At 64.1% G+C, this 115343-nt stretch carries 105 protein-coding genes and 3 pseudogenes (1 of these 108 cut by a window edge); 52 read left to right on the top strand and 56 right to left on the bottom strand.

The features are described 5' to 3' along the window. Both CSW57_RS10045 and CSW57_RS10040 read left to right on the top strand, forming a co-directional pair. Window positions 1-1530, top strand: partial view of a transglycosylase domain-containing protein gene (locus tag CSW57_RS10045; RefSeq protein WP_099383285.1) — the 3' portion only. Its footprint begins 516 nt before the window's first position; only the last 1530 of its 2046 coding nucleotides appear in the window; its start codon lies off the left edge, out of view; it ends in the stop codon at window positions 1528-1530. 13 nt (window positions 1531-1543) lie between these two features. Further along, complete coding sequence (locus CSW57_RS10040) at window positions 1544-3220, top strand: glycosyltransferase family 87 protein (protein ID WP_099382663.1); 1677 nt, start codon at window positions 1544-1546, stop codon at window positions 3218-3220. 43 nt (window positions 3221-3263) lie between these two features. On the opposite strand, the gene CSW57_RS10035 is transcribed toward CSW57_RS10040, so the two are convergent. Both CSW57_RS10035 and CSW57_RS10030 read right to left on the bottom strand, forming a co-directional pair. Further along, window positions 3264-3839 carry a GNAT family N-acetyltransferase gene (locus tag CSW57_RS10035; protein ID WP_099382662.1) on the bottom strand — a complete coding sequence of 192 codons (576 nt, stop codon included), beginning with the start codon at window positions 3837-3839 and terminating at the stop codon, window positions 3264-3266. Then, window positions 3836-5326, bottom strand: coding sequence for a hypothetical protein (locus CSW57_RS10030; protein ID WP_099382661.1), 1491 nt, complete (start codon window positions 5324-5326; stop codon window positions 3836-3838). Before CSW57_RS10030 ends, CSW57_RS10035 begins: the two co-directional genes overlap by 4 nt. A 185-nt stretch (window positions 5327-5511) precedes the next feature. Here CSW57_RS10030 and rpsF point away from each other — a divergent pair. From rpsF to rplI, 4 genes and pseudogenes are all read left to right on the top strand, one after another. Further along, window positions 5512-5787, top strand: a pseudogene (gene rpsF / locus CSW57_RS10025) (30S ribosomal protein S6); the annotation flags it as partial. Window positions 5788-5994: 207 nt separating this feature from the next. Beyond that, complete coding sequence (locus tag CSW57_RS10020; protein ID WP_023958684.1) at window positions 5995-6525, top strand: single-stranded DNA-binding protein; 531 nt, start codon at window positions 5995-5997, stop codon at window positions 6523-6525. A gap of 58 nt (window positions 6526-6583) precedes the next feature. Next, window positions 6584-6847 (top strand): 30S ribosomal protein S18, encoded by a 264-nt coding sequence (gene rpsR / locus CSW57_RS10015; protein ID WP_023958686.1) that lies wholly within the window; start codon window positions 6584-6586, stop codon window positions 6845-6847. Between the two features lie 18 nt (window positions 6848-6865). After that, on the top strand, window positions 6866-7321 hold the full coding sequence (gene rplI, locus CSW57_RS10010; protein WP_023958688.1) for a 50S ribosomal protein L9: 456 nt from the start codon (window positions 6866-6868) through the stop codon (window positions 7319-7321). Between the two features lie 69 nt (window positions 7322-7390). Here rplI and CSW57_RS10005 read toward each other — a convergent pair. After that, window positions 7391-8007 (bottom strand): annotated as a pseudogene (locus CSW57_RS10005) (lipocalin family protein). A gap of 11 nt (window positions 8008-8018) precedes the next feature. Continuing rightward, window positions 8019-10151: an MMPL family transporter gene (locus tag CSW57_RS10000; RefSeq protein ID WP_189339202.1), complete on the bottom strand. Its 2133-nt coding sequence runs from the start codon at window positions 10149-10151 to the stop codon at window positions 8019-8021. A gap of 78 nt (window positions 10152-10229) precedes the next feature. Here CSW57_RS10000 and CSW57_RS09995 point away from each other — a divergent pair, with 78 nt between their 5' ends. Then, window positions 10230-10742 (top strand): MarR family winged helix-turn-helix transcriptional regulator, encoded by a 513-nt coding sequence (locus CSW57_RS09995; RefSeq protein WP_023958694.1) that lies wholly within the window; start codon window positions 10230-10232, stop codon window positions 10740-10742. A gap of 109 nt (window positions 10743-10851) precedes the next feature. On the opposite strand, the gene CSW57_RS09990 is transcribed toward CSW57_RS09995, so the two are convergent. After that, a complete protein-coding gene (locus CSW57_RS09990) occupies window positions 10852-11415 on the bottom strand; it encodes a hypothetical protein (protein WP_099382660.1) in 564 nt (187 codons plus the stop codon). 481 nt (window positions 11416-11896) lie between these two features. Here CSW57_RS09990 and dnaB point away from each other — a divergent pair, with 481 nt between their 5' ends. The 5 genes from dnaB (at window position 11897) to CSW57_RS09965 (ending at window position 19845) form a co-directional block, all read left to right on the top strand. Next, window positions 11897-14494 (top strand): replicative DNA helicase, encoded by a 2598-nt coding sequence (dnaB, locus tag CSW57_RS09985; RefSeq protein ID WP_099382659.1) that lies wholly within the window; start codon window positions 11897-11899, stop codon window positions 14492-14494. A gap of 237 nt (window positions 14495-14731) precedes the next feature. After that, on the top strand, window positions 14732-15568 hold the full coding sequence (locus tag CSW57_RS09980) for a TIR domain-containing protein (RefSeq protein ID WP_099382658.1): 837 nt from the start codon (window positions 14732-14734) through the stop codon (window positions 15566-15568). A gap of 742 nt (window positions 15569-16310) precedes the next feature. Next, a complete protein-coding gene (locus CSW57_RS09975) occupies window positions 16311-16970 on the top strand; it encodes a hypothetical protein (RefSeq protein WP_143696509.1) in 660 nt (219 codons plus the stop codon). Between the two features lie 196 nt (window positions 16971-17166). After that, window positions 17167-18714, top strand: coding sequence for a hypothetical protein (locus CSW57_RS09970; protein WP_143696508.1), 1548 nt, complete (start codon window positions 17167-17169; stop codon window positions 18712-18714). A gap of 465 nt (window positions 18715-19179) precedes the next feature. Continuing rightward, a complete protein-coding gene (locus CSW57_RS09965) occupies window positions 19180-19845 on the top strand; it encodes a DUF6308 family protein (RefSeq protein WP_099382655.1) in 666 nt (221 codons plus the stop codon). Between the two features lie 320 nt (window positions 19846-20165). Here CSW57_RS09965 and CSW57_RS09955 read toward each other — a convergent pair whose 3' ends face one another. Further along, the gene (locus CSW57_RS09955; protein WP_223249164.1) at window positions 20166-21230 is read right to left on the bottom strand and encodes a ferredoxin--NADP reductase; all 1065 of its coding nucleotides are present in this window, start codon (window positions 21228-21230) and stop codon (window positions 20166-20168) included. Window positions 21231-21360: 130 nt separating this feature from the next. Here CSW57_RS09955 and CSW57_RS09950 point away from each other — a divergent pair, with 130 nt between their 5' ends. The 4 genes from CSW57_RS09950 to CSW57_RS09935 are packed head-to-tail and all read left to right on the top strand — an operon-like array spanning window position 21361 to window position 25700. Beyond that, on the top strand, window positions 21361-22380 hold the full coding sequence (locus tag CSW57_RS09950; RefSeq protein ID WP_099382653.1) for an alpha/beta hydrolase: 1020 nt from the start codon (window positions 21361-21363) through the stop codon (window positions 22378-22380). 16 nt (window positions 22381-22396) lie between these two features. After that, complete coding sequence (locus tag CSW57_RS09945; RefSeq protein ID WP_099382652.1) at window positions 22397-23269, top strand: SDR family NAD(P)-dependent oxidoreductase; 873 nt, start codon at window positions 22397-22399, stop codon at window positions 23267-23269. Window positions 23270-23271: 2 nt separating this feature from the next. Beyond that, window positions 23272-24198, top strand: coding sequence for a reductase (locus CSW57_RS09940; protein WP_099382651.1), 927 nt, complete (start codon window positions 23272-23274; stop codon window positions 24196-24198). After that, complete coding sequence (locus CSW57_RS09935) at window positions 24195-25700, top strand: flavin-containing monooxygenase (protein ID WP_099382650.1); 1506 nt, start codon at window positions 24195-24197, stop codon at window positions 25698-25700. Before CSW57_RS09940 ends, CSW57_RS09935 begins: the two co-directional genes overlap by 4 nt. Before the next feature lie 127 nt (window positions 25701-25827). On the opposite strand, the gene CSW57_RS09930 is transcribed toward CSW57_RS09935, so the two are convergent. The 8 genes from CSW57_RS09930 to CSW57_RS09895 form a co-directional block, all read right to left on the bottom strand. Beyond that, window positions 25828-26442, bottom strand: coding sequence for a Type 1 glutamine amidotransferase-like domain-containing protein (locus CSW57_RS09930; RefSeq protein WP_099382649.1), 615 nt, complete (start codon window positions 26440-26442; stop codon window positions 25828-25830). A gap of 69 nt (window positions 26443-26511) precedes the next feature. After that, window positions 26512-27837, bottom strand: a complete 1326-nt coding sequence (locus tag CSW57_RS09925; protein ID WP_223249163.1) for an outer membrane protein assembly factor BamB family protein — start codon at window positions 27835-27837, stop codon at window positions 26512-26514. A 53-nt stretch (window positions 27838-27890) separates the two neighbouring features. Further along, window positions 27891-29225 (bottom strand): hypothetical protein, encoded by a 1335-nt coding sequence (locus tag CSW57_RS09920; RefSeq protein ID WP_099382647.1) that lies wholly within the window; start codon window positions 29223-29225, stop codon window positions 27891-27893. 107 nt (window positions 29226-29332) lie between these two features. Beyond that, entirely contained in the window at window positions 29333-29707 is a 375-nt protein-coding gene (locus CSW57_RS09915) for a DUF2834 domain-containing protein (RefSeq protein WP_099382646.1), read from the bottom strand. A gap of 159 nt (window positions 29708-29866) precedes the next feature. Further along, the gene (locus tag CSW57_RS09910; protein ID WP_099382645.1) at window positions 29867-30646 is read right to left on the bottom strand and encodes a class I SAM-dependent methyltransferase; all 780 of its coding nucleotides are present in this window, start codon (window positions 30644-30646) and stop codon (window positions 29867-29869) included. 128 nt (window positions 30647-30774) lie between these two features. Continuing rightward, complete coding sequence (locus CSW57_RS09905) at window positions 30775-31134, bottom strand: SRPBCC family protein (protein ID WP_370623936.1); 360 nt, start codon at window positions 31132-31134, stop codon at window positions 30775-30777. An 85-nt stretch (window positions 31135-31219) separates the two neighbouring features. Next, entirely contained in the window at window positions 31220-32503 is a 1284-nt protein-coding gene (locus tag CSW57_RS09900) for a lipase family protein (protein ID WP_099382643.1), read from the bottom strand. A 133-nt stretch (window positions 32504-32636) separates the two neighbouring features. Further along, window positions 32637-33257 (bottom strand): TetR/AcrR family transcriptional regulator, encoded by a 621-nt coding sequence (locus CSW57_RS09895; RefSeq protein WP_099382642.1) that lies wholly within the window; start codon window positions 33255-33257, stop codon window positions 32637-32639. A 180-nt stretch (window positions 33258-33437) separates the two neighbouring features. On the opposite strand from CSW57_RS09895, the gene CSW57_RS09890 reads away from it, so the two are divergent. Both CSW57_RS09890 and CSW57_RS09885 read left to right on the top strand, forming a co-directional pair. Continuing rightward, window positions 33438-34466: a Rieske 2Fe-2S domain-containing protein gene (locus tag CSW57_RS09890; RefSeq protein WP_099382641.1), complete on the top strand. Its 1029-nt coding sequence runs from the start codon at window positions 33438-33440 to the stop codon at window positions 34464-34466. 64 nt (window positions 34467-34530) lie between these two features. Further along, window positions 34531-35616 (top strand): NAD(P)H-dependent amine dehydrogenase family protein, encoded by a 1086-nt coding sequence (locus CSW57_RS09885; protein WP_099382640.1) that lies wholly within the window; start codon window positions 34531-34533, stop codon window positions 35614-35616. Window positions 35617-35627: 11 nt separating this feature from the next. Here the strand turns inward: CSW57_RS09885 and CSW57_RS09880 are convergent, their stop codons facing one another. The 3 genes from CSW57_RS09880 to CSW57_RS09870 form a co-directional block, all read right to left on the bottom strand. After that, a complete protein-coding gene (locus CSW57_RS09880) occupies window positions 35628-36020 on the bottom strand; it encodes an STAS domain-containing protein (RefSeq protein ID WP_099382639.1) in 393 nt (130 codons plus the stop codon). A gap of 217 nt (window positions 36021-36237) precedes the next feature. Next, window positions 36238-36738: a hypothetical protein gene (locus CSW57_RS09875; RefSeq protein ID WP_099382638.1), complete on the bottom strand. Its 501-nt coding sequence runs from the start codon at window positions 36736-36738 to the stop codon at window positions 36238-36240. Between the two features lie 209 nt (window positions 36739-36947). After that, window positions 36948-37832, bottom strand: a complete 885-nt coding sequence (locus CSW57_RS09870) for an LLM class flavin-dependent oxidoreductase (RefSeq protein WP_099382637.1) — start codon at window positions 37830-37832, stop codon at window positions 36948-36950. A 203-nt stretch (window positions 37833-38035) separates the two neighbouring features. Here CSW57_RS09870 and CSW57_RS09865 point away from each other — a divergent pair, with 203 nt between their 5' ends. The 3 genes from CSW57_RS09865 to CSW57_RS09855 all read left to right on the top strand — a co-directional run bounded on the left by CSW57_RS09865 (window position 38036) and on the right by CSW57_RS09855 (window position 39645). After that, the gene (locus CSW57_RS09865) at window positions 38036-38464 is read left to right on the top strand and encodes a PLD nuclease N-terminal domain-containing protein (protein WP_223249162.1); all 429 of its coding nucleotides are present in this window, start codon (window positions 38036-38038) and stop codon (window positions 38462-38464) included. 84 nt (window positions 38465-38548) lie between these two features. Further along, window positions 38549-39034, top strand: a complete 486-nt coding sequence (locus CSW57_RS09860) for a TspO/MBR family protein (RefSeq protein ID WP_099382636.1) — start codon at window positions 38549-38551, stop codon at window positions 39032-39034. 83 nt (window positions 39035-39117) lie between these two features. After that, complete coding sequence (locus CSW57_RS09855) at window positions 39118-39645, top strand: hypothetical protein (protein ID WP_143696507.1); 528 nt, start codon at window positions 39118-39120, stop codon at window positions 39643-39645. A 147-nt stretch (window positions 39646-39792) separates the two neighbouring features. Here the strand turns inward: CSW57_RS09855 and CSW57_RS09850 are convergent, their stop codons facing one another. The 5 genes and pseudogenes from CSW57_RS09850 to CSW57_RS09835 form a co-directional block, all read right to left on the bottom strand. After that, on the bottom strand, window positions 39793-40818 hold the full coding sequence (locus tag CSW57_RS09850; RefSeq protein ID WP_099382634.1) for an aminotransferase class IV: 1026 nt from the start codon (window positions 40816-40818) through the stop codon (window positions 39793-39795). 42 nt (window positions 40819-40860) lie between these two features. Then, window positions 40861-42372: an amino acid permease gene (locus CSW57_RS09845; protein WP_099383282.1), complete on the bottom strand. Its 1512-nt coding sequence runs from the start codon at window positions 42370-42372 to the stop codon at window positions 40861-40863. Window positions 42373-42532: 160 nt separating this feature from the next. Next, a complete protein-coding gene (locus CSW57_RS09840; RefSeq protein ID WP_223249161.1) occupies window positions 42533-43312 on the bottom strand; it encodes a LysR family transcriptional regulator in 780 nt (259 codons plus the stop codon). A gap of 9 nt (window positions 43313-43321) precedes the next feature. Then, window positions 43322-43414 (bottom strand): annotated as a pseudogene (locus tag CSW57_RS24680) (LysR family transcriptional regulator); the annotation flags it as partial. A gap of 144 nt (window positions 43415-43558) precedes the next feature. Then, entirely contained in the window at window positions 43559-44770 is a 1212-nt protein-coding gene (locus tag CSW57_RS09835; RefSeq protein WP_099383281.1) for an acetyl-CoA C-acetyltransferase, read from the bottom strand. Between the two features lie 135 nt (window positions 44771-44905). Here CSW57_RS09835 and CSW57_RS09830 point away from each other — a divergent pair, with 135 nt between their 5' ends. Both CSW57_RS09830 and CSW57_RS09825 read left to right on the top strand, forming a co-directional pair. Next, window positions 44906-46138, top strand: coding sequence for a CoA transferase (locus CSW57_RS09830; protein WP_370623935.1), 1233 nt, complete (start codon window positions 44906-44908; stop codon window positions 46136-46138). Continuing rightward, window positions 46135-47325 (top strand): acyl-CoA dehydrogenase family protein, encoded by a 1191-nt coding sequence (locus CSW57_RS09825; RefSeq protein ID WP_099382633.1) that lies wholly within the window; start codon window positions 46135-46137, stop codon window positions 47323-47325. The genes CSW57_RS09830 and CSW57_RS09825 overlap by 4 nt, the downstream gene beginning before the upstream one ends. 23 nt (window positions 47326-47348) lie before the next feature. Here the strand turns inward: CSW57_RS09825 and CSW57_RS09820 are convergent, their stop codons facing one another. Next, a complete protein-coding gene (locus tag CSW57_RS09820) occupies window positions 47349-48833 on the bottom strand; it encodes a phospholipase D-like domain-containing protein (RefSeq protein ID WP_099382632.1) in 1485 nt (494 codons plus the stop codon). Window positions 48834-48956: 123 nt separating this feature from the next. Next, window positions 48957-49406 (bottom strand): nuclear transport factor 2 family protein, encoded by a 450-nt coding sequence (locus tag CSW57_RS09815; protein ID WP_099382631.1) that lies wholly within the window; start codon window positions 49404-49406, stop codon window positions 48957-48959. A 176-nt stretch (window positions 49407-49582) separates the two neighbouring features. On the opposite strand from CSW57_RS09815, the gene CSW57_RS09810 reads away from it, so the two are divergent. From CSW57_RS09810 to CSW57_RS09775, 8 genes are all read left to right on the top strand, one after another. Then, on the top strand, window positions 49583-50422 hold the full coding sequence (locus CSW57_RS09810) for a helix-turn-helix transcriptional regulator (protein WP_099382630.1): 840 nt from the start codon (window positions 49583-49585) through the stop codon (window positions 50420-50422). Window positions 50423-50432: 10 nt separating this feature from the next. Beyond that, complete coding sequence (locus CSW57_RS09805; protein WP_099382629.1) at window positions 50433-50729, top strand: hypothetical protein; 297 nt, start codon at window positions 50433-50435, stop codon at window positions 50727-50729. Window positions 50730-50756: 27 nt separating this feature from the next. Further along, window positions 50757-51959, top strand: coding sequence for a sensor histidine kinase (locus CSW57_RS09800; RefSeq protein WP_099382628.1), 1203 nt, complete (start codon window positions 50757-50759; stop codon window positions 51957-51959). A gap of 43 nt (window positions 51960-52002) precedes the next feature. Beyond that, the gene (locus CSW57_RS09795; RefSeq protein ID WP_223249160.1) at window positions 52003-52839 is read left to right on the top strand and encodes a LytR/AlgR family response regulator transcription factor; all 837 of its coding nucleotides are present in this window, start codon (window positions 52003-52005) and stop codon (window positions 52837-52839) included. Beyond that, window positions 52836-53213 (top strand): hypothetical protein, encoded by a 378-nt coding sequence (locus CSW57_RS09790; protein ID WP_223249159.1) that lies wholly within the window; start codon window positions 52836-52838, stop codon window positions 53211-53213. The genes CSW57_RS09795 and CSW57_RS09790 overlap by 4 nt, the downstream gene beginning before the upstream one ends. A gap of 9 nt (window positions 53214-53222) precedes the next feature. Then, window positions 53223-54986: a sodium/solute symporter gene (locus tag CSW57_RS09785; protein ID WP_099382627.1), complete on the top strand. Its 1764-nt coding sequence runs from the start codon at window positions 53223-53225 to the stop codon at window positions 54984-54986. Window positions 54987-55124: 138 nt separating this feature from the next. Then, on the top strand, window positions 55125-55487 hold the full coding sequence (locus CSW57_RS09780) for a DUF485 domain-containing protein (RefSeq protein ID WP_099382626.1): 363 nt from the start codon (window positions 55125-55127) through the stop codon (window positions 55485-55487). Further along, entirely contained in the window at window positions 55484-57118 is a 1635-nt protein-coding gene (locus tag CSW57_RS09775; RefSeq protein WP_099382625.1) for a solute symporter family protein, read from the top strand. The genes CSW57_RS09780 and CSW57_RS09775 overlap by 4 nt, the downstream gene beginning before the upstream one ends. A 375-nt stretch (window positions 57119-57493) precedes the next feature. Here the strand turns inward: CSW57_RS09775 and CSW57_RS09770 are convergent, their stop codons facing one another. Further along, window positions 57494-58114 (bottom strand): TetR/AcrR family transcriptional regulator, encoded by a 621-nt coding sequence (locus CSW57_RS09770; RefSeq protein ID WP_189339201.1) that lies wholly within the window; start codon window positions 58112-58114, stop codon window positions 57494-57496. Between the two features lie 64 nt (window positions 58115-58178). Here CSW57_RS09770 and CSW57_RS09765 point away from each other — a divergent pair, with 64 nt between their 5' ends. Beyond that, window positions 58179-58586: a RidA family protein gene (locus CSW57_RS09765; protein ID WP_099382623.1), complete on the top strand. Its 408-nt coding sequence runs from the start codon at window positions 58179-58181 to the stop codon at window positions 58584-58586. Window positions 58587-58637: 51 nt separating this feature from the next. Here CSW57_RS09765 and CSW57_RS09760 read toward each other — a convergent pair whose 3' ends face one another. After that, window positions 58638-59426 carry a sulfite exporter TauE/SafE family protein gene (locus CSW57_RS09760; RefSeq protein ID WP_099382622.1) on the bottom strand — a complete coding sequence of 263 codons (789 nt, stop codon included), beginning with the start codon at window positions 59424-59426 and terminating at the stop codon, window positions 58638-58640. 151 nt (window positions 59427-59577) lie between these two features. Here CSW57_RS09760 and CSW57_RS09755 point away from each other — a divergent pair, with 151 nt between their 5' ends. Then, window positions 59578-60114, top strand: a complete 537-nt coding sequence (locus CSW57_RS09755; RefSeq protein WP_442316347.1) for a hypothetical protein — start codon at window positions 59578-59580, stop codon at window positions 60112-60114. Here the strand turns inward: CSW57_RS09755 and CSW57_RS09750 are convergent. From CSW57_RS09750 to CSW57_RS09730, 5 genes are all read right to left on the bottom strand, one after another. Continuing rightward, the gene (locus CSW57_RS09750) at window positions 60111-61214 is read right to left on the bottom strand and encodes an NAD(P)/FAD-dependent oxidoreductase (protein WP_099383277.1); all 1104 of its coding nucleotides are present in this window, start codon (window positions 61212-61214) and stop codon (window positions 60111-60113) included. The genes CSW57_RS09755 and CSW57_RS09750 overlap by 4 nt on opposite strands. A gap of 88 nt (window positions 61215-61302) precedes the next feature. Then, the gene (locus CSW57_RS09745) at window positions 61303-62607 is read right to left on the bottom strand and encodes a lysine N(6)-hydroxylase/L-ornithine N(5)-oxygenase family protein (RefSeq protein ID WP_099382621.1); all 1305 of its coding nucleotides are present in this window, start codon (window positions 62605-62607) and stop codon (window positions 61303-61305) included. Then, window positions 62604-64424 (bottom strand): ABC transporter ATP-binding protein, encoded by a 1821-nt coding sequence (locus CSW57_RS09740; protein WP_099382620.1) that lies wholly within the window; start codon window positions 64422-64424, stop codon window positions 62604-62606. The genes CSW57_RS09745 and CSW57_RS09740 overlap by 4 nt, the downstream gene beginning before the upstream one ends. Then, window positions 64421-66082: an ABC transporter ATP-binding protein gene (locus CSW57_RS09735; protein ID WP_223249158.1), complete on the bottom strand. Its 1662-nt coding sequence runs from the start codon at window positions 66080-66082 to the stop codon at window positions 64421-64423. The genes CSW57_RS09740 and CSW57_RS09735 overlap by 4 nt, the downstream gene beginning before the upstream one ends. Before the next feature lie 49 nt (window positions 66083-66131). After that, window positions 66132-73217: an amino acid adenylation domain-containing protein gene (locus CSW57_RS09730; RefSeq protein WP_189339200.1), complete on the bottom strand. Its 7086-nt coding sequence runs from the start codon at window positions 73215-73217 to the stop codon at window positions 66132-66134. 200 nt (window positions 73218-73417) lie between these two features. Here CSW57_RS09730 and CSW57_RS09725 point away from each other — a divergent pair, with 200 nt between their 5' ends. The 3 genes from CSW57_RS09725 (at window position 73418) to CSW57_RS09715 (ending at window position 76526) form a co-directional block, all read left to right on the top strand. After that, the gene (locus CSW57_RS09725; RefSeq protein WP_099382617.1) at window positions 73418-74353 is read left to right on the top strand and encodes a methionyl-tRNA formyltransferase; all 936 of its coding nucleotides are present in this window, start codon (window positions 73418-73420) and stop codon (window positions 74351-74353) included. Window positions 74354-74467: 114 nt separating this feature from the next. Continuing rightward, complete coding sequence (locus tag CSW57_RS09720) at window positions 74468-75784, top strand: NAD(P)/FAD-dependent oxidoreductase (protein ID WP_099382616.1); 1317 nt, start codon at window positions 74468-74470, stop codon at window positions 75782-75784. A gap of 22 nt (window positions 75785-75806) precedes the next feature. Continuing rightward, the gene (locus CSW57_RS09715) at window positions 75807-76526 is read left to right on the top strand and encodes a pyrimidine reductase family protein (RefSeq protein WP_099382615.1); all 720 of its coding nucleotides are present in this window, start codon (window positions 75807-75809) and stop codon (window positions 76524-76526) included. A 24-nt stretch (window positions 76527-76550) separates the two neighbouring features. On the opposite strand, the gene CSW57_RS09710 is transcribed toward CSW57_RS09715, so the two are convergent. Continuing rightward, window positions 76551-77159, bottom strand: a complete 609-nt coding sequence (locus tag CSW57_RS09710) for a flavodoxin family protein (protein ID WP_099382614.1) — start codon at window positions 77157-77159, stop codon at window positions 76551-76553. 54 nt (window positions 77160-77213) lie between these two features. Further along, window positions 77214-77720 (bottom strand): CinA family protein, encoded by a 507-nt coding sequence (locus tag CSW57_RS09705; RefSeq protein ID WP_099383276.1) that lies wholly within the window; start codon window positions 77718-77720, stop codon window positions 77214-77216. Window positions 77721-77825: 105 nt separating this feature from the next. Here CSW57_RS09705 and nadE point away from each other — a divergent pair, with 105 nt between their 5' ends. Both nadE and CSW57_RS09695 read left to right on the top strand, forming a co-directional pair. Beyond that, the gene (nadE, locus tag CSW57_RS09700; RefSeq protein WP_099383275.1) at window positions 77826-78662 is read left to right on the top strand and encodes an ammonia-dependent NAD(+) synthetase; all 837 of its coding nucleotides are present in this window, start codon (window positions 77826-77828) and stop codon (window positions 78660-78662) included. 152 nt (window positions 78663-78814) lie between these two features. Continuing rightward, the gene (locus tag CSW57_RS09695) at window positions 78815-79258 is read left to right on the top strand and encodes an Hsp20/alpha crystallin family protein (RefSeq protein WP_030166227.1); all 444 of its coding nucleotides are present in this window, start codon (window positions 78815-78817) and stop codon (window positions 79256-79258) included. Window positions 79259-79459: 201 nt separating this feature from the next. Here the strand turns inward: CSW57_RS09695 and CSW57_RS09690 are convergent, their stop codons facing one another. Further along, entirely contained in the window at window positions 79460-79762 is a 303-nt protein-coding gene (locus CSW57_RS09690; protein ID WP_099382613.1) for a hypothetical protein, read from the bottom strand. A 25-nt stretch (window positions 79763-79787) separates the two neighbouring features. Further along, window positions 79788-80081, bottom strand: coding sequence for a hypothetical protein (locus tag CSW57_RS09685; RefSeq protein ID WP_099382612.1), 294 nt, complete (start codon window positions 80079-80081; stop codon window positions 79788-79790). A gap of 177 nt (window positions 80082-80258) precedes the next feature. Here CSW57_RS09685 and CSW57_RS09680 point away from each other — a divergent pair, with 177 nt between their 5' ends. Then, complete coding sequence (locus CSW57_RS09680; protein ID WP_223249157.1) at window positions 80259-81371, top strand: carboxylate-amine ligase; 1113 nt, start codon at window positions 80259-80261, stop codon at window positions 81369-81371. Window positions 81372-81408: 37 nt separating this feature from the next. Here CSW57_RS09680 and CSW57_RS09675 read toward each other — a convergent pair whose 3' ends face one another. Next, window positions 81409-82407 carry a helix-turn-helix domain-containing protein gene (locus tag CSW57_RS09675; protein WP_099382611.1) on the bottom strand — a complete coding sequence of 333 codons (999 nt, stop codon included), beginning with the start codon at window positions 82405-82407 and terminating at the stop codon, window positions 81409-81411. A gap of 70 nt (window positions 82408-82477) precedes the next feature. Between CSW57_RS09675 and CSW57_RS09670 the strand changes: the two genes are divergently transcribed. Continuing rightward, window positions 82478-82675 (top strand): hypothetical protein, encoded by a 198-nt coding sequence (locus CSW57_RS09670; RefSeq protein ID WP_099382610.1) that lies wholly within the window; start codon window positions 82478-82480, stop codon window positions 82673-82675. A 62-nt stretch (window positions 82676-82737) separates the two neighbouring features. On the opposite strand, the gene CSW57_RS09665 is transcribed toward CSW57_RS09670, so the two are convergent. Then, window positions 82738-83091 (bottom strand): VOC family protein, encoded by a 354-nt coding sequence (locus CSW57_RS09665; RefSeq protein WP_099382609.1) that lies wholly within the window; start codon window positions 83089-83091, stop codon window positions 82738-82740. Between the two features lie 90 nt (window positions 83092-83181). After that, window positions 83182-84471 carry a serine/threonine-protein kinase gene (locus CSW57_RS09660; RefSeq protein ID WP_099382608.1) on the bottom strand — a complete coding sequence of 430 codons (1290 nt, stop codon included), beginning with the start codon at window positions 84469-84471 and terminating at the stop codon, window positions 83182-83184. 143 nt (window positions 84472-84614) lie between these two features. Between CSW57_RS09660 and CSW57_RS09655 the strand changes: the two genes are divergently transcribed. Further along, window positions 84615-85388 carry a nucleoside phosphorylase gene (locus tag CSW57_RS09655; RefSeq protein WP_189339199.1) on the top strand — a complete coding sequence of 258 codons (774 nt, stop codon included), beginning with the start codon at window positions 84615-84617 and terminating at the stop codon, window positions 85386-85388. Here CSW57_RS09655 and CSW57_RS09650 read toward each other — a convergent pair whose 3' ends face one another. Beyond that, complete coding sequence (locus CSW57_RS09650; RefSeq protein WP_099382606.1) at window positions 85389-86246, bottom strand: arylamine N-acetyltransferase family protein; 858 nt, start codon at window positions 86244-86246, stop codon at window positions 85389-85391. Window positions 86247-86485: 239 nt separating this feature from the next. Here CSW57_RS09650 and CSW57_RS09645 point away from each other — a divergent pair, with 239 nt between their 5' ends. Both CSW57_RS09645 and CSW57_RS09640 read left to right on the top strand, forming a co-directional pair. Then, the gene (locus CSW57_RS09645) at window positions 86486-87031 is read left to right on the top strand and encodes an NADPH-dependent FMN reductase (protein ID WP_099382605.1); all 546 of its coding nucleotides are present in this window, start codon (window positions 86486-86488) and stop codon (window positions 87029-87031) included. Window positions 87032-87146: 115 nt separating this feature from the next. Further along, window positions 87147-87569 (top strand): SgcJ/EcaC family oxidoreductase, encoded by a 423-nt coding sequence (locus CSW57_RS09640; RefSeq protein ID WP_099382604.1) that lies wholly within the window; start codon window positions 87147-87149, stop codon window positions 87567-87569. Between the two features lie 33 nt (window positions 87570-87602). Here CSW57_RS09640 and CSW57_RS09635 read toward each other — a convergent pair whose 3' ends face one another. Beyond that, window positions 87603-88460 carry an SDR family NAD(P)-dependent oxidoreductase gene (locus CSW57_RS09635; protein ID WP_223249156.1) on the bottom strand — a complete coding sequence of 286 codons (858 nt, stop codon included), beginning with the start codon at window positions 88458-88460 and terminating at the stop codon, window positions 87603-87605. Between CSW57_RS09635 and CSW57_RS09630 the strand changes: the two genes are divergently transcribed. Then, the gene (locus CSW57_RS09630; RefSeq protein ID WP_099382602.1) at window positions 88438-88998 is read left to right on the top strand and encodes a TetR family transcriptional regulator; all 561 of its coding nucleotides are present in this window, start codon (window positions 88438-88440) and stop codon (window positions 88996-88998) included. The genes CSW57_RS09635 and CSW57_RS09630 overlap by 23 nt on opposite strands. A 51-nt stretch (window positions 88999-89049) precedes the next feature. On the opposite strand, the gene CSW57_RS09625 is transcribed toward CSW57_RS09630, so the two are convergent. Further along, window positions 89050-89463, bottom strand: a complete 414-nt coding sequence (locus tag CSW57_RS09625; protein ID WP_099382601.1) for a hypothetical protein — start codon at window positions 89461-89463, stop codon at window positions 89050-89052. A 583-nt stretch (window positions 89464-90046) separates the two neighbouring features. Between CSW57_RS09625 and CSW57_RS24675 the strand changes: the two genes are divergently transcribed. Together CSW57_RS24675 and zwf are read left to right on the top strand one after the other, a co-directional pair. Further along, a complete protein-coding gene (locus CSW57_RS24675; protein ID WP_223249155.1) occupies window positions 90047-90484 on the top strand; it encodes a hypothetical protein in 438 nt (145 codons plus the stop codon). 98 nt (window positions 90485-90582) lie between these two features. After that, the gene (gene zwf, locus CSW57_RS09615) at window positions 90583-92055 is read left to right on the top strand and encodes a glucose-6-phosphate dehydrogenase (RefSeq protein WP_099382600.1); all 1473 of its coding nucleotides are present in this window, start codon (window positions 90583-90585) and stop codon (window positions 92053-92055) included. Here zwf and CSW57_RS09610 read toward each other — a convergent pair. The 5 genes from CSW57_RS09610 to CSW57_RS09595 all read right to left on the bottom strand — a co-directional run bounded on the left by CSW57_RS09610 (window position 92052) and on the right by CSW57_RS09595 (window position 97802). Continuing rightward, window positions 92052-93617: an MFS transporter gene (locus tag CSW57_RS09610; protein ID WP_099382599.1), complete on the bottom strand. Its 1566-nt coding sequence runs from the start codon at window positions 93615-93617 to the stop codon at window positions 92052-92054. The genes zwf and CSW57_RS09610 overlap by 4 nt on opposite strands. 195 nt (window positions 93618-93812) lie before the next feature. Then, window positions 93813-94694 carry an alpha/beta fold hydrolase gene (locus CSW57_RS09605; RefSeq protein ID WP_099382598.1) on the bottom strand — a complete coding sequence of 294 codons (882 nt, stop codon included), beginning with the start codon at window positions 94692-94694 and terminating at the stop codon, window positions 93813-93815. Between the two features lie 93 nt (window positions 94695-94787). Then, on the bottom strand, window positions 94788-95144 hold the full coding sequence (locus tag CSW57_RS09600) for a UBP-type zinc finger domain-containing protein (RefSeq protein WP_099382597.1): 357 nt from the start codon (window positions 95142-95144) through the stop codon (window positions 94788-94790). A gap of 111 nt (window positions 95145-95255) precedes the next feature. Then, on the bottom strand, window positions 95256-95417 hold the full coding sequence (locus tag CSW57_RS24435) for a hypothetical protein (protein ID WP_189339198.1): 162 nt from the start codon (window positions 95415-95417) through the stop codon (window positions 95256-95258). 201 nt (window positions 95418-95618) lie between these two features. Further along, window positions 95619-97802 carry an FUSC family protein gene (locus CSW57_RS09595; protein WP_143696506.1) on the bottom strand — a complete coding sequence of 728 codons (2184 nt, stop codon included), beginning with the start codon at window positions 97800-97802 and terminating at the stop codon, window positions 95619-95621. Between the two features lie 146 nt (window positions 97803-97948). Between CSW57_RS09595 and CSW57_RS09590 the strand changes: the two genes are divergently transcribed. Then, window positions 97949-98158, top strand: a complete 210-nt coding sequence (locus tag CSW57_RS09590) for a dodecin (protein WP_062797488.1) — start codon at window positions 97949-97951, stop codon at window positions 98156-98158. Between the two features lie 14 nt (window positions 98159-98172). On the opposite strand, the gene CSW57_RS09585 is transcribed toward CSW57_RS09590, so the two are convergent. The 3 genes from CSW57_RS09585 to CSW57_RS09575 form a co-directional block, all read right to left on the bottom strand. Continuing rightward, the gene (locus CSW57_RS09585) at window positions 98173-98547 is read right to left on the bottom strand and encodes a MerR family transcriptional regulator (protein WP_099382595.1); all 375 of its coding nucleotides are present in this window, start codon (window positions 98545-98547) and stop codon (window positions 98173-98175) included. After that, window positions 98547-100031 carry a SulP family inorganic anion transporter gene (locus CSW57_RS09580; protein ID WP_099383272.1) on the bottom strand — a complete coding sequence of 495 codons (1485 nt, stop codon included), beginning with the start codon at window positions 100029-100031 and terminating at the stop codon, window positions 98547-98549. The genes CSW57_RS09585 and CSW57_RS09580 overlap by 1 nt, the downstream gene beginning before the upstream one ends. A 164-nt stretch (window positions 100032-100195) precedes the next feature. Continuing rightward, window positions 100196-101713: an amidohydrolase gene (locus CSW57_RS09575; RefSeq protein WP_099382594.1), complete on the bottom strand. Its 1518-nt coding sequence runs from the start codon at window positions 101711-101713 to the stop codon at window positions 100196-100198. A gap of 65 nt (window positions 101714-101778) precedes the next feature. On the opposite strand from CSW57_RS09575, the gene CSW57_RS09570 reads away from it, so the two are divergent. Beyond that, a complete protein-coding gene (locus tag CSW57_RS09570; protein ID WP_099382593.1) occupies window positions 101779-103308 on the top strand; it encodes an acyl-CoA synthetase in 1530 nt (509 codons plus the stop codon). 10 nt (window positions 103309-103318) lie between these two features. After that, window positions 103319-103801 (top strand): PPOX class F420-dependent oxidoreductase, encoded by a 483-nt coding sequence (locus CSW57_RS09565; RefSeq protein WP_099382592.1) that lies wholly within the window; start codon window positions 103319-103321, stop codon window positions 103799-103801. 104 nt (window positions 103802-103905) lie between these two features. Here the strand turns inward: CSW57_RS09565 and CSW57_RS09560 are convergent, their stop codons facing one another. Then, a complete protein-coding gene (locus CSW57_RS09560; RefSeq protein ID WP_099382591.1) occupies window positions 103906-105165 on the bottom strand; it encodes a citrate synthase in 1260 nt (419 codons plus the stop codon). Between the two features lie 99 nt (window positions 105166-105264). On the opposite strand from CSW57_RS09560, the gene CSW57_RS09555 reads away from it, so the two are divergent. Continuing rightward, the gene (locus CSW57_RS09555; protein WP_099382590.1) at window positions 105265-106392 is read left to right on the top strand and encodes a citrate/2-methylcitrate synthase; all 1128 of its coding nucleotides are present in this window, start codon (window positions 105265-105267) and stop codon (window positions 106390-106392) included. Between the two features lie 61 nt (window positions 106393-106453). Here CSW57_RS09555 and CSW57_RS09550 read toward each other — a convergent pair whose 3' ends face one another. The 3 genes from CSW57_RS09550 to CSW57_RS09540 form a co-directional block, all read right to left on the bottom strand. Beyond that, window positions 106454-106885 (bottom strand): DoxX family protein, encoded by a 432-nt coding sequence (locus CSW57_RS09550; RefSeq protein ID WP_099382589.1) that lies wholly within the window; start codon window positions 106883-106885, stop codon window positions 106454-106456. A 214-nt stretch (window positions 106886-107099) separates the two neighbouring features. Beyond that, a complete protein-coding gene (locus tag CSW57_RS09545) occupies window positions 107100-108050 on the bottom strand; it encodes an esterase/lipase family protein (protein WP_223249154.1) in 951 nt (316 codons plus the stop codon). Window positions 108051-108162: 112 nt separating this feature from the next. Further along, the gene (locus CSW57_RS09540; protein ID WP_099382587.1) at window positions 108163-108540 is read right to left on the bottom strand and encodes a winged helix-turn-helix transcriptional regulator; all 378 of its coding nucleotides are present in this window, start codon (window positions 108538-108540) and stop codon (window positions 108163-108165) included. A gap of 117 nt (window positions 108541-108657) precedes the next feature. Here CSW57_RS09540 and CSW57_RS09535 point away from each other — a divergent pair, with 117 nt between their 5' ends. Next, complete coding sequence (locus tag CSW57_RS09535) at window positions 108658-109515, top strand: SDR family oxidoreductase (RefSeq protein WP_099382586.1); 858 nt, start codon at window positions 108658-108660, stop codon at window positions 109513-109515. A gap of 18 nt (window positions 109516-109533) precedes the next feature. On the opposite strand, the gene CSW57_RS09530 is transcribed toward CSW57_RS09535, so the two are convergent. From CSW57_RS09530 to CSW57_RS09520, 3 genes are read right to left on the bottom strand one after another with little or no spacing between them, the layout of a single operon-like run. Continuing rightward, window positions 109534-110280: an SWIM zinc finger family protein gene (locus CSW57_RS09530; protein ID WP_099382585.1), complete on the bottom strand. Its 747-nt coding sequence runs from the start codon at window positions 110278-110280 to the stop codon at window positions 109534-109536. After that, window positions 110277-113165, bottom strand: a complete 2889-nt coding sequence (locus CSW57_RS09525; protein WP_099382584.1) for a DEAD/DEAH box helicase — start codon at window positions 113163-113165, stop codon at window positions 110277-110279. Before CSW57_RS09525 ends, CSW57_RS09530 begins: the two co-directional genes overlap by 4 nt. Window positions 113166-113216: 51 nt before the next feature. Next, window positions 113217-113969: an isocitrate lyase/PEP mutase family protein gene (locus tag CSW57_RS09520; protein WP_099382583.1), complete on the bottom strand. Its 753-nt coding sequence runs from the start codon at window positions 113967-113969 to the stop codon at window positions 113217-113219. Window positions 113970-114174: 205 nt separating this feature from the next. On the opposite strand from CSW57_RS09520, the gene CSW57_RS09515 reads away from it, so the two are divergent. Continuing rightward, window positions 114175-115311: a GGDEF domain-containing protein gene (locus tag CSW57_RS09515; protein WP_099382582.1), complete on the top strand. Its 1137-nt coding sequence runs from the start codon at window positions 114175-114177 to the stop codon at window positions 115309-115311. Window positions 115312-115343: the final 32 nt, after the last annotated feature.

Here is a 115343-nt window from a genome sequence, read left to right as displayed (position 1 = left end):
CTGTCGGAGGCGGCTGTGCTCGCGTCGTCGATCCGTTCTCCCTCCTACTACGACCCGGCAACCAACCTCCAGGCTGCCGAAGGGCGCTGGGAGTACGTCCTCGACGGCATGGTCACGATCGGCGCGATCAACAGGGAAGAGGCCGACGCGCAGGAGTACCCGAAGGTGGTCGATACCCAGGCCGTTGCCGGCGACCCGGCGAGCGACGGACCCAACGGACTGATCAAGCAGCAGGTACTGGCCGAGCTCGGCACACTCAACATCTCCGAAGAGGAGATCCGGACCGGCGGTCTTCGCATCACCACCACGATCGATCCCCAGGTGCAGCGGGCGAACTTCACCGCGGCGAACGACCTCCGAGAGGGTGAGCCGCCCGAGCTGCGAACGTCTGTGGTGTCGATCGACCCGCGGACCGGCGCGGTCCGCGGCTACTTCGGTGGCAACGACGGCAACGGATTCGACTATGCGCAGGCCAATTTGCAGACCGGCTCGTCGTTCAAGGTGTTCGCTCTGGTGGCAGCACTCGAGCAGGGCATCCCGCTGTCGAAGACCTACAGCTCGGCGCCGTTCGAGGGACCCGGCGGCCTCACCGTCACCAACTCGGACGGCGAATCCTGCGGGTCGTGCAACCTCGCGACGGCCATGAAGATGTCGCTGAACACCGTCTACTACCGCCTGATGATGGACCTCAACGGTGGACCCACCGCGGTCGCCGATGCGGCTCACCGCGCGGGCATCCCCGAGGTCGCGGCCGACGGTGCCAAGACACTGCAGAACCCCGACGGCGGAGTCGAGGGTGGTGTTGTGCTCGGGCAGTACGCATCTCGCGTCATCGACATGGCGTCGTCGTACGCCACGCTCGCGGCGTCGGGCATGTACCACGCCCCGCACTTCGTCCAGAAGGTCGAGAACTCGCAGGGTCAGGTGCTCTACGAGCGCACCGACAATGCGGGTGAACGCCGGCTGCCGGCCGAGGTGGCCGACAACACCACGGCTGCACTGGAACCGATCGCCTCGTATTCCAACGGCAACGCTCTCGACGGGGGCGAGCGGCCGTCCGCCGCCAAGACAGGCACCACCCAGCTCGGCGACACCGGGCTGAACAAGGACGCCTGGATGGTGGGGTACACGCCGCAGCTGTCGACGGCAGTGTGGGTTGGTACCGACAAGGGCACGGCGCTCAAGAACTACACCGGCGCAACGATCTACGGGTCAGGCCTGCCGGCGCAGATCTGGCGAACAGCGATGAACCGGGCTCTCGACGGCCGGCCGATCGAGGAGTTCCCGGAGCCGGGTGAGATCGGTGGAGTCGCAGGCGTTCCCTATGAGCCGCCGCCGCAGACCTACACCCCCACGCGCACCGTGCCGACCACCACCACACCGCCGACCACCACCACTCGGCCGGGCGTGACGATTGGCCCCGGCGTGGTGATCCCACTTCCGGGTGGCGGCCCCGACCCTGACACCGAGACGGAGACAGAGCCGGTACTCCCGCCCGAAGAGGGTGGACCGTCCACAGGTACCCGCTGAGCGAGCGGGGGTCATGACCGACGGGGAAGCGACCGAACCGACGTCGCACGACGTGCGCGACGATGACGGTTCGGCAGCGACGGAACACCTGAACGTATTCGAGTCGCCTGCGTTGCCGGCGACCGATCGTCGGGAGGCGACCACACGCGTCCTGCCGAGCCGTACCGATCCGATCGCTTCTCCGGGCAGCATGGTGATCGGTGGCCCGGTCGGGCTGCACGCGGTGGTCGGGCGTAGTCCCGGCTGGACGCCGATCCGGGTGATGCTCCTTATCGCCCTCGTGTTCATGGCGTTGGGCTGGTACGCGAAAGCCGGGTGCCTGCAACAGGCCCCGGACAAGGCGACCGGCGAACAGACACTCGATTGGTCGGATCACCGCCAGTACACGGCGATGTGTTACGCCGACACCATCCCGCTCTACAGTGCCGAGAGACTCAACGAAGGCGCGCTCCCGTACAAGACGTTCTGGTACGAGGACAACGGCGCCGGAGGGCAGAAGCAGCGGTTCATGGAGTACCCGGTACTGACCGGGATGTTCATGTACGCCGCGGCTCAGGCCACAGAGGCCTGGCAATGGGCACACGACGATTGGGGGTTGCCCAGCGCCCTGGACGTGGTGGTCTTCTTCAATCTCGTCGCGCTGGGACTGGCATTGTGCTGGCTGGTGACCATCTGGGCCACCGCGCTCACCGCGGGGCGCAGGGTGTGGGCCGTGACGCTCGCAGCGCTCTCTCCTCTGGTCGTGGTCCACATCTTCACCAACTTCGATGCCATCGCCACTGCAGCGCTCGCCTTGGCGATGTTGGCGTGGGCCCGACGAAACCCGTGGATGACCGGGGTGTTCCTCGGAGTCGGCATCGCGGCCAAGCTCTACCCCGGATTGTTGTTGATCCCGTTGCTGGTGCTGTGTCTTCGTGCGGGCAAGGTCCGCGACTTCGCCGTCACCGCATTGATGACCGCCGCGACCTGGTTGATCATCAACCTGCCGATCATGGTCCTGCACTTTCGCGGCTGGACCGAGTTCTTCCGCCACAACTCTTCTCGGGGGACCGATCCCGACACGATCTACAACGTGGTGTCGGCTGTCACCGACTACCAGTGGGGCAACCAACCCGGGCAGCCGCCGTCTCTGCTGAACGCGGTGAGCATGGCGTTGTTCGTGGTGGTCTGTATCGGCATCGCGTTCATCGGCTTCCACGCACCGCTTCGGCCGCGGTTGGCCCAGTTGGCCTTTCTGACCGTCGCCGGGTTCCTGTTGGTCAACAAGGTGTGGAGTCCGCAGTACTCGCTGTGGCTGGTGCCTCTCGCGGTTCTGGCCCTGCCGCACACGCGAATCCTGTTGACGTGGATGCTGATCGACGCTCTCGTCTGGGTGCCGCGCATGATGTGGTACCTGTTCCAGGAGACGGATGACGGCTTGCCCGAGCAGTGGTTCCTGTCCGCAGTTGTGGTCCGGGACTTCGCGGTTCTGGCGCTGTGCGCGTTGGTGATCTGGCAGATCTATCACCCGACCGACGATCTGGTGCGTCGTGGCACCGGGTGGCAGAGCCTGGCCGTGGACGACCCCGGGGGTGGGGTGCTCGACAGGGCTCCCGACCGGTTGCCGTGGCCGAGGCGGATCAAGGTGAGAACCCGTCCGGCGCCGGACGATCCGACCTCCGACTCGATGGCGGTCTCCTCGCGCACGTGACCTGCCGTACCTGAACGGCGCTGAGGTGGCCCCTCAGGCCGGGCTATCGTTCCAGCCTCTTGGCGAGGGTCTCTCTCGCGGCGGGCCAGTCGTCGTCTGTCATCGCGAATTGCGCTGTGGTGCGCCATGATCCATCGGGGAGTGGACGGTGCTTGCGCAGCAGACCTTCGAACGTGGCGCCGAGTTTGGCGATGCCGGCCCGCGATTGGGCGTTGCGTTCATCGGTGTGCCACACCACTCTGACGGCTGACAGGTCTTCGAAGGCGCGGCGCAGCAGCAGCAGCTTGGCCTCCGGATTCACCGCGGTGCCGTGTACGGCTGCGGAGTACCAGGTGTGGCCGATGGCCAGCGCGCGATAGTCGGGAGTGATGTCGTAGTAGCTCGTGGAGCCGACCACGCGACCACTGGCTTGTTCGACCACCGCGAAGGCCACACGGTCGGGGGTGTCGAGGGCGGTCTGGATGTAACGCTCGGCGGCGGTGACGTCGCCGGGCACCGTCGTCCATCGGAATGCCTCAGGGTTGTCCACTGCGGCAGCGAGGGCGGGCGCGTCGTCGGGTACCAACTCGCGCAGCAGGATTCGGGCGCCGGAGAGCGTAGGGGCGGTGTACCAGGTCATGCCGGTACGGTAGCGGCCGTGGAGGCCGTGGGCGAGACCTTTTCCGGTGGCACCCGCAGGGGCCGACCGACGAAGTGGTAGATCAAGACCGCCAGGCACAGCGCGTGCGACCACACGCCCAGTTGGACACCACCCATCACCCACCACTCCATCTCGTCACCGCGGGTGAGGATGCCGAACATGCGGAAGATGGTGAGGTCGAGCGCCAGATCGCCGACGAGGTACAGCGTGACCAGGCGCCAGTCGACCTTGAGCAGCACGAAGAACGGAAGTATCCACAGCGTGTACTGCGGCGAATGGACCTTGTGGAACAGCATGAACCCGGCCAGCATCGCCGCGCTCACGCCGATCCACGGAAAGACGTTGCCGCGCTGCCAATGTCTGAGCCCCAGCCACACCGCCACGCCCAGCGAGACGATGATCAGCAGAGGTGAGGCGACCCCAACAATCGAGTTGTAGACGCTGTTCGCATCACTCGGCCCGTCGCCGGTGACATGCCGCAGTCCCCAGTACCAGATGGTGTTGGTGTCGACGTCGGCCTTGCGTTTGCCCTGGAACGACAGCGAAGCCTGCCAGCCCTTGAACCCGGCGATCATGAACGGCAATTGCACGGCGATCACCGTGACGACCGCGACCGCGACGACGCCGGCGGCTCCGGTCCAATCCAGGGACCGGCGGGTCAGCCGGGTGCGCAGCGACGTGGACCCACTCGCGTCGGAGTCGGGCACCATGGCGCGGGTCAGCACAAAGATGGCCAGCGGCAGCACGAACAAGCCGGGATAGATCTTGAGACAGAAGCCGATCGAGAGGATGAACGACGCCCAGAGCGCGCTGGTCCGCAACGACAACCACGGCCGGCCTGTCCGCGGATTGATCCGTGCGCCGAGGATCATCACCGCGATGGCGCCCACCGACGTCGCGACCACCGGCAGCTCCCAATTGTGGAACGCGTAGAGGATCAGCGGCGGAGTGGCTGCCCAGAGCATCACGTACCAGCGGGCCAGCAGGGCGAGCAGGATGACGATCAGGATCCCGAAGGGTACGAGCAGGATCGCGGACTGGGTCAGGAACTCGGTGTCGGTGTGGGCGCCGCTGGCGCCGAAGTACATGAGCAGTCCCGACAGCACCGGGTACTCGACCACGCCTCCGAAGAGCACCCCGTTGTCGGTGATGCCCCCGTGGATGTAGGGGAACACGTGGTTGTTGATGTCGCGGCCGATCCACAGGAACTGCAGGTCGGAATAACAGGGCATGATGATCTCGCTCGAACCGACCGGCCAGAGCGCACTGCGGCCGGACTCGTCGAACGGGGGGCCGCCGCAGGTGGCCTTGCCGAGGTAGCCGAGCCACATGAACAGTGAACTGATCAACAGCGCGAGGGTCAGGATGAGCAGGAGCTCGCCGCGGCCGGCGCTGATACGCGCCCGCCAGCCCGGTCGCGGTGTCGTCGTCATTTCCCAGGTGGAGGTGGGGGACGGCGAAGGCATGGCCTACAGGGTAGGGGGTGTCGATACGCCTCGGCCCGCCCGGTCTGGAGGTGGCTGTGGCGTGGAGGCCAGGATTTCGCTGGTCAAGCACTGTTGGGGTAGCCTGGACCGGTTGCCGACGCAGGCGACCCTCCTGCCACGGATCGTCCGTGGCCGACCTAGTCCATAGGAGGTGATGAGGTCTTATGCGTCACTACGAATTGATGGTCATTCTTGACCCCAACCTGGATGAGCGAACTGTAGCTCCATCGTTGGATACTTTCCTCAATGTGATTCGCCAGGATGGCGGAAATGTTGCGGGCGTCGATGTCTGGGGCAAGCGCCGTCTTGCCTACGAAATCCTCAAGCACACTGAGGGGATCTATGCAGTCGTCGATCTCAATGCCGAGCCCAAGACGGTCACCGAGCTCGATCGCCAGCTGAAGCTGAACGAGTCCGTGCTGCGCACCAAGGTGATGCGCGTGGACGAGCGTGCCAAGGTACGTCGCGCCAAGGTTGCTGCGAAGCACGCTGCCAAGGCTGCGGCCAAGCCGGCCAAGTAGCTCGTGACGTTCGAGTGGTCCGATCGGGCTCGCTCGAACGTCCAATGCGTGTCGGTGCCGAGCTCTAGGCTCGGTGCACATCGACCCACACCACTGCGCAACCGCAACTGAACTCGGGAGATACACATGGCAGGCGATACCGTCATCACCGTTGTCGGAAACCTGACGGCAGATCCGGAACTCCGGTTCACGCCGTCCGGTGCAGCCGTCGCGAACTTCACCGTGGCATCCACGCCACGTACGTTCGATCGGCAGTCCAACGAATGGAAAGACGGCGAAGCGCTGTTCATGCGGTGCAACATCTGGCGCGATGCCGCCGAGAATGTTGCCGAATCTCTCACCAAGGGTTCACGTGTGATCGTGTCCGGCCGGCTCAAGCAGCGGTCGTACGAAACCCGCGAGGGTGAGAAGCGCACCGTGGTGGAGCTCGAGGTCGACGAGATCGGTCCCTCGCTCCGCTACGCCACCGCAAAGGTCAATCGGGCCTCGCGCGGCGGCGGTGGCGGAGGCGGCGGCAACTTCGGTTCCGGCGGAAGCGGCGGTGGAAACCGCGGCGCTGCTGCGAACTCGGGTGCGGCCGCACAGAACGACGATCCGTGGGGCAGCGCGCCTGCCAGCGGCTCGTTCGGTGGCGGGGACGACGAACCACCGTTCTGACGAACATCTGAGTCTGCACAGGTAGCTGTGCACCTCAACACTTTTGGAGTGACAACACATGGCTGGAAAAGCTAAAGGCGGACGGAAGGTCCGTGGCGCAGAAAAGATCGTCAAGGCCAAGGCCTGCACTTTCTGCAAAGAGAAGAACCTGCTGATCGACTACAAGGACACCGCGCTCCTGCGTCGTTTCTTGTCTGACCGTGGCAAGATCCGCTCGCGTCGGGTCACCGGTAACTGCGTCCAGCATCAGCGGGACGTGGCCATCGCGGTGAAGAACTCGCGCGAAGTTGCCTTGCTGCCCTTCACCTCCACCTCTCGATAAGCGGAAAGGACCAAGAACATGAAACTGATCCTCACCGCAGAGGTCGAGAAGTTGGGTGTCCCCGGCGACACCGTCGAGGTCAAAGACGGCTACGGCCGTAATTTCCTGCTGCCTCGTGGGCTGGCCATCGTCGCCACCCGCGGAGCAGAGAAGCAGGTCGAAGGCATTCGTCGGGCACAGGACGCTCGCGCAGTGCGCGGTCTCGAGCACGCCAACGAGCTCAAGCAGGCCATCGAAGGGCTCGCCGAGGTCACGTTGGGTGTCAAGACCCACGACTCGGGCAAGCTGTTCGGTTCGGTCTCGGCCGCTGACGTGGTCAGCGCCATCAAGAGTGCCGGCGGACCTGCTGTCGACAAGCGCAACATCGAGCTGCCCAAGGGCCACATCAAGGCCACCGGTACCTACCCGGTCTTGGTGAACCTGCACAGCGACGTTGTCGCACAGTTCAACCTCACCGTGACTGCCGGCAAGTAGTCACCAAGGTTCAACACGCAACAAACCCCCGGCCACATGTGGTCGGGGGTTTGTTGTATCTGCGAGTGATCAGACGGTGCAGAGCGGACGGATCTCGTTTGAACCACCGGTGGTCGGAGAGGTGAGGAGCAGGCAGGCGTTGTAGCCGCGGTCTTCGGCGACCTTGCGGACTGCTTCCACTGGTCGGTGCTCACGGCCGGCTCACGGGACAACACGAATGCTGATGTGCGCTCGGGGCTTCCGACAAATGCCCAGGAGTAGTCATCGGCGATGTAGGTGACCACATAATTGGTGGGCCCATCCTTGGATTCCTGTGTCGGAACGCCTGGGAAGCTGACGTGGAGCTGGGCACCGGTGACCTTGTCGTTGACCCGGGCGTTGCCGACGATCCGGTTCTCCTGGTTGGTCCAGGTGGTGCAGGTGTTCTCCACCCGGATGTTCGACGGGTCGATCAACTGGTAGTTCGCCATTGTGTCGCGCGCGCAGATGAGGTTGAACGGCTGCGGGATGGCGGCGATCTGATTCCAGTCACCGAGATAGCGCTGGGTGTCCAGCTTGGCCACCGGCTTCAGTGGCTGGGGTAGCGAGCTGGTGTCCGCCGAAGCGGGAGCCGCACAGGCAAGAGCGAAAGCGATTGCAAGACCGCCGATCACGATGCGGCTGAGTCGGCGAGGTGAAAATGCCATGGTCTCATCTCCTACTTCTGTTGTTGTAACTCCGGTAGTGGACGCGCTTTTCGGTCCACGGTGCCTGGCCACCAGATGCGGGGCCCGATCACGCTGAAGAGTGCGGGAATCACCACGGTCCGAACCAGGAACGTGTCGAGGAGGATTCCGAGTCCGACGATGATGCCCAGCTGGGTCAGTGTGATGAGTGGGAGGATGCCGAGCACGCAGAAGACTGCGGCCAATACGATTCCCGCACTGGTGATCACGGCACCGGTAGAGGCCACTGCCCGCACGATGGCGTCTCGCGTGCCGTGGCCGGGTGTCTCTTCCCTCGCACGGATCACCAAGAACATTGTGTAGTCGATTCCCAGGGCAACCAAGAACAGGAAGGCGTAGAGCGGGACGTTGTTGTCCAGGGCCGGGAAGCCGAAGATGTGTTCGCTGATCAGACTGCCGATCCCGATGGCGGCGACTGTGCTCAGCACTGTTGTCGCAACCAGCACCACCGGCGCCACCAGAGCGCGCAGGAACGCGATCAGGATGACGAACACGACGGCGAGGATCAGCGGGATGATCAGGAGCCGATCACGTTCGGACGCATTGGCGATGTCGAGGGCTTTGGCATCGGATCCGCCGACGAGCGCCTCCGCGTCGGGAACGCCGCCCGTGGCGTCGCGTAACTGATCGATGATGTCGAATGCTGGCTCGGACGCTGGGTCGGCGTCGATGACCACGGACCACTTGGTGAGGCCGTTGTCGGACCGCCCCGTCTCGGTCGCCGAGATCACTCCGTCGGTGCTGTCCAGGACAGACTGGATCTCCTCGGCCGCAGCGGTATTCGCGATGACGATTGTGGGGTCGGATTGCCCGGCGGGGAAGTGCTCGGCGAGTGTGTCAAAACCTTCGACGGAGTCCGCGCTCACCCGGAACTGCTCGGTCTGTGAGAGGCCGATGTTCGCGCTGAGCAGGCCCAACGAACATGCGACCAGTGCGGTGAGGGCAACCGCGAGAACGCGAACCGGGTGCCGAGAAACGGCGTTTGCGATCTTGAACCAGTTACCGCCCTCGGTTGGCACCGGATCGCCCACCTTGGGGATGAACGGCCAGAAAAGTCGAGTTCCGAACAGCGCCAACAGAGGTGGCAACACCAGCAACGCGAAGATCACTGCGACAACAAGACCCGCAGCCGCCAGCGCGCCGAGACTGCGGGTACTCGGCAGTGCGGCAAGCAGGAGCGTGAGCAGAGCCAGTACCACTGTTGCGTTCGAAGCGAGGATGGCCGGGCCGGAATGACGGACTGCGTGCTGCAACGCAATCCGGTGGTCCTGCTCTTTGCGCAGCTCTTCCCGATACCGCGAGATCAGCAGCAGGGCGTAGTTGGTGCCCGCGCCGAACACCAGCACACTGGTGATGCCCGAGGTGGATCCGTCAAACGAGAGGCCGGTCAGCTCGGCCAGCCCGGTGCCGACCGAACTCGCCAGCCGATCGGCAAACCCGATGACCAGCAAGGGAACCAGCCACAGAACTGGTGAGCGATACGTGACGATCAGTAGAAGGGCGACAACGAGTGCCGTCACTGCCAACAGCGTGACGTTGGCACCGGAGAACGAGTTTGCGGTGTCGGCGCCGAACGCCGGCCCACCGGTCACGTAGGTGGTCAGTCCGCTCGGTAGGCCGTCGTCGGCGGCGTCCCGCAACTCGTCGACGAGGTCGGTGAGCTTGAAGCCGTTGAGGTCGGCGCTGACGGGCACGACCGAGATGGCTGCAATTCCATCAGGAGAGACGACAGCGCCCGGGCCGGCCGACGCGGTGGTGGGCACCGAGCGGTCGACAGTCAGCATGCGCTGTAGCGCTTGCTCGACCGCGGCCTTGTCGTCGTCGGATAGCGGCGCGCCGTCGCTGCGAACGGCGACGAGTACGGCTGCAGTTACGTCCGAATCCGGGAAGCTGTCGAGCAATTCGCTCACCTGTGCCGAATCAGCCGATGTAGGAAGCGAATCCGGCGCTTGATCTCCCGAGTCGTTCTCGCCGATCAGCCCCATGGCTGCGCCGGAGATCAGGATGACCGCCAGTGCGATCCACCACGATCTACGGCCGCTCACTGCGGCAGCAAAGCGATCCCACCAGGTGGGAGAATGAGTCGACGTGTTCGAGGTCGCCATGTTCCCAACAATCTCACATTCTAAAATATTGAGCAACTAAACTATCTCCAGGCCTTATAGTCCTGGCAGGAGGTACCCATGCCCGACAATCAGCCGGCGCAGGACAACCGCGCAGCGCTCGAGTCCCAGATCTCGTCGGATGTCCGGGCGCTCAACGCCGAGTCCGATCAGATCTCGCGTGTGTTCGCGACCTTGAATGACCTCAGTGCAAACGACTTTCGCGCCTTGCTGCACGTGATGGTTGCCGATGCCGCGGGTGCGCCGTTGACGTCGGGTGCACTCGGCAAGCGTTTGCAGGTGTCGGGCGGGGCTGTGACGCATCTTGTGGAACGCATGATCGGCTCCGGGCACATCCGGCGAGAGGCCGACGAACGCGACCGTCGAAAGGTGATCCTGCGCTACGACGAACACGGGATGGCCGTGGCGAGGGCGTTCTTCGCCCCGCTGGGCAAGCACACCCACGATGCGATGGTGGACCTTCCTGACGAAGATCTTGCCGCGGCCCATCGGGTGTTCACGGCGTTGATCTCCGCGATGCACACGTACGAGGACGAACTCGGTAATGCCGGTGGGGCGACGCCCGGGCGGTGACTCGTGGGCTCGGTGTATGTCCCCAGACCCTCCGGCTTCGGTGAGTGCCTCCGGTTGCAGTCGGAGGTTGTGGCCGCAGTCGGAGGGTTTGGCGCCCAAGAGGATTGGGTCAGCGCTGATCTGGAGGAAGGAACTCGGGGGAGCGGTTAGCGTCGTGGTACTGGTCGCCCGCAGGCGTCACGAACTTGTACCACGACTGAGTCAACGTGAACGCTCTCGGACCGGCCACACACGTCACGCCGATGGGGCTCACCGCGCAGCTCGATCCGTCGACGGTGATCGACTCACCGATCTCCAGCAGGGGTGGCTGGAACCAGCCCCGCGGATGCACCGTGTACGAGGTGTTCGGAGGGACCCAATAGGGGCCCATCTGGCCCGCAGAGATGGCTGCGCCGACGATTCCCGGAGGCGCGGTGGACGGGTGGCCGGTGCACGCCGCGTAGGCGTAGCCGGGGCCCAAGGCGCAGACCCGGCCGCCGGGAGTGACGAAGAACGTCTTGCCGTTGTCGACGAAGTCGGGGGATCGGTAGCCGTAGGGGTCTACGGGCACGTAACCGGCGAGATCGGGGATCTGCGTGTACGTGGGGCCCGGTACCGCGGAGGCCGGCGAACCGGCCGACAGCAGTCCGACAGTGGCCGCGACAGCGGCGATCACCCCGATGAACTTCCTCATGAACGCCTCCCCAGAACATTCGTCCGTGCCCGATCATTGCACCACTGTTGGCCGGCCCGTGTGGCCGGTTCGGTGAGCATGAATCTGTGCACGTCACGGTCACTTTAGGGCAAGTGATCGAAGTTCGTGCGTTTGTAGTACAACTCGATTTGTCAAACCGAACACGCCCGAAACCGTACTTGCAGAGACACGCCGTGTGAATGGGTATCCACAGTAAGAAAAAGTGAGTGACCGTGCCTGAGCTGCGGCGTTGCGTCTATTCACCGCACTTATCCACAGGTAGCCAACAGGGCGCTAACAACTATCCGCACACCGTCCACAGTTGGTGCACAGGATGGTCCACAGCTCCGTTTGGCGGGATCGGCCTTAGCCCTTAGTGTCTGGCGGGTGCGCATGCAGATCGGCGGCGATCTGAGGCGATTGGGTTGTCAGACCCTCTTGAAATAGTGGTCGATGAACCTGAAGCGAAAGGGGTGGCGCGTTGGCCGTAGTTGACGATCGTGGGCACACAACTCCGCGTGAAGAGGCGCCCCCGAGCGAAGACTTCGGCCGCCAGCCCCCGCAGGACATGGCCGCCGAGCAATCTGTTCTGGGCGGCATGATGCTGTCCAAAGACGCCATCGCCGACGTGCTGGAGAAGCTTCGTCCAGGTGACTTCTACCGGCCCGCGCACCAGGCTGTGTACGACGCGATTCTCGACCTCTACGGGAAGGGCGAGCCGGCCGATGCCGTCACCGTTGCCGGTCAGCTGGACCGTGTTGGTGAGCTTCGACGGATCGGCGGGGCTCCCTATCTCCACACACTCATCTCGACGGTGCCTACTGCGGCCAACGCCGGCTTCTACGCGGAGATAGTCGCCGAGAAGGCGATTCTGCGGCGCCTTGTCGAAGCCGGTACGCGCATCGTCCAATACGGCTACGCCGGGGCCGACGGTCAGGATGTCGCAGAGGTCGTGGACCGCGCGCAGGCCGAGGTGTACGAGGTCACCGAGCGTCGTACCGCCGAAGACTATGTGGCGCTTGAAGAGTTGCTGCAGCCCACGATGGACGAGATCGACTCCATTGCGTCGCGTGGTGGTCTATCCCTCGGTGTGCCAACGGGTTTCCACGATCTCGACGAAGTGACCAACGGTTTGCACCCGGGTCAAATGATAATCGTTGCTGCCCGGCCTGGTGTGGGAAAAGCGCTGGCACTGGGTACGCTTCTGCCGACGCCGTCGGGTTGGACCACGATGGGGGAAGTCAAGGTCGGCGATCACCTGATCGGCGCCGATGGCAAGCCAACCCGGGTTGTTGCGGCGACCGAGGTGATGCAGGATCGGCCTTGCTACGAAGTCGAGTTCTCAGATGGGTCTGTGCTGATCGCTGATGAGCAGCACCAGTGGCTGACGGACACCCGAGCTTCTCGGCGCTACCCGCGCATACCTGCTGAGGTACGCACCACGGGACAGATCTTTTCGACGCTTCGCACCACTACCGCGGACCAACGAGCCAACCACTCCGTCACGAACGCACGGGCGGTTCAGCTTCCAAAACAGGATCTCTTGGTTCAGCCGTACACGTTGGGCGCTTGGCTGGGCGACGGGTCATCCGATGCTGCGGTCCTGACGTCAGCAGATCCCGAAATCCCGATGAGGATCGAGGGTGAGGGTTACGTCTGCCGGAAGAGTGCAAACGTCAAGCTCCGATACGGAATCAGCTTGCCTGGCGATGAACCGTTTGCGAAGAAGTCCTGTGTCGTGTGTGGCAAGGAGTTCACTCCGGCGTTCGCCCATGTCCGTACATGTGGTCAGTCATGCGGCGGCAAGTCTCGGTTCATGTCTGCGGCAGTTGCTCCGAACCCGTGCAAGTGGTGTGGTCGAGAGTTCACCGGCAAGTACGCGTGTCAGGAATGCCTGTACTCGGTCGGTAGTGTTCAGGGCCGGTTGCGCATGCTTGGGGTTTTGGGCAACAAGCACATTCCGACTCAGTACCTGCGCGCATCTGAGGAGCAGCGGCGAGCATTACTCGCTGGGCTACTCGACACCGATGGGACTGTGACAGCGGGTGGTTCGGTTCAGTTCACTGGGACAAACCCGACGCTGGTGGCCAATGTGCGCGAGCTCATCGTGAGTCTCGGGTACCGCTGCGGCACATCGACGAAGCGGGTCAATGGTCATACCGAAGCCTCATCGACTGCGTACTCGCTGACGTTCGCGACCGACGATGAGGTCTTCGGTCTCGCTCGAAAGGCTCTGCTACACAAAGAGCGTCGCCGCGCGAAGAACTTGTCACGGTCATCTTCCCGGTTCATCGTGGATGTGCGGCCCATCGACAGCGTTCCCGTGCGGTGCGTGCAGGTCGACAACAACGACCACATGTACCTTGCCGGTGAGGCCATGATCCCCACCCACAACTCGACGCTCGCGATGGACTTCCTGCGGTCCTGCTCCATCAAGCATCAGATGACCAGTGCCATGTTCTCTTTGGAGATGAGCAAAACCGAGATCGTGATGCGGTTGCTCTCAGCCGAAGCGAAGATCAAACTCGGCGACATGCGCTCGGGCCGGATGAGCGATGACGACTGGACCCGCTTGGCTCGCCGAATGGGTGAGATCTCCGAGGCGCCGTTGTTCATCGACGACTCGCCCAACCTCACGATGATGGAAATCCGTGCCAAGGCAAGGCGTTTGAAGCAGCGCCATGACCTCAAGCTAGTGGTGATCGACTACATGCAGCTGATGTCGTCCGGCAAGAAAGTCGAATCGCGCCAGCAGGAAGTTTCCGAGTTCTCGCGAAGCATCAAGTTGCTCGCCAAAGAGCTCGAGGTTCCAGTGGTCGCCATCAGTCAGCTGAACCGTGGTCCAGAGCAACGTACCGACAAGCGCCCGCAGGTCTCCGACCTCCGTGAGTCCGGTTCGCTGGAGCAGGACGCCGACATGGTGATCCTGCTGCATCGCCCCGACGCGTTCGAGCGCGATGATCCTCGAGCCGGCGAAGCCGACATCATCCTGGGTAAGCACCGTAACGGCCCCACATCCACGATTACTGTTGCGCACCAACTGCATTTGAGTCGGTTCGTGGATATGGCGCGCGGCTGAGCGGTCGGTGTCGGGGGAGGTGCTCCTGGGCCAGCGATGTCGGTTCGCATGCTTGGTCGAGTCCGTACGGCTCGATCCGCGGTCAATCACTGCGGGTTGATACCCGCAGGTTATGTGCGTTACAGCCGTGCGTTCTCGGGCAAGCGAACGTTGGTGTCACTTCGCGTCGTAGGCGCGCTGTAACCTCATACTCCGTCGAGGCGACGCAGCTAGTTCGATCAGATACGAGGTCCTCACATGAGCGCAGAGTCAGATCTCAAGCGGTACAGAGCAGATGCCGAACGCCTCAGGAAAGACATCAGCGCAGCGTCGAGCACCGTCGCCGACAAGCGGAAGAAGGCACTTGCCGCCGGACAGGCAGCAGACAAGTCCAAAAGCCCCGCGACGCAGAAGAGTAAACGCGCCGATGCTGAGCGCTTGACAAAAGCAGCCAACGACGCGGAGAAGAAACGCGCCGATCTGGAAAAGAAACTCGCGGCCACAGAGGTCAAGGTTAACGCCGCTCTAGGGAAGGTCGAGAAGGAACGAGCGGTTCGGGAACGATCGCGGGAGCGCAAGTTGCAAGAACTCGCTCGCACGACTGACCGTGCCGCCACGCAATTCGCAACCCCACTACCGAGCCGTGTCGGCGCCACTACTCCGTTGATTCGAAACCAGCGCCCGGAGCACGATGTGTTTCTCTCCCATGCGAGCGAGGACAAGGACGAGATCGCGCGTCCGCTCAAGGACGCCTTGGAAGCGCTTGACCTTAATGTGTGGTTCGACGAGATCCGGATCAAGGTTGGGCATTCGATCCGGCAAAGCATCGAAGAGGGGATTTCCAACTCCCGCTTCGGAGTAGTGATTGTCTCGCCCGACTTCTTCGCCAAACAGTGGACGAATGCAGAGTTGGATGCGCTCTTCGGCAAGAAAATGGGTACAGGTGAAAACCTTGTTCTCCCCGTGTGGCACCACGTGTCAAAGGACGAGGTGATGCGGCACTCGCCCCTGCTTGCCGGCATCCTCGCACTTAATACTGCAATCATGACGGTAGACGAGATCGCCGCAGCACTGGCTGAAGCGGTCCGCGAATAGCCGCTGAAAGCCCGGCGGCCGCAGCCGAGGGGGCCAGCGCTCGACCTGACACAACGGCGGCTGGTCGGTGGTTGCGTGGACCGACAGTAAGGTCTGTCGAAACGTTCAAAGTCGGTCGGATGCTGCTAGAACCGGTCTAGCGCGGGCTGCGACGCCCTTCACCAGCGTTGCCATGCTGTGTCGCAAAGTGTTCGACGCGGCCCATCTTTAGGGTGGACGTGTCCACTTAATTGAGGTCGGCGACCTCGCCCTCCTCCGGGTGCTAGCGCGTTAGCCCTTCATTACGATCGAGATCGAATGTTAGCGAAACTAGTCGACCGTCAGCGCGCATCAACCAAACGTATGAAGCGAGGCCTAGGGGGTTCGATTAACTGGCATTCGAGCGGTGAACCCAGCGATCATATGGAACTGCATGCAAGAATAGGCGCGTCCCCACCCGGAGAGGGTTGCTATGTCATTTAACGCACCTCCCAACTGGCCCACCCCGCCTTCTGGCTGGACGCCGGGGCCGGACTGGACGCCCTTACCTGAATGGGGCCCCGCTCCCGATGGCTGGGACTTCGGTGGTTGGCAGCCGCCTGAGCCGCAACCATCGCGAGGCATCCGGCGTGCGACATCGACATTCGTCAAGCATCCACTGTGGACAACGCTCGGAGCTTTCATTGGCGTTGTTGGCGTAGTGATCTCCGGCTTCCAGATCTATCAATCCACGCAGAGCGCTGCCGCTGATCTCGAGGTCGCAATGACCTCCATAGGCGGCCCGGAACAAGTAGTAGCGGTTGGTTACGATCGCGCGGCCAAGAAGGTAAACCTGGACATACCCGTTGGGGATTTTAAGGCCAACCCGATCGACCTAACGCTCAAGAATAGTGGCGGACAGCCATCTCTTATCACCAAGGTAATTGCGGACGTCAAGCACTTTGAGGTCTTGCGAGACTGCACTCGGTCTGGTGCCGGGCCTGCTGGGATCACTGCCGAGTACACATTCAGGATTCCCACAGATCCCACCACCGGCCAAGTGATACTTGGAAAACACGACCACGACGTTCGATTTGAGACGAAACCTGGGGCTGTGGATCGGATGGCGCTCACAATCGGCCCCGATATCGAAAGTTTCTATAACACGCCGTACGTGCTCGGAGCGCACTTTATTCTGGTTGCCGAGGGCGGCAAAGAACTTGACGCCGGAAGCTATACCATAGTCGGAAACCACAGAGCTATCGAGACGAACCTTGACGGGGTTCTTGATCCAGCGTGCTCCCAGGAGAATCTCGAGACGCTCGAAACGATCTACGCGTTTCAGTCGACGAAAGCGCCCGAACTCGATCAGCTGCGAGACACATTCCGAACGAATGTAGCGTCTTCATCGGCGGGTAGCTCAGCTGCTCCGGCCGGCGGGTAGGCGGGCGAGACAGACCTTCGCCAGCTACCGTGCTGGGTGCAGCGGTCGGATGGCACGACCACACGCCGCTGCGGCGTGGAAAGACTATGGTTGGACAAACCAAGTTGAGAGCAACAGCGAAAAGATTTGGTTGACATTTGCGTGCCGTCGGCCGAACACATGAATCTTCCTGTCTTGCAGTACATGCTCGTCGCGCGTGAGAGAATCTGCCATGCGAATGTCTGGCGGCGCTGTCGCGATCTTTACCGTCGTTGCCGGTCTGATTGTGGGTTGTTCGAGCAGTGGCGGTGAGTCGTCCTCTCACCGCCTAGAAGCGTCGGTGAACGGCGATGGTGTCGAGATTGTCCTGAACGACTTCACGGTTGCAGGTCCGCCCGGGGTTGGGCAAGGCTCAAAACTGAGTGTGGTCGACGATGTTCCTCCTGAGCAGGTGGTCCTGCCGGAAGGGGTGTCGTGGCTCGACCCCTTGTCACCTACCGTGCAGATTGCCCTAGACGGTGAGCGCCAGCCGGGCGCACCGCTGCAGCTGACCTACCGGCTGCCGGAGGATGCGGATCGCCCCGAGGGCGCAGTGCCAGTGGTTGTGTCGCGCAGTGCAGACGGCAGTGTCGACATGGTTGAAGCCCGTGTCGAGGGCGACACTGTCGTAGCCGATCTCGGTCACCTGAGCTGGGACATGTTTGCCTGGTTGAAGCCAGACAAGCTGAATAAGCAGCTCACCGAGTTTGTGAAACCCATCTTGGGAACGGGTTCACCGAAACCAGACTGCGTCGGTAGACCGTTGACGTACCCCAACCTGATCAAGACCGTCACCGCGGTGGAAGGCGACATCGCGTGGACGTGCATGTCGAACACCCCGGGGTCGAATGCAATGGAACCGAGCACAAGTGTTGAGATCACCATTAACTCGCCGTATGCCTGGCGACTCTCCGCCGACCCCCGCCCGCTGAACCTCGTATTCACGGAAACTGATTCGGCAAACGAGTATTTGCGAGACTTCTACGACGAGTCCGTCAACACCACCGACGTCGCCGGTCCAGGGGACACCGTCCGGATGGATTTCGGCCAGTACGAGCGAGGCCCTCGCACCGGCACTTTGACCCGAAACCCGAAAATGGACGCGATCGCCCTGAGCGCCTGGGCCTACGAGGAAGCGCTGCAACAAGGCCCGCTGAAGAACGTTTTCAAAGGATTGGACATAGGTCGCGAGCTCATCAAGTGCGCCGGCACCCGATCAGACGCCGGTGTAGACCGCCTAGGAGCAGACCTGGTCTCATGCGCTCAAGGGCTCGGCGCCGCAGTGATACGCCTGGTCATTGGTAAGACCGGGGTCGCGTTTGGCGCCTACATAGGTGAGGTGGTCAGTAAAACCCCCACCACGGCAACGTGGACCATCACCAATCAGACGCGAAACACACCGACCAGCCAAACCCCTACCACCGTCAATAGTGACAACGTCGTGCTCGGGAGCTCCGACAACCAATACTCCGTCGGGTACGGCACGGCTAGGCCCACTACAGTCTCGTTGAACTCGCTGTGTGCCAACACAATCAGCAACATTACCTGGTCCACTTGGGGTGGCATGGAAGCGACAGGGCAGGGACAGATGTGCGCGCCTGCTGGCTCGCCCGAGAGCGGAGGCCCGGTCCAGCTCACCGCGACCGACGTCGGTGACTGCGACGGTGCAACGGCCTACCGCAAACTTTTGATTAACGGCCGACAAGCATGGAACCTGTGCGGATAGGTGTCACACACCGATGGTGGCCGTCACGGCGTGGCGTGGGCCTGCCGCTACGCCTGCCTGACCGGGCAGCACAGACGGATGACCTCCGCTGGTCTTGGATCTTTGACGATCTTTGTGCCGGAGCTTCCGCCTTCACAACATCGCTCGACGACCGACTGCCCTGTGTTACCCACAAATCTTCGTCGAGGCCCTGCTCGACCGGCCTCGATCAACAATGTGAACCTGGGGGTTTCAAATTTGATTGGTCGGCATGACTTCAGCCGGCCGGCAATTACGTCAACGCCCTCAAGGTGCTGCACTAACCAGCTTTATCGCAGATCACGACAGCGGTACCAGCGTGAATTCCCTGATCGCCGTCAGAGGCAGCCACCTGAAACAAGGGCGGCTTAGCGCGTGGACGGCCCTTACTTTGCGGGAGAGCCAAAGAACCCCGGCGATCTCGGCGCAGTGGTTACGCTGTGGCGCATGACAATTGCAGCATGGGCGATTCCCGAGGTGCTCCATGGACAGCACAGCGATCAGGCGGCCGCCCTGCTGCGCCGCTACTTTGACATCGGCACTGAGGGGCAGCCGAACTTCACTGGTTCGATGTTCGAACGATTCGACGGTGGGGGAGATGCACCGCATGTCGTAGACCGCTTCACCGCCGCCGATATGGTCGCCGTCAGCATGCTCAGCGTCGACGTCCCCGCCGCGGCCGCACTGCGCATCCTCCATCCCGGCCAGCACCACCTCAACGACGTACTAGCTGCTCTGCCACACGACCTGGACCTGGTCAACGCCGACGACGAGCACCTGCGGCGCGGTGAGCAACTGTGGAAACTGACCCGGACCGCTGGCGTGGGGCCAGTAACAACGAGCCAACTCCTCGCCCGCAAACGCCCCCGGTTACTGCCGGTCATTGACACCGTGGTCAAAGGCGTGCTCACCCATCCTCGCCGCGGTGACTTCTACCGAACCCTGCGCCATCACCTCGCCGCCGACGGCCACGCTTTGCACCGCCATCTCGAGGCCGTTCGAGAGCGTGCGGACATCGGATCAGATATCAGCGCTATCCGTTGCTTCGACGTGATCGTGTGGCTGGCAGGCCGAGACAATCGTGTCGCGATGACCGGTCGTGGACGGTTTTGAGGTAGTTCCACCTCGGGCTGATAGTTGGTGACTATTCCGGATCGAAGACGAGGGGTGGACAACCCGACGCGATGAGCAACTACTGCTAAACGAGTTAGCGCGGACCGATTTCGCACGTGTCGGACCGGTGGGCTCATTCCTGTGAAACTCGTAGAGCAGCTGCAGGTTCATCTGAATCATCCTCGCGCAGTGGAGAGCGTGACCCACCTCGTCAAGGCACTGGCTGACTGGTCACTCGACGCCGAGACGTCATCGCTCGTGCCCGGCACGCTTACGACCTGCAGTACCCCGAGAACGAGGTCCGATGACTGTCGAACTGCCTACTCGATGACGATGTCGAGACTGTCGGAAACAGGCACGGACTGACATGCAAGCCGCATGCCTTTGCCTAATTCATAGTTATCGAGCGTGTCGTTGACGCGCATATCGACTTCACCGGTTTTGAGGGTGAAAGCGCATGCGCCGCAATTGCCCTCCCGGCAGACGAAGGGGGCGTCGATACCGTTGTCGAGCATCGCGTCGAGGAGAACCGTGTCGGGCGGGCAGCGGAAGGTGTAGTCCTCGCCCTCGACCTCTGCGGTGACAGGCGTACCCACGTCCGTCGCGGACGGGGGATCGGCGACCGCGGTATGGAACGGGTTGGCCTGGATAGAGGTAAAGACCTCTCGATGAATGGCATCGGGGGAGAGTCCCGCGGCGACGAGGGCGTCATGCGCGAGGTTCATGAATACCGCAGGGCCGCACAGGTATGCATCCGAATCGGGCGATGGAGTCACCAGGTTGCGCAACCCGGTGGCGGTCGGCAAACCGTGGTCGGACTCGAACCAGTGGATCACCTCGAGGCGCGTCGGATAACGCTGGAGTAGGTCGGCCAGGGTGGTCGCGAACATCACCGATTCGGTCGACCTGTTCGCGTAGACCAGCACGACCCGCTCCTGGTGGACCTCCAACGCGGTCTTGAGGATGGACAGCACCGGGGTGATCCCACTGCCTGCCGCGACAAGAACGAGTGGCTTGTCCCACCGTGACGGCACAAAAGAGCCCGCAGGCCTCAGCGCGGACAGGGTCATGCCGACGGTGGCGTTGTCGCAGAGCCAGTTGGACGCGTAACCGCCAGGGGTGCGTTTGACCGAGATCGCCGGCTGATCGTCGCAGTCTGGGCTGCTCGACAGCGAGTAACAACGTGCCACGGACCGGTCTTCTTCATGTGGGATCTCGAGGGTGACGAATTGGCCGGGCCGGTAGTCGAACGGCCCCAGACGGTCGGTGTCGGGTGTGGAGAAGACGAGGGTGACGGCGTCGGACGTTTCCTCGATGACGTTCTCGACCTGCAGACGAAGGGTTCGTGCACTGGTGGCCGTGTCGCCGACTGAATCAATCGTCAAGAGTCGTCCTTTCGTGCACTGTCTGCACTCGGCCGACATTGGCAGCCTGTTCCGTGGAGTGAGTGCGTTCGATCTGCGTGAACAAACCGTACCATTGACAAATGGCACAGTTTCCGATGATGCTGTCGTTATGACAACGAGAAGCGCAGTCGTGCCGGTGCGGGGATCCCTGCGATCCCGGTGTGCTGCGCGGGTGACGGCGTCGACGCTGCGTCCGATCGCGTCGCGGCTTCCGTACGACAAGGGTGGCGTGCAGGTAGCGCGGGTTCTCGTCGAGGTCGCAATGCGTTTGTGCGGCAGTAGGTTGCGCGGAACCAGGGTCACAGCGGTCAGCGACAACGGTGTCGTCGGTGAGTGGGTGGACGCCACGAAACCCGGGTTCCCGGACGAGAATGTCTCAGACCAGAATGCCTCGGGCGAGGCCGCCGGGGTGGTGCTGTATCTACACGGGAGCGCCTACGCGATCTGTTCGGCGCGCACGCACCGTGGCCTGGCATCGCGACTTTCACGTGAAGCGGGTCTGCCGGTGTTCGTGGTGGACTATCGACTCGCACCCGAGCATCCGTTCCCGTCTGCCGCGGACGACATCGAGCGGGCGTATCGATGGCTGCTGGAGCGTGGCTATGACCCCGGCAACATCGTCGTCGCGGGAGACTCCGCGGGCGGGCACCTCGCGCTGGACCTGGTCATCGACAACGCCCGGCGCTCAATTCCTCAGCCTGCTGCGGTGGTGCTGTTTTCCCCCTTGATCGACCTGATGTTCGATTTGGCCGAGGGCCGCGAACGCGTGCGGCGCGATCCGATGATTTCCGCTGCCGGCGCGCGGGCCCTCACCACGCTCTACACAACCGGGCAGGAACCGGATATCCCGCGCCTGCGACTGGCAGTGGAGGCCGGAACGGTGTTGCCGCCCTTCCTGGTGCAGGCCGGCGGCGCGGAGATGCTGGTCGCCGACGCCGAGTATCTGCGTGACCTCGTCGAAGCCAACGCGGGTACATGCACGCTCGAGATCTGGCCCGACCAGATGCACGTCTTCCAAGCGCTTGATCGCGTGTCTCCTGAGGCGGCGCCCGCGTTGCGGCGGGCTGCACAGTTCCTCCGCTCCGAACTCGGTCTCACCGCAGTCCCTTTCGGCCATTCAGCCCTCTAACAGAAATCGAGAAGTCATGTTCGGATTCCGATCGACCCCGCCGCCGTCGTACGGTGCTGATGCCGTGGTGACTGGCGCGGGAAGCGGTATCGGCCGCGCCTTTGCCATCGAGCTCGCGCGGCGCGGAGGCCGCGTTGTGTGCGCCGACATCTCACTCGAACGGGCCGAGGAAACGGTTCGCCTTCTTGCCGGCCGCGGCTACGCAGTGCAGTGCGACGTTGCGGAGCGATCGCAGGTGGAGGATCTGGCCTTGTTCGCCGAACTCGAATTCGGTGGCGCCCCAACGGTGGTGATCAACAACGCCGGCGTCGGCATCGGCGGGCAGCCGGTGGGCAGCATCGGTTTCGACAACTGGAACTGGGCCTTGGGCATCAATTTGTGGGGCGTCATCCACGGGTGTGAAACGTTCGTTCCACAACTGCTCGCGGCCGGGCGCGGGGGTGTCATCAACGTCGCCTCCGCTGCGGGGTTCGCCGCCGCGCCGACCATGGGCCCCTACAGCGTCGGCAAGGCCGGTGTCATGTCGCTTTCGGAAACCTTGGCTGCGGAATTGTCGGGAACTGGTGTGCGCGTGAGCGTGCTGTGCCCGACGTTCGTCAAGACCAACGTCGCCGTGGACGGCCGTATCACCGCGAAGTCGTCCCAACTCGCACAGAATCTGATGCGGTGGACCGGGTTCTCGCCTGAGCGCGTCGCCGTCGGCACGCTCGACGCCTTCGACAAAGGCCGCCTCTACGTCGTTCCGCAGCTTGATGCCAAGGCAATCTGGCTGGCCAAGCGACTCACTCCAGCTCTCTATGCCCGCGGTGCCGGGCTGCTCAATCGACTGATGCCGGATGAGCCTGCGCCGCACAGCCAACTTCAGACCGCTTCAACGACAGGAAAGTGACGATGACACAGAACTTCGATTTCGATGCCATGCTGGACAAGATCAAAGACCGTCAATGGGCCCTGGCCGACATCGACTGGGACGCACCGGGTGGGGAGCTGATCAGCCCCGAATTGCATGCAAAACTCAAGCCGTTCATGTCGGATCTGATGTGGATCGAGAACGTCGGTGCCCGCGGCTTCGCGGCCATGGCACGCAAGGCCCCGACCGAGACGCTGCGAGACATCTACCGCCACTTCCACGCTGAGGAACAGAAGCACGCCAACGCCGAACTGGCGCTGATGCGACGGTGGGGGATGCTCGAGAACGACGAGATCCCTCAGCCGAATGTCAACGTCAAACTCATCATCGATTGGCTGGACAAGTACTCCGACCAAACCCCACTGGCCGTGCTCGGCACAGTTATTCCGATGCTCGAGGTGGCCCTCGACGGTGCGCTGGTGAAATTCATCGTCGACGAGATCGACGACCCGGTCTGCCAAGAGGTGTTCAAACGCATCAACGCCGATGAGTCACGGCACCTCGCGGTTGATTTCGAGGTCATCGAGCTTCTCGGGCATGCGAAGATGCGCAAGATCATCGTCGAGACCGTGGGTGCCTGGATGCACCCGTCGCTGATCATCGGCACCCTGCGTTACATCCCGTTGCTGAACAAGATGCGCGACAACATCGTTGCGATGGGTGTTGACGAGGAGCGTCTCTACACCGCCATGAAGCGATTCAAGAAGGTCGGTGAACGCACCCCCTTCCCCAATCGCCTGCCCATGTACCGCTTCATCAGCTGGCACGGATCGGTGGTGATCAACCGCGACCACCCGTACCACCGCTTCGCCGATTCGATGGTCACCCTGACCGCCAAGTACCCCAAACGCCTGCTCCGCGGCCAGCCCACCTGGTCGAAGGAACTGACCTACGAGCCCGTCGCATGAGCGGCCGTAAAGTGTTGTCCGTTGCCGTCATCGGCGGCGGGTTCGCCGGCGTTGGCGCGGCCATCCGGCTCAAGCAACGCGGCATCGGCGACATCGCCATCTTCGAGCGTGGCACCCGTCCCGGGGGGACCTGGCGTGACAACACCTATCCCGGTGCGGCATGCGACATTCCGTCGCGGCTGTACTCCTACAGTTTCGCGCCGAATCCGGATTGGTCGCACACCTACTCCGGCAGCGAGGAGATCCTCGCTTACGTCGATTCGATGATCGACAAGTTCGAGCTGGCCCAGTATTTCCGGTTCGAACACAACGTGGCCGATCTGACCTGGCACGAAGACTCGTCGCAGTGGGAGGTCACCATCGACGACCGCGAGCCGGTTTTCGCTCGCGCCGTCGTCATGGCGTCGGGCCCCCTTGCCAACGTGAGCCTCCCGAAGATCCGCGGCATCGAAACCTACGAGGGCGAGAAGATCCACAGCGCCCGCTGGAACCATGACTACGACTTCGCGGGTAAAAAGGTTGCCGTCGTGGGCACCGGGGCGAGCGGGGTGCAGATCGTGCCGGAACTGGTCCGTGTGGCGGACTCGGTGAAGGTCTTCCAGCGCACACCCGGGTGGGTTCTTCCGCGCACCAACCTGAGTACACGGCCGGTGACCCGCGAGGTGTATCGACGCTTACCGTTCACGCAGTCGCTGGCCCGCAAGGCCTGGTTCTGGGGCCATGAATCCGTCGCCCTGGGTGTGGTGTGGAAGTCGCCGCTGACCCGCGTCGTGGAAGGGGTGTCCAAGCTGCACCTGCGCACACAGGTGCGTGATCCGTGGATGCGCCGTCAGCTCACACCCGAATTCCGGGCCGGATGCAAGCGGTTGCTGATGACCAGTCAGTACTACCCGGCTCTGCAGAAGGACAACTGCACCTTGGTGACCTGGCCCATTGCCAGTATCTCGGAGAAGGGGATCCGCACCGTCGAGGGCATCGAGCACCAGTTCGACGCAATCGTTTTCGCGACCGGATTCGACGTTTCCAAGGCGGGCACGCCGATTCCGATCACCGGCCGCGGCGGCCGAGTCCTCGCCGAGGAGTGGAGCAAAGGCGCTTACGCCTACAAGTCCGTTGCCGTCTCGGGATACCCGAACATGTACTTCACCTTCGGTCCGAACTCCGGCCCAGGCCACAGCTCAGCGCTGGTGTACATGGAGGCGCAAATCGACTACATCGTCGACGCCATCGCCACGGCAGTGAATCAGAACTTCGTCCTCGACGTCCGCGCGGACGTGCAGGCGCAGTACAACCAGGAGCTGCAACAGCGGTTGACCAAGACCACGTGGAACTCGGGCTGCTCGAGCTGGTACCTCACTGAGGACGGCTTCAACGCCACCATGTATCCGGGCTTCGCGACGCAGTACGTCAAGCAACTGGAAACGGTTGTCCTGCCGGACTACTCGATCACGGCCGCGAACACCGCCGGCGTGGACGACGCTGTCCTGGCCGGGACTCCCTGATTCTCGCAGACAACTAGGGAGACCGAAAACCTCACCGCTGCAGGGGTACACGAGGGGAGTGATGCGGAGGACCGCATCACTCCCCTTGCTTGTATGTCCGCCGGGAGCTGACGCGAAAGCGGCGCCGTCACGAGGGGACTACGTAGCGGGAACTGCCCGAGACCAGCAACGCCTGGTCGTCGGCGAGTAGTCGCAGTGTGAATCGCTCACCGAATCGGTGTCTGAGTTCGTCGATGATCGCCCGACCCGACACGATGCCGTCGGCGTGGGGCACGATGACCTCGTCGATCCAGCCGAGCCCAGTTGTGGAAACAAGACCGCGTGCCTCGGCTGGGTCGTCGAGCAGGCCGAGCGGTTCGATATCTGCGCCGATGACGCACGCACCTGCACTCGCGCCGATGTAGGGCAGACCGGCCTCGACGTGTTCAGTGAGGACATCCGCGAAACCCGTGCGCCGAAACACCTCGAGCAAGTGGAAGACGTTGCCGCCGGAGACGAAGACGGCTTCGACCGTGTTCAGGGACTGCGCGATGTCGGCTGGAGTCATCGCCTCGATGTCGAGTTCGACTGTCTGCCAGCCCTGTTCGTCGAGAGTTGTGCGATCGAAGTCCACCCAGGCTCGGTCGTCATAGATCGACGATGCGGTAGGTACAAACCCGATGGTTGCGCCAGGGCCGGTTCGGGGCGTCAAGAAGCCGGGTACCGCCGACAACCATCGGCTCACCAACAGGAGTTCAGCCACAGCACCAGCCTGCCACGTTGCGTACTCGCTCCGTCACCAAGTGCGGCGGCCACAAGAGCAGTACCTCGCTCAGAGCGGGGTGAGGCCGATCATCCGGCGGTCCGAGGAGTAGATCCACCCATTGTCGTACGGTGTCATCGCACCGCCCGATCGGAATGTCTCGGGATCTGGGTCGATGGCCACAAATGGCGCTGTCCACACGGTCTCGCCGGTGCCGATGTCGACGGCCATGAGGGCTTCAGACCCGTCGAGCACACCGGACCCGAGGAGCAACCCGCCACCGGAAGCGAGGGGTGTCAACGACTGGTCGCCATCGACGCGCCACATCTGCCTTCCAGACCTCACATCGATGCCTATCGCGCGTTGGTTCGCCGGATCGCGGAGGTAGGCGGTGTGCCCGACGACAGCGGTGACCGTCCCTGACTCCCCGTCAACGAGATCTGAGCTCTCCCACAGGTACTTGCCGGTCGTGCGATCGTATGCGGAATCACCGAGCAGGACAGGGGGATCTGCGTCGGTGGCGTGCTCAAATACCGGATACTGCACTACCGGACTCTGCGAGGTCGCGAGCACCTTCCCATCCGGCCCGCGTAGAAGCTGCTCAGACTCGGAGTCGACGTACCCGCAGCCGCCGTTCGATTGGACCACAACACCTCCGGACTCGAGGGCCGCGCTGGAGACGCAGCTCTCGCCGCTGCCCCACAACAGGTTGCCGGATTCGGCATCGAACTGTGCCATGGAGATGCCCATTCGTACGAGCCCGACTCCGTCGGTCACGGTCAGTACGCCCGACTGGTACACGTCTTCCCATCCGCCGCTGACGTCGAAGCTCTGCGTCCAATTGGCGGAAACGTCGTCGAAGCCGCCCGAGTGGACACGGACCTCGCCGTCTTCGGGGCTGCCTTCGATGATGTACAGGGTGTCAGCGGTGGTCGTGAGACCGAAAATGTACTCCTCGACGGAACGCCTCTCTGACGCACCCGACTTGAGGTCGTACGTGACGATCGCGTGGCCATCGGCTTGTGCGTAGCAGTAGATCTTCCCATCGATCGGCTGCCCGCTGCACTGCTCGAGATCCGCGGCGGGCGCTCGCCAGCGCACCGCACCGCTTTCGGGGTCGATACCGATCATTGCGGCCTCGTCGAGGACGTACCTGTCGGTCGGAATGCCGACAATGGTCACGAGAGTGTCTGCGGCCAGGATGAATCCGGGAGTGCCGGACATGTACGACGATCCCCCGCGGGGATCCGAGAAGTCGGCGAACGGACGGCCGAGGTACTCCGCGGCATCGAGCGACCAAGCGAGCCCCGGCGTGTCCTCGTTTGTCCCAGTGATCTTCTTGACCGACGTTTGACCTTGGTCGGCCACCACGACCGCGGCTGCAGTGACCGTCACGACGGCGGCTGTCGCAGCTGCGATAAGCGCCCGCGTACTCCTGTTGGGCACGGCTACAGCTCCAATCCATCCGTGAGAGCGATGGATTCGAGATCCTCCAATGACAGCGGCGTCGTGGGTACCGCCGCGCTGGAACTGACAGAGATCTGAGTTCCGCCGGGACGCGTCACTTCGACGGAGTTGGTCGTCTCTCTCTGCGAGTTGTCGGGACTGCTCGTTGTTGAGATCGAACCGGAGGACTGCTGCGTCTGCACGACGGTCCCGTCGGGAAGCGTCCGCATCTCGCGCTGACCACTGGACCCGGGAACCGGGCGTTCAGGAGTAGGAAGTGGCTGGCCTCCGGTGATCGAGATCTTCAGTCCTGCAGTCACGTCCGACACCGGCAGATCTGTGCACACAACGTCATCCGAATAGCTGGCGAGTTGCAACGGAGGCAGCTTTCGGCCGCGGAGATCGATCGCCGCGAGGATGGTATCGAGCCTGCGGGCCTGCTCCCGGGTAATGGCGGGGCCGCCGTCGTCGAAGGAATCCCCGCACCCTTTTGACGGCGCGGGTGTGCCCGGTGGGACAGGGGTGCTGACCCGGAGTCCGGGATCACTGACAATTCGCACCAGATCATCGATTGCCAGAGGGATCTTCCCGCTGTGCTCTTGTTGCGCGTCGCCAGAAATGTCGTAGGCGGTCGCATGGATCCACGACTGATCGGACACGTAAGCACGCGCAGATCGTCTAAGAGTGCGGGAGCCATTCACTTCTTCCCAGGTGTCGTGGACGTCGACGATCGTGCCATCGGCGAGAGTGCGTCGCTCGTCGAGATAGCCCGCCACACACGCGGGAACCGGGTCGGCGTTCTTCTGTACCTGTAGGTAGACACTGCCTTTGGCGTCGTCGTTGACCAACGCAGCCGTCGCGTAGGTGTAGCCTTCCGGCTCTGGCTGCGCTCCGCCGAGGTCAGATACTGGCTGGAACACAAGTGACTTCTCCGGGCTTGCGAACTCAACTTCTGCACGTGGGGGCAGTGACGCGACCGCAGCGTTCGACATCGCGGTCGCCTTTGGACCGCTAAACCATGGGAACTCGGGATTGTCGTAGCTGGGGTCGCTACTGGACGTGAAAACACTGAAGCGACCCGAATCGGTGGGTGGTGGCTCGACCGTTTCGCACCCCGGAATCGGTGCGGTCGGGTCCACGGGTTCTTCAACGATGTCGACGTCCTCGGGCGCAGCCGGATCGGGATCCGTCGTCGATGTTGTTGGCAGCGTGGTCAGTTCAGGATCTGGCGACGGCCTCAGCAGGCCGGCCACCACGATCACAACGGCTACGACGGACACCATGATCAGCGCGTAGGTCCACGCCTGCTTCGCGCGTGACGATTCCTGCTCGTTCATCCACTTCCTCCCCGTTGCGGACGCTACGGCAGCCATGGCGATATGGCCAGCGCTGGTCACCGCGACCGGTGGCTACAGCGCCGTGTCGTTGCAGCGGCGGCTACTACCTAGAGGCGAGGCTCACCCGCGCGGCGCTCGAGGGCGCGATCCCGGGCGAGCAGGAAGAAAGGGATCGCGGTCGCGATGCCCACCCCGAAGGTGAGAACAAATGAAGCGACCCACCATCGGATGATGTGGAGCTTCTTCGCTTCCGAGAACGCCCAGATATGGAACCCGATGACCACGTACATGAGGTCGACCATCGCGAAGCGGCCCGGTGTCGTCTTGTGGATGTCCCCGACGAAGAAGTCCAGCACCGACTTCGGGCCATTCTCCTTCACGTAGGGAATGGCTATTGCGTTCTGCGTGACCAGTGCGGCGACGAAGGTCGCCATCAGTGAACGGCGGCGCCAGACGTCCGACTGTGAAACGGTTTTCGGCATGGGTTCTCCTCTAGGTAGGAAATTCCTGCGCGCACGAGTCTGTTGAGCCGGTCCGGTCTGGACACACTCGAACCTACGCAGATCCGTACCGCGGCGAGTGTACGGTGACGAGCTGCTGCGAGCACACGAACGGCCAGACGTCGCCAGTCGCAGCAGGATTCAGTGCTTCGAGAGCATCAGCGCAGCACGCATCTGGGCGAAGAGAAAGACTGCCTGCTCGCCGACCACATCTTGGTATTGCTCGATCACCTCATGGACGAAATCGCGGCCACCGGCATCACCGAGTCTGTTCGTCCACTCCGTCGCACCGACCGCAAACCATTGGGCGAAAGCCTCCGTCGACTCGAACTGCCATCGGAGATCCTGAACGGTCAAGTCCGAGGCCGTGAAGCCTGCGGAGGCCGCGAACTCGCGGAAGTGATCCGGCTCGACGTGGAAGTACGGCGCCGTGAACCCGCGAAAGTCACTCTCCCAGAGCGGGTCCTGCGCAACCTGCATTGCCACATCCTCGATGCTGGGCCGCTCGGTCTCGCAGACAACCTGGATGACGGCACGACCACCGTCGGTCAAGCTGCGGGCGATCTCTCTCAGCGCGGTGGCCTGATCGTGAATCCAGTGCAACGCGTTGAACGACACCGCCACGTCGAAGTCGCGATCAAAGGGGAGATCCAAAGCGTTGTCGACGTGAAACTGCACTCGCAGTAGGTCCGGAGGTACGCGCGTCAGCGCTTTGTCGATCATGCGCCGCGAGGCGTCGACACCGACGACAGACCCGTTCGGCAGTCGTTCGGCAAGCTGCATGGTGATGAAGCCGTCTCCGCAGCCGACGTCGAGCAGCCGTTCGTTCCCGGAGAGATCCAGGCCTTGGATCGACACCTCCGCGACCATCCGTTGCAGGGCACTGACATCGGCGTAACGTTCGCCATCCCAATCGACCACGACAGCTCCTCGCTCCCACAGATTGTGCAGTCGGGCCGTACGCGGCACCGCCCCCAGTTTGAGGGTAGCCAACTTGGCAGCGCGAAACCTGGGCGATCAGGCGAAAGGTAGACAGGGTCAGATGGGGATCAAGATGCTCTCGTCGTAGCGAGGCGCTCGATGCGGGGCACCGCGACCGCCATGATGCTCAAGTAGGCCGGCGCCCAGATCGGCACGGCCATGCTGAGTACGCAGCCGCCCCGTGTCGGGATCACCTCGTGCCGGGTGGCGGGCACACCCGCCACTCGCCAAGCCCACACCCGGCCGTCGATGAACTCGTTGATCTCGAACGGCAGCGGCACGCCGACCGGTGTCCACACCTTGCCGCGAATCCCCAGCGCCAGCGGCCCGGGCTCATCGAGCTCAGCACCGGCAACCGTCGGGCCCCACTTCGGCCACGACGTCAGATCCACCAGGACGTCCCACACCGCATCCGACGGCAGCGACATGGCGAGCTCCACAGTCGGCATTCGATGTCGGAAACCCAGGCGCATGGGTAGGACTTAGCCAGAGCCGCTCTAGTTCAAACAGCAATCACGGTATCGGCATGGGGGCGAGGCTGTTACCGGCGGGAATGCCGGCGCAGTTGCTACGAGTAGGGATACCCGCAAACCGCTCGGTCAGGTACTCGAAGCCCTGTGCCTCGAACGGTGGGAACGATTCCTGGTGCGTCAGACCGTTGTACTGCGCGTAGGTGACGTCGACTCCGCGGCCGCAGTATTCGTGTGCCAGACCGACCACGTCGTCGGTGACCATGATGGTGTCGCCGATGGGGTCGGCATGCCCGACAGCCAGGAACAACGGCGCCTTCGGGGTTCCCTGGCTACCCATGATGTTGTCGTCGATCGCGCCGACAACCTGCGGCACCTGCAACAGCGAGGTGTACGGGGCCTTCACCATCTGGGCGTCCGTCAGGCCGGGATAGTCACCGGCGAAGTTGGCGATGCATTCGGAGCTGACCGTTTGCATCAGCTGCTGGCCGTAGTCGGAGATGAACTTGCTGGTGTCGAGATCGTAGGCGCGCTGGTAGGCGACGATCAGCGCCGGGATCACGCCCGCCCACTGCGTGCCGCCGCTGATATAGGGAAGGTTGTGGGCGAGGTCGACGGGCAATCCGCCTGCCGCAACGCCGATGATGTTCAGTTCGGGCGCATACTTCGGTGCCACCTCGGCGCCCCACTGGGTGGGTACCGAACCGCCTGAGTACCCGACCAGCCCGATTGGGGTGGAGACCGGCAGTTTCAAGAACGCCTCGGCCGCACGAAGGCCGTCGAGCGCGGCATAGCCGGACTGGCGTCCGATGGTCCACTCCAGTTCTTCACCCTCGTAGTCGGGCGCCACCACGGTGTATCCGGCGGCCAGGTATCCGGCGATCACTGCTTGTTCGGCCTCGGCGATGGGACTGGATGATCCGCCGCTGAGTGTGTACGACGGATCGCACTGAGACCCGAGGGCGTCGTAGGCCATGTGGTACGAGATCAGCTTCGTCGGTCCGGGGATCAACGGTCGCAGGACTGTTGCGACGGTGACCGCGCCTTTGCCTTGTTGATCAGTTGTGCGGTAGAGCACCTGGTTACCGGTGATCGGGGTGTCGAGCGTCGGCGTCCGAAAAGTCATCGGCCGGCTCCGCAGTACCGTGCCCGGCGTGATGTCGGAGAGCGACCCGTCGTAGCTGTAGAAGGGGTCGGCCGACGGAAGCGGGGACCCGGGCCCCGGATCCGCCTGCGCGGCAGGGACACCCGCCAGCGCCAACGACCCGACGAGGAGACCGACTGCGGCGACGACACGCAGGGCAAGGGTCCGACCACCAAATGACATGGTGGTATTAAAACACCGGTGTCTCGACCGTGGAGTGAGTTCGATGACTGTTCACGAAACCCGATGCTCCGCAACTAAATAACGATCATTCACTCCGCGTTTAAGAAAGCCAGTCGCTAGAGGCTTTCGGTGGCTACTGCGAGTTCAGGTAGGCGATGATGGCGTTGACCAAGCCGTCGCGGGCGTCATCGAGGTCGCCGTACGTCCCGAGGGTTCGCTCCGAGGTGATGCCGCGCATGGCGGCCGGGATCAGCGCAGCCATCTGCCGGATCCGCACCGGATCCACACCCAGGTCGGCGAACGCACGCTCACAAGCGTTGTCCCAGCGCGGTTTCCAGGAAGCGAGCTCGGCTGCGGTGAGGGGGAAGTCGCGCTCGAGTTCGGTGCGTTCGCGGGGCAGGGCCGCACGCAGTGTCTCGATCGCCAGAGATTCCGGCGATCGCAGCCCGACGTACATCGCCTCGATGAGCCCGGTCACCCGTTCTTCGAGGGTGCCTCCCGGCTTGACGTTCGCGGGCAGATCGCCACGTTGCTCGGCGGTGTAGCGGAGTACGGCGGCCCACAACCCGTCGATGTCGCCGAACTGATACTTCACCACGCCCCAGGTGGCCCCGATGTCCCGCGCGATCCGGTTTCCCGACACGGCGCCGGGGTCGCCTGTAGCCAACGCGGTGATGGCGGACTTGATCATGCTCTCGCGGGTGGCGATTCCTCGCTTGTTCGCCCGCCTGCTCGGCGCCGCCACTTCGGTCATGACAGCTGATGGTAGTCGGTGTCAGCCGCGACGCCTACTTTCAAAGAACCCTCTTTACAAGTTTCACAGATGGTTCTACGGTTGTGGTCAGCGCGGCCGCCGCAGGGTGCGTGGTCCATCCGAGTGGATACTCGGCGTCGACTGCGGCACAACGTAATTCAGAAAACGCGGAGGTTCGGAGTGGCCAAACCCACACTGTCCATGAAGCCGACCGGCTGGTTTCAGGTGGCTTGGTCGGCTGAGGTCACCGTGCGCGAAGTCCACCGGATGACGTATTTCGGCCGCGAGATGGTGGCATGGCGAACCACGTCGGGCCAGGTGGCGGTCTTCGACGCGTACTGCGAACATCTCGGCGCCCACCTCGGCTACGGCGGACATGTGGAGGGGGAGAACCTGGTTTGCCCGTTTCACGGATGGGAATGGAACTCTGAAGGCCGGAATGTCTGCATTCCCTACGAGAATCATCCGAACAAGGGCCGGCGGATCCGCAGTTATCCCGTCGTCGAGCGCAACGAATCCATCTGGATCTGGCACGACGTGGAGGGCCGAGCCCCCTACTTCGATGTTCCGGATGTGTTTGCCGACTTCGACGACGGCAAGAGCGCGGACGACTACTACCCCTCGTTCCCCGTCGGCGTGCTCTACCGCGAACGGCTGGAACTGCATCCGCAATACATCATGGAAAACGGCGTAGACTTCGCCCACTTCAAATTCGTGCACAAAACGCCCTTTATCCCAGAGTTCACCCGGCAGGACTTCGACGAGCCGGTCTCGTATGTCGACTTCACGGTGGCCTTTGACGACGCAGTCTCCGAAGACGATGTCAGCAGCGGGGTGGAGGCCATCAACGGCGGACTCGGCGTGGCGGTCACCAAGAGCTGGGGCATGGTCGACAACCGCACGCTGTCCGCGGTGACGCCCGTCGACGACAACACGTCCGATGTCCGGTTCGCGGTGTGGATCGGGCGCAAGCCCGGTGACCAGTCCGCGGAGATGAACGACTACGCGAAAACGATGGCGAACTACATCATCGAACAGTTCGCGGCCGACATCAACATCTGGGCGCACCAGCGATACTCCGACCCACCGGCCCTCTCGCGCAAAGAGTTCGAGGGCTTTCGGGCCCTGCGCGCCTGGGCCGCGCAGTTCTATCCCGATGAGCAGAACCGCGCCCACGCTCACACGTCGACAGTCGAGGCCACATCGTGATCGGTGGTCGAACCGCCCGGTCCGATGATCCGTACACAAGCCGAGATCAACAGGGAGACAACACATGAGTACTGCTGAGAAGATTCGCGTATTCCAGGTGGCCACAGGAAATGTGGGAACCGAGATGATCAAGCGGATCGCAAGTCATCCCGACCTGGAGCTGATCGGCTTGCACTGCTACACCCCGGAGAAGGTGGGCCGGGACGCGGGCGAGATAGCGGGCCTGGCGCCGAACGGGGTCATCGCCACCGGATCGGTGGACGACATCATCGCTGCGAAGCCGGATGTGTTGACCTTCCACGGGGTGTTCCCGGACGAAGAACTGTACGAGCGTGTGCTCGAAGCCGGCATCAACATCGTCACCACGGCCGACTGGATCACGGGGCACCACAGAAATCAGAACCACCCGCACCCGTCCGGCAAGAAGACCACCGAGGTACTCGAAGCCGCCTGTCAGCGAGGAGGTTCCACCTTCTATGGCACCGGTATGAACCCGGGACTGTGCCAGATACTCGGAGTCGTCCACTCCGCGGATGTGGCAGACATCGAGAACGTGACCGTCATCGAATCCGTGGATGTGTCCTGCCACCACTCGGTGGAGACGTGGAAAGAGGTCGGGTACGGACGTCCGATCGACGACCCGTCCATTCCCGGATCGCTGGAGAAGTACACGAGAGTGTTCTCCGACAGCGTCTACATGATGGCCGATTGTTTTGATCTGGAGCTGGACGAGGTCAAGTTCTCCTATGAGCTTGGCGCGTGCACCAAAGACGTGGACCTTGGGTGGTATCAGATGCCGAAGGGTTCGCTGGGCGCGAACTACATCAAGTACCAGGGCATGGTGGACGGTGTGCCGCGGGTCGAGTCACACCTGGAATGGCAGATGACACCCCACACCGCGCCCAGCTGGGATATCAAGGGCTGCTACATCACCCATATCCAGGGCGACCCGAACATCTACAGCAAGCACATGATCTTCCCGAAACCCGGTGTGCGACTCGACAATCCCGAGGATTTCGCATCCATCGGCATGACCGTCACAGGTTTGCCCGCGCTGAACTCGATCCGTTCAGTGGTCAACGCGCGACCAGGAATCCTCACGAGTGCAGACATGCCCTTGCGGGGCATGGCGGGCCGTTTCAAGCTCTGAAACCCCTGTGATCAGGACGCGTCTTGAAGGCCGGGAGCGCGGCGGATGTCGACGACCGGAGCTGGCGCTTCGGTGAGCAGGCGCTCGTCGGCAAACAGTTCGAGTACCTGACGGGCCGGACGGACCGGCGCGAAGACCCTGAAGCTGTCGGGCCGGCGAGCGTACGCCTCGAACACCACATCGACGGCGGCAGAGGAGAAGAAGTTCACCTGAGACAGGTCGAGTACCACCTCTGAGTAATTGGCCATCGCTGCATTGATCACCGCCAGAAGCTGCGGAGAGGTCACCATGTCGGCGTTGCCACTCACCCGGACGACTGCGTGAGCGTCGGTGAAGGATTCGACACTGATCTCGAACGGCCACTCGTGGTCGGAGAACTCGGGTGCCAGGAAATCTGTGCTCATTGTTCTGCCTTTCTCGTTCGATACGGGAATCCACGCAAACTCGGGCGTCTGGTTGGTGGCTCTGCCTGAACACTAGAAAGTTGCGCTCACCCAAGCAATGCGCAACGAGCTTCGGCGCGCAATCGTGACGAACGGTAACGGACAGGTAACGGCGGGCGAGGTGCGCCCCGGATGTGCAACCACGGCGCCGGCGCGCACCTCTGCCGGTGTCATTGGGTCACGGCGCGATGAAACCGCCACCGCCCGGAAGGGAGGGTTGGCCCGCATTCGGGTATGCGGACGACCCCTTCAACGAAACCGTGAAGGCAACCGGGCCTGATCCGGTGTTCACCGTCTGGTGCGTGGGCGCGGGATCGAGGAAGTAGCGGCAGGGTTTGACGGTGCTGCTCCCGCGAACGCCGGTGGAGAGATTGATGTAGTCGATTCGTACTAGTGCGCCTGCTGCAGTGGTCGAACATGTCACCGGGCTCGCAGGAGCGGAGAATGTGGTGAGTCCGGGGGCTTGCGCACTTGCCTGGATTGATGCCAGGAGCGGTCCGCCAGTGAGAAGGCCACTGATCTGCAACCCGATTGCCGGAATCTGGTAGACGGTGACCGGCGCTGCGGTCAGCGTCGGTCCGATTGGAGCGGCACCTGCGGCCGGTGTGGTCCCCACCGAGATGGCAAGCGCTGTCATCGCGGCCCCTGCTGCTGCCACGCACTTTTTCACAAATCGCATTTCTGACCTCCACGCTGTTCGGGATTCTTGAGCGAATTTTGATTTCATCGAACAATCGCACAGCAGAATTGCGATGCGATCGTCATTTCGATATCGAATGATCTCGGCAGCCGTGTTACTTACCGGACAAAGGTGGTCCAAGTGAATGACGTCTGTTCGATCGAGCCGTCTGTCGATCGAGCGGTTTTGGGCGAGATTTCCGGATCGGACTAATCGCGAAATGCCTCGACCACGTCCGCAACGCGTTGAAGTTGACTGACGTCTGAACTGGTCGGGATGAGGTGGATCTCGTCGGTGCCGATGGCAGCGAACTTCGCCAATACCTCGGCAAGCTGATTCTCGTCGCCCGCCCAGCCGGTGGTGGGAGCGATGGCGTCGACGAAGTCGGCAGGAATCCAATTCATGTACCGACGCAGGTGATGGTGGATCTGCGCGCGGGCGGGTTCGGGATCGCCGAGTGCGAACCAGAAGGATGTCGCCAGATGCGGTGGCTTCTTGCCTGCCTCCGCCCACGAGGTGGTGGCGACGTCGAACAGCGCTTTCTGCTTGTCGACGTCCAGGTCAAGCGTGGTCCCGGCCAAGCCCTCGGCCCAATGCGCCGCGGAGCGAACCGTTTTCGGCCCGATGGTTCCGACCATCAGCCGAGGTCCACCCTCCTGCTCGGGTGAGGGGCCGACGGGGAGCACTGAATCGGTGATCCGTTCGCCGGCCCACACCCGCTTCATGATCGCGACGCGGTCGGCCATGCCGCGGATGGTCTGACTCTTCGGGTCGGCGCCGACTGCTCGATAGTCCTCGTGCCGTCCGCCTACCCCGAGTCCGACCGTCAACCGCCCGCCGGAGAGCATGTCGCCTGTTGCGAGCGCCTTCGCCAGCATGACCGGGTCGTGGAGCTGGGGCACGATCACCGTGGTGACCAGTTGCACCCGGTCGGTCCACGCGGCAACTGCACCGAGCAACGTGAGACTGTCGGGATTGTCGAAGGCCATGCGCTCGCCCCAGCAGATGGACGAAAAAGGCCCATCGTCAACGGCTTTCGCCCACTGTTTGAGAACTGTTGCATCGAGGTCCGGTTCCATCACCGGCAACGTCATTCCGACCTGCACGAACCTGATCCTCCATGATCACCACCGGGTGGGGTGCCGGTTTCGCCGATCAGATCAGTCCCTGCGCGAGCATTGCGTCGGCAGCTCCGGCAATCAGCCTATCGATCGACAGAAAATGCCTTCCGCCGGAGATGTCCATCGCTCAGTGTCTATTCACGCAGCGGCCATCGTGAAAGAGTTGCGCCGATCATGTGACCGAGGGGGCGAGTGTGCCGTTGTACTACCCGTACTGGTGGGGGATGTATTGGTGGGGGCCGTACATGCCCTACGTGACACTCATCGTGCTGATCTTGATGATCGCCTCGCTGGTCGACATCGTCGGCGGTGAAGGTGAGCCAAAAGGCATGCCGCGGTGGGGCTGGCTGCTGCTGGTGATCATCCTTCCGTTTGTCGGATCGGTGGTGTGGTTTCTCAGCGGTCGCCCTCGTGTCCGCAATCGTCGCCGGCCCGTCGACCGTGGTGCCGGGTCACTGTTTCCCGAATATGACCGCAAAGGCCGGTTCGTCCCGCAAGACCCCGTCGCGGACGCGGAGTTCTTGCAGCGCTGCCGCGAACGAGCTGAACAGCAGCGGCGCGACGCCGATCTGGAATGGCGGCGCCGTCGGCGCGAGGAAGGCTGACAGCCCGTTCAGGTCACGCGAAACCCCCTCGGACCTGCGAACCGGCGACGTACCGTTGGCTGAGTCGTCGAAAAGGGGCCCGATATGCGCTCACTGGTCAAGACATCCGCCGCCGCAGGTTTGACAGCAGGCATCGGCGCGTTGGCGTCGCAAGACGTGAACACCCGCTGGTACCGCAAGCTGTCGAAGCCGCCGTTCCAGCCACCGTCCGTCGCGTTCCCGATCGTGTGGACCGCGCTCTACAGCGATGTCGCCATCAGCTCGGCGGTGGTGGTCGACCGTTTGCACGAGCAGGGTCGGCACATCGACGCGGCCGCCTTCGAACGAGCGCTGTACCTGAATCTGGTCCTCAACGGGTCCTGGACCTGGGTCTTCTTCAAAGCGCATCGTCTCGATGCTGCGACCGCGACCGCAGGTGCGCTCACACTGAGTTGTGTCGATCTGGTTCGGCGCGCGCAGCCAGGGTCGCCGATTGCTTCCACGGCGCTGGTTCCGTACGCCGCGTGGTGCGCTTTCGCGACGGTTCTGTCGGCTGCGATCTGGCGTCGTAATCGCTGGCCGCAGAATTAGCAGGCTTTGTGTCTCCTTGCAGTCGTTGCAGCGCCTGTGAAGAAACACAAAACCTGCGTTTGAGCGTCGATATCATGTGCCCGGTGTCCGAGAGTGACGACGACCTGACGGCCCGGCCCATGGAGTACCCCGGCCGAGCTGTCGCCGGCACCGGCGTGCTCGTACACGACGAGTACCGACAGCTTGCCACGGTCGAGGGCATCGAGCGCGAGCTGCACAGGGCGGCGAAACCTGGACTGTCGCAACGCCGGCCGGTGATCGCGGTGGGTTCAAACGCCTGTGCAGCGGTGATGAGGCGAAAGCTCGCTGATGTCGATGGGTGTGTTCCGTTCCTCCTCGGCACCGTCAGCGACATCTCTGTCGGCCACAGTGCGCACCGCAGCGTCGCCGGGTTCATCCCCGCGGCCCCGTTCCGTCGCCCCGGCCCGCCGATCTCGGTGGTGATGACAATGCTGACGCCGGACCAGCTGAGCGCCGTCGACCGCACCGAGCCCAACTACCGTCGCGTCGAGATCAAGTGCGACATCGCCGGGCTCGGAGTCGGTACCGCCGAGGTGTACGTCTCGCTGTGGGGTGTGATCGCACCACGGGAGAGGAACCGTTCGGTCTGACACCACAACGGCACTTGCACAACGAATTACGAGCCCGCTGCCCACGATTTGGCGTCACCGAGCCTCCTTGCGCAGCCGTCGCCTTGTCGACGGTGCTGGCTGAGGAAGGCTGGGTGGCCGACAGCAATCTATGAGACGAGCCGAAGATCAGTATTCGATCGCCTCGACGAGAGGCGACGGCTCGTCCATGAGCGCCCAGAACCTGTCTCTGATCGCAACCGTCATCGGACCGGGCTCACCATCGCCCAGCGGCACGCCGTCGAGTGACGTGATCGGAGTGATGCCACCGGCGGTGGTCACAGCGATCAGTTCGTCGGCCTCGTACAGTTCGCGGCTCGTGATGTCGCGCAGGGTGAACTCGATCCCCATGTCGGCAGCAAGCTCCATGACCGTCAGCCGGGTGATGCCGGGCAACGCATTCCGTGACGGCGACGACAACTTGCCATCCTTGACCATCACCACGTTGAATCCGGGACCTTCGGCGACGCAGTTGTCCGAGTCGAGCAGGATGGCGGTTCGGGCGCCTCGGTCCTTTGCCTCGAAGCTCGCGGCGGTCAGGTCGCCCCACTGGTAGTTCTTCACCGTGGGATCCACCGTGTTGCGTCCGGCACGGCGCACGTGGCGGGGCACGATCGCCGACGTGCCGAAGATCTGCTCCTCAGGCGGAAATGCCCACAGGTATGGAATTGCGTAGATGTAGATCTGAGACGTCAACTTGCTCAGATCCTTCTCGCCCTTCCTCGCCCCGTAGCCGCGGGTGATCGTGATGTTGACGAAGGACTCGCGTAGTTGCGACAGACTGACGCATCGTTTGGTGATGTCTTCGACCTCTGCCTTCGACAGCGGCGACTGCAAACGAAGCTCTCTCGCGCCGTCGAAGACCCGGTCGATGTGATCTTTCAACCGAAAGATGTTGCCATGCCACACATGTGCCACGGTATACGTCAAGTCTGAGTGGCCGAAACCGGTGTCGAACAATGAGATCCGGGCTTCTGCTGCCGGAACATACTCGCCTTCGACCCACGCTGCGCCGCCGGCGAACGGGCTCGATTCGTCGAGTTCGTATTCGCTGTACTGGATCACAGAGCCCGACGGTGTGGGTTCCCGGATCGCGCCTGGCGCGACGCTCACGAGGTTGCTGGCGGAGTAGTCGATGTCGTTGCTGGTGGTCATGTTCGAAGTCCTTTCGATGGTTGGGTTGCGGGAGGGTCAGCTTCAGTGGTGCGTGGCCGCGAAGTCCTTGCCGGCGTCACCGCGTTGAAGGCGTGGCCGCAGTGCAGCGACCCACCAAAGGGCGCCGACTGCAACCACTCCCAAGAACACCCAGCCGTTGCCTGCGAATTGCGGGAGCACGAGGAGGGCGATCTCGACAGCGCAGAAGACGATGAGCCCGACGATGTAGATGGGCATGCGGGCACGTCCGAGATCGAAAGTGCCCGGTTCGGCAGCAGGGATGGTGCCCCGCCGGGCTCCGACGATCAAGCCGGCGGTCTGGAGGATGTAGACGGAGAAGAACGCGAGGGTCGCGATCCCGAGGATGTAGGTGAAGGCCTGCTCGTTGACCAGTGCCGACATCAACAGGCCTGCTGACAAGAGTCCCAGCGCGACAACGGCATACATCGGTGTCTGCCGGGTGGGGGACACTCGGCGCAGGATTCCCGAGAACGGAAGCATGTTGTCACGGGCCATCGAATAGGTCAGGCGGGTCGCGACCAACATGTTGGCGAGTAGGCACGCAAGGATGTTGGTGAGGGCGATGGCGATGATGATCTTGGTGGCCACCGAGCCCACCTGCTGGTTGAGGATCTCCTCGATCGGGGACACCGTCGCCGCTTCCAGGGAGTCGGTGTCGCGGATCGCGAGAACGTAAACGATGTACATCGCCAGTTCGATGACAACAGATGTGGCGAGAGCGTAGAACATCGTGCGTGGCACCACATGTCGAGCGGATTTGGTCTCCTCGGCCACATCGGCTCCCGCTTCCACGCCGAGCAGGCCGAAGAACGGTCCGAGCGCCGCCGCAAGCCACGCGGCCACATACGTGTCGTGATCGCCCTGGGTGCCGCCGGTGAAGAGAACCGAGATCGGCTGGTGGTCGTCATGGATCAACAGCGCGATGACGGCAATGACGATGGTGGCACCGACGGTGATGAGCAGTTCCAGACTGACGCCGATGTTGTTGACCGTGGTGGCAAACCGGACACCGTAGATGTTGATCAGAACGCAGACCGCCACCACGGCGATGGTCATCAAGATCTGCTCGGTCTGAGTCATGGTCCAGCCGACCACTCCGCCGAAGTAGCCGGTGAAGACGTATCCGACGCCGGTCATTCCGCTGATCCAGCCGATGAGAGCGACATAGCCGGTGAACCAGCCGAGGTCGGGACCGTTGATCCGACTGGTCCACTGATAGGCATAGCCCGCCAGGGGGATCTTGGCAGCGAGATCAGCGGCTATCAGAGCCCAGATCGCGAACACTGCGGCGGCGAGCACAAGAGTCCAGACGAACGGTGCCCCTGCGGTGAAGTAGCCGGTACCGAAACCGGAGAACACCGCGGTCGTCGCGCTGATGGTTGCGAAGCCGATGGCGAACGACGCGAGCTTTCCGACCGAGCGATCGAGCTTCTGCGTGTACCCGAACTCGGCGAGTTTCGCGTCTTCGGAATTGCCGGCGGCTGGTGGTGCAGCGCGACCGGCGGGAGGCCTGTGCGCGGTGGTGTCTGTCATGGTGGGCTCCAGGTGAGGCATTCGAACGATGCGTGGCTACGACTACGGAGCCGACTGCGGTTAGACAACCCCATTACGGGGGGGGGCCGGAAGTTCCGAATATCAATCGGGTGATAACCCTGGGTTATCGGACCGTCCGCAATAACCCGAACGGAATGGTTCAGAGATCGAGCACCTCTCCAAAGTTCCATTCGGCCTGAACATGGCTCACCATCGCCTCGGCCTCCCGGCTCAGATGCCGGGGGTTCCACGCCAACGCTGTGTAGCTCGGCGGGCGGTTCGCGATCGGCACGTAGACGATGCCGGGCCGCTCGTACAGTCGGGCACACGCCGAGGTGGTGAAGCTGATCCCGAGACCACGGGAGATCATCGTCGTCTCCGTCTCGTACGTGGCCGCGACCGCCGCGATCGTCGGTTCACGTCCTGCGCGAGCATCCATGCCCAGCCAATAGTCGCGCCACGTGCCCGCGCTCATCGGGGCACACACGATCGGATCGTCGAGCAATTGCTCGATGACGACCTCATCTGCGCCTGCGAGACGATGGTCGCGGGGAAGGCATGCCACCCAGTTCTCGGAGTCGAGAATCAGCATGCGGTGCTCGTCGAGATCAACCGGAGGCCGGATCAGCGCGACTTCGCTCGTGCCGTCGGCGAGGCCGGCGGTCGGGTCGGCGAAGTCGTACTCCGTGGTCTCCACCGTGACGTCGGGGTGCGCGGCCTCGAAGTGACGAACGACCTTGAACAGCAGGTCCGCCCCGGTGCCGATGAGGTAGCCGATCCGTAGAGTGCCGTCCAGAGTCCGGGACCGGGTGATGAGGTCATCGATCGCGAGGTCGACGCCGTGCAACGCTTCCCGTACGCGCGGTAGCCATTCGCGTCCGGTGTCGGTGAGCGACACCTCTCGGGTGTTACGGGTGAACAGTCGGACGTCGAACTGCAACTCGAGTTGCTAGATCGCTGTCGACAACGCGGGTTGAGAGATGAAGAGCTTTTCGGCGGCCCTGCGGTAGTTCAGCTCGTCGCCCAGTACGGCGAAGTAACGGAGTTGGCGAAGTGTGACCTCGGTGCTCGTGGTCGTCCTCCTTCACTCCGAAGACCAGGCGACACAAGAGATAACGACTGGTCATCGCCAAATACGCAGCCTAACGGACCAGCGGTCGGAAGGCCGGTCAAGTGCAGAACGACCTCAGCGAACAATCTCGAACACCGCGGCCAAACCCTGACCGCCGCCGATGCACATGGTCTCGAGCCCGTACCGCGCATCTCGGCGACGCATCTCCCGGGCAAGGGAGGCAAGCATTCGTCCGCCCGTCGCGCCGACCGGGTGACCGAGCGAGATCCCCGAACCGTGAACGTTGGTGCGGTCGAGGTCACCGGCACCGAACTCCCACTCCCGCATCACGGCGAGGGCCTGGGCCGCGAATGCCTCGTTGAGTTCGATCAGATCGATGTCCGACAACGTCAATCCCGCCTTGGCCAGCGCCTTCTCTGTCGCCGGGACGGGGCCGATGCCCATCACTTCCGGCCCCACGCCGGCGATTCCCCAGGACACCAGCCGGACCAGCGGATCGAGGCCGAGCGCAGCCGCTTTCTCGGCAGTGGTCACCACGCAGAGTGAAGCCGCATCGTTCTGTCCGCTGGCGTTGCCTGCGGTGACGGTGGCGTCGGGGTCGTCAGCAGCCATGATCGGACGCAACGCACCGAGCTTCTCCATGGTCACGTCGGCACGTGAATGTTCGTCGGTGTCGATCACCTTCTCGCCACCGCGAACCGAGACACCGACCGGGATGATCTCTTCGGCCAGGACGCCGTCCTGCTGTGCCGCCACCGCGCGTGCATGAGACGTCACTGCGAGCTGGTCCTGTTCGACGCGGCTGATGCCGTACCGGCGGCGCAGATTCTCGGCGGTTTCGATCATGCCGCCGGGCACTGGGTGGTGCCTTCCACCTGCCGTGGACCGGGCGCGGGCGAGGCTGTCGTGCATCTGGACCCCCGTTCGCGCGGCGCCCCAGCGCATGTCGACCGAGTAGAACGATGCGTTGCTCATCGATTCGGTGCCACCGGCGACCACGAGTTCGTTGTCGCCGTTGCCCACCTGGAAAGCAGCCTGGATGACGGCCTGCAGACCTGACCCGCACCGGCGGTCGACGTGCATTCCCGGCACGGTCACCGGTAGGCCGGCGTCGAGGGCCACCACGCGGCCGATTGCAGGAGCTTCACTGTTGCCGTTGCAGTGGCCCAGGATCACGTCATCGATCTGGTCAGGTGCGAGACCGGTGCGATGGATCAGCCCGGTCATGGCGGCGACACCGAGATCGACGGCGGTCAGGGACTTGTACATTCCGCCATACCGACCGATAGGGGTCCGAATCGGCTCACAGATCACCACATCGCGCACACCGGCTCCTCTCAGCGGATCCATCATGCACGCTGAAGACCGAAAACATGGCCGGTCGGTGCATTGGACCTACGGGCCGATGCCGGGCAGGGTGTTCCCTATGACCACCTATCTGCAATCCGTGGATCGCTTGCGGTGACCGACACGCCGACCTCGCCACTGAAGGGGCTACGGATCGTGGAGGTGTCGAGCTTCGTCGCCGCCCCTCTTGCTGGGATGACACTGGAAGCACTTGGCGCCGAGGTCATCCGAGTCGACCCGATCGGCGGCGCTGCCGACTACCACCGTTGGCCGGTCACCGACGAAGGCGAGTCCATCTACTGGGCGAATCTGAACAAGGGCAAACGATCTGTCGCAGTCGACTTCCGCGACCCCGAGGCGATCGCACTGGTCCGTGATCTCATCACCGAAGCCGGTGTGCTCGTGACGAATGCGGCCGGACGAGAGTGGCTCGACTACGACTCCCTCGCCGCGATCCGACCTGATCTCATTCACGTTCAGGTCCTCGGCCGCGCCGACGGTTCGGGTGCCCTCGACTACACGGTCAACGCGGCCACGGGTTTTCCGCTTGTCACCGGCCCATCGACCACGGCGAGCCCGGTGAACCACGTATTGCCGGCGTGGGATGTGGCATGCGGCCTGTACGCGGCGCTGTCGGTGACCGCGGCGGTGATCCGTAGATCGGAGACCGGCGCCGGTGCACGGGTGGTGCTGCCGCTGGAAGATGTCGCGCTGGCGACCACCGGGCATCTCGGATACCTGGCCGAGGCGCAGCTCGGCGGCGATGATCGACCGCGGGTGGGTAACGGGATCTATGGCACTTACGGTTGCGACTTCGCGACAGCAGATGGTGAGCGGCTCATGGTGGTTGCCATCACGCCGCGGCACTTCCGCGACCTCGCCGAGGTCACCGGCACTGCCGATGCGGTCACAGCGGTGGAAACCGCACTGCGCGTGGACTTCACGAAGGACGGCGACCGCTACCGTCATCGCCGGGTACTCGACGGTTTGTTCGGGGTGTGGTTCGCCGAACGGAACGCCGACGAGGCGGAGGCAGCCCTGGCGGAGACGTCGGTGGTGTACGAGCGCTACCGCACCTTTGCGCAGGTTGCCCGCGACCCAAAGGTGATGGACAACCCCATGTTCGGTCTGGTCGAGCAGCCGCGCATCGGCAGCTATCTGGCACCGACCACGCCGATGACGTTCGAGGGCGCACATCCACCCGCCCGTCCAGCACCGGCCAACGGAGACGATACGGCGCGCGTGCTGGCGGAGTACCTGAACCTCGCCGACGCACAGATCGCCGACCTCCACACCCGTGGCGTGGTGCGCGCAACCACCCGACCAACCACGAAGGACACCGAATGACCCGACTCGCGCAAACCCCAGGTCTCACCGACGTGCAGAAGGAAATCCTCTCCACGGTGCGCGATTTCGTGGAGAAGGATGTGATCCCGAGCGCCCAGGAACTCGAACGCTCCGACACCTACCCTCAGGCTCTGGTCGACACGATGAGCGATATGGGACTCTTCGGGTTGATGATCCCCGAGGAGTACGGGGGACTCGGTGAGTCGCTGCTGACCTACGCCCTGTGTGTCGAGGAGTTGGCGCGCGGGTGGATGAGTGTGTCGGGTGTGCTCAACACCCACTTCATCGTGGCGTACATGATCCGGCAGCACGGCACGGCCGAACAGAAGTCGCACTTTCTGCCGCGGATGGCGACAGGGCAAGTGCGCGGCGCGTTTTCGATGTCAGAGCCCGAGCTGGGATCAGACGTGGCCGCAATCCGAACCCGCGCCACACGCGACGGCGACGACTACCTCGTCAACGGTCAGAAGATGTGGCTCACCAACGGCGGGAGTTCTACTCTCGTCGCGGCTCTGGTGCGAACCGACGAACGGTCGGCGAAGGCGCACGAGAACCTCACCACGTTCCTCGTCGAAAAGCCCGTGGGATTCGGCGAGGTGGCGCCGGGACTCACGATCCCCGGGAAGATCGAGAAGATGGGCTATCGGGGCATCGACACCACCGAGCTCTTCTTCGACGACTACCGGATCTCGTCGGACATGGTCCTCGGTGGCACCCCCGGCCAGGGCTTCCGGCACATGATGGACGGCATCGAGGTCGGTCGCGTCAACGTCTCTGCCCGCGCATGCGGTGTCGCCCTGCGCGCGTTTGAACTCGCCGCGCGATATGCACAGCAACGCAGCACGTTCGGCAAGCCCATCGCGCAGCATCAAGCCATCGCGTTCTCGCTGGCGGAAATGGCGACCAAGGTCGAGGCGGCGCACCTGATGATGATCAATGCTGCGCGGCTCAAGGACTCGGGAGAACGCAACGACGTTGCGGCCGGCATGGCCAAGTACCTGACGAGTGAGTACTGCTCCGAGGTGACCCAGGCCAGTTTCCGTATCCACGGCGGATACGGCTACTCGAAAGAATACGAGATCGAGCGTCTGATGCGGGAGGCGCCGTTCCTGCTCATCGGTGAAGGCACCAGCGAGATCCAGAAGACCATCATCAGCAAGGGTGTGATGCGCACGTACGCGCTCTGAGGCCTTCCGGGCGCGTAAGCCGTTCAGCCGTGGGCAGATTGGCGTCGAGCCGAGCGCCTGCGGGCGAGTTCCCGGTACGTTCGCTGAAACAGGGACGAGGGCGCTTGCTCTGGATCCATCAGCTCGTTCTCGGCGAGGGGGTTCTCCTCGCCGTCGATGGCCTCCCGGTCGAACTCCACCAGTGTCTTGCCGTCTCCACGAAGCGCATCGACGGTGGCCACCAGCGATTTGTGTTTCCCGAGTGCATCCATGAAGCCCTCGGTCCCGACGTCGAGGTGCTCGCCGAGGAGGCGATCGCGAACGTGCCGAATGCTTGCTCGGTGCTCGTCGGCGGCGGCATCGTCGTCGCGGATCTCGACGGCGAGGTCGCATTCGCTGTCGAACCCGAGCGAGCGGTTGTTGAGGTTGGACGAGCCGACCCGGAGCACGCTGTCGTCCATGATGAGGATCTTGGCGTGGACGTAGATCGGCTCGCCCCCCGTGGTCACGGGATGGAATGCACGGAAACGGTTGTGCACGTCCGCATTCCACAGGAGCTTGAGCAGTCGGTGGCGGGCGCCGTCCATGGTCTGCTGTCCGAGCCAGCCTTCGGCGTTGCGTGGCAGCACCACCATGATCTCGGGTCCGTCGGACTCGCCGAGACGCTCGGCCATCGCTTCGGCGATGGTTCGTGACGCCAGATACTGGCTCTCGATGTAGAGATAACGCCGCGCACTCGCGATGGCCGCCAGGTACAGCGCCTCGATCTCCCGCACCTCGTCGCGGCCCGGAATCTCCGGCAGTGTGCGTGCGACGGCCACGTCCACCGACTCCAGCGTCGGGACCAGACCCTTGGGCCACTGGTCACCCTCGGAATCAATGGCTATCTGATCGAGCGCTGTCCCGGTCGCGGCCTTCCACCTGTCGCGGGCCATCTCGCCGATCGCTCGCGCGGCGTCCCCATCGACGGCGGTGGTCGCGTCATGCCATGGGCCGTAGGACTTTCCGCTGGGCTTGGTACGGAAGTCGTTGCTGTCCTTGTGGTCTGAGGTGTCCCACCGGTCGACCGTCATGTCGATGCCGCCGCAGAACGCGAGCTGGTCATCGATCACCAAGATCTTCTGGTGATGCGCGGCCCCTACGGGGTGAGCGCCGTCGAGTTCGAAGTGCAGGCTTTCGTCGGTCAGCCAGTTCTCGACGAAGATCGGGGCCATCCCCCGGGTCATGGCGGTCAGAGCGCCGAGATTCCACTTCAGCAGATGGATGTCGAGGCCGGGCCGGTGTTTCGGCAACCACTTGAGGAAATCGCCGAGACGATTGGGCCCCTCCAGGGTCTGGCCGCCCGGCTCGAGCTTGATGCGGGTGTCGAAGTCCCAGCCGATCAGAATGATCCGATGGCGTGCCTCGAGCATGGCCGACTTGGCGTAGAAGAAGTAGTCGGCGGCATCGATGATGCAGGCGAGGCGGTCGGCTCGAGCGATCTGCCAGCACGTGTCGCCGGGAACCAGCACGCGGCTGTCTTCGGTCACTGAGTCCTCGACTTCTTCGATGAATAGCGATGCTAAAAGTACATGGTCCTGTTGGACTCATCCATTCGGCGGCGCTGACCAGCGGTACGAGGGTCGTGACGGTGCTCAGGGTGGTGAGGGTGCTCAGTCGGTGACGGGAGCGGGTCGCGTCCCGCGAAGATGCCCGCTGACGTCGCCGATCAAATCGATGGTGACCACCCGTTCGGCGAACTGCCAGCCGTCGGCCGTTCTCGTGAAGCGATCCCGGTACCGCCCGGCGATGATCGGCTGTAGCGACAACCCGGACACCGCCTGAAGGACCGTGAAGTATGACCGCACGGCCGCCGACGCGCCGTCGATCTCGAGGTGGATGTTCGTCGTGACGTGCTTGGTGCGGGGAGTGCCGTCGTCGTAGGTGATCACAGACTTCCCGAACATCTCCGCGATGGCGCCGGCGCCGGTCAACGACCCTTCTCCGCTACCGAACGACGCATGCGCGAGCAGCTCACCGACACCGGCGAAGTCACCTGCGTCCACCAGTTCGGCGTACGACGCGATCAGGTTGGTGATCGCACGTTCGTCGTTTTCGGCCACGGCAGGGACAGTAGGCGACCCATGCAGGCTTTGTGTACGAATACCGGCGTTGCAGTGCCTGCGGACGAACACAAGACCTGCACAGGTCGGTGATGGCCTCTTCCGGTCATCGTGGGACCGCCGATCCCTGGTTCGGATGACGCACGAACGGCACAGTGGTGGATGTGAGTCAACGAATGGATCGCGCCGAGCTGGCCGATTTCCTGCGCCGCCGACGCGCGGCCCTGGTGCCGCGCGATGTCGGGTTGCCCGCGGGCGTGCGCCGCCGCACGCCAGGCCTGCGTCGCGACGAGGTCGCCGTGCTGGCCGGGATGTCCACCGACTACTACACCCGGCTCGAGCAATCTCGTGGTCCGCATCCGTCAACCCAGATCGTCGCCTCGATGGCGCGGGCCCTGCGACTCACCGACGACGAACGCGACCACCTCTATCTGTTGTGCGGACATGCTCCGCCCCCGCGTATCGGCGGCGACTCCCACGTGGGTCCGGGCTTGCTGCACCTCCTCGACAAACTCGACGACATTCCGGCGTGCGTGATCTCCGACCTCGGCGAGACGCTGGCCCAGAACCGGATGAACCTGCTTCTTCTCGGCGATCAGTCGACGGTCACCGGTCTGGACCGTTTCCACACCTGGCGCTGGTTCACCGACCCCGCGACGAGGGAACGCTTCAATCCCGAGGACTGGGCCCGGATGAGCCACAAACACGTCAGCGATCTGCGGGCGATCGCGGCCAAACGTGGCGACGACGCCACCGTCACCGAGCTGGTCGGCGCCCTTCACTCAGCCAGCGATGAGTTCGCGGCATTGTGGTCCGAGCACCACGTGGCCACGCGGACCAGTGCTCTCAAACGGTTCATCCACCCGGAGGTCGGCGAGATCGCGCTGTTGTGCGAGACCCTCGTGACCCAAAAGGCAGACCAGCACCTGCTCGTCTACTTCCCCCAGCCAGGGACCGAGGCCAGGGAGCGGCTGGACCTTCTCGGTGTCATCGGAACCCAGGCGCTCAGCAGTTAGAGTCGCTGGTGTGACTTCCACCTACACCGCACCTGTTGTCGCTGCTGGACTCATCGGTGGCTTCGCCGCCGCCAGGTACTCCGGACGCCGCGAACTCGGCGGGGTCGTGCTGGCCGCGGCCGGCGCCTGGAGCACCGCCCAGTGGTGGCAGACCAAGGGACCTGCCGTGGCGGCCCCGCTGCTCGGTGGCTATCTGTTCGCATTCGGGGCCTCCCATCCTCTCGCCAAGAAGATCGGCGCGTGGCCGTCGGTATTCACCGTCACCGCGGCAACCTCCGCTGCCGCATACGCCCTCGGCGACCGCTAGTCGGGTCGCGAGCGTGATGACCCGCTGATGTCCGGCATCGCGCTCACCCTCGCGGTCATCGCCGTCCTGCTCGTCGTGGTGGCAGTGCTGGCCCTGCGCGTGCGCACCCGGCCGACGCTGACCACTCCCGCCGAACGCGTCGTTCACGCGACACTTCACACGGCTTCACTGGCGGCTGTCCCGTTACGCCGCGGCCTGGGCGCCGATTCGGCGGCCGAAGCAGCGCCGCATCTACGGGAGCTGACGTCTGCGGATGCTCTCGGTCTCGCCGACGCGGACGGAACGCTCCTGGCCTGGACGGGACCACACGAAGCGCTGACCGACACCTTTGCCCAGGCCGCGGTGCGCGCCGCCGACGAAGGTCGCCGCATCCTCATCAAAGCTCCCGACCTCGACGAGCCCGGGGTGCGTGCGCTCATCGTGCAGCCGCTGCTGCTCGAGGATTCCGCGTCGGTGGGGGTGATGGGGGTGGTGACGCGCATCCAGCCAGGGCCGGGCATGTTGTCGGCGATCACGGAGGTGGCCCGATATGCGGGGAGCCAGATCGAACTGGCAGAACTCGACGCCTCGCGGGCCCGGCTCGACCGCGCCGAGGTGCGGGCTCTGCGCGCGCAGATCAGTCCGCACTTCATCTACAACGCACTGAACACGGTCGCGTCCTTCGTGCGCACCGATCCCGATCAGGCGCGCGAGCTGATCCTCGAGTTCGCGGACTTCACCCGGTACTCCTTCCGGTCGGCAGGTGAATACACCGTGCTCGCCGACGAACTCCAGAACATCGATCGCTACCTCACCCTGGAGCGGGCTCGTTTCGGCAGCGCACTGCAGGTCCGCCTCCAGGTGGCCCCCGAGGTGCTCAACGTGGTGCTGCCCTTCCTTGCCCTGCAACCGCTGGTGGAAAACGCTGTACGGCACGGTATCTCGAGCAAACCCGACGGCGGCACGGTGATCATCGTCGCCGCCGACGAAGGCACCGACTGCGTCATCAGTGTGGAGGACAACGGGGTGGGAATGGACCCGGATCTGCTGCGATCGGGTGATCTCGACGCCATCGTGTCCGGTGCCACCGCGACTGCGACCGAGTCCGCACACGTGGGTCTGGCCAACGTCGACGACCGGCTGCGGGCAGCATTCGGCAACGACTACGGTCTGGTGGTCGAGACCGCGCCGGGAGCGGGAACCAAGGTGAGCATGCGGGTGCCGAAATTCCGGCCGGGCATCTCCGCGTGAGAAGAGCCGCGCGGACCGGTGTGCGTGGCACCATGGATGCGTTGTGACGCAGACACCGAACAGTTCAGGACGACCGGGCCGGCATGCGCTGACCGTGCTCGCCGTGGACGACGAATGGCCCGCGCTCGACGAACTCAGCTACCTCCTGCGTGCCCAGGAGGCCGTCGGGGAAGTGCTGACGGCGGGCGATGCCACCACTGCCCTGAGATTGATCAAGGACCGACCGGGAGCGATCGACGCGGTCTTTCTCGACATCAACATGCCCGGACTCGACGGCCTGGAGCTCGCGGGTGTGCTGGCCGCGTTCGCGCACCCGCCGGCCGTGGTGTTCGTGACGGCCCACGAGGACCGCGCGGTCCGGGCGTTCGACCTCGGGGCCGTCGACTATCTACTCAAACCACTGCGCGCGCAGCGGCTGGCGGAGTCCGTCCGCCGGGTGCTCGAGCACAGGGAGCAGCGGGGGCCATCGACCCCCGCAGCTTCCCGGCCGGACTCTGCGGCGGACGGCGACACCGATGAGGTGATCCCGGTCGAGATGGGCGGGACCACCACGCTGGTGCCCCGGTCGACCGTGAACTGGGTGGAGGCCGACGGTGACTACACCCGGTTGCACACCGCCACCGGTTCGCACCTGGTCCGCATCCCCATCTCCACTCTCGAGGAACGTTGGCGCGACGCCGGATTCCTGCGTGTCCACCGGTCCTATCTCGTGGCCTTGCCTCTGGTCACCGGCATCCGCACGGTGGGGTCGGGGACCGTGGTGTGCCTGCGTTCGGTCCGGGACGGGCGGCCCGTCGAGCTCCCGGTCAGTCGTCGGCACACCCGCGAGCTGAAGGACCGTCTGGTCCGGATTCCCCGGCAGACCCGGAACGCGCCGTGACGTCGCCCGCCGAGGGTCAGCCGCGGCCCCGTGAGCGGGTGGTACTCGCCAAGCGGCGCGGAGCCCGCCGGGTCCGGTCCCGGGTGGAAGTGCAAGAGCAGACCGAGGTCGGTGACGCCCTCATCCGCGGATTGATGCGGGCGCAACTGGGGCTGGCTTTGCGGCTCGCCGGGTTCACCGTGGCGATGTTGTGTGCGATCCCGTTGCTGTGGGCGGTTTTTCCCGATCTGTCCGAGGTGACCGTAGGGGGGATCCGGCTGCCCTGGGTGGTTCTGGGAGTAGGTGTCTACCCGGTGCTGCTCGGAGTCTCGTGGATGTACAACCGGCTCGCCGACCGCAACGAACAAGAGTTCGCCGACCTGGTCGACGATTGACCGTCGGCCATGGAGACCATTACCGGACAATCTGTACCAACTGCGACCTTGCTGGCGCTGATCGCCGCGGCGGTCGCGACCGTGGCGATCGGAACGTACGGAGTTCGGCTGGCCCGCACCACTTCTGACTTCCTGGTCGCCTCCCGCAGTGTCGGGCCGAACTGGAACGCCACCGCGATCTCCGGTGAATACCTCTCGGCTGCATCCTTTCTCGGTGTGGCGGGCTTGATCGCCAAGTACGGAACCGACGCACTGTGGTATCCGATCGGATTCACCGCAGGCTATGTCGGACTGCTGTTGTTCGTCGCGGCACCGCTGCGGCGATCAGGGGCTTACACAGTCCCCGACTTCGCCGAATTCAGGCTCGGATCAACATTATTGCGCAGACTTGCAACCGCCGTGGTGGTGTTGATCTGCATCCTCTACATGGTTCCTCAGCTCCAGGGCGCCGGATTGACTCTTAACATCCTGCTTGGTACGTCACCGTGGGTGGGGGCAGTGCTGGTCGGGGTCATCGTGATAGCCAACGTGATCGGCGGCGGAATGCGGTCGATCACCTTCGTCCAGGCATTCCAGTACTGGCTCAAACTCACGGCCATCGCGGTACCGGCGATCGTGCTGGCGATCCACTTCTACGGCGAAGACCAAGAACTGGGGTCGGCGGCCCCTCCCACCGTCGCCGAACAGACCACTGTCGACGTCACCACCGACGTGGTGGTGCAGGTCAACAGCGACCTCTGGGTCACCGCGGACGGCACGGTCGACGGTGGAAAGGTGAGCGGCCCGATCAGGCTGACCGCCGGCGACCATGACGTCAGTGCGGGTACGTCTTTGGTGCTGGCACCGGGTGCGGCCGTACCGGTGGTGTCGGGTGCGCCGGCCACGCACGACCAATGGGCCACTCCCGGATGGGGATTCGGGGGCGACCACCCGATGTATCAGGTGTATTCACTGATCATCGGCATCTTCCTCGGCACCATGGGACTGCCGCATGTCCTGGTCCGCTTCTACACCAACCCCGATGGGCGGGCCGCGCGCGCGACCTCATTGGCGGTGGTGGGTCTGCTGGCGGTGTTCTATCTGTTCCCCACCCTGCTCGGCGCATTCGCGCGGCTCTGGGTGCCGCAACTGCTGATCACCGGTGCATCCGACGCCGCGGTGCTGCTCCTTCCTGGATCGGTGGTGTCCGGGCTGGGCGGACAACTCCTGGCCGCTCTGGTGGCCGCGGGAGCGATCGCGGCGTTCCTGTCCACCTCGTCGGGGCTGCTGGTGAGTGTGGCCGGCGTGCTGAGTACCGACGTCTTGCGTGGTCGGGTACGGGACTTCCGGATCGCCTCACTGCTCGCCGGATTGGTGCCGTTGTTCCTCGCGGTGGCCGTGACGTCGATCGACCTGTCGCGCACCGTGGGCCTGGTGTTCGCGGTGGCCGCGTCGACCCTGTGTCCACTGCTGGTTCTCGGTATCTGGTGGCGTGGCCTGACGGCGGCAGGCGCCGCAGCGGGGCTGATCGTCGGCGGGGTGGTCGCCGGGGGTGCGGCGCTGGCCACGTCGATCACGGGCATCGCCGATGTCCTGCAGGAAGGCTGGATCGCCACGATCATCGGCTATCCCGCAGCGGTGAGTGTGCCCCTCGCCTTCGCTTCGATGGTGCTGGTCAGCAAGCTCACCCCGCACCAGATCCCAGCCGATGTCGGCCGACTGCTCACCAGGCTCCATGCTCCCGAGCGCCTTGGTGTCGGCAAGGACCGAGAGGCGAATCTGCGGCCGGAGTAGGTGCCGTTCATCGCGCTCAACCGACCGTTCATCGCACAGTTCGACAGCTCGGCGTGTGACTGCCGCCACATCCTTCTGCTGTGACCGGCATCTCACTAATGTCCGATACGAGCTTTTCCCTTCACCCCAGGAGTCGTCATGACCACATCCGACCTGAGCCCGGAGGCGTCGCCACAGCGACCCGTACCGGACGCGCAGGCATTCATCGACATGCAGGCCAGCCCTGAGTTCCAGGACCTGCGTCGCCGCCTACGCGTCTTCGTCTTCCCGCTGACGGCCTTTTTCCTCGCCTGGTACATGCTCTATGTCCTGCTCGCGACATACGCCAGCGACTTCATGGCCACCAAGGTCTGGGGAAACATCAACCTGGGCATCATCCTCGGCCTGGGTCAGTTCGTGTCGACGTTTGTGATCACTGCCGTCTACGTCCGGTTCGCCAACCGTGACCTCGATCCCCGGGCTGCCGCGATCCGCAACGAGCTGGAAGGACCGCTCAAATGACCTCGCTCGCTGCAGGCGCCGCCTCTGTAGGCAACCCCGCGCTGAACATCGCCATCTTCGTGGCGTTTGTTGTCATCACCATGACGATCGTGATCCGGGCCAGCAAGACCACCAAGAAGGCTTCTGACTTCTACACCGGTGGCGGTCAGTTCTCCGGGCCGCAGAACGGCTTCGCGATCGCCGGTGACTATCTGTCGGCCGCGTCGTTCCTCGGAATCGCCGGCGCCATCGCGGTGTACGGCTACGACGGCTTCCTCTACTCGGTGGGCTTCCTCGTCGCGTGGCTGGTCGCTCTGCTTCTCGTCGCCGAATTGCTGCGCAACACAGGCCGTTTCACGATGGCCGACGTGTTGAGCTTCCGGCTCCAGGAGCGCCCCGTGCGGATGGCTGCTGCACTGTCGACGCTGACGGTCTCGCTGTTCTACCTGCTCGCCCAGATGGCCGGTGCCGGTGGACTCGTCGCGCTGTTGCTCAACATCGACGGCAAGTTCGGTCAGGGCGTCGTCGTCGCCGTCGTCGGTGTCCTGATGATCGCCTACGTCCTCATCGGCGGCATGAAAGGCACCACCTACGTCCAGATGGTCAAGGCGGTGCTGCTGATCGCCGGCGCCGGCGTGATGTTCTTCCTGGTGCTGTTCGCCGTGAAGGGCAACTTCTCTCAGTTGATCGCCGATGCCCAAGCCACCGTCAGTGGTTCGGCGAGCGAAGCTGTCGCCGGTCGTGACATCGCTGCGCCGGGCGCCAAGTACGGCATCAGTGACATGTCCAAGCTCGACTTCATCTCGCTGGGCATCGCTTTGGTCCTCGGTACCGCGGGCCTGCCGCACGTGCTGATGCGCTTCTACACCGTGCCGACCGCCAAGGAAGCTCGTCGCTCGGTCACCTGGGCAATCGCGCTGATCGGCGCGTTCTACCTTTTCACCCTGGTGCTGGGTTACGGAGCCGCCAAGTCGGTGGGACCGGACAAGATCCTCGCGGCGCCGGGCAAGGAGAACTCGGCGGCACCGTTGCTGGCGTTCGAACTCGGAGGAACCATCTTCCTGGCGGTGATCTCGGCGGTCGCCTTCGCGACGATCCTCGCTGTCGTGGCCGGCCTGGCGATCACCGCGTCGGCATCGTTTGCCCACGACATCTACGCCAGTGTCATCAAGCGCGGCAACGCCACCGAGGAACAACAGGTCCGGGTCTCACGCATCACCGTGGTCGTGATCGGCGTGGTCTCCATCGTCCTGGGCATCGCGGCCATGGGGCAGAACATCGCCTTCCTGGTGGCCCTCGCTTTCGCGGTCGCCGCGTCGGCCAACCTGCCGACGTTGCTGTTCTCGCTGTTCTGGAAGCGGTTCAACACCACCGGCGCACTGTTCAGCATCTACGGCGGTCTCATCACCTGCATCGCGCTGATCGTCATCTCGCCGGCGGTGTCGGGCAAGCCCACCTCGATGTTCCCCGACGCCAACTTCGACCTCTTCCCGATGTCGAACCCGGGCATCGTGTCGATCCCGGCCGGCTTCCTGCTCGCGGTGATCGGTACCTACATCGGCGGCCGTCGCAAGGAGAACGCTGCCAAGCAGGCCGAAATGGAAGTTCGATCGCTGACCGGAGTGGGTGTCGAGAAGGCAGTGTCTCACTGACCTTTTCGAGTCCCACCTGAACGCGGCCGCCGGCGAAACCCCCTATCGCCGGCGGTCGTTTTCGGTCTGTGTGCGGTAGTTCCTCCGACTTGGGTCAGTTCCTCCGGTTGCAGTCGGAGGAGGTGGCTGGAGTCGGAGTGTGTGCGCCGCCTAGGCGCCAGGCTCGGGTTGCAGACGGAGAAGTGGCTGGAACCGGAGGGTGTGTGGGCCCGAGGGTGTTTCCTCCGACTTGGGTCAGATGCTCCGGTTGCAGTCGGAGGAAGTGGCTGGAGTCGGAGGGTGTGTGGCCGTGGGGTAGTTCCTCCGACTTGGGTCAGATGCTCCGGTTGCAGTCGGAGGAAGTGGCTGGAGTCGGAGGGTGTGCGTCGGTGTTGGTCAGATGCCGGGGATGTCGGGCTTCCATCCCAGCCGCACCGACCGCTTGCAGGCGTCCGCTGCGTCGCCTGCACCGGTCAGCAGCGAGGTGAGCATCGCCGCACCGTGATGGATTGCCTGTGGTGGCAGTGGTCCGGTGACCACCAGCGACACCAGTCCGTGCCCGACGATCCAGCATTGCGTCGCGAGATCGAGTGGGTCGACGTCATCTCGCAGCCGTCCGTGCTGTCGGGATCGCGCCACGGCCTGCACCAGATGCTCCAGGGTGTTGTCCGCAGCAGCGGGATCTTCCAGTGCGATGCCGTCTTCGAACATCACCCGGTAGAGGTCGGGGTTATGTGCCGCATTGGTGACGTACGCCGCAGACAGTGCCACAAGGTCTTTGACCGGGTCGCGGGTGACCGGGACCTCTTGCAGAAGCGTCTCCAGCCGCGTGAACCCCTCCTGCCGCACTGCCATCCGCAGGCCGTCCATCCCGCCGAAGTAGGTGTACACCGCCATCGTCGAAACGCCTGTCCCGTCGACGAGCGCGCGCAGGGTGATGGATTCGCGCTGACCCAACATCACCGCTGCGCGCTCGACCAACAGGGCACGTATTGCCGGATCTCTTGTTCTGACCACTTCTCCACAATACATAACACTGCTATGGTTTGAGGGACCGCAGGACCTCGAGAAGGAGATTGCCATGCCCGTGACACTGATGAACCCTGATGGATTGCCCAAACCCGATGTGTATCGGCAACTCTCGGTTGCCACCGGATCTCGGATGGTGTTCCTTGCGGGACAGGTCGCTCGCGACGCCGATGGTAAACCTGTGGGGGAGGGCGACCTGGCCGCACAGGTGGAGCAGGCGTACCTCAACATCGCGACGGGACTGGCCGCAGTGGGTGGCACCTTCGACGACGTCGCCAAACTGACTGTCTACGTGGTGGATTGGAGTGAAGAGAAGTTTCCGCTCCTGGGTGAAGGCGTTGGCCGCGCGGCGGCGAAGCTGGGGGTGGACCCCACCAAACCCATCACGCTCCTGGGTGTTGCCTCCCTGGGCGAGCCTGATCTGCTGGTCGAGGTGGAGGCCACTGCGGTACTGCCCTGAGTGCTGCAGCTGTGCGCAGACGGCCCCGGACCCTGAGCAATCAGCTACGGGTCAGACGAGCAGTCGCCACAAACCGATCAGACCGACCAGGACGATCACGCCACGCAACGCCGACGGTGACAACTTCCGGCCGTACTTGGCGCCGATCACTCCGCCGAGGAGCGAGCCGATCGCGATGAGACCGGCAGCGGCCCAGTCGATTCGGTCGAACGCAACGATGGTGTAGGTGACCGCAGCGACCACATTCACGATGAGGGAGAGCAGGTTCTTGGCGGCATTGAGGCGTTGCAGGTTGTCGGAGACGAGCACGCCCATCGCGCCCATCAGCAAAATGCCCTGTGCTGCAGTGAAGTAACCACCATAGACACCGACGAGCAGTGTCGCCCCGGCGACCAGAGCCAGGCGCGTGGGACTGAGCACGGTGTCGTTGTTGTCGTCGACGGGTGCCGAGGCCATCCGAGAGGCTGTCCAACGCTGGATCCTGGGTTGAAAGATCACCAAGGCCAGTGCCAGAACGAGGAGCACCGGGACAATTGTCTCGAATGCCTTCTCCGGTAGGTGCAGCAGCAGCCAGCTGCCGATGAGTGCTCCGACGAACGAGGCGGGGATCTGCCACCGCAGCCGTGGCCACTGTCCGCGCAGTTCACGCCGGTAGCCCCATGTCCCCGACACGCCACCGGCCACCAACCCCACGGCGTTGGTCATCGTCGCGGTCACCGGAGCGAACCCGAACGCGACCAGTGTGGGGAACGTGATGAGTGTTCCGCTGCCGACCACCGCGTTGATCGCTCCGGCGCCCACACCGGCGATCAGGATCGCGACCACTTCCCAGACAGACATTGCTTCACCGTGCCACGGGCGTCGAAGCGGGTTGGTGGCGGCCTCGCGTAGATGAGGCCGGCGTGTGATGACGCGGACGGGCGGTCCCCGGCCACGCCCGTGCCTGAACTAACGTGGGCCACAAGGTTGTGATCGTTGGGTCGAGAGGGTGATGGATGTGGCGTGGCTGATCGTCGTCGCCGCGGTGGTCGTCGCCGTGCTGATGCTGCTCGGGGGCCTGTGGTTCGCCTACGACTCCAACAAGCGGGTGCGACGGTTTGCCCGCTCCACCGACCTGGTCCCGGGCAAGCCCGGGCGGGCGCCCGCTGAATGGACCACCGCCACCGATCCAGAGGCCGTCCTGCACCGTCGCATCCGCTACGCGATGGGCCTGGTGTACGAGAATCCTTCCCTGCGCAGTGACGACGAACTCCTGGCCGCCCGAGGACGCCTGGATGATGCGGTGTTCGAGCTCGATGACCGACTCATCGCTGCCGCGGCGTCGCCGGAGAAGAGCGGCGACACGTTGCGCGACATCGGATGGTCAGTGCGTTGGCTCGAGTTGCTTCCCGGCGAGATCTTCTACGCGTCGAAGTCGAAGGCGCTCGCCGATATCGACGCGACGATCGCCAACCTGCGCCGTCCGGTCGAACCCCCGCCCGAGGAACCGGAAAATCCCGACGATCCGGACAACGACCGACTTCTCTAGCGGTCATCCACGATCGACGCCACTGCCTCTGCGATCGACAGGCAGGACGTCAGGCCGGGTGATTCGATGCCGAACAGATTCACCAGTCCGGGCGTCCCGTGTGCGGCGGGGCCTTGGATCAGGAAGTCGCTGTCCCCGTCGCCGGGGCCCGACATTTTGGGCCTGATTCCGCAGTAGGCGGGTACCAGTGAGTTGTCCGGCAGGCCGGGCCAGTAACGCCGGATCGCTGCGTGGAACTGGTCTGCTCTGGCGGCGTCGACGTGGTAGTCGATGTGGTCGGTCCACTCGACGTCCGGGCCGAACCGAGCCTGGCCGGCGAGATCCAGCGTGAGGTGCACGCCGAGACCGCCGCCGACAGGTACGGGATAGACCAACTGCGAGAACGGAACTCGGCCGCTCTCGAGAACAAAGTAGTTACCCTTTGCCAGAAATCTCCTCGGGATGCTCTCTGGTGGTACACCTTCGATGCCTCGTGCGACATCCCACGCGCCGAGCCCGGCGGCGTTCACCACGGTTCTGCAGCTTATCGCCGTGCCGTCGAGCTCGATGGCGAGCTGCCCGCGCCCGATGTGCCCGCCCGTCACCTTGGTGTGCAGAGCGGTTGTCGCACCAGCGTCTTCGGCATCGCGATGCAGGGCCCTCATCAGTCCGTGGCTGTCGATGATGCCCGTCGACGGTGAGTGGAGCGCGCCCGCACAGTCGAGCCCGGGTTCGATCGAGGCCAGGTCGTCCCGGCTCAGTAGCCGAAGGTCGTCGACCCCGTTTGCGGCCGCCGCGGCCGCGATCGCGTCGAGGCGGGCGAGCTGGTCGGAATCAGTGGCCACGATGAGCTTGCCAATCCGCCGGTGATCGATGCCCCGGTCGTTGCAGTAGCGGTACAACATCTGTCGACCGGCAACACAGTGCCGGGCCTTGGCGCTGCCCCGCGGGTAATAGATGCCGGCGTGGATCACCTCGGAATTGCGCGAGCTCGTCTGTGTGCCGATCGCATCCGCCTCGTCGACCAGCACCACCTCCCGCCCGCCCAGGGCCAGGCGCCTCGCGACGGCCAAGCCGACCACACCTGCGCCGATGACCAGGCAATCCACAGTCACGGTCATGGTGTCAGTCTGACGCATCCCTACCGTGCCGACGCCGTCTATCGCGGCATTGGCGGGCGATTCCCGCCCGGCCCTTGCCTGACCAGACCTAGCCGAGGCTCCCGCGCGAAAGCGTCGACACCGCCTCGCCTTTGCGGTCGCGGGCCACGGACTTCACGATCTCCCCGGTGCGAACGGCGATGTTCGACAGCAGTGACGACGAGATGCCGTGCGTGTGTTCGGTTCCTCCCTGCAAGAAGATTCCGCCGGGTAGGGGTGAGGTGGTGATGAGGCGGTAATCGCGGGCGACCTGGGGTCCGGCAGCGTCGTACGCCACGCTGTTCGTCAGATCCCCCAAGATCTCGTTGAGGTCGAGCGGATCAAAACCGGTGGCGCACACCACCGCATCACAGACGATGTCCTCGGTGAGGCCTGTCGGCTCGTGACGAACGGTCACCGTCACGTTGGTGTCCGATTCGACCACCTGGGTCACCTCGGAGGCGCCATGGACGAATAGGCGGCGTTGGCCGCGCACTCGTTCGTCGTATTCGCGGGCGTACAACTCCTCGATGAGCGGGAGGTCCACCGCCGAGTAGTTGGTGCCGCGGTGATAGTTCTGCAGCCGGCGCCGGAACTCCGGAGCCGACGAGTGGAAGTCGTTGACCGCGTTGGGATCAAAGATCCGGTTCGCGTACGGACTGTCGTCGGCGGGCGTGTATCCGTACTTGGCGAACACAGCGTGTACTTCCGCACCGGGATAGTTGCTGTGCAGGTACTCCGCGACCTCGGCTGCGCTTTGGCCGGCCCCGATCACCAGGAAGCTGTTGGCGGTGGGCTCGGGCAACTCGGCGAGGTGCGGGAGTAATTGGTGGTTGTGGAAGACCCGCTGGGACGCTGTGATCCCGAGGGGGAGCCTGGCCACCAAACCGGCTGCGACGACGATGTTGCGGGCCCTGATGATCCCGGCGTGCCGCCCTTCCACATGGATCTCGAAGCAGTCTCCGGAGTTCTCGATGAGCACAGCCCGGGTGCCGTACGAGACGTCGGCATCGACTTTGCGAGCCGCCCATTCGAGGTAATCGTGGAACTCATGACGGGTGGGAAAGAAGGTCTGGAAGTTGACGAACTCTGTGAGCCTGTTCACCTCCGCGAGATAGTTCAGGAAGGTGTACTCGCTGCGAACGTTGCGCTGTGTCGCCAGGTCTTTGAGGAATGACACCTGCATCGTCGTGCGAGGCAGCAGCATTCCAGGGTGCCAGCCGAACTGTTCTTTGCCCTCCACGAAACGGGCGGTGATCCGCTGGTCTGGGTGCAGTCCGGAGTTCAGTTCCTCCACTGCAATGGCGAGTGCGAGGTTCGACGGACCGAAACCGATCCCGAGGACGTCGACGACCTCCGTGTTGTGGTCATTCATTGCTCCGCGTCCCTTCCGTGTCCTTGGATCGTCCATGCCGCCCACATTCGGGCGAAAAGTCCTTCAGAAGCCAGCAGTTGAGCCGGCGTTCCCTGTTCGATGACCTTGCCGCGATCGAGCACGACCACCTCGTCGCACTGCAGCGCCTGACTTAGCCGGTGCGCCACCACCAACGTCGTTCGCCCGGCCGTGGCAGCAGCCGCCGAGCGCTCCAGATCTCGCGCCCCGAGGCTGCCCGCCTCGGCGGTGGCCTCATCGAGTACGGCGATCGGCGGGTCCACCAGGACCAGCCGGGCGAGTGCCATCTGCTGAGCCTGTGCATCGGTGAGCTGGTGGCCGCCCTCGCCCACTACCGTGTCCAGACCTCTGGGCAGTGCGCGAACCCACTCGAGTGCCCCGATGGTGTCGAGCGCGGCACAGACCTCGTCCGTGCCTGCTGAGGGTCTGGCCAGACGGAGATCGTCGATCAGTGGTCCGGCGAACACATGGACCTCCTGACTGACGGTGGCCACGTGTTGCCGGACGACGGTGGTAGGCAACGTGTCCAACGGGATGCCACCGATCATCACCGATCCCGATGTCGGGGTGAGGTTTCCGGCGACCATGGCCGCCAGCGTCGACTTGCCGGCGCCACTCGCTCCGATCAGCGCCACTCGGGTGCCCGCCTCGATGCGGAGATCGATCCCGCGAAGAACGGGCCGGCGTGCGTCGTAGCCGAAATGAACGGCGCGCAATTCGACGGTGCCTCCCCGAGGCGGCGCGCCGCCGAGCAAAGTGTTGTCGATCTGGGTGTCGGCGGGGGCGTCGGAATCGACGTCGGTCGAGATGGCCACGCCAATCAGCCGGGACAGGCCGGCCGCTGCGAGCTGGAGGTCGGCGAAGCTGTACAGGATCATGCCGATCGGATTGAAGAGTCGGTGGAACAGCAGCGCGGCGGCTGTCGTTGCACCCACCGACACGGCACCGTCCTCGACGAGCATGTAGCCCACCACCAGAACTGCTGCCAGACCGACGAACTCGGCACGGTTCACCCGGCCGACCATGCGGGTGAACACCGTGAATGCGGCAATGGAGATGTCGCGCGCTGCAGCAGACTTGGTCTCGACGATGCTCGCCTGCGATGCCTCCAGGCCGTACGCGTGCACGGTGCGAAGGCCGGTGAAACTCTCCACCATGGCCTGGGAACGCTCGCCGACTGCACGCCGTTCGGCAGCGTAGCGCGGGGATGACCGAGGCAGGTACCAGTGCAGAGCCAGCCCGTAGAGCGGCAATGCGGCAGCACCCGCGAGACCGAGGCGCCAGTCGAGTCCCACCATCGTGGCGATACTCACCGCGGTGAGGATGGTCGCTATGACCACGGTGGGCAGCACGGTGATCACGGCTTTGCTCACGGCCGCAACGTCGTTGGTGACTCGCGACAGCAGGTCGCCCCGCCCGGTGTCATCGATCACCCGGGTGGGCATGCGGAGCGCCCGCCGGACCACGCTCTCACGGAGGTCGGCAAGCAGGCCGGCCCCGAGAGATGCCACGGAGTAGACCGACAGTCCGGCAGCCACTCCGCCGACCAGCGCGGCGGCAGCAGCGACGGCGGCGATGGACAACAGGACGGAGCTACCGGCTCCGGCGACCACCCGATCGACCAGCACTCCCAGGGCCAACGCCGGAGTCACCGATGCGATTGCGGCAAGGGCGGATACGGCGATGACACGGGCCACCGCCGCGCGGTGGTGGGCCAGGGCAGCGGCGAGCCACGACCTTGTCTGTCGTCCGGAAGCGACCGGGAGGACCCGAGTGTCCTCGTGCAACTCAGGAGTCATCGCAGGACCGCCTCGCGGTACCGGTTGTCCATGGCGGTCAGATCGGCGTGCGCGCCGTCGCGTTCGGCCCGGCCCCCGTCGACGAGCACAACACGGTCCATCACCGACAGCAGGGTTGGGCTGCTGGTGATCACAACAGTGGTGCGGTCGGCTCGTCGCTGGTGCCGGAGACGATGAACATGGTGCGCCACAGCGCGTTCGGTGACGGCATCGATCGAAGTGGTCGGGTCGTGCAAGACCAGAACAGCCGGGTCGGCGAGCAGTGCGCGGACAAGTGCCAGTCGCTGTCGCTGCCCTCCCGACAACGAGTAGCCACGGTCCGCGACCACGTGATTGAGGCCGTCGGCGTGGGCCGCGGCCACGTCTTTACCCGCCACCGTCCGCAACACCTCGCCGACCGCGATGGGGTCGAGGTCATCATCGCCGGCGCGGAGATTGTCCATGACGGATCCCGTGAAGAGGTCAGTCGCGTGGGGAGCGATCAGCAGCGGTCGCGGCCGTTCGGAGGTGTCGGTGCATTCGGCGGGCACATTCGACACCCAGACGCCCCCCGACGACGGTGTGGCAACGCCAGACATCAGGGCGAGCATCGCGTGGGCGTCGTGGGCACTGGTGGCGACGATGCCTACGCATTCACCGGGTTTCACGACGATGTCGAGGCCGCGCAAGCTGTCGTATTCGACGCCCCGGAACTCGATGCCGTGGGGCCCGGGTCCGAGCGGCATGATCGCCCGGGATTTCACCACGTCGGCGTCCGAGATGAGCGCGAGTCGTTCGGCCGATGCGCGGGCGGTCGACACCTTTCCTGGCAGCATCGAGAGCACGGCGAGGGGCTCGAGGAAGAACTGCGCGATCCCCAGCACGGTAACGAGCTCGCCGACGCTGATCCGGCCACTGAGCGCGAACCATCCGGCAGCGGTGGCGACACCCACGGCGAGGATCGCGCTGATTCCCGCGGCCGCCCCCATGAACATGCCCTGCCCACGTGCTGCGCGCCGCATGGCGACCAGCGCATCCTGGCTCGACTTCTGGTAGCGCGACGCGGCCGCTTCCTCGGCTCCGATACCGCGTAGCGGTCTCAGACCGGCGATGAGGTCTGCCGCTGATCCCGACGTCTCGGCCACGCCCTGCTGCTGAGTGATCATCTGTCGTGTCAAACCCGGTGCGGTGAGCTGTAATCCGAGCAGCAGGACCGGCACGCCGACGAACACGGCCAGCCCGAGTGGGATGTCGATGACCAGCAGCGCGCCGCCGCACACCGCGACGGCGGCCAGGGCGCCCGCTGCCTGTGGCAGATACCGGAGCAGTACCGCGGTTTCGTCGGCATCGGTGCCCGCCACCGCCATCAGTTCCCCGCTACGCAGATCTGTGTCCAGCATCGCGCGGTCGAGCACGCGGCGGGTGGCCTGAACACGTAGCCGATGTGCCTGATCGAGGGCGGCACGCATCGCGAGCCGTGCGCCCAGTCGGTAGCAGATCGTCAGCGCCACGAACACCGCGGCGAGCCAGGTGATTCCGGTGGCGAGGGAACCAAGATCGCCGTTGGTCACCGCCCGGTCGATGATCACGCCGATCAGCACGGGGACCGCAACCTCACAAGCCTGATGGAGGCACAGCAGAAGTGCTGCGCCGGACAGCAACAGGGCGTTACTTCGCACACTGTCGCGGAGAATGGTTGCGCCGGTCCGTGTGTGCCGGGGCCTCATGTCAGTGTTCTCCGCCGACGAGTGTCACGTCGGACCGGCGGGCGAGATGACGCGCGATGGAGGGGCCGGCGAGACGAAGCGCGGCGGGGCTGCACATCTGCCAATGGGTGAACGGGATGGCAAGCGTGGAGATCTCACCTCTCACATACGACAGCCACGAGTCGGCAGCAGCTGTGGACCCCGGTGAATCACCGTCAGCAGTGACGAAGAGCAGGTCTCCGGTGTAGATGCCCGGTGAATGTTCCCGCAACAGTGTGCTGTTGTGCTCGGCGAAGTCGACCAAGCGCTGAACCTGATGACGCTCGATGCCGTGTGGCAGGTCCTCGACCACCGCGAGCACGTCGGTGAGGGAATCTGCCGACGTTGCCCCCAGTTGCTCCAGTACGGCACCGTCGAATCCGAGTCCCGCCAGCACATCTCCCACGTGGACGGATTCGTCGTCTGTAGGCACCGGTGGTGATGCGAAACTGTCCAGCATCACCAAGCCGGCCACTTGACCACCCTGTTCTTCGATCAGCACTGCCATCGCATGCGCGAGGACGCCGCCGAGCGACCAGCCCAGCAGATGGTAAGGGCCGTCGGGTTGTATGCGCCGGATCTCCTCGACGTAGCGTGCGGCCGTTGCCTCTATGGACCGTGGTGGCTCGGTGTCGTCGGTCCCGGGTACCTGGATGCCGTAGATCGGCCGATCCTCTGGCAGATGCTGAACCAGAGGTCGATAACACCAGGACAGTCCGATGATCGGGTGTATGCAGAAGAGCGGTGCTGCCGAGCCGGTGCGGCGGATCGGCAGCACCACGTCGAGGGCGGCGTCGTCCTGAACGGGATCGGTCATATCGATCCGTCGGGCCAACGCCATCGGGGTGGGGTCGGCGAACAGCCACTGCAGCTGGACTCGTCGGCCCAGGTGCTCACCGATCGAACCGACCATGGCGATGGCCGACAGGGAGTTGCCGCCAAGGGTGAAGAAGTCATCGTGCACGCCGACTTGCTGTCGTTCGAGTGATCGCGCGAAGGCAGCCGCGACGACGACTTCGGTATGTGTGGTCGGAGCTCGGTACGGAGTCCGCGATTCGAAAGTTGCGGCGGGCAAGCGCGACTCGTCGAGTTTCCCGGTCGGTGTGACCGGGATGCCGGCCACCGCGACTATCGCGGCAGGAACCATGTGCCGAGGAAGGAACTCGCCGACGAACCCCACGAGGCGCTCGGTGTCCGGCGGGATGGAGTGTGGCGATGGCACCACATACGAAACCAGGGCCGGCTCGCCTGTGGCGGTAGCGGTGCCGACGGTGACGGCTTGTGCGACCGCCGGATGTTTCAGCAGAGCCGCGTTGATCTCGTCGAGTTCTATTCGATGCCCGCGAATCTTGACCTGGCTGTCAGTGCGTCCGTGAAAGCGCAATTCCAGATCTGCGGTCCAGGCGACCACATCGCCGGTGCGGTACATCCGGTCGCCTGGTGCACCACATGGATTGGCGACAAACCGTTCTGCTGTCAGGCCGAATCTGCGGTGGTAGCCGCGGGCCAGGCCGGGGCCGGTGAGATAGAGCTCGCCGGGCACCCCGACCGGCACCGGATTCAGGCGGCCGTCGAGCACGAGGAGCGTGAATCCGTGCACTGCAGCGCCGATGGTGACCGGTTCGCCTGGCCGCAGATTGCCTACGGTGGCAATGTCGGTGGCTTCGGTCGGTCCGTATCCGTTGCGCATGTGTCGGCCGGCAGCCCATCGGTCGACCAGCGCTGCGGACACCGCCTCACCGCCGACGCCCAGCACTCTGACATCGGGAAGGTCGTCGGAAGCGAGCGCGGCAAGCATGGTGGGTGTCATCAGGGCGTGGGTCACTCGCTCCGACCGGATGAAGTCGCCGAGCGACGCCGGTGACAGATGCGGGGGTGAGATGACGAGGGTGGCGCCTGCGGAGAGTGCGGCGATTTGTTCGCCGATGGCCATGTCGAAGCTGGGTGAGGTGTTGTGGAGGAATCTCGAGTGGGGTTCGACGAGGTAGTTGTGTTTTCTTTCGGCGGCGAGGTTGGCCAGTCCGCGGTGGGTGATGACAACACCTTTGGGGGTTCCGGTGGAGCCGGAGGTGTAGATCATGTATGCGGGATGGTCGAGTGAGACTTGAGGTTTCGGCCCGAACGGGATGCCATCGCCGGGGGCGGCGAGCTGCTCGTCGATCACCAGCCACTGCACCGTGTCGGGGAGCTCCGAGCGGAACTCGCTGGTGGTGATGCCCAGTCGGGCGCCCGAGTCGGTGAGCATGTGTGCGATGCGGTCGGCCGGGTAGTGCGGATCCACCGGTACAAACGCCGCACCGGTCTTGGCAACCGCCCACATACTGCGCACCGAGTCCGCAGACCGGGGCAGGGCAATGGCGACGAAACGTTCTGGTGCGGCGCCATGTTCCTGCAGGACTCGGGCGCAGCTGTCGGCCCAGGCGTCGGCCTCTCGATAGCTGTGCGCACGGCCATCCCAGATGAACGCGGCTTCGTCGGGGCGTTGCCGCACGGCCATGTCGATCAGTTCGGCCATCGACGCTGCCGGAACAGATGCCGGGCCGCGTACGGGTACCAGCTTCGCGTTCTCCTCGGCGGTCAACAGCGGCAGGTCGGCCAGGGGCGTGCCAGTGTCGATGGCGACCGCATCGAGGATCCGAACAAGACGGTCGGCGAGGTCCTGTGCCGAGCGGCGATCGAAGAGGTCGGTTGCGTAGCGCAGCGACCCACGCAGGCAGTCGTCATCGGGGGTCGGCTCGGTGATGGAGAACGCGAGTTCGAACTGGGCGATACCTGGGTCGAGGGGGACGGGAGCCACAGTGAGGCCCGGGAGCTCGAAGCTGCCGGGTAGCCCGGGTTCGAAGTTCAGGACCACTTGAAACAGCGGCGAATACGCCTGGGTGCGCGGCGGTTGCAGGATGTCGACGAGACGCTCGAATGCGACATCACCGTGGGCGTACGCACCGAGGTCAACGGCTCGGGTCTGGGTGAGAAGGTCGGCAAATCCGGTACTGAGGTCCACCTGTGTCCGCAGGACAAGCGTGTTCACGAACATGCCGATGACGCCGTCGAGCTGTTCTTCGCCACGACCTGCGATCGGCGTGCCGACAGCGATGTCCTCGGTACCGGACAGCCTTGCGAGGAGCGTGGCCAGTGCGGCGTGGACGACCATGAACATCGATGCACCACGATGTCGTGCAAGTTCCCGCAGCGCGGCGCCGGTCGCGCCGCTGATCTCGAAGTCGACGGACGCTCCGCGGTGTGAGGCGACGGCGGGCCGTGGGCGGTCGGTGGGCAGATCGAGCACCGCGGGCAGGCCGTCGAGTGTTTGTTGCCAATATCGGACCTGCTGCGCTGCAACAGAATCAGGGTTGGACTCGGCACCTAAGACACGATGTTGCCACAGCGTGAAATCCACGTACTGGACAGGCAACTCGGGCCAGCTCGGCGTAAGCCCTTCGGTGCGGGCGTTGTAGGCGAGCATGACGTCGCGAGCGAGTGGTCCCATGGAGGCGCCGTCGGCGAGGATGTGGTGGATCACCAGTACCAGCGTGTGGTCGTCGGCGGCGCTGCGAAGCAACCGGCTCCGGATGGCGACCCCCGCCGCGACATCGAAACCGTCGCGGGCAAGAGTCAGCACGGCCCCGGCGATGTGGTCGGCCTCGATCGGTTGCGGGGTCAGATCGAGCGACACCGCAGTCGGTGGCAGAACGACCTGCCTGGGTCCGCCGTCGTCGCTCGGGAACGTGGTGCGCAGCGATTCGTGCCGTCGGATCACGTCATCGACAGCTGCCGTGAGGGCACCCGTATCGAGTTCGCCGGTGAGTCGGATGGCGAGCGGAAGATTGTATGTCGCAGCCGCAGTGTCGAACTGGTTGAGGATCCACATGCGCTGCTGCGCGGGAGACAAAGGCAATCGGGCGGGGCGATCACCCCGCCGTAGAGGCGGACGCGCTGCCTGTCCAATGGTGCCCGCCGCCGCCGCGGCAATGCCGGACACAGTCGGGCTCTCGAAGACCGTGCGAACGGTCAACCCGCAGCCCAACTCTGCATTGACGCGGGAGACCACCCCCATCGCGGAAAGTGAATTGCCGTACAGGTCGAAGAAGCTGTCGTCAGCCCCCACGTCTTCCTGGTCGATGTTCAGCACCTCGGCAAACACCGCTGCGACAACACGTTCGGCGTCGGAACTCGGCGCACGGTAGGCGCTACGGGTGAGTTCGGGTACAGGTAACGCTCGTTCGTCCAGCTTGCCGGTGGGGGTCAGTGGTAGCGCGTCGATCAGCACGACCGCCGCCGGTTGCATGTGGCGGGGGAGGCTCCGCGCGGCAAACTCACGAAGACGGTCTGCCGAGTGCGCAGCACCGACCACATACGACACCAGAGCCGGATGGCCGTCGGCGAGTTCGCGTACCGCTGTCCGTACGTGCCGGACATCCGGAGAGGACCGGAGCACCGCGTCGATCTCGCCCAGTTCTATTCGATGCCCGCGAATCTTGACCTGGCTGTCGGCTCGTCCGTGATAGCGGAGCTGGTGGTCGCCAGCCCAGCTGACGACGTCCCCGGTCCGGTACATGCGACCACCCGGGCGGCCGAATGGATTGGCAACGAACCGTTCTGCGGTCAACGCATGCCGACGGTGGTAACCACGGCCCAGGCCGGGTCCGGCGAGATACAGCTCGCCGGGTACACCGGCAGGCACAGGTTGCAGGCGGGCGTTCAGTACCAACAGTTCGAAACCGTGCACGGCGGCACCGATCGACACCGGTTTGCCTGGCCGCAGATTGCCGACGGTGGCGATGTCGGTGGCTTCGGTCGGTCCGTATCCGTTGCGCATCTGTCGGCCGACGGCCCAACGGTCCACCAGGTCACCGGTCACCGCCTCGCCCCCGACCCCGAGCACCTCGAGGGAGACCAGCGCGTCCGGATCGAGCGCCGACAGCATGGTCGGGGTGATCAACGCGTGGGTGATCCGTTTGGTGACAATCCAATCGGTGAGCTCTGAAGGGCTCAGGTCCGGGGGTGAGACCACGAGGGTGGCGCCTGCGGAGAGTGCGGCGATTTGTTCGCCGATGGCCATGTCGAAGCTGGGTGAGGTGTTGTGGAGGAATCTCGAGTGGGGTTCGACGAGGTAGTTGTGTTTTCTTTCGGCGGCGAGGTTGGCCAGTCCGCGGTGGGTGATGACAACACCTTTGGGGGTTCCGGTGGAGCCGGAGGTGTAGATCATGTATGCCGGATTGTCGAGTGAGACATCGACTTCCATCGCGCGGGTCGTCGTCGTGGTTACCTCGCTGTCGATCTTCAGTTCGTCGATCACCAGCCACTGCACCGTGTCGGGTAGCTGCGAGCGGAACTCGCTGGTGGTGATGCCCAGTCGGGCGCCCGAGTCGGTGAGCATGTGCGCGATGCGGTCGGCCGGATAGTGCGGATCCACCGGGACAAACGCCGCACCGGTCTTGGCAACCGCCCACACGCTGCGTACGGAGTCGAGCGACCGGGGCAGGGCGATGGCAACAAACTGCTCGGTGGATGCGCCGGCATCGCGTAGCGCTCGGGCAAGTTGATCGGACCAGGCGTCCACCTGCCGGTACGTATGCGTCGTGTGCATCTCCAAGGCGACGGAATCTGGGTCGGCCAGCACTGCGGCCCTTGTCATTTGGTTCAACGTTGCCGGGGGCACAGCCGCCGGGCCACGAGATGGCACAAGCGCACGGCGATCGTCGGCTGTCAAGACATCGAAGCCTTTGACGGCGGCGCCGGGTGGGGCTGTGGCCATCGTCCGCAGGAGCGTGACGAACCGGCGGTGGTGCGCGCGCAGCTCAGCGCTTCCGTAAGCGTTCCGGTTGGCTTCGAAGTCGACGCGGGTATTGCCGTCGGCGCTCGGGTAGAGGTTCACCGACAGGTCGTGGACCGGTCCGGTCGACAGGATCTGGAACCGCCCGGTGACCGGCCCCAGACGAATGTCCGACGGGAAGTTCATGATGTTGATGACCGGCCCGTAGAAGCCGCGGGAGTCCTCAGCTGCGCCGAGGTCGCGTCGCAGATCCTCGGCCCGATAGCGCTGATGGCGCAGGGCACCGGTGAGCTCGAGCTGGATGTGGGAGACGAGGTCACCGACTGTCGTCGTCGGCGTGATCGACGCGCGAATGGGCACGATGTTGGACACCATCCCGCCCGACCTGCGAAGCACCGCGTTGGTCCGGCCCGACACCGGAAGGCTCAGGACCACGTCCGTCGAACCGGTGATCCGGGCGATGTACACGGCGAGGGTTGCGATCAACAGTGGTGTCTCGAAGGTCTTCAATCTCGTCGAAGCGGCCTCGAGTTGCCGGGTGACCTCAGTCGAGAGGAGCTCACCGACTCGCCGTGGTCTGACGTCGGGCGCGGATCCGGACGGCGACAACGACTGCGGCTCGGGGAGATTCGCGGCTTTTGTAAGCCAGTAGTCGCGGTCGCGCCGGAACCGGCTGGACGACCGGTAGTCGTTTTCGGACGTGATCAGCGCCTGCAGCGGAGGGACGGCCTGGGTGTCGGCCTCGCGTCCGGCCAGCTTTGCGCTGTACATCTCGGCGGCACGATTGATGAACAGGATGGCGCCGTAGCCGTCGATGACGATGTGGTGGATACAGGAGTACCAGAGGTAGTGCTCGTCGCCGACGCGGAGCACCGCACCCTTGATCAGCCGATCGGAGAGCAGATCTATCGGCGCCGAGTAATTCGCGTGAATCCATTCTTGCGCGGCCAGTTCGGGATCGTCCTCGCCGCGCAGGTCGATTCGCTCGAATCGATCCGACAGGGTCTGGTCGACCACCTGGAACGGCTCACCGTCGATTTCGACGAGGCGGAGCATCCCGCAGTCGATCTCGTGCATGCAGGAGCGGACCACGTCATCGAGCAGATCAACGTCGAGTGGGCCATGGATCTCCGCGTAGTTCGCGATGACGATGGGCGTGTGGGGCATCAGGTGCTGGGCGAACCAGATACCGCGTTGGGCCGCGGTCAGCGGAAACGCTTCCGATCCGGCAGTTGGAGTCGTGGGGGAAGGCGCCGAGGGGGTGGGGTTCCCGGTCAAGGTATGTGCGGAATCCACCTGAGGATCTCTTCTGTCCGGAGCGCGCTGACCCACTCGGCGAGGCCCCATTGCATCGCTGGGTGAGTTTAGGGAATGCTGCACTAACTTCAATGGTGAATGTAGGTTTGCATAACCTATCTCCGTCGGTCAAGCTGAACGCACATTTGTGGTGCACTCGCGGGCGCCACGTACTTCCGACGACTGAAGAGGCCAGTTTCATGCGAGTAGCGACCTTCGGCTACCAGACCTGGGGACACAAGACTCTCGAAGCACTCATCGAGTCGGATCACGAGGTGGTTCTGGCCGTCACCCACCCGCCGAGTGAGCACTCGTACGAGTCCATCTGGTCGGACTCCGTCGAGGAACTGGCCCGGGCCAACAACATCCCCGTCCACCTCGCGCAACGACCCGACAGCGAACTGATCGAGCAGGTCAAACACGCCGAGCCCGACATCATCGTCGCGAACAACTGGCGCACCTGGCTACCGCGTGAACTCTTCGACCTACCGCCGCACGGCACCCTGAACCTGCACGACTCGTTGCTGCCCAAGTTCACCGGTTTCTCGCCGGTCATCTGGGCGCTGATCAGCGGGGAGAAGGAGGTGGGCCTGACCGCCCACCGGATGGACGACGACCTCGACACCGGCGATGTGGTGGTGCAACGGTCGGTACCCATCGGGCCTCGTGACACGGCCACCGATCTCGTACGCGCAACCATCGACATCATCCCCGAGGTCCTGATCGAGGCCCTCGACCTCATCGAGTCGGGTGAAGCCGTCTGGAAGCCGCAGAATCTCGCGGACCGCACCTTCTTCCACAAGCGCGCGGACATCGACAGTCAGATCAACTGGAACTGGCCCGCCGAGGACATCGATCGCCTCGTCCGCGCCCAATCGGATCCCTACCCCAACGCCTTCACCCACTTCCGTGGCGAGCGCATTCGGATCACCAAGGCCTCGGTCTCCGAAGGCATCTACGGCGGCACCCCAGGCCGTGTGTTCATCCACGAGGGGGACGGCATGGTGATCGTGGCCGGATCCGACGCATACCGCGGAAAGAACCACGGACTGGTCGTGGAACGACTGCGGACCGAAGACGGTGTGGAGCATGCGGGGAAAGATTTCTTCCCACGCGGTGGCGGCTATCTGACGTGACGCCGCGCGCGGCCTGAGTCAGACCCCGTCACGACCCGAACCGCATAACATGATTCGAGTTGTGAACAAGCGGGTATCGCTGCGCCGTCTTGCAGCGAAAGGAGTTGACACCGAATGACTGCACCCGGCCGGCCCCATGTGTTGATCGTGGGTGGAGGATTCGGAGGTCTCTACGCGGCAAAGCGCCTCAAGCGCGCCGATGTCGCGGTGACCGTTGTCGAGCGCGGCACCAGCCACGTGTTCCAGCCGCTGCTGTACCAATGCGCCACCGGCCTGCTGTCGGAAGGCTCCATCGCAAGTCCTCTGAGGCACCTGCTGCGCAACCAGGACAACGCGCACGTCGCGCTCGGTGAGGCGAACGCCATCGACACCGAGGCGCGAGTGCTCACGGCGAGCCGCTTCGACGGATCGACCTTCGAGCTGAAGTACGACTACCTCGTGGTGGCTGCAGGAATGCAGCAGGCGTACCACGGTCACGAGGAGTACATCCAGTGGGCGCCGGGCATGAAGACCCTCGACGACGCGCTGACCATCCGCCGAAAGCTGGTGGCCGCCTTCGAGATGGCCGAATCGTTGCCCACACCGGAAGAACGCAAACCCTGGCTGACCTTTGCTGTTGCGGGCGGCGGGCCCACCGGTGTCGAACTCGCCGGGCAGATCCGCGAATTGGCCACGCGCGCACTGACACACGAGTTCCGGTCGATCGACCCGGGTGAGGCGCGGGTGCTGCTCTTGCACGGTGGACAGCGGGTTCTGGAGTCGTTCGACAGCAAGCTCAGCGACAGCGCGCTGCGCACACTCGACAAGGTGGGGGTCGAGACCCACCTCGGCGTGCACGTCACCGACGTGACCGCCACGGACGTGGAGATCACCACCAAGGCCGAACCGAAGACCAAGACCCGGTTCGACACCCGGACGGTGTTGTGGACGGCAGGCGTGGAAGCGGTTCCGTTCGCACGGACGCTGGCCACCGCCTTGGGCGCTGAGCAGGACCGGTCGGGGCGGATCGCGGTCGAGCCGGACCTGAGTGTTCCTGGGCATCCGAACGTGTTTGTTGTCGGAGACATGATGTCGCGCAACAAACTTCCCGGCGTTGCCGAGGTCGCCATGCAAGGCGGGCGGCACGCCGGCGCGGTGATCGCCGCCGCGGTGGAGGGCAAGACCAAGAAGAGACGACCGTTCAAGTATCGAGACCTGGGTAACGCGGCCTACATCGCCCGGCATCACGCACTGGTGCAGGCCGGTCCGCTCCACATGTCGGGGATGATGGGCTGGCTCTCGTGGGGAGTCATCCACATCGCGTTCCTCTCCGGTGCCCGTAATCGCACCGGCACCCTGATGAACTGGGCGGCCACGCTGGCGACCGGATCGAGGCGTGAACGCGCGATCACCTATGGTGACCCCGAGACGGCCCGTAAACCGTACACGTGACGGGCCCTCCGGACCGCGCGAGATGAGCGACACCGAGGTCACCGTGCTGACGGCGGCAGATACGGTGGCGCCGATCGACTTTTACAGCGATCCGCCTGACGGTGTTCGCGTCAACATGGTGAACACGCTGGACAACGAGGCGGCATTCGACGGCCGCGTCGCCGCGATATCCGATCCGACCGACCACCAGTTGCTTCTGGATCTACGTGCCTTTGCTGATGTGTTGCTCGTCGGAGCGGGAACCGTGCGTGCGGAGTCGTACGGCCGAGTGATCCTCACGCACAGGCAGATGCAGCTCCGTCGAGCGAAGCTCGGTCTCACCGACGCGCCGCCGGTTGCGGTGGTCACCACCAAGGGGCGGCTGCCGAGCGAATCCCGGCTGTTCGGTGTGGAGCCCCCACCGTTGATCATCACGACTTCGGTGGCCGCCCGCGCGAGTAATCGGGGCGCCGATCAGGAGACCATCGTCGCCGGCCACGACCGAGTGGATCTGCCACAGGCGATAGATGCGCTGCGAGCGAGGGGTTTTCGGCGGATTCTGTGTGAGGGCGGACCGTCGTTGTTGCAGGCCCTGGCTGAGCACGACCTCATCGACGAGATGTGCGTGACGGTGTCACCCATGATTGCCGGCGGGCAGGGCGGATCGCCCAGGTCTAGGACCACCCTGGGCGGGCCTCGACGGATGAAGCTGACACATGTGCTCTCGCACAACGACTTTCTCTACCTGCGGTACACCCGCTGATCCGGAAAGGTCGTCGGTGGTACGTCAGTAGGGCGGGTACTGGGTCAACTGCAGCTGCGCAGCCAGGTGGGCCGCGTTCCTCGCCACGGTGGCCGTGGTGGTGGCCACGGGCTCAGGTGTCTCGTCGAGGTCGTTGTAGTCCGTTCCCTGCATCGCCTCACCGTTCCAGTAGGTTCCGCCCTGCGCCGGAATCGTGAAACCGATGTCGTTCAGCCCCTGGAAAAGATCTGCTGTGATCTTGTGTGCGCCGTCCTCGTTGCCGACCACGGCGGTCACCGCGACCTTGCCCACCATGGCAGGCCGTCCTTGATCGTCGGTTTCCGACAGTTCCGCGTCCAGGCGCTCGAGAACACGTTGGGCGACACTCGACATGTGACCGACCCATGTCGGAGTCGCCACGACCAGTATGTCGGCTTTTCGAATCGCTTCGCGGATGACCGGCCACTCGTCGCCGTCGCCCATGTCGCCCTCCACTCCGGGCTTCACGTCGTGGTCCACCACGCGGATCTTCGAGCCAGACACCCCATGGGTCTCGAGTTGGGCGAGCACCTGTCCGGCGAGCAACTCAGTGCTCGATGGCGCAGGTGACGGCTTGAGGCTGCAGATCAGGGCGAGGGCGCTGAGTTCAGGCATGGGTGTGGAATAGCCATCGCCGGCGCACCCAAACATGGCGCCACGGCCGTTCTGCTACTCGCCAGACGACTTCGCCCGGTCGACGAGTATGCGCACCGAGGCAGCAACTGTCGCGGCCAGAACGTCGGGCGGGTCGCCGTCGAAGACCCTTTTGGTGGCATCCACCGAGCCATGATCGAAGACGCCGAACCAGACCGTCCCGGGTTCCTTGTCCTCCTGTGGTTCAGGTCCGGCCTCACCGGTGACCGCGACTGCGAGGTTGGCACCCATCAACTCTGCCGTGCTGCGGGCCATCGCCAGAGCAGCTTCTTCGCTGACGACCGGCCCCTCGGGCACCTTGAGCAGCGAGTACTTGACCTCCTTGCGATAGGCGATCACGCCGCCGCAATACCAGTCGCCGGACGACGTCGCCCGGCCGAGTTGCGAAGCGAGGTTACCTGCGGTGAGTGATTCGGCGGTCGCGATGGTCAGATCGTGCTCGCCCGCCAACTCCGCCAGTTCCTCACACAGCTCCTGCACCTCGTCCTCGGTCGGAACTCGGTCGTCGGGATCGGCAATCATGTTGTCCTCACGGTGTTTTGGGGCGTGGTGCATCGCTGCTGCAAACATCGTGCAGCAGTTGCCATTCGGTTCGCAGGACAGGTGTACCCCGGCTACGGTGAAGTTATGTATTCCCTCGCAGACACAGTCCGAAACGAGTTGAACGTCCGCGCTGACATAGATGTCGCCGCGGAGGTCGAGAACCGGGTGCAGTTCCTGGTCGACTATGCGCAGAACGCCGGAGCAAACGGTTTCGTCTTGGGTATCAGTGGTGGGCAGGACAGCTCGCTGGCCGGACGCCTGTGTCAGCTGGCGGTGGACCGGATCAACCAGTCGGGAGGATCAGCCGAGTTCGTGGCGGTATTGCTTCCGTATGGCGTACAGGCCGACCAGGCCGACGTCGACACCGCCATCGACTACATCAAGCCGACCCGCACGATCAGCGTGAACATCAAGGACACCGCCGACGCCGCAGCCAAGGCCACCGCCGCTGCGCTGGGTATCGACGAGCTCACCGACCTGGTCCGTGGCAACGTGAAGGCGCGTGAGCGAATGATCGTGCAGTACGCCGTGGCCGGTCAGCTGAACCTCATCGTCGTGGGTACCGACCACGCGGCCGAGGCGGTGACCGGATTCTTCACCAAGTACGGCGACGGCGGCGCTGACGTGGTTCCCCTCTCGGGACTGACGAAGGGGCAAGGAGCGCGAATCCTGGAACATCTGGGGGCACCAGACAGCCTGTGGACCAAGGTGCCCACCGCCGATCTGGAAGACGACCGGCCCGCGATCCCGGACGAGGAGGCCCTGGGTGTCACCTACCGCGAGATCGATGCGTACCTGACCGGAGAGGCGGTCTCCGACGAGGCGGCCAAGACCATCGAGCAGGCCTTCGTCAAGACCAGGCACAAGCGCACCGTTCCGGTCGCCCCCACCGACCTGTGGTGGCGGGATCCGACGGGCTGACCGTCGTCGAACCGGGAGGTGGTGTGCGAGTGCACAACTCGTCGAAAAAAGTACTTGGCACTCACCGCTGATGAGTGCTAAAAATGTAGTGCACAGTGATTGGCTGCCCGCCAGGGTGGCGGGCCGAAGTGTCGAGCAGGAGGTGGGTTGCTGTGCTTCGGTTTGATCCTTTCAGTGATGTGGACACGTTGGCGCGGGGACTGTTGACCGGCCAGGCGGTGGGGTCATCTCGAACGCCGAGGTTCATGCCGATGGACCTCTACAAGGTCGAGGACCATTACGTTCTCACCGCCGACCTGCCGGGCGTGGACCCGGGCTCGGTGGACGTAAGCGTGGACAATGGCACGCTGACCCTCACCGCCCATCGGACGGCCCGGTCGGAAGACTCCGTCCAGTGGATGTCGAGTGAGCGGTTCTACGGAACGTATCGGCGCCAGCTGACGCTGGGCGACGGAATCGACGCGGCGGGCATCACGGCGAGCTATGAGAACGGTGTGTTGTCGGTGACCATCCCGGTTGCCGAGAAGGCCAAGCCTCGCCGCATCTCGATCAACCATACGGATTCGCAGAAGTCGATCGAGACGAGTTCGTCCTGAGAACCACTGACTGACATCGCAATTGGTCAACCGCGAAAGAGGGGTGATGCTGTGGAGTTGGATGAAACCGTGATCTGGCCCGAGCCCAGTCCGTTGAACGACTGGTGGGCGAATGTCATGACAACCTCGAGATAACGCAAACACTTGTGCCCCCGACCGTTTGGCCGGGGGCACAGGTGTGAGAACTCAACGGAGCGAATATCAATCGGCGGTGACGGGCAAGCTCAGGGTCAGCAGCATCAGAACGAACAAGAACCATCCAGCTCCTTGCCACACGGGCCATCCGCCTCCCCGCTTCCAGACGCGGTAGGTCTGGACGAACGCGCCCAAACCGCCCAGTAGCAAGATGGCCGGAACTCCGATCGCCCACACCGAACTGGCCGGATCGGCCACCAGGTAGATGATCAGCCATCCGAACGCCGCAGCGATCACCGCAAGGTCGTAGAAGACGGCAGCGCGGTAGGCCGTTCGGTCATTCCAGCGCTTTTCGACGTCATCGGTCATCGACAAGCCTCGGGTCGCGTAGTGGTCAACGGTTCTTTCGCGGGTACTTTGCGCGATAGCGCACCCGGTCGCGGCGTGCCTTGAGCTCGGACACGTGATTGTCTTTGAGACTGTCGGTTGCGCGGAAGGCGACATAGCCCCACCCGAACAACAGGACTGCGCCCACAGCAAGGACGACGGCAGCGATCACGTGCCCGCCGGCGAGGGTCAAGATCGCCATCGCGACACAGGCGGCACCACCGGCGACGGCCACAAATCCCGACCAGCCGACTGGCAAAGACAGTTTGTTGCGGGTTTCGTCCTTCGTACGCTGATCCATGTCGTCCTCCAGGTTGACATCAGTCCTTCGGCTGACGGATACCCGGCGCGGCCGCGCCCGAAACCCACCCCTACCGGCCGTTTGCCGCGATCGATGCGGAGGTACCTCTCACTGACGTGCCGGTGAGTGTCACGGATGGGGTCGGTCGGGGTCGTTGGGGGCCTGAGGAGGTGTGCGGTGGCCAGTACAGGGTTGGATGTCCCGACGTTCGGCGTCGAGGAGGAGTTGCTGCTCGTCGATGAGTCGACGGGTGAACCGTTCATGGAAAGCGCTGCGGTTGCCCACGTCGCAAAAACCCTGGGGCTCGAGCTGGATCTCGAATTGACGCCGTGCCAGATCGAGACCGCCACTCCGGTACTCGACTCCGTGGCCGACCTCAGGGGGCACCTCACAGAGAGTCGGAGCAAAGCCGGTGCCGCGGCTCAGGAGGTGGGCGGCCGAGTGCTCGCGGTGGGCGTGCCGCCGATCGTCGGAGACCGCCAGCCGGTGTCCAAAACTGACCGCTATCAGCGCATCGCACGGAATTTCGGCCTGATTGCAGCTGAACAGGGCGTGTGCGGATGCCACGTGCATGTAGCGGTGCCCGACCGCGCACGTGCGATCGAGGTGAGCAACTCGCTGCGGCCGTGGCTGCCCATTCTTGTTGCTTTGACCGCCAATTCGGCCATTCACCGAGCATCCGACAGCGGGTACTGCAGCTGGCGGACCATGCTCTGGTCGAGATGGCCGAGTGCAGGTGCTCCCCCTCATTTCGAATCAGAGGAAGACTACGCCGCTGCCATCGCACGACTCCTCGAGGTGGGCGCCGCGCTGGACGAAGGCATGATTTATTGGGATATGCGTCCCTCCAAGAACTTTCCGACCATCGAGGTTCGCGTCAGTGATGTTCCCGCGACAGTGGACGAGACGGTGCTCTATGCCACCGTGGTGCGCGCGCTGGTGATGACGGCCCTTGCTGATGGCCCCACCGCCGCCGCGAGGGCGGTCAGTTCGGACGACGTTCGCCTGGCGAAATGGAGGGCAGCACGCGACGGCCTGACCGGTAACTGTCCGGACCTGCTCTCGGGGAGCATGGTTCCGACGCGCGTCGCCGTGGACAGGATGCTCGCTCACATCGGTCCCGCGCTCGACTGCCTGGGGGAGCGTGCGGCAGTAGAGGATTCGCTGCACAGTCTGTTCCGCCATGGGAACGGCGCGATGCAGCAACGCGAGGTCTTCGAGCGGTGCGGCGCTTTGGCGGTTGTCGAGCACGCCGCGGCGCGCACCATGGATACCAACACGTTGCGCTGAAGTGAGGAGTCTATTGACACAAGGGTGGGTGCGGTGATCACCCGGCTCGGAAGGTCGCCCGATATTGGCTTGGCGTGGTGTTCATCAACCGGGTGAAGTGATGTCGAAATGTCACAACAGATGCGAATCCGACCAGCGCCGAAACGCGTTCCACCGGTTCGGATGATGTCTCCAGCAGTTCCAGACTCACATCGATCCGGCGGGCGATCAGCCACTTGATCGGTGTGGTGCCGGTGGTCTTGGTGAACTGGCGCAGATAGCTGCGCCTCGACATCCTCGACTGGGCGGCAAGGTCGTCCAGGCTCAGCGGACGGTCGATGTGTGCGAGCGCCCAGGCCATGCTGTCGGTGATGGCGGTGTCCTCCTCGACAGCGGGAAGGGGGTTCTCGATGAACTGGGCCTGACCGCCTGAACGATGCGGCGCGATCACGAGGCTTCGCGCCACCTCGTTCGCGACGGAGGGGCCGTGGTCGTTGCGCACGATGTGCAGGCACAGATCGAGCCCGGCCGAGCAACCGGCACTGGTGAGCACATCGCCCTCGTCGATGTAGAGCGGTAGGCGGTCCACCTCGATGTCTGGATGGCGCTGCTGGAGCTGATCTGCGTAACGCCAGTGGGTGGTTGCTCGTCGCCCGTCCAACACCCCGGCTGCGGCCAGCACGAAGGCGCCAGAACAAATGGAGACCAGGCGTGCGCCACGCCCCGCGGCTTTCTGGACTGCGGAGACGACATCGGGGGAGATGGGAGCGTGTATGTCGCGGATGCTGGGGATGATCACCGTGTGTGCTGCCGCGAGTTCATCGAGTCCGAATGCTGCCTTCAAGGTTGCCCCGCCGACAACTCTCACCGGATCGGCTGTCTCCGTGCATAGTTGCACCGAGTACCAGGGACGCACCATGCCCGGCCAGAATGCTTCGGACAGCTCGGCAAGACCGAATATTTCGGCGGCGATGCCCATTTCGAAAGCGGTCATCCCGTCGTAGGCGAGGATGGCCACGGTGCGTGCTGACCCCGGACGGGATCGCTGGGAAGACATGTCACTATCTTAACGAAGATCGGCATCAGTGCCACTTCTGGTTGCCGGTCATAGTCGCCACCCTTGGTACATGGACAAACAGAACGTGACTGTGATGCAACGATTTTGGCGAGCTGTCAAAGAATTCGCGGCAGGGGTGAACGCGGCCAGCGCGTTGGCTCACAACAAGACCCCGTCCGAGGAGTCGGTGGCCAGGGTTCGGCAGCGCGAGTTCTGGGAAGTCGAGATCGGTGACAGGTTCGCGACGAGAGACACCTGCTCACACTGACCGACGACGGCCCGGGTGTGACTCGAGGGCTTGGGTATTCCGGGAAGAATGCGTCCCTGGAACTAGGCAGGAACGAGGTCGAACTCGTTGCCCTCGGGGTCGGCGAAGCTGACCCACTGGTTGTTGTTCTCCCCGAATGAGCGCAGTTCACGCGCACCCAGGGCGATCAGGCGACGGGTCTCAGCCTGCACATCGTCCGCCTTCAGGTCGAAGTGCACCCGGTTCTTGACCGTCTTGCCTTCGGGAACCCTGCGAAACATCAGCAGCGGTCCCCCGTCGCCCTTGCTCGGCGCGATCGAAGCGAACTCCTCCGTGGCGTCTTCTCCCAGATCGCGGGCGAGCACGCGCGACCAGAATCCGGCAAGAGCCGCGGCGTTCTGCGCGTCGAAACTGATACCGAGCACTTCCAGCGACATGGCGGCCTCTCTCCATCGGGTAGTTGGGTTATACCGCGAATGAGCCGGCTCCGGCGGATGAGCGCAGTGGCCTGGCTGCGCACTGCGCGCTCAGTTGTCGTTCTTCTTCTCGCCGTTGCCGTTGCCGTTGCCGTTGCCGTTCCCGTTCCCGTTGCCGTTGCCCTTCTCCTTCTCTTTCTGCTTCTCGTCGCCGTTGGTTGCGGGCGCCGGGGCAACGGGGGGAGGCGGCGCGATGGGCGCAGGCGTGCTCGTGGTGGTGGGGGGCACTGTCGCCGTGGTCACTGGCGCCGGTGCGAGTTGCGGGACGCTCGAGGTGGAGGCGCTGGTGCTCGGTGTGGTCGCCGGGGCATCGGAGGAATCGGACCCGAGTGACACCGCCAGAATGCCGGCCACCACCGCGACAACCGCGGCAACGACCATGGCTGCTGCCACCAGCGGCCTACGCCGAGACCGCGACGTGGGTGCTGGTACCGCTTGTGCCGCATAGGCAGCAGATGGCGGGATGGGCGAGGTGAATGCCCGGGTCGCAGGCGGAACGGCCGCGGGCATCAGTGGCGCAGCGGGGGGATGCATCGGTTGAACCAGCAGTGCTCGCCGCATGCTCTCGGCATCGGGGAAACGCGCAACAGGGTCCGGCGCCATCGCACGTTCGATTGTTCCGACGAGCATCGGATCGGCAGAGGGCGACAGCGCGCGAAGCGGAGTCGCGTCGTGCTGCAAAATGGCCCGCGCCACCGACAAGATGTTGTCGCCGGCGAACGGACGGAACCCGGCGACCATCTCGTATCCCATGACGCCGACCGCGTACAGATCGTCGGTGACACCGGCCGCTTTGCCCTCGATCCGATCCGGACTCAGATAGGCCACTGTTCCCAGCACTTCACCGGTTGCGGTCTGGTTGGACTCCGCCGTTTTTGCGATGCCGAAGTCGGTGACCTTCACGGCGCCCGCCGTACTGAACAGCACGTTTCCCGGCTTGATGTCGCGGTGCAGGACTCCGGCTGCGTGCGCGGCACCGAGGGCGGACAGGACGTCGGCGAGCACCATCCGGACTCGGTCCGGGCTCACGGGAGCCTCCGCGATCTCGTCGGCCAGGGTTCGTCCCGGTAGCCGCTCCATGACAATGAACGGGCGCCCACCGTCCTCGCCGCTGTCGTACACGGCCACCACATTCGGGTGGTTGATGGTGGCAGCGGTACGGGCTTCGCTCTCGAATCGCAGCCGGATATCGGCTGCTGCTGCCAGATCCGAGCGCAGCACTTTCACCGCCACCGGGCGTCCGAGTCGCAGATCCCACCCGTCGTACACGTCACCCATGCCGCCGTGGCCGAGCAAACCGCGCAGTTCATAGCGGCCGGCGAGCGTTTCGGGAGCGGGCATCCCCTTACGCTAGCGCCCTTTGTTTCGGGTTTCGCGATCGCTAGTGGTTTCAGCTGCGGATCGAACTGTCGAGACCCGCTTCGAGTGGCGAGGCCCCGTGCCCTGTGGGAGCGTGAACGCTCCTGAGGACGGGATGGAAAATCGTGTCAGAGCAGATCGTCGACAAGACTGCCGCGGGGCGTGGTGCCCGGCAGTACCACATCGGGATAGCGCCCGGCGAGGTCGGAAGCGTGGCGCTGCTGCCGGGGGATCCATTTCGGGTGCCGTTTGTGGCGGAGTTCCTCACCGACGTCACCGAGGTCGCACACAACCGCGAACATCGGACCATGACAGGCATGTATCGCGGGAAGATGATCACCGCGACCTCCACCGGAATGGGTTGTCCTTCCACGGCGATCGCGGTGGAAGAACTCGCCCGCGTGGGCGTCACATCCATGATCCGCGTGGGCAGCTCGGCCGCACTGCAGCCGGGTATCGAGCCGGGCGACCTTCTCGTCAGCGAAGGTTCGCTCCGTAACGACGGAACCACCGCCGCATACGTGCACCCGGGGTTTCCGGCGGTGCCCGACATCGGGATCGCCGCCGAGCTGCGTCGAACCGCCGAGTCGATGAGGCAGCAGCGGGGCGAATTCGGCGTCTATTCGGGTATCAACGCCACCGACGATGCCTTCTACGCAGAGGGCCCGGAGTGGATAGCGCAGCTGACCGCGATGGGGATTCTCAACGTGGAGATGGAGAGCTCTGCGCTGTTCGTGGTGGCGAAGCTGCGCGGTCTGCGTGCGGGGATGATCTGCGCCTGCTCGAGCAACCTCCTCGACGGCGTCAGTGTGTATGACAAGAAGGACTCGGCACTCAAGGACGGTTGGATGCGCAGCATCGAAGTGGCGCTGGATACCGCTGTGGCACTTGACTTGTGACTAGGTGTCCAGAACTTTCTCGACTCGGTCTCGGAGGCCGTTCATGCCGTCGAGATTGATACCGAAGTCGCGTTGCAGCACCTCGATGACCTCATCGGCCGATCCGAGACGGGTGCGGGTCGACGAGCCATCGCGTCCGTGTACCGCCAAGTTGCGGCCGCGCAGATTCCACCGCGCGTCGTCGGTGACCCTGGCCGCACTCAATGCGACCACGAAGACCGACTCTGGATGAGTCGAGACGTACCAGCTCCCGACCTCCAGATCGATCTGCGGCTGCGGGTCCTCGGTGAACCGGTACAGCGGCTGCCATTCGTCGCGGATCAGTGCTTCGAGCACCAACTCTTGATCGCGGCGTCGGATCCGGTAGGGCTCGTGACGAGTCGACTGCACTTCGTCGGTGACCATTCGGATGGGCGATGACAACGTCTGGCCGCCGAAGCCGACGTCGACGAGGTATCTGCCGGCGACACCGGGAATGGTGACTGCGCAGACTTGGTGAGTCCGCGCCGGTAAGTGGTCGTCGGCCTGCATCCACACCACGCGACCGGTCAATGCGTCAACCTCAAAGCCCAACTCCGACAGTACGTATCGCATCAGGCCGTTGTGTTCGTAGCAGTATCCCCCGCGCCCCCGGTACACCAGCTTCTCGGTCAACGCCGCGGCGCTGAGGTCGGCCACCGGCACACCGAGCAGGGGATCGATGTTCTCGAACGGGATGGTCCGGGTGTGCGCTGCCACCAGCGCGTGCAGTGTTTCGATTGTCGGAGTCGACGGGCCGAGGTGATGGATGCGACGGAAATAGGCATCGATGTCGAGGCCGGATGAGTTCGTGACCGTGGGTGCCGGAAGTGTGCTCATGACAAGAATGGTCCAACTTCAAGTCCGGGTGAAGTCAAGGGGGCGGGGGATCCACTGAAACCTGTTGGAAAGCGGCCTCCCGAGGGCAATATTCCCTCGGTGTTCTCGTATACGGCAGATTTGAGGGAGCACCAGCAGTTCAAACCTTGCTGAGACAAACCCGTGGCAACGGGCCGTTCGTGTCGTAAGGTCACCGGCGGTCGAACCCGACCGGCACCGTCATGTCTGGAGTGAGTCACGTGAAAGTCTCTGTAGTCGTCGGAAACCCTAAACCGCAGTCGCGGACCCGCACTGTGGCGGAGGCGCTGGTGCCGGCGCTGCTGACGCCGGGCAGCTACGACCTCGAGGTGATCGAACTCGCCGACTACGCGTCTGAATTGTTCGAGTGGTCGTCGGAGCGACTGAAGGCGGTGACCACCGCGGTCGCCGACAGCGACCTCGTGATCTTTGCGACGCCCACGTACAAGGCCTCCTATACGGGTCTGCTCAAAGCGTTCCTCGACCGCTACGGAACCGATGGGCTGCAGGGTGTGGTCGCGATCCCCGTCTTCACCGGCGGCGATCTCACGCATTCGCTCGCTCCCCAGATCACACTCTTACCACTGCTCGCCGAACTCGGTGCGGTGGTGCCGGGCCGCGGTCTGTACTTCGTGATCGACGACCTGCCCCGACTCGACGAGTTCATCGCCGCAGCTGTTGCTCGGTACGCGAAGGTGTTTGCGTCTTTGACCACGGTGGCAGGTGCGGTCGTGGAGGTCGAATCTGCCGAGGTGTCAGGGGAGTAGCGCCTCACTTCTGGCCGGCCCTCATGCGGGCCAGGTGCGCATGAAATCGAACGAATCGCCCAATCGCACGTGGACGTGTTGACTTCATGCTCACTTGAAGTCTTAGCGTCGTGTCATGACTCAACAAACAGACCGCATGGCGGCGCCAGAGACCGCTGATGTCAACGCAATCCGAAGGATCATCGCCGATGTTCAAGAGGGGTTCAACAACAACGACCCTGTTCAGATGAACTTGCATCTTGCCGAGGACGCGGTCGTCGTGAACGCCCGTGGGGCGGTCCTCTCAGGTCGCCGGGCCATTGAGGAGTCCACGAAAGATGGCCTGACGTCAGGGTTTCTGAGAGACGCGACCGCCTACTACGAATTGGTCGATGTCACGCTGCTGGCCCAGGACGTCATCGTCGCTCGCAAGAACGCGTGGTCCACCTCGGCGGACGCCCGCGACGGCAGGCCCCCGGAGATGAACGCGTTGTATGTCTTTGTCCGTCGCGAGGGTCGTTGGGCGATTTGGCGCCGGCAGAACACACTCGTCGTATGAATCGATCGACGAGCTAGAGGGCCCGTGGCCCGGTCACAGCAACACGCCGCCGGATACTTCGATGCGTTCACCTGTCGCCCAGCGGAACTCGCGGGACACCAGGGCTGAGATCGCGTCGGCGATCTCAGCTGGGTCGCCCACTCGGCCGAGCGCGGTTTGTCCGGACAGTGCCGCGCGCATCGCTTCGTCGTCGCGCATGGCTCCACCGTTGAAGTTGGTTGCGGTGGGGCCGGGCGCGATCGAGTTGATCCGAATGCCCCGAGGGCCGAGTTCGGCAGCGAGGCTGCGGGTAAGAGCTTCGAGGGCCTTCTTTGATGCCGCGTAGACGGAGGTTGCCGGGCTGACGTGCCGGCTGAGCGAACTCGATACGTTCACGATGCTTGCCCCTTCCGACAGGTGTGGCAGGAAAGCCTGGGTGACAAAAAGCGGACCGCGGACGTTGACGGCAAAGGTGGCGTCGAAGTCATCGGCCGTAATGGCGCCAAGCGGCGCGAACAGGCCCACCCCGGCGTTGTTTATGAGCACGTCGATGGTGCTGGCGCTCCACTCGCGCTCGACGCCGGCGAGCACAGCGACACGTGCCGCCTCGATGGAGGCGAGGTCCGCGACATCCAGATGAACCGTGATGGCTTCGCCGCCCAATTCGACGATCTCATCCACGACTTCGCTCCCACCGCCCCGCGAGGCCGCGACGACTCTTATCTTGCTTCTGGCCAGTGCGAGCGCGGTCGCTCGTCCGAGTCCACGGTTGGCGCCGGTCACAAGGGCAATACGGGTCATGGCTGCTCCAGTCAGATAAGTAAATGAATACTTACTTGTAAGGTAGATCGTGTTGGAATGCCCGTCAACACGAAGCAGGGAGTGAACCATGGCCCGCGACGCCGAAGCCACCAAGGAACGGATCCTCGCTGCGGCAACCGACGAGTTCTCCGCGCACGGATTTGCGGGTGGGCGGGTAGAGCGGATCGCTGCCAAAGCGCAGAGCAACGTTCGGATGATCTACGCGTACTACGGCGGCAAAAGCGGCTTGTTCGACGCGACCCTGGCCGCGGCGCTACGTCGGATGGCCGAGAACGTCCCGCCGCGCCCTGAAGACCTTGCCGGTTGGGCCGGTGACGTGTTCGACCATCATCAGCGTTTCCCCGAAGTACTTCGGCTGAGCATGTGGGCTCAGCTCGAACGGCCAGAAGCAACTGCTGAGCCCAGCGAGATCTACCGGAACAAGGCCCTCGCCGTCGCGACGGATTCGGCCCAACCATTGTCGGCCGTCGACGTTCTGGTCTTCATCTACGCCATCGCGCAAGCCTGGCAGCTGTCGCCCAAAGGGCTTACCGGACTTGACGAATACGAGACTGATGGAGATGGAGTTGCTGCTCACCGGCAATCAGTGGTCACCGCAGTCGAGCGGATGTTGCAGGCCCGATCCTGAGTCGAAGGCGTCCCAGATGCCGCACGCCGAACTGCTGTTGAACCCAGGCGGCTAATTGACGTTGTACGTGACAGTGTTGTTCGCTGGGGCGGGGTCGCCGGTGGTGGACAGCGCGAAGTACGTCAGGGGCGTCCCGGCGATGTAGCCGCAACCTCCAAAGCTCTCGGTCAGTTGCTGGCCGGCGGTCATGTTGCCGAGATACCGCGGCGGCCCACCTGCCAGCAGTGCGACCAGGCTGCTGGGCCCAGCGATGACGTTGTAGGCGGTGTCGGGGCCGCGGTTTGTGACCGTCAGATGGCAGGTGTCGAAGCTCGAGGAAATTGTCAGTGCTAGGTCAGCGCTGCCCCCACCGGCTGATCCGGTATCCGGTGCGGCAGCGGCGGGGCCGACACCGATTAAGAATCCCGCAGCTGCGGCTGCAACGACCCCGGCGCCGATTGTGCGAACAGTTTTATCTTTACGCATGGATTTGCCCCCTTGGCCTGTCACTACGCTTTATCCCGGACTGTACGCCGTGCAGTAAACGCAACACCGCCGAAATGGCGAAAACATGTCAGGCGGCACCCTTGTGGACTCAGTTTGAGAATGCGGCGCCAGCGCATCATCTATTGATGCGCGTAACGGATTGCGGCACCATAAGTTTCGTGTAGCTGACGAAATAATCGGTGAACGTCGCGCCGACCTTCCGGGTTGATCGCTGTCTCACACGGGGTGTGCAGGTCCCGTATGCGTCGTCATTGGTGGGCGACGCGTGAATGTACTTCTTGGACTGGGCAGTTGAACGAACTGCTGCACCAAGGCAATGATTAGACCGACTGCCGTCATCGTTGCGGCCAGAGCCAAACTCCACCAGACCGCCCTCAGTGCCAGCACAACCGGAGCCTAGACCTGATGCTGGAATGTTGAGTACCAGGATGGCCCGTTCGCGGTGATCCGAAGTACCCAGTTCAATGGCGGGAGGGAATCGGCGCACAGGAAGTTCGACGCGCTCACAGCGTGCCGAACCAATGCTGCACAATTCCTGGCAGGCACCGATCAGGGGGACCACATGAGAACATCCGGTATCGCGGCGCTCACCATTGCCGTATGCATGCTCGCCGCCTGTGCCACGAGCGATACTGACGCGGGATCTCCCAGCACATCCGAATTGCGGCCGGGCATCACATCAACGAATTCCGGTCCACCGGTTTCGATAGACCCTGCGGCACCCGACGGCGCCGTCCCGCAACTGCCGATCACCCTCACCGTCGACGGCCAAACCTTCACCGTCACCGAACGCAGCGGCGGGCACGACTACAACTGGGACAGTGGACCCAACCCCGGATACGGATTCTCGGAAGGTGCGCTGGAGACCGCGCAAGTCCCAGCAGACCAGGCAACCAAACGTCGACCACCACAGCAACAGGACACACTCGGTCACTACCGCAGCTCCATCCGAGACTTTCTCAGCTCGATCGACCCCAATACTGGATACCTGGAGGATTAGAGCGCGCCGAGACCGCACGGCTCCCTCAATTCGATGCTCCCCCGGCCCAACTGACAGTTGGCGCGCTCAAATGCCCCCGAGGTGGGACCATCACTGGTGTGACCGAACTGATCGAGGCCCGCGGCAGCAGAGAGAGGCGTGACCTCGCCCCCCACGTCGTTGTACTGTTCGGCGCCACAGGTGACCTTGCTCGGCGAAAGCTGTTGCCGGGTCTGTTCCATCTGTTCTTGTCGAAGCTGGCACCCGAGTTGCGGATCGTCGGTACATCGTTGGACGACTTCGACACCGAGGGGTTCCGCGAGGTCGCGATCAAGGCCTGCAGTGAGTTCTCCAGCCGGATGTTCACGCCTGAGGCTGCCGCCGAGTTCGCCAAGCACCTGACCTACGTGCCGCAGGGCGACGGGGCTGAGGCGCTCGCGGCCGGCGTACGCGTGCAACTCGATGCGCTCGGCAGCGAAGCGCGCATGTTGCACTACCTCAGCGTTCCGCCGAAGGCGGCGATGGCAGTGCTGGAGATGCTGCACGCGGCCGATCTCGTCAAGCGATCCCGCGTCATCATGGAAAAGCCATTCGGCACCGACCACGAGAGTGCGGTAACTCTCAACGCCTCCATTCACCGGTGGTTCAAGGAAGAGCAGGTCTTTCGTATCGACCACTTCCTCGGCAAGGAGTCGGCGCAGAACATCTTGGCTTTCCGGTTCGCCAACGGATTGTTCGAACCGATCTGGAACCGCAACTTCATCCACTACATCCAGATCGATGTGCCAGAGAAGCTGTCACTGGAGGGCCGCTCCCACTTCTATGAGTCGACAGGCGCGTTCCGGGACATGGTGGTGACACACCTTTTCCAGATCCTGGCGTTCGTGGCGATGGAACCCCCCACCGCTCTGGCGCCGGGACCGATCGGCGAAGAGAAGAACAAGGTCTTCCGATCCATGCGACCCCTCGACCCACGCAATGTGGTGCGCGGCCAGTACGCCGGCTACCGTGACGAGCCCGGCGTAGCGCCGGAATCCGAGACCGAGACGTTTGTGGCGCTGAAGGCCGAGATCGACAACTGGCGCTGGGCCGGCGTGCCGTTCTACCTACGCACTGGCAAGAGCCTCGGCGAAGGCCAGCGCATCATCTCCATTGCCTTCCACGAGCCGCCCAAGAGCATGTTCCCGCCGGGTTCTGGTGTGGGACAGCAAGGTCCGGACCACCTCACGTTCGATCTGGCCGACGCGTTCAAGGTATCGCTGTCGTTCTACGGCAAGCGACCGGGACCGGGTATGAAACTCGACAAGCTGAGTCTGCAGTTCGCGATGCAGGAGACCGATCAGGTGGGACTTGTGCTCGAGGCGTATGAGCGCTTGATCCTCGACGCGATGAAGGGCGATCGAACGCTCTACACAACAGCCGAAGGCATCGAGCGCCTGTGGGAGGTCTCGACGCCGTTGCTCGAGAACCCGCCACCGGTGCGCAGCTACGACCAGGGCTCCTGGGGGCCGAACGCCATTCATCAACTCATCGCGCCCCACGCCTGGCGCCTGCCGTTCGAGAGGATCTGGCGCAACAAGAAGGAAAGCTAAGAACCTTCGCGCGCATACTCCTTCATGAGTCGGCGTTCGTCATCAACCTTGGGATATCCGAAGAACACCACCACGGCGCCGCCCAGCACCACGGCGATCGCCGCGGCATAGGCCAGGTGGTCGCCGTGGACAAACGCATCGCGGGCGCCGGCAATGATCTCCTTGCCGTACTCGGGATAACGCTCGGCCAGCACCTCGGCACTCGAAAACGATTTGGTCAGAGCGGCTTCGGTCTCGTCGGTGACCTTGGACGCGTCAGGCGAATCCGAGATCGACTTTGAGAAGTCGCGGGCGTATCCGGCGGTCAGGATTGCACCCAGGATGGACTGCATGATGGCCCCACCGAGATCGCGTTGCAGGTCGGACATGCTGGACGCCATACCTGCGCGCGAGCGTGGCACCGATCCGGTCAGCGACCGTGATGCCGGTGTGCCGGCGAAGCCGACTCCGATTCCGACCAATGCGTACGCCACCGCAATCTGCCAGTAGTGCGCATCCTCGGTCCACATCGTCAACGCCGCAACGAGACCGGCGAGAATGAACGCGAATCCGACCAGCAGGGTGATGCGTGAACCACGCGCCTCGACCATCCGAGCGGACAACGGCGCGAAGAGCACCATTCCGATCGCGGCGGGAACAATGGTGGTGCCGGCCTCCAACGTCGAGTACTCCAGGACATTCTGCAGATACTGCTGACCGATGAACATCACGCCCATCAGCGTGCCGAACACGACCACACCACCGAAGGCGGCCACCCAGAAGGTCCGGCGGCCGGCGATCGAGAGGTCGAACAACGGTGTGGCGGCATGACGTTGCCGTACGAAGAACGCGATACCGGCGGCGAGAGAAATCGCGGCCAGCACACCCACCGCCGATCCGGCGCCCAACATCGGGATGAAGTTGAGGGCCAATATCATTGCGCCCACGAACACGATGGACAGCACGCCGCCGAGATTGTCCACCGACTCGGACGCGTCGCCGGAATCGGATGGTACGAGGAATATCGCGGCCACCAGTGCCACCACGGCCAGCGGCAGTGTCACCAGGAACACCGAGTGCCAGCTGAACACCTCGAGCAATGCACCCGAAACGATCGGCCCCAGTGAGGAGATCGCGCCACCCAGAGCCGACCACGCGGCAATGGCGCGAGTGCGACTCGGGCCCGACCATAGTGCGGTGATGACCGCCAGCGTTGTCGGAAAGGCCAGTCCGGCAGCGATTCCGCCCACCAGGCGAGCAGCGAACAGCACCTCGATCGAGGGTGCGAAGCCGGCCACCAACGAGGCCGGGATCGACAACAACATGCCAAAGACAAGCATGCGTTTACGGCCGTGCCGGTCGCCTAGAGCGCCGAAGTACAGCACGGACGCGGCCAATCCCAGTGAATACCCCACTGCGACAAGGTTCAGGCCGGTGGCACCCGCGTCGAAGGCTCTGCCGATGTCGGGGAGTGCGACGTTGGCGACCGCCAGATTGATGTTGGCCACCCCCGCGACCAGTATCAGGGTGCCCAGCACCACCTTCGCGCGTGGTGGTGCTTCCGATGTCACGGTGGCCGTCAAGGGTTACTCCCTTCGTCGGTGCCTGGGCACCTGACAAGCAGTCTGACTCGATGATCGAACGAACATCCACAGGAAAAAAACGGGGTGCGCAAAGAGTATCCCGCGACCGAGACCGCAGTTCAGAGTTTGATCGCCGAACTGTTCCGCAGTCTTCGGGCCGTGTTCAACAGAGCAACCCAGGGGAGCGTTGTGCGTTCACAATCCCAGCGTCGACCGGATGATCGCGGCCAACTCCAGCGGGGCATCACTCTGCACCGAGTGCCCCGCTCCGGGTACGGAAATGACCTCGGTGCCCGGCCGTCGACGGACGATCTCGGCGGCATCGTCGTCCGTGACAAAAGCGGACGCACCGCCGCGGACCAGCGTGAAGGGAATGGTGCTGGCGGACAGGGCATCCCAGAGTGGCCCGGGTTCGATGCTCTCGCGCATCTTGTCGTAGCGCCACTGCACGCGGCCGTCGTCGAGCTCGCGCGTGTTGTGAATGACCCCGCGCCGGATCGACGACCTGCTGCGTCCGGGTGCGGCTGCGGCGGTGAGCTCGATCAGTTCGTCACGGCTGTCGTAGGTGTCGGGTCCACTGACCAGGGCCACCGTGCCTCGATCGGCTCCGCTCAGTTGCTCGACCCGTTTCGGCGATTCGGGGCTCACGTCGACGATGAGGGCCCGCCGGATGAGGCAGGGCTCGAGTGTGGTGATGGCGATGGTGGTGAGTCCGCCCAACGACATGCCGACAACCAGTTCGGCATCGGGGGCGAGGTCACGGATGACCGGAGCGACGGCGACGGCATTCGGTTGCGGACGGTAGTCGTGGTCTTCTCGCCAGCCGGAGTGGCCGTGCCCCGGCAGATCGACGGCGAGGGCAGGCAGGCCCAGTGCCAGGATCACGCTGTCCCAGGTGTGGGCGTTCTGTCCGCCACCATGGAGGAAGACGATGCGGGGGGACCCGGCGGTCCACCGCACGCTGCTGACCACGGCGCCGTCGACATCGGTGTCGATGCGGGTCACCTCCGGGATGCGATCGAGGTCGATATCCAGTTCGGCAGCGTTCTCGGTCAGGAGGTCGAACTCCGAAGCCATGGTGCCCCTTTCACATCGATGGTGATGTGAAGGCTACGGGCCCGAGACATCGTGCCGCCACCGTTCCGGGCTGTTATGAGAGCCCAAACCCGGTCAGTCGGTCCGGTTCATCAGCCGGCTCATCCAGTCGGCCGGCACGCGATCACTCGGACCCGGCGCCGCCTGATCGACGGGGTGCGCGTGCGGCGGAGCGAGTTCGGGGCCGCGGTAGTAGTCATTGGTGGCGTAATTCCAGAACCAATCCTCACCAGGTTCGAACGACTGGATGACAGCATGACCCGTGTCGGCGGCATGGTGTGAGGCGTGCCGGGACAGCGAATCATCGCAGCAGCCAACGTGACCGCACGTTGCGCACCGGCGTAGGTGGAACCACCAGCTACCCGTCTGGTCGCATTCGACGCAACCGGAACCGCTGGGTGGCACCGACGGATTGATGTCTGGAGTTGTCATTCCGGGCCCTCTCGCTCATCGATCGTTACTCGACCACAAGATCAGTGTTCGATCGTTTGCGCATCTTGTCCACCGCGGATCGCGTCCACTGCACAGGGCCACCAGACCGCCTCAGCCGACATTGCGCCCCTTGCTGCCTCGGTCGAGCAGGTCGAGTTCGAGCTCGGTGCGGGCCCGGCTCATCCCAGATCCGGCGTCGAAAGACGCCCGCGGCGACGTGCGATTTTGATACGTCGCAATCAATCCGGCAACCACGGCCGGTCCTAAGATCACCAAGATGTCCATGGCAGCAACTATCCGTTCGAATACATCGCGCCAACAGTGTCTGAATTGACAGTATTGGCAAATATCCTGCCAAGCGATCGCTCGACAGTGTTTGTGCAGGCCAGGACAGTGTCGGCGGTTCAGATGGCGCGGGGCAACCGATTTTCCGAGCGTGAGCCGCGCGGAGTCGACCGTTCGTGGGACAGGCGGCTAACTGCTCGGTCGGCTCAGTGGGGACGGAGCGTACGGCTCAACAGCGCCGTACATCAGCTCGAGTTCGCCGAGATACGCACACGCGCCGATCAGTGGTCGCGCAGTGGTGATTTCCAGTGGGAGGTCGGCGGTGTCCGCGCGCAAAGCCGAGACAGCATCCTCGGCGATCCCGGCTCCGCCGTCGGCGTGCGTCGTATGGCCGGTCCGGATCTTGTCCGTGTGGCGCCTGACCACCGCCCGAAGTCGCGGATGGCCGTCCGGGTCGGGCGGCAGCGGGAGGTCTGCGATCGAATCGGCGACCAGGCGGAGGCGAGTGGCGTACCCAAAAGCTCGGAGCATGGGCGTTCGCTCGTCCGTGGGCCCACCACTCTCTGAAAGATATTGGCGTGCCGCGTCATCGGCAGTGCGATAAGCGATGACGCTCAGATCTCGGTGCTTGGTGACGTCGGCAATCGCCGAGGAGTCGGTGGCCCCGAGCAATCGGTCCACCACAACCTCGAGGTAGTGCAAGTACTGGCCGGTCGCGCCGTCGATGGCCGCGCGTGCCGTCGTTGCGACACCTCGGGGCCAGAGGAGAAACGAGACCACCACTGCCACTGCGCATCCGATGGCAACATCCTCTACGCGAATCAGGCCCACGTGCCAACCGCTGGGCTTGAGAATGTTGAACATGGTGATCACCAGCACCGTGAACGCGGCTTGACCAGCGGCGAAGGAGAAGACCTTGGGAATGTAGGCGGCTCCGAAAGCTGCAAACGGAAGCAGAATCCACAACAGGGTGCCGTTGGTACCCAACACGACGACGATGGCTCCGCCGATGACAAACCCCGCGGTGGTTCCCGCAACCGCCCGTACGACTTTCGAGCCTGTGGTGAGAGCGCTACTGCGCAGGACCGACATCGCGCCCAGCACCACCCAGAACCCGTGCTGTACCGGCACCATCTGAATGAGGGCCACTGCGGCAGCGAGGCCCACACCGGTGCGCAGGGCGTTGCGGGCGATCACCGACCGGGCTATGACGACCGGTGACGCGGCTTTTCGGGAGGCCTCGAGTTCGGACAGCACGAGATCTGCTGCGCCGGTCGGTGGCAACTGCCTGCCCAGCACCTTGGCGATCATCGGCCGCGCATCGGCAGCAGACGACCACGCGATGGTTCGCCCGACGAGAGCCACTGTTGTGCCGACGGTGTGAACCGTGAGCAGTCGGGCTCCAGTTGTCTCCGCCTCGGGCTTGCTCGGCTCGGCCACGATCTGTTCGACGTTGTGACCGAAGCGGTTTCGCAACACCGAGGTCAGGTCCGCTGCCGCGGAGACGAGTCGTTGCCTGCACAGGCCATCGTCTTCTGGTGACCGGCCTTCGCGGAGCACCTCGACGCAACGACGCAAGACCGCCGAGGCGGGGTCTCGGACTTCATCGGGCACCCGGATTTCACCGTGAGTGGTTTGAGCGGCAAGCCATTCGAGGTCGTCCACCACGCGTGCCAGAGCCCGGCTGCCGGCCGTGAGCCCCGTAGGTCGGCTGTCGGTACCCAGGTACGCCTGACGCAGGTTGCTCATCGCGTCCATGACTCGCGCGGTGGACGCGGTGTCGTTGTGGCTCATGGCGATGTGTTCGGCAAGAGCCTCGCAGACTTCCCGGGCCCGGCGGCGCAGCGCATCGTGGTGATCCGGGGGCAGGAGGTACAGCGCAGCCGGGATGCAGAACACCAGGGCCAGAGTCCAACCCAGCAGTCGGTCGGAGATCGGGCCGACATCGGGAACTGCCACCGGCAGGACAAACGCGAGAAGAGCCGCGCGCTGACCTGCGGCAAAGCTGGAGCTGAGAATGGCCAAGTAGGACACCACCACCCCGACCACCAGCATCGAGATCACGCCCACCCAAGCAGGCGTCGCCAGAATCGTTCCGACGGTGATGAATACGTACCCCACCACAGCGAGGCCGGCGAAGCTGACGGCACGTCGAGTGCGGTTGCCCGGGAAGTCGACCAGCACCAGTAGCGCGATGGTGCCGAAGATGGCGAACAACGGAGTCTGGGGGCCGCCGACATGCACGGCGATGGCAGCCACGATCGGGACGATGATCGCGGTGCGCACCGCCCTGCGCAGCGCATCGAAACCGTGGTCGCGCGAACGCGCGGCCGCAGGCAGTGAGCGCAGTCGACGCGGGACGGGCAAGCCCATGGCGTGATGGTAACGGCAGGAGTCCGATTCCACGGGGCAACGGTGACCGACGTCGAGATCGATGTCGTGCGGCGCCGCGATCGCCTAACGTGGGTTGGGGGAGAGATCAGAAGCCCTCACCGAGCAGAACGAGAATGGAGATTCGCATGAGCGACAACGTCTACCGCGTCACCGAGATCGTCGGGTCGTCGACAACAAGTACCGACGATGCGATCAAGACCGCGATAGCCCGGGCCAACAAGTCGCTGCGCAACGTCGATTGGTTCGAGGTGATCGAGACACGAGGACACGTGGAGAACGGAGAGCTCGCGCACTTCCAGGTCACCCTGAAGGTCGGTTTCAAACTGGAGGACTGAGGGGAGGCCCGTCGTCAGTCGAGGTCGTCGAGTATGCCGATGAACTCGGTGGCGTACTCGACGTGGGTGAGCAGGCGTTCGTAGCGGTTTCGGGCGTCGGCTCTCACCTCGTCGATGACGGTGCGGGCAGCGGGATCTGGATTGTCGGAACCGTGCAGTGCATCCACGGCCCGTAAGAAAGTGCGCATCTCGTCGAGGCTGTAGCCCAGTGGTTTCATCCGCCGGATGATCAGCAGACGTCGCACATCGTCTTCGGTGTAGAGCCGGAAATTGCCTTCGGTGCGGGCTGTCGGCGCCACCAGATCGATGTCTTCGTAATGACGCAGAGTCCGGACCGACAGCCCGAGCCGGTCGGCAACCTCGCCCACCTTCATGCGGTCGCCGGTCATCAGCCGGATGCGCCGAGTCGGCCCGACAACCGTTCGAGGCGTGCGAGCCCCGCGCCCTCCAGTCCGACGATTGTGGCCTGTTTGCCTCGCGCCCGGTACTTGCCCAGTACGGCATCGAGACTGGCGACCGTCGACGCATCCCAGACGTCGGCATCGCTCAGGTCGATGATGACCCTGTCGGGATCGCCCGCGTAGTCGAACTGATAGACGAGGTCGTTGCTCGACGCGAAGAACAGCTGTCCGGCGACCCGGTAGCGACGCACCTCGGCGAAATCGGCACTCGCGGAGTCCTTTTCGGTGACCGGCGTGACCGAGGTGAGATGTGCGACCCGGCGGGCAAACAGCACCATCGCAGTGAGTACGCCGAGAACGACGCCGATGGCGAGATTGCTGGTGAGAACCGTTGCGACAACGGTGACCAGCATGACAAGAGTTTCCGGAAACGGCATCACCCGCAGGGTTCGGGGATGGACGCTGTGCCAGTCGAACGTACCGACCGACACCATGATCATCACGGCGACCAGGGCGGCCATCGGGATGACACCGACGATGTCGCCGAGAACCACGACAAGGATCAACAGGAACAACCCGGCCAAAAACGTCGACAGTCTGGTGCGGGCGCCCGATTGGTTGACGTTGATCATCGTCTGACCGATCATCGCGCAGCCACCCATGCCGCCGAAGAACCCGGTGACGATGTTGGCCACTCCTTGGCCCCACCCTTCGCGGGTCTTGTCGGAGTGTGTGTCGGTGATGTCGTCGACCAGCTTGGCGGTCATCAGCGACTCCATCAGTCCCACGAGGGCCATCGCCAGTGCATACGGTGCGATGACCGACAGGGTGTGCATCGTGAACGGAACGTCGGGGATCAGCAGTGATGGTAGTGAATCGGGCAGTGCGCCTTCGTCTTCCACGGAGGGGACATCCCAGCCGAACGCGGTGACCACCACCGTCAAACCCACGATCGCCACAAGTGGCGAGGGGACGGCCGTGGTGAAGCGGGGCAACAGCACGATGATCACCAAACCCGTCGCCACCAAGGGGTAGACGAGCCAGGGAATGTCGTCGCCGACGAGATGCGGCAGCTGGGCTCCGAAGATGAGGATGGCCAACGCGTTGACGAACCCCGTCATCACGCTGCGGGGGATGAAGCGCATCAACCTGGCGATACCGACCACGCTGAGCGCGACCTGGAAGATGCCGGCGAGGATGACCGTGGCGATGAGATAGTCGAGTCCGTAGTCGTCCACGATCGGCGCCACAACAAGCGCAACGGCGCCGGTGGCCGCGGAGATCATCGCAGGCCGGCCTCCCACCACTGCGATGGTGACGGCCATGGTGACCGACGCGAACAGCCCCACACGCGGGTCGACCCCGGCGATGATCGAGAACGAGATGGCCTCAGGGATGAGCGCAAGCGCGACCACCAGACCTGCCAGCACCTCCCGCCGGAGATCGCGCGGTGAGCGCATGAGCGAGCGCATGGTCGCCGGTGGGTTCTGAGAATGGGTGACGGAGTCCGTGCTGGGCACGCGCGTCCTTTCGAGCTGATGTGGGCAGTCGTGTGGGTGGCCGGCAGACGTGGCCGGGACGCCGCAAACCTACCGTAACGAGAGGTTTGCCCCAACTCGTGCTGTCCCGTCGGCCGTTACAGGGCCAGGTGGACGGGCCGGCCGCGGACGATGGTCGCGGCGACTCCGAGCGCGCGCAGACGAGTGCCCATCTGTGTCGATGTACCTGATGCGATCGGGTTGTCGTCGAGCAGCACCACATCGCCGCGACTGCCCACGGCCACCGTGGTCTGGCCATCCGTACTGGCCGAGAGGGCTTGCGCCGGGGTGAGCGCCTCATCGGGGTTCCACGGCTCGGTTGTCGCGTCGGCGCCCCGATCGACGGCTGCTGCCATCGCGATTCTCGGGTCGAGCGGAGCAACCGGTGCATCGGAGCCGAGCGCGAGTGTGACGCCACCCCGCAGCATCGAACGAAGGGCGAAACAACGGTCGGTGCGGTCGGACCAGCATTGCCGGGCCACCTCCCGGTCGTCGACCAGATGGGCCGGCTGCACACTGGCCCGCACGCCCAGTTCGCGCATCCGCCGGATGTCGTCGTGGCGGATGAGTTGCACATGTTCGATGCCGCCGCGTGCGCCGGTTGCCTCGAATGCGCTCAGTGCCTGGTCCACCGCAGCATCACCGATGGCGTGCAAGGCGATGTCCATGCCGCGGCGGTGTCCACGGGAGATCAACTCCACGAGGGACTGGTGGTCGTATGCCTGGTGGCCGAGTGTGTGGTGTTCGGTGTCGGTATAGGGCTCGCAGCAGAACGCGGTGCGGGTGTTGAGCGACCCGTCCGAGAAGATCTTCAACGGACCCATGGTCAGCAACCCTCGTCCGTCGGCGAGTTCGCTGCCCGTTCGCAGACCCGCCGCCAGGACGTCGTCGAGTCGGTCGGGGTACGTGACCGGCCGGATGCGGATCTGGTCGATACCGCGGGCAAACCGCTCCGGCCACTCCAGGTAACCCGCAGCCATCTCGAAGTCGACGACACCGACAACACCTGTGCTCGCTGCGTCCGCGATCGTGGCGCGCAGCAGGTCGTCGATGTTCTCCGACGCGGCGGTCAGGGCACTGACCTGCTGTTGCAGGTCGAACCATTCGGACTCGAGAAGTGGCCCGTCGCGAAGCGGAACCCCCAGAAGTGCAAGAGCTTTGGTGTTCAGCCAGCCGGTGTGACCGTCGCCGCTGGCCAGGATGACCGGATGGGATCCGCTGACGGTGTCGAGCATGGCAGCGGTTGGCTGTTCATACCAGGTGGCCGTTCGGAATCCGTAGCCGACGATCGCGCCGGACCCCCAGGGGTGGGGCAGTGACGCCACGTGGTCGGCGACGATACGAAGCACGTCGCCGGGACCTGAAGTCCCGGATACGTCCAATTTGGAACGGCTTTGGGCCCACCAGGTCAGGTGAGCGTGCTGGTCCCAGAGTCCAGGGATGGCCCAGCGGCCGTCTGCGTCGATCACCGTCTCCGCGCCGGATGGGCGAAGCCCGCCGGCGATCTCGGTCACCGTTCCGCCCTCGATCCGGATGTCGACGGGGAGTTCTGTGGGGGTTGGTCGGCCGACCGGAACCAACCGCGCACTGCGGATCAGAGTGGATGAGACGGTCATGGCGCCCAGCTTCTCACGACAGATGTGCGGTCGAGATACTTGGACTTCCTATAAAGTTTGTTCCCATGAGCACAATGTTTCGTGCCAGTACCGTCGACGGCATCCTGCGGCGGAGCGCGGCCAAGTTCCCTGATCGCATCGCACTCCGGTTCGCCGATCGCTCGTGGTCCTATCGCGATCTCGATATCGCTGTGAGCAGGGCAGCAGGGCACCTCAGGTCGATCGGTCTGAGCGGAGGAGACCGGGTCGCGGCATACGGCACCAACTCCGACGCCTATCTCATCGGATTCCTAGGCTGTGCCCGCGCCGGACTGGTCCATGTGCCTGTCAACTATGCGCTGAAGGGAGGCGAGCTCGAATACCTCGTCGGCCAGTCGGGAAGTCGTGCGGTGCTGGTTGACCCGGCACTTCGGCCCGGCCTCACGCCTGTCGCCGAATCGCTGGGTGTCGAGCACATCATTGCCTTACGTGACGATGCGGATTCGCTACTGGCGCGATGCAGTTCGGGAGACATCCCGGCCATCGACGCCCCGGTTGACGAGACCAGCCTGGTGCAATTGCTCTACACCTCGGGGACCACGTCGAAACCCAAGGGCGCGATGATGACCCACGGCGCGATGGTCCACGAATACGTGTCATCGGTGATGGCGCTCGCCTTCACCGAGTCGGACAATCCGCTCATCTGCATGCCGCTCTATCACTCGGCGGGCATGCACGTGTTCATGCTTCCGTACCTGTCGGTGGGCGCCACGATCAGCCTCATTGAGACCCCGAACATCCCGGAGATCCTGCGGCGCATCGAAGCCGAGAAGATCGGGTCGCTGTTCCTGGCGCCGACCGTGTGGGTTCCGCTGGCCGGTCATCCCGATCTCGAGACCCGTGATCTCTCGACCCTGCGTAAGGCCCAGTACGGTGCCTCCATCATGCCGGTCACCGTGCTGAATCGGCTACGCGAACGCTACCCCGACATCGCCTTTTACAACTGCTTCGGTCAGTCCGAAATCGGCCCATTGGCAACGGTTCTGCAACCTGAAGAGCACGCAGACCGGCCGGCATCGTGTGGCCGAGCTGTGTTCTTTGTCGAGACGCGAGTGGTGGACACCGACGGCAACGACGTCGCCGACGGCACCCCCGGTGAGGTGCTCTACCGCTCTCCGCAACTGTGCCAAGGCTATTGGGACAATCCCGCGGCCACCGAGGAAGCGTTCCGGGATGGCTGGTTCCATTCCGGTGACCTGGTCACCCGTGATGCCCAGGGCTACATCACCGTGGTCGACCGGATCAAAGACGTCATCAACACCGGTGGGATCCTGGTGGCCTCCCGCGAGGTCGAAGATGCGGTGTACACCCATCCCGGTGTCGCGGAGGTCGCGGTGATCGGTACACCGGATGAGAAGTGGATCGAGGCGATCACCGCGGTGGTGGTGCTGCGTCCGGACGCGGGCGAGGTGTCGCCCGATGGCCTCATCGCTCATGTCAAGGAGCAGATCGCTCCCTTCAAAGTGCCGAAACGCGTTGTGTTCGTGGATGAACTACCACGAAACCAGAGCGGGAAGCTGCTCAAGCGAGAACTGCGCAGCGGACTACAGGACTAGACTGCAACCCATGGCCAGAACAGTTGCGACCACCACAGACGTCGAACGCGAAGCGCTGCTGGACTTTGTCCGGCCGCGGCACCACATGCTGCTCAGTACGGTCCGAGCCGACGGCAGTCCGCAGCTGTCGCCGGTCACCGGTGGAGTGGACGAGGAAGGCCGCATCGTCATCTCGACGTACCCCGGCCGCGCCAAGACGGCCAACGCCCGCCGTAACAGCTCGGTGAGCGTGTGCGTGGTGTCCGACGAATGGAACGGTGCCTGGGTTCAGATCGATGGAACCGCCGAGGTGCTCGACATGCCTGAGGCCGAAGATGCGCTTGTCGACTACTTTCGCAGCATCTCGGGTGAGCACCCCGACTGGGACGATTACCGCAAGGCGATGCGTGTGCAAGGCAAATCGCTGATCCGGATCACCCCGTCACGCTGGAGTCCCATTGCCACCGGCGGATTTCCGGAAGACGTGGCTACCCGCCTCGACGCACAGGACTGACTCCGGCGGAGATTGCCCACGCACCGTCTTGTGCACCGCGCACGGGTTTGAACCGGTGCGCGGCGATCAAAGCGGTGCGACGGCGACGACGGCGCGCATTCTGCTCATTGGGCAGGTGGTCGCACCCCGACGTAGACACCCTGCGGCCGGAACCGCAGTCTTGGCTCCTCGTACTCCTCGATGGCGTGGGCAACCCATCCTGCGATTCGCGCTATCGCGAAGATCGTCTCGGCCGCGTCGGGTGACATGTCGAAGCGGACCGCGATCGCGGCCAGTGCCATATCCGAATTGAGGAACGCGGCATCGGTCTGGCCGGCCAAACCCCGCAACTCTTCGATGGTTCGGATGACCTTACGGTTGCCGCCGGTGGTGGTGGCCATCAACTCGAACAGGGCCTCGGCGCGCGGATCGTGGTCCCGGTACACCACGTGGCCGAAGCCGGGTGTGGCCTGTTCTGGCCCTGACCACAGCGCCAATGCACCCGAAGGATTGTCCAGAGCATCGGCCAGGAATCGTGACGCCCTGGTGGCGGCACCTCCGTGCAACGGCCCGTCGAGCGCACCGAGCCCCGCGGTGACCACGGAATAGATGCTGCCGCGCGCGCTCGCGGCCACCCTGGCCGCGACCGTGCTCGCGGTGAGGTCGTGGTCGGCCAGCAAGACCAGCGCGGCGTTCAGCAAGCGGACACGGCCGCGATTGGCCGGGATCGAGGTGAGCCGCGGCCACAGCCTCGCCGCGAGTGATGGCCCGATTGCGTCCTGACCCGAGGGGACAGGTAGACAATCGACCACCGTGTCGAGGATGCCGGCGCCCTTGCGGGTCACCACATCGTGGGTGAGTTGGTGGCGGAGGTTGTCGCGGGATCCGAGTACGTCGATGGCCATTCTGATCATGTCGACACGGCGACCGGCGGGGTTGCTGAGCGCCCTCAACTGCTTGATCACACTGCGGGGAAGCATGTTTCGACCCCAAACGGGCTCGCTCTGCCACAGCAACGCGCAAACCGCCTCGAAGTCCACCAAGGTGGAGAGCGCGGCGGCATCCTGGCCACGGTAGTAGAGGTGATCGTCGTCGAGCAGTGTGATCTGAGTTCGAATACGTTCGACGACGCCGGCCGGAGGTCGGCCGGCGGAACGCCGGGTCAGTGCGTCCACCTCGTCGACGGCGAACACGCTGCCCCGGACCCCGTCGACGGCAGCGCTGGTCAACAGCCCCCGACTCACGTAGGCGTACACGGTTTGCGTCTTGACGCCGAGCACCCGGGCGACTTGCGTGGTGGTGAGGTAGTCGCGTCCATCGTGTCGCAGCGGTGTGGGTCGCCGCCGACGGTGATGGGCCACGTGGTCGGTTGGTCGAACTGCCATCGTCGAGGTCCCTTCACATTGATTCGATCAACATTGACACATAGCAGCGGTCGGTCGAATGTGATTGCCAGACAACCACACTTAGGATCGGAGATTCACATGTCGGTGATGGTCGCCCCGCCGGGGTTGAGCAACGTCGTGGTCGCGGATACCGCGATTGGTGATGTACGTGGTGACGAGGGTTTCTATCAGTATCGCCAGTACTCGGCCATTGACCTGGCCAGGACGAAGACGTTCGAAGAAGTGTGGTTCTTGTTCGTCTACGGTCGTCTTCCGGACAGCGACGAGCTGGACACGTTTGTCGCCACGACGCGGGCCCTCCGCGCAATTCCCGAGGAACTGTCGTCGCTCCTACGCACGATTGCCCTGGCCGGCAACGAGCGGCAGATGCTCGCGCGACTACGTACCGTGTTGTCGGCGGCCGCAGCGACCACATCGGTTGTCCCGCTGTGGGATGCCGGTTCAGATCAGAGGATTGCCGACTCGCTGGCCGCCACGGCGATGACGCCGACCATCCTTGCCGCCTTGCACAGGATTCGAGCAGGTGAGGATCCGCTGCCACCGCGCGACGACCTCTCGACCGCAGAGAACTGGTTGTACGGTTTGACCGGCAAGGAACCGGAGCCAGAGCGCGCACGAGCGATCGAGCAGTACCTGATCGCCACCGTCGACCACGGATTCAACGCGTCGACGTTCACCGCCCGGGTGATTGCGTCGACCGGCGCCGATGTCTTCAGTGCGGTGTGTGGGGCACTCGGCGCATTCTCCGGACCCCTGCACGGCGGCGCGCCGGATCGGGCACTCGATGCGCTCGACGAGATCGCCGAGACCGGCGATGCGACCGCCTGGGCCAAAGCCCAGCTGGCGGGGCGTAGCCGCATCATGGGTTTCGGTCACGCGGTCTACCGCACCAATGATCCGAGGTCGGACCTGTTGCGCGACATCGCGTCCCGACTCGGCGGGCCGCTGGCCGAGTTCGCCATCGATGTGGAGAAGGATGTGGTGGCGGTGTTGGGCGAGGCCTATCCGGATCGTCCTCTCTACGCGAACGTCGAGTTCTATGCGGGAGTCGTCATGGACAGTTGCGGCGTGCCCCGACAGATGTTCACCCCCACCTTCGCGGTGAGTCGAATGGTGGGGTGGTGCGCCAACATTCTCGAGCAGGCCGAGGACCGCAAGATCATTCGCCCGAGCGCCCGATATGTGGGTCCGCCGGTTGTCCGGTGAGCCCAGTGGACCCGGTGAGGTGATCTCACCGGGTCCAAGTGTCGGGTGACATCGGTTGTGGTCAGCGCACCAACGGCATGATCGAGCGAACCGTAGCGCTGCGTAGCCACAGGCCGGCCCACACTGCGACGCCGACGGCAACCGGCAGGAAAATGCCTGCGCTGAGCGACTTTTCATCGATCATGTGTGATGTGGTCGCGCCGCCGAAGTATCCGGTCAGAAGTACCGCACCGAGGATCGCGGTCCGGGGGTACAGGTACAACGCAAGGCATCCCAGCATCACCACGCCCATGGCAATGATGTCGCCGTCGGTGAAGCCGAGCTCGTACGACGCCTTCGTCACCTCTTCTGGCAATGCCAGGTGTGAGATCGCGTCGACGAGCAGCAAGATGCTGACGAGTCCGGTCACCACGCGGCCGGCGATCTGAGACCTCCGGCTGATGGGGGACGGGGTCTGGGTGGAGGTGGCTGGGTTGTCGGCGATGGCGGTCATTTTGCGCTCCTGGGGTTGTGGCGGTTTGTCGGTCTTGTGAAGTGAGACCGTGCCGGAACACAGAACTAATCGCGGGAAGCAGCGGATGGTAGCTGTCACCTCAGGGGTACTACTTCTTCCCTGGTGTGGTCGGCCGCGATCGCGTTCGGCTGGTCCAACGCGACATCCCGCCCGTCAAATGCCGATGAACTCCTACCCGACCAATGGCGGATACTCAGCCGGTGAAGGGTGGGACGAACTCGCATCCCACTGCTTGAGGGTGTGCCGGGTCAAGCGCGTTCAGGACGAACTGCGCCGCACGGCGAGATCCCGCGATGCCGGTGTGCTCGGAGTAGTCCTGTGAACATCCGTCTTGCACAACGATGTTCGTGGCGTTCTCAGCGCGCAGCTCCCCGCTCGTGTACGGAACGACGAGTTCGTCGAAGCGGGTCATGATGTTGGTGTAGGTGATGTCGGGGTCATAGAGGCCATCGCGCTGCAGCTTCTTGAGCATGTCCGAGCCTTTGGTCATCTGCAGGCACGCCGCGCAGATGGCCCCGATGGTCTGCTGCTGGATCTGATCGATCCCGAGCGCTTTGGCGTAGGCCGCGATCTCACCGGCCGCGGCGACGTTGGTGCCGTTCCACAACGGCGCAAGGGAAATGTACTTGTCGACCTTGTCGGCTCCACCCAGGAACTTGATCCAGTAGGTGGGCATCAACGTGCCCTGCGAATGCCCCACGATGTCGACCTTGGCCGCGCCGGTCGATGCGCGCACCCTGTCGACAAAGGCGGCCAATTCGGCGGCACTCTTGTCGATGGATGCGAAGCCGCCGAGTGCGCTGATCGGCCACGGCGCCCACGGGATGGCGCCATAGGTCAAGGCGAAGACGCAGTAGCCGTTGTTCGCCAGCAACGGCGCGTACGTGCCCCAGTTGGTCTGGGCACCCCCGCCCGTGCCGTGCACGAGAACGACGGGCCTCGGATGCTCGGGAGTCGGCTTGCAATTCCAGTCGTTGGACCCGGGCAAGGAGCCTCCGGGCCGAGTGAGTTCGCTGGGGATACCGGCGAAGAAGTTGTAGTCGACGGGCAATGGATCCTTCGCCGCCACCGGACCGGTCCCGAACACTGTCCCCAGGGTCAACACGAGAGCAGCGATCACCCCGGCGATCTTCGCTCGTTGCATTCTGCTCCCACTGCCCATCGCAACTGGTTAGCTACGCTTCGAGGATAACCGGCAGCTCAGGCGGGGAGTCGGGATCGGTGAATCTCGCAGGAGTTCCCGACGCGTGGGACGGTCACTGGTTGTCGTAGGCGGCGCGGGCGGCGTAGACCACGTCCATGTTCGACTGCACCAGTTCGATCAGGCCGTGCAGCCGTTCGGCGATCTCCCGGCCCAGCGGCGTCAGCTCGTATTCGACTTTGGGCGGGATTGCCTCGAGCACCGTGCGGGTGAGCATGCCGTCGCGCTCGAGATTTTGCAGTGTCTGCGAGAGCATCCGTTCGCTGACTCCGTCGACTCGTCGGCGGAGTGCGTTGAATCGATAACTGCCCTCAGCGAGTGCCGCAAGAACGAGTAGCCCCCAGCGACCGGTGACGTCCTGGAGTGTCTCGCGGGATGAACAGTCACGCGCGAAGACGTCTGCTTCGAGAGAGTTGTCCACCTGGTCGGCCATTGCTCCACGATAACCCAGCTGTGACCAGGATGGTTACTCGTTAGCTTGCGCTTACTAAAAGTAAGCGCATACTGAAACGGTAGCGCCGAGAACGGCGCTTGAGACGGAGGATTTGAAATGCCAACAGCGGTCACCGGTGCCACCGGCCAACTGGGAACACTTGTCATCGACAGCCTTCTCGATCGAGGTGTGCCACCAACCGACATCGTCGCAGTAGTGCGAGATGCCACGAAAGCCACGGCCCTGCAGGGCAAGGGCGTCGAAGTTCGAACCGCCGACTACGACGACCCGGCGGCGCTACGGGCGGCGCTGACGGGAGTGGACAAACTTCTCCTCGTGTCGGGCTCGGAGGTCGGCCGACGGGTTGCCCAGCACATCAACGTCATCGATGCGGCCGAACAATCCGGTGTCCAGCTGATCGCGTACACGAGTCTGCTGAACGCCGACCGGAGCAACATCTCCCTCGCCCCCGAGCACCAGGCCACCGAGGCTCGTCTTGCCGAGTCGTCGGTTCCCACCGTGCTGCTGCGGAACGGTTGGTACTGGGAGAACTATGCGGCAGCCATCCCACAGGCGGTCGAGTCCGGGAAGCTTTACGGCGCCGCGGGCGAAGGACGCCTCGCCGCTGCCACCCGGGGCGACTTCGCCGCCGCCGCAGCCGCAGCTCTGACGCTCGACGATCAGGGCGGCAAGATCTACGAACTCGGTGGTGGCGAACGCCTCACCTATGCCGAGTTCGCCAAGGCCATCAGTGAGATCTCCGGCGCAGAAGTGACGTACCAGGACCTCCCGCAGGCCGACTACGCCGCCGCGCTGGGGCAGGCCGGCCTGCCGGATCCGGTCGCCGCCATGCTTGCCGATGCGGACGCCGGGATCTCGCGCGGCGAGCTGGACACGGCAAGTGGCGACCTGCAGGCGCTCATCGGACGGGAGTCGACCCCGGTCTCCGAGGTCATCCGGTCGGTTCTCAACTGAGCTCCGCCACAGAGTCGCTCAGCGGATGATCCGGGCGTAGAGGTCAGCCAGCTCGTCCACTGCCTGCGCCACATCCATCGCCGCCGAACCCGATCGGCGTAGAGCTGCCGTGAGGGCAGTGGTGTCCAATTCGGACAACACGTCGATCGGCGGTGGATGTGGCAGTCCGGGCATCTGGCGCCCGTCGCCGTAGAAGTCGATATCGGCCGGTGGTGCAGGGGCTCCGTCAGGCTCAGCCGAATCGGCTGATGGTGCGTCCCGCAGGTGGGCCAGCAGGACGCCGAGTTCAACCCCCATCACGGTGAGCAGAGTGCTGGGCTCCTTGTCGATCGACGCCGCTATCTCGAAACACACCGACAACACGTGGATACAGCGGTCACTGTCGTCGGGGCACGTGCAGTCGATTCGCAGATCCGACGCCTCGGTCGGGATCACCAGCGAACCGAGCAACTGCGGTTGCCTGCCGCGCGTCAGGGCGACCAGATCGTCCGTCTTGCCTTCATGCCGCAGCATGGAGACGACAGTCGCCGGATCGGCCGCGAGCGTGTTGATCTCGACCTCGAAGGGGTCGAGCTGGCTACCCTGCACCAGGGCGCTGACCCGGCCCGACCGCATCACCAGGTCGATGACGTTGTGGTCCCGAAAGTAGCTGCGCGCCTTGACGATCTTTCGCTGTTCGGCAGTCGGCTCGACGGCCAGCAGAAAAGCTTTGGACCACGGTGTGAGGCCGTAACCGCGTTCGGGCGCCTTCTTCTTGCGGCTCATTCGCTCACCGCCTCGTCGTGCAGGCGCATCAGCTCGTAGAGCTCATCGTCGCCGGTGTCGGCGAGCCAGTTCTCGCCGGTGGCCACGGTCAGCTCCGACAGCTCACGTTTGTCGGAGATGAGCTGGTCGATGCGCTCCTCCAGGGTTCCGACGCAGACGAACTTGCGCACCTCCACACGGCGCTCCTGGCCGATCCGGTACACGCGGTCGGTGGCTTGGTTCTCGACTGCGGGATTCCACCAGCGATCAAGGTGCACAACATGATTGGCGGCCGTGAGATTGAGTCCGGTGCCCCCGGCCTTGAGCGACGCGATCATCACAGGTGGCCCGTCCGCCTCGCCGAACTCGGCGACCAGTTTGTCCCGCGCCGAGCGACTGAGGCCTCCGTGCAGGAACGACAGGGAATGGCCCAGGCGGTCCGACAACCATGGTTCGAGCATCGTGCCGAATGCGGTGAACTGGGTGAAGACCAGGGCCCGCTCGCCGTCGGCGACGATGTTCTCGAGCATGTCCGCCAGCAATTCGACCTTGCCCGAGCGGTGTTCGTTCCGGCGGAGGATGGGGGAGCCGTCGCCGAGGTAGTGCGCGGGATGGTTGCAGATCTGTTTGAGCCGGGTCAGCGCTGCGAACACTGTTCGGCGTCGCTCACTGCCGGGCTGCCGGCTCTCGCCCTTTCCGAGTGCATCCATCAGGTCGTCGATGACGGCGCGGTAGAGCCCGGCCTGCTCGACGGTGAGGTTCGCCCGAACGGTCAGCTCGGTCTTCTCCGGTAGATCGGAGATCACACTGGGATCGGTTTTGACCCGCCGCAAGATGAACGGCGAGGTGACCGCCGACAGCCTGCGTACCGCATCCCGATCACGTTCGCGCTCAATGGGTTCGGCGTAGCGGTTCTTGAACACCGACGCGGTGCCCAGCAGTCCGGGATTGACCAGGTCGATGACCGAACGAAGATCCTCGAGCCGGTTCTCCACCGGGGTGCCCGTGAGGGCGACACGGTGACGGGCCGACATCGCCCGCACCGCTTTGGACTGGGCGGTGTTCACGTTCTTGATGTGCTGGGCTTCGTCCACCACGAGGCGGTCCCACTTCACCGCGCCCAGCAGCGCGCGGTCGCGCGACGCGATCGCAAACGTCGTGATGACAACATCCACCTTTGCCGCCGCCGGTTCGAAGTGCCCCTGGGTGAGGCGGCCTGGCCCGTGATGGACCAGCACCGTGAGGTGGGGTGCGAACTTGGTGATCTCTCGTTCCCAGTTACCGACGACCGACATCGGGCACACCAAAAGCGTTGTGCGCGAACCGGCATCATCTGGTGCTTTTTCGCCGCAGATCAGAGCGAGCACCTGGATGGTCTTACCCAGACCCATGTCGTCGGCGAGCACCGCGCCGATGCCGAGCGAACTCAGATGCCTCAGCCACTCCATCCCACGGTGTTGGTAGGGCCTGAGTTCGGCGTGCAGCGATGCGGGAGCCTCGAGCGGCGGTGGGGCCAGTTGCCCACCGCGCTTGATGTCGTCGAGCCATGACAGACCTTCCACCCGCCCGACCGGTAGCGGCAGCCGGTCGTCTCCGTCGGCGACGAGGTTGAAGAGCTCGCCCATGCCGGCCGGCTGACCTGACTCGGCCAGTGCCCGCTGAGTCTGGATGAACGCAGCCGACCTCGACAAGGCCGCGTTGTCGGCACGCACCCATTTGCCGCGAACCCTGACCAGATCACCTTTCTGGCGTGCCAGTGCCTCGAGTTCGGAGGCGTCGAGAATGTCGTCACCCAAGGCCAATTGCCATTGAAAGTCCCGGATTTCGCCGAGCCCCACCATGACAGCGCGAGAACGCGGTCCACCCTCGGGCTTGCCTCGCAGCGTCAGGGTCGGCCTCACATGGGCGATGGATCGGGGGAGCAGCACCTCGAACCCGGCGTCAGCCAACGCGGCGACTCCGGTGTCGAGCAGAGCCAGCACCGTGTCGGTGGAGAGCAGGAAATCAAGGGAGTGGTGGTCGTGGTGGGCGGCCTTGAGGTCGGGAAAAGCGCGGACGGCTCCGGCGACCTCGGTGGTGATCTCGTCGATCTGGTGTGGATCCAGCCTGCGCAACTCCACGGGTTGATCCGGGCGGTCCATGGTTCGCCGGCACACCTGAAGGCGCCACCGGGTCACCAGGTCGGAGTCGTCGTTGTCGTCTTCTTCGGGCTCGCACAGCCGGAGGACCAGCGCCGACTCGCCCTGCCGGAGGCCGTCGGCCCAGGTGGCCCACGCAGCCGCGGCGGACGCGGCCCGTTCCGCCGACATCTCCGGTGATTCGGTGTCCGGCAGCAGGGCTCGAACCAGGCTCGACCGCACTGAATGGGGGGCGATGTCGGAGCAGCGGATGCGGCAGAGATGGTCGGTCATCTCGCCGCAGAAGTCCATGATGGCGGTGGAATCGCCGTTCTCCAAGATCACCGGTGGCGCGGACGCGATGGCCGTAGAGAGCCAGGCCCGCCAGCCCGCCGTGGTGAGCGGGGCCCAGCGTACTGCCCACTCGCCGGCGACCCGATTCACCGCCGGAGCGACGGCCCCGGCGCCGACAAAACGCTCGGTGGATTCCAAAAGGAAACGGTAATAACGTAATTCGCCACCGACGGCAGGGTCATCGTTGACCGACCGCAGCAGGTCGCACGAGGCCGCCGGGCCCAGCGTCAGCGATGCGACGTCGCGACGGGTGGGCCCGGGGCCGGCAACGGTGATGGTGCGCCGCAGTGACCGTCCCGACACCGCTGTGGCGACCGGCTCCGGTAACCCGTCGGGCACGTGGCCGGTGCACGGTTGGCCGTCTGCGTCGGTGAACCACAGCGACAACCCCACCCCTGAGCGCCACAAAGCGTGCGCCGCCGCTGTCGCAACCACGTCAACATGGTGGCACGCCGGTGCGACAGCCGACGCCGAGCGGGCCGCTGATCACTTCCAGCGTGCGAGTACCTCGCCTGCGCGTTCGGCCAAGACCATCTGCAGGATCGGACCGAAGCTGACTCGCGCGACACCGAGCGCAGCCAGGGCCGCCTTGTCGTCGTTGGCGGGGTGACCGATCGCGTTGACCGGGAGCGGGAGTTCGGCGGTGAGGCGCTTGTGGACGTCGTCGGAGTGGAAGCCGACGGGGTAGAGCACGTCGGCGCCGGCGGCGGCCGCCAGTTTCAAGCGGTCGATGGCGCGGTCGACGCGGTCGTTCTCATCGCCGACCTGTTTGACGAACAGGTCGGTGCGGGCGTTGATCACCACGTGGGTGTCGGTGGCGTCTGATGCTGCACGCAGTGCTCCGACGAAGTCGGCATGCTCCTGTGCCTCACGCAGACGCCCACCTTCGCTGTGCACTGTGTCCTCGATGTTCAGACCGACGGCGCCGACGCTGAGCAGCCCATCGATCAGGCGCTTGGGGTCTTCGCCGTAGCCGGACTCGATGTCGACCGAGATCGGTACGTCGACTGCCTCGGTGATCTGCTTGATGCGGGTGATCAACTCGTCGAAGGTGATGCCCTCGTTGTCGGGCTTGCCGATGGAATCCGACACCGGGTGACTGCCCACGGTCAGGGCCGTGAAACCGGCGGACACGGCGAGATTCGCCGACCACGCATCCCACACCGTCGGAAGGATCACCGGGTTTCCTGGCTGGTGGAGTTCGAGCAGAGTGGTTGCCTTGCTTGCGAGATCAGTCATGGTTCCTACAACTACGCCCGTTCGAGTGGCCATTCCATCGGTTCCCACATGCTGGACCCCGGGGCCCACGCCGTTCCTTTCGGATGTGGTCTGCATCTCACCGAGCAGTCTCGCGGCGCCTCGATGCCGAATTGACAGAGTGACATTTTCGCGGCCTGTTCACCTATTGATTCGTACCGCCCACTAACTGCTTGGGAGACGCCGTATGCACTTCATCCGGAGGTGGTGGCGGCAGCCGTTCGACTATCAATGGACGCTGAACTACCACCGGTCGCGCGGATCCCTGGTCGTCAACCGCCAGGCCGTCGGGATGTGGTCGTTCTTCTACGGGGTGGCCGCGCTCCTGTCGCTGGGGTCGCCGGCCGGTCCACGCGAGACCATCGCCGCGCAAGGTGCGGTCGCGGTCGCTGCGGTCAGCAGCATGGTCGTCGGCCTGGCCTGGCTCCGGGGCCCATGGCCGTCCAGACGAGGTGCGCAGTTGTTCCTCGTCTATTCCGACCTGGGTGTGGCGGTGGTGCTCTTCACGTTCACCGACCCGTTCATCGCGATGACCGGCTGCGTGTTGTTCGCGGTGACCGCCGCCCACATCAGTGCTTTCCACAGCCCGCGATGGCTGGCCGCGCATCTGGTGTTCGCCACGTCGACCACGGTCGCGTTGTACCTCAAGGTTCTGGTCACTCCCGGGCAAGATCTGTTCATCGCATCCGCTCTGCTTGCCGTCTTGCTATCGGTTCTGTTGTCGGCGCCGATCATGTTGCAGTCCGGCCTGCTCAACCTCGGCCACGACGCCAGCGATGCGTTTCGCGATCACCTCACGCAACTCCGCAATCGACGCGGACTGGAAGTGGACTTCCCTCAACTGCGCTTCGACGGGCCCCGGACCTTGCTGGCTGTGCTGATGCTGGACATCGATGGGTTCAAGACGGTGAACGATCAGCACGGGCACCACGCGGGAGACACAGTCCTCGAACTCGCCGCCTCCAGACTTTCCGCGACGGCGGGCCCGGCAGCGCTGGTGGCCAGGGTCGGTGGCGAGGAGTTCGCGGTCGCCGTCACGGGCTCGGCCGAGCAGCTGGTCGACCTGGCCGAACGGCTCCGGATCGTGCTGCGCAACCCGCATGACGCGTACCCGATCACGGTGAGCATCGGGGTTGCCGTGGCGGCGCACTGCACCACGAAGTCCGGACGCCTTCGACCGACGATCGCTCTGTTGAGTGAACTTGCGCCGTCGGCTGACGCCGCGATGTACCAGTCGAAGAAACGCGGAGGAGATGCGGTGACCTTCGCGCCACCCGCCGTCGAGCACGATCTGCCGCCAAAGAGCGCCGAGGTCGACCGATGAGTTGAGGGCAGCCCGGTGGTCGGTATTGGCAG

The organism is Williamsia muralis, from assembly GCF_002735905.1.
Taxonomy (GTDB): Bacteria; Actinomycetota; Actinomycetes; order Mycobacteriales; family Mycobacteriaceae; genus Williamsia; species Williamsia muralis_A.
The sequence above is the reverse complement of the archived record's forward strand: the minus strand, read 5'-3'. Positions and strand labels throughout refer to the sequence as shown.

Coding starts and splice junctions, on each gene's coding strand:
- CSW57_RS09900 (WP_099382643.1), bottom strand. CDS start 32,503: ATGTCATTTGGTGGTCGGACCCTTGCCCTGCGTGTCGTCGCCGCAGTC.
- CSW57_RS09535 (WP_099382586.1), top strand. CDS start 108,658: ATGCCAACAGCGGTCACCGGTGCCACCGGCCAACTGGGAACACTTGTC.
- CSW57_RS09800 (WP_099382628.1), top strand. CDS start 50,757: ATGTCCGGCATCGCGCTCACCCTCGCGGTCATCGCCGTCCTGCTCGTC.
- CSW57_RS09560 (WP_099382591.1), bottom strand. CDS start 105,165: ATGGCAGTTCGACCAACCGACCACGTGGCCCATCACCGTCGGCGGCGA.
- CSW57_RS09605 (WP_099382598.1), bottom strand. CDS start 94,694: ATGGCTTCGGAGTTCGACCTCCTGACCGAGAACGCTGCCGAACTGGAT.
- CSW57_RS09540 (WP_099382587.1), bottom strand. CDS start 108,540: ATGGCCGACCAGGTGGACAACTCTCTCGAAGCAGACGTCTTCGCGCGT.
- CSW57_RS09995 (WP_023958694.1), top strand. CDS start 10,230: ATGCCCGACAATCAGCCGGCGCAGGACAACCGCGCAGCGCTCGAGTCC.
- CSW57_RS09950 (WP_099382653.1), top strand. CDS start 21,361: ATGACAACGAGAAGCGCAGTCGTGCCGGTGCGGGGATCCCTGCGATCC.
- CSW57_RS09625 (WP_099382601.1), bottom strand. CDS start 89,463: ATGCGTAAAGATAAAACTGTTCGCACAATCGGCGCCGGGGTCGTTGCA.
- CSW57_RS09530 (WP_099382585.1), bottom strand. CDS start 110,280: ATGAGCCGCAAGAAGAAGGCGCCCGAACGCGGTTACGGCCTCACACCG.
- CSW57_RS10020 (WP_023958684.1), top strand. CDS start 5,995: ATGGCAGGCGATACCGTCATCACCGTTGTCGGAAACCTGACGGCAGAT.
- CSW57_RS09780 (WP_099382626.1), top strand. CDS start 55,125: ATGACCACATCCGACCTGAGCCCGGAGGCGTCGCCACAGCGACCCGTA.
- CSW57_RS09685 (WP_099382612.1), bottom strand. CDS start 80,081: ATGGATCAGCGTACGAAGGACGAAACCCGCAACAAACTGTCTTTGCCA.
- CSW57_RS09975 (WP_143696509.1), top strand. CDS start 16,311: ATGACCTCCATAGGCGGCCCGGAACAAGTAGTAGCGGTTGGTTACGAT.
- CSW57_RS09990 (WP_099382660.1), bottom strand. CDS start 11,415: ATGAGGAAGTTCATCGGGGTGATCGCCGCTGTCGCGGCCACTGTCGGA.
- CSW57_RS09650 (WP_099382606.1), bottom strand. CDS start 86,246: ATGAGCACACTTCCGGCACCCACGGTCACGAACTCATCCGGCCTCGAC.
- CSW57_RS09660 (WP_099382608.1), bottom strand. CDS start 84,471: ATGCCCGCTCCCGAAACGCTCGCCGGCCGCTATGAACTGCGCGGTTTG.
- CSW57_RS09895 (WP_099382642.1), bottom strand. CDS start 33,257: ATGACCGAAGTGGCGGCGCCGAGCAGGCGGGCGAACAAGCGAGGAATC.
- CSW57_RS09870 (WP_099382637.1), bottom strand. CDS start 37,832: ATGACGTTGCCGGTGATGGAACCGGACCTCGATGCAACAGTTCTCAAA.
- CSW57_RS09905 (WP_370623936.1), bottom strand. CDS start 31,134: ATGTCGCTGCCGTCGGATGCGGTGTGGGACGTCCTGGTGGATCTGACG.
- CSW57_RS09725 (WP_099382617.1), top strand. CDS start 73,418: ATGCGAGTAGCGACCTTCGGCTACCAGACCTGGGGACACAAGACTCTC.
- CSW57_RS09720 (WP_099382616.1), top strand. CDS start 74,468: ATGACTGCACCCGGCCGGCCCCATGTGTTGATCGTGGGTGGAGGATTC.
- CSW57_RS10030 (WP_099382661.1), bottom strand. CDS start 5,326: ATGCCTTCGCCGTCCCCCACCTCCACCTGGGAAATGACGACGACACCG.
- CSW57_RS24675 (WP_223249155.1), top strand. CDS start 90,047: ATGAGAACATCCGGTATCGCGGCGCTCACCATTGCCGTATGCATGCTC.
- CSW57_RS09565 (WP_099382592.1), top strand. CDS start 103,319: ATGGCCAGAACAGTTGCGACCACCACAGACGTCGAACGCGAAGCGCTG.
- CSW57_RS09710 (WP_099382614.1), bottom strand. CDS start 77,159: ATGCCTGAACTCAGCGCCCTCGCCCTGATCTGCAGCCTCAAGCCGTCA.
- CSW57_RS09785 (WP_099382627.1), top strand. CDS start 53,223: ATGGAGACCATTACCGGACAATCTGTACCAACTGCGACCTTGCTGGCG.
- CSW57_RS09860 (WP_099382636.1), top strand. CDS start 38,549: ATGCGCTCACTGGTCAAGACATCCGCCGCCGCAGGTTTGACAGCAGGC.
- CSW57_RS10000 (WP_189339202.1), bottom strand. CDS start 10,151: ATGGCGACCTCGAACACGTCGACTCATTCTCCCACCTGGTGGGATCGC.
- CSW57_RS09690 (WP_099382613.1), bottom strand. CDS start 79,762: ATGACCGATGACGTCGAAAAGCGCTGGAATGACCGAACGGCCTACCGC.
- CSW57_RS09825 (WP_099382633.1), top strand. CDS start 46,135: ATGACCCGACTCGCGCAAACCCCAGGTCTCACCGACGTGCAGAAGGAA.
- CSW57_RS09765 (WP_099382623.1), top strand. CDS start 58,179: ATGCCCGTGACACTGATGAACCCTGATGGATTGCCCAAACCCGATGTG.
- CSW57_RS09545 (WP_223249154.1), bottom strand. CDS start 108,050: ATGCAACGAGCGAAGATCGCCGGGGTGATCGCTGCTCTCGTGTTGACC.
- CSW57_RS10040 (WP_099382663.1), top strand. CDS start 1,544: ATGACCGACGGGGAAGCGACCGAACCGACGTCGCACGACGTGCGCGAC.
- CSW57_RS09760 (WP_099382622.1), bottom strand. CDS start 59,426: ATGTCTGTCTGGGAAGTGGTCGCGATCCTGATCGCCGGTGTGGGCGCC.
- CSW57_RS09705 (WP_099383276.1), bottom strand. CDS start 77,720: ATGATTGCCGATCCCGACGACCGAGTTCCGACCGAGGACGAGGTGCAG.
- CSW57_RS09595 (WP_143696506.1), bottom strand. CDS start 97,802: ATGGGCTTGCCCGTCCCGCGTCGACTGCGCTCACTGCCTGCGGCCGCG.
- CSW57_RS09775 (WP_099382625.1), top strand. CDS start 55,484: ATGACCTCGCTCGCTGCAGGCGCCGCCTCTGTAGGCAACCCCGCGCTG.
- rpsR (WP_023958686.1), top strand. CDS start 6,584: ATGGCTGGAAAAGCTAAAGGCGGACGGAAGGTCCGTGGCGCAGAAAAG.
- CSW57_RS09590 (WP_062797488.1), top strand. CDS start 97,949: ATGAGCGACAACGTCTACCGCGTCACCGAGATCGTCGGGTCGTCGACA.
- CSW57_RS09550 (WP_099382589.1), bottom strand. CDS start 106,885: ATGACCGCCATCGCCGACAACCCAGCCACCTCCACCCAGACCCCGTCC.
- CSW57_RS09555 (WP_099382590.1), top strand. CDS start 105,265: ATGTCGGTGATGGTCGCCCCGCCGGGGTTGAGCAACGTCGTGGTCGCG.
- CSW57_RS09515 (WP_099382582.1), top strand. CDS start 114,175: ATGCACTTCATCCGGAGGTGGTGGCGGCAGCCGTTCGACTATCAATGG.
- CSW57_RS09915 (WP_099382646.1), bottom strand. CDS start 29,707: ATGCCGAAAACCGTTTCACAGTCGGACGTCTGGCGCCGCCGTTCACTG.
- CSW57_RS09570 (WP_099382593.1), top strand. CDS start 101,779: ATGAGCACAATGTTTCGTGCCAGTACCGTCGACGGCATCCTGCGGCGG.
- CSW57_RS09980 (WP_099382658.1), top strand. CDS start 14,732: ATGAGCGCAGAGTCAGATCTCAAGCGGTACAGAGCAGATGCCGAACGC.
- CSW57_RS09745 (WP_099382621.1), bottom strand. CDS start 62,607: ATGAATGACCACAACACGGAGGTCGTCGACGTCCTCGGGATCGGTTTC.
- CSW57_RS09880 (WP_099382639.1), bottom strand. CDS start 36,020: ATGAGCACAGATTTCCTGGCACCCGAGTTCTCCGACCACGAGTGGCCG.
- CSW57_RS09845 (WP_099383282.1), bottom strand. CDS start 42,372: ATGACAGACACCACCGCGCACAGGCCTCCCGCCGGTCGCGCTGCACCA.
- CSW57_RS09920 (WP_099382647.1), bottom strand. CDS start 29,225: ATGAACGAGCAGGAATCGTCACGCGCGAAGCAGGCGTGGACCTACGCG.
- CSW57_RS09665 (WP_099382609.1), bottom strand. CDS start 83,091: ATGTCGCTGGAAGTGCTCGGTATCAGTTTCGACGCGCAGAACGCCGCG.
- CSW57_RS09945 (WP_099382652.1), top strand. CDS start 22,397: ATGTTCGGATTCCGATCGACCCCGCCGCCGTCGTACGGTGCTGATGCC.
- CSW57_RS09640 (WP_099382604.1), top strand. CDS start 87,147: ATGACTCAACAAACAGACCGCATGGCGGCGCCAGAGACCGCTGATGTC.
- rplI (WP_023958688.1), top strand. CDS start 6,866: ATGAAACTGATCCTCACCGCAGAGGTCGAGAAGTTGGGTGTCCCCGGC.
- nadE (WP_099383275.1), top strand. CDS start 77,826: ATGTATTCCCTCGCAGACACAGTCCGAAACGAGTTGAACGTCCGCGCT.
- CSW57_RS09875 (WP_099382638.1), bottom strand. CDS start 36,738: ATGCGATTTGTGAAAAAGTGCGTGGCAGCAGCAGGGGCCGCGATGACA.
- CSW57_RS09675 (WP_099382611.1), bottom strand. CDS start 82,407: ATGTCTTCCCAGCGATCCCGTCCGGGGTCAGCACGCACCGTGGCCATC.
- CSW57_RS09585 (WP_099382595.1), bottom strand. CDS start 98,547: ATGACCGGCGACCGCATGAAGGTGGGCGAGGTTGCCGACCGGCTCGGG.
- CSW57_RS09755 (WP_442316347.1), top strand. CDS start 59,578: ATGGATGTGGCGTGGCTGATCGTCGTCGCCGCGGTGGTCGTCGCCGTG.
- CSW57_RS09850 (WP_099382634.1), bottom strand. CDS start 40,818: ATGACCACCAGCAACGACATCGACTACTCCGCCAGCAACCTCGTGAGC.
- CSW57_RS09630 (WP_099382602.1), top strand. CDS start 88,438: ATGGCCCGCGACGCCGAAGCCACCAAGGAACGGATCCTCGCTGCGGCA.
- CSW57_RS09935 (WP_099382650.1), top strand. CDS start 24,195: ATGAGCGGCCGTAAAGTGTTGTCCGTTGCCGTCATCGGCGGCGGGTTC.
- CSW57_RS09810 (WP_099382630.1), top strand. CDS start 49,583: ATGGATCGCGCCGAGCTGGCCGATTTCCTGCGCCGCCGACGCGCGGCC.
- CSW57_RS09670 (WP_099382610.1), top strand. CDS start 82,478: ATGGACAAACAGAACGTGACTGTGATGCAACGATTTTGGCGAGCTGTC.
- CSW57_RS09940 (WP_099382651.1), top strand. CDS start 23,272: ATGACACAGAACTTCGATTTCGATGCCATGCTGGACAAGATCAAAGAC.
- CSW57_RS09575 (WP_099382594.1), bottom strand. CDS start 101,713: ATGACCGTCTCATCCACTCTGATCCGCAGTGCGCGGTTGGTTCCGGTC.
- CSW57_RS09715 (WP_099382615.1), top strand. CDS start 75,807: ATGAGCGACACCGAGGTCACCGTGCTGACGGCGGCAGATACGGTGGCG.
- CSW57_RS09965 (WP_099382655.1), top strand. CDS start 19,180: ATGACAATTGCAGCATGGGCGATTCCCGAGGTGCTCCATGGACAGCAC.
- CSW57_RS09750 (WP_099383277.1), bottom strand. CDS start 61,214: ATGACCGTGACTGTGGATTGCCTGGTCATCGGCGCAGGTGTGGTCGGC.
- CSW57_RS09520 (WP_099382583.1), bottom strand. CDS start 113,969: ATGACTGATCTCGCAAGCAAGGCAACCACTCTGCTCGAACTCCACCAG.
- CSW57_RS09580 (WP_099383272.1), bottom strand. CDS start 100,031: ATGCGCTCGCTCATGCGCTCACCGCGCGATCTCCGGCGGGAGGTGCTG.
- CSW57_RS09885 (WP_099382640.1), top strand. CDS start 34,531: ATGAGTACTGCTGAGAAGATTCGCGTATTCCAGGTGGCCACAGGAAAT.
- CSW57_RS10035 (WP_099382662.1), bottom strand. CDS start 3,839: ATGACCTGGTACACCGCCCCTACGCTCTCCGGCGCCCGAATCCTGCTG.
- CSW57_RS09600 (WP_099382597.1), bottom strand. CDS start 95,144: ATGACAACTCCAGACATCAATCCGTCGGTGCCACCCAGCGGTTCCGGT.
- CSW57_RS09740 (WP_099382620.1), bottom strand. CDS start 64,424: ATGACTCCTGAGTTGCACGAGGACACTCGGGTCCTCCCGGTCGCTTCC.